This window comes from Pseudomonas sp. B19125 (assembly GCF_044218855.1).
Taxonomy (GTDB): Bacteria; Pseudomonadota; Gammaproteobacteria; order Pseudomonadales; family Pseudomonadaceae; genus Aquipseudomonas; species Aquipseudomonas edaphica.
Genome location: NZ_CP162589.1, coordinates 6417103 through 6532445 on the forward strand (window position 1 = coordinate 6417103; position 115343 = coordinate 6532445).

The window sequence follows — 115343 nt, forward strand, 5'->3', positions numbered from 1 at the left end:
GGCATCAACCACCCAGGTTGTTTCAGCCGCCAGCGTCTCGACGTATTCGGCGTCAGGCTCCGGTAGCAACGGCCACTGATTACGCTTCCAGCAGACAAAATGGAAATACGGAAATTCCCGCTCACCATCCCTGTCGTTAGTCAGGCGGCCCTTGTTCCAGAACCACTGATGCGGGAAGCGATCACTGCCGTCGTGCCATTTGATCACACCACCGGGCGTACTGAACGCCTCGGTAAACTCACTGCGCCGACGCCATGGGTTGAACTTGCCGACCAGCTCAAACAACGGCTTCGGGAAGTTCTTGCGCCACAGGAAAATTCGACTGAATGCGCCTTCATCCAGCGCATGATGCGCCTGATCGGTAAAACGCGCTTCCCAATCCTTGATGTGCATGAACGCATGCCGCTTCCTGGGCGTGTTACGCATCAGGCACAAATGGCCGGCGACTCGTCGTTCATGGGTTGAAAACAAGTCATGGCTGGCCAACCGCTCTGCGGTGAAATACTCGCGCAGGTTGCCGTAGATCAGGTCCAGATCGCCAAACGCCCAGAAATCGTAACCGGTGAGGCGGTCAGCGTGGATATGCCCCAACGCCGGCTTGATGTCGCACAGCTTGTACGGCGCCAGGGGTGCAAAATTGATGTACAGCCGCTGGGAAACCAGCGCGCAGTAATCGGCAAAGGTGATGCTTTCGATGCGGACATTGTCCGGCACATTGGCCGGCATCGGGCAGTCGCTGAACAGCAACCAGTCGACGTCCGCGTTTTGGCGGCAGCTTTCGAGAAAAAACGGCATCCAGAATGGCCAGCGGCCAAAGTAAGGAATAATGAAAAGGATGCGGGGGCACGAATTGCTCAAGGGGGACTCACTGTCATTTGGTACTGAGGCGCGCTGCGCGCCACCACGTTGCTTAACGTTACTTGTGCTTGATGAACCAAAAGAGTTCATGACGCCGAATGGCCTTGCGGAAAAACTCGTTCTCACCCCACGGTGAGACGGCCCTCCCCGCCAGCAGACGCTGTATGACTCGCCGCACCCGCCGTTTGAACGGCATCTGCGGTTGCAAGTCATGCATCATGCCCAGCGACATGGCCTTTTCACACTGCCGCTCCTCCGATACTGGCATGCAATATGGTTGCAAAATGTAAGTGGAGTCGAAGCATGGCGGCAAAGCGACACTATTGCCCGAATCCCCCATCGGCCAGCGGTCGTTGTCATGCAGATGGTTGGCGTAACCGAGCAAGGTCGTCGGCTGCCATTCCAGGCCCTGCAAGGCTTCCAATACAGCTTGCTGAGCGCAGATATGGTCAGGGTGCGGATCGATCACCGGATGCGGCAGCACAATGACCTCAGGACGTGCCATCAACAGCACGGCACGCAGGTCCGCCAGCAGGTTGTTCCAGGTCGGCTGGCCATCGGCGTCGGCGGGCAGCGGGAACGGGTTGAACTGGCGAAACAGGCGGATATCGCTCAACTCGGCTTCCCGCGACGCAATGGCACGCGCAGGCTCGGCCTTCATCGCCGCCAACTGCAGGCAAAAATACCCGAGCTGAACGCAGTGCTCTTGTGCCACGCCCGCCCAGCGCGGCACGGCGATACTGTCCCAGGCCCGCAGCCGGCCCTTGAGGCGCGCCGCTTCAGGCTTGCCCAGGCCCATGTGCTGATAATGCTCGGCTTCGATCTCCCCGGCGGTCAGTGTCACGATCCAGGGCTGTGCTGCCTGGCTGTACAGGCCAAAGGCGGCCAGTTCGGCATCGTCGGCATGCGGCGCAATCACCATCACCCGCTGCTGACGCACATCCGGCTGGCGGAACACCGACAGCACAGGCTCACCCTGTACCCGGCAAAACCGGCCACGCAACAGCAACTGCCCAGCCAGCAAGGCTTGCGCCTGACCCGTGAGATTGAGGTAGCGCAGGCCGTTGACGCCGCGTTCGAACACTTGGCGGTCGCCGCCCGGCAACGCAACATAGGGATCGATAAACCGCCCCAGCAGGTTGCTCTTGAGCCGCAGTGCGAGGATCAAGGTCTCATCGCCCGCCAGCTCCAGCGTCTGGCCCAGCACCAGCCGGCCCTTGTCCAACGTCACCTTGGGCTGTTCGGTATCGGCGGCAAATTGATACTGATAGTCGTCCTTGGGCGAGTAAAACAGATGGTCGGCAAACCAGGCTTCATGGGCCACCCAGGCCAGCACCGCCAACAGCAGCGGCAACCACCAGGCCACCAGCACACCCACCGCAATCAGCACCAGCAGGCTGACCAGCAGCCCGATGCGCTTATTGCGGCGATGGCGCTTGAGCAACGCCTGCTTGCGGCTGGTCGAAGTACTCATACGGTGAACACCGGCACGGGGTTGCACCAACGGTCCTTGTACTCGCGGTCCGCACGGCCGAACGAAAAGCGCAACGGCTTGCCGACTTCCCGCGCCTGTTCCCAGGCACTTTGCGTATTGAGGAAGCTCAGCACGCTGCCGGGGCTGAACGCGCGGGTTTCGGGGTCTACGCCGCCATTGATGTATTCGACGCTGACCCACTGCGGCGCTTCAACGCGATACACCAATTGCACAGCAATCGGCGCATCGTTGAGGAAAATCACCGAACCGATCAGCCACTCACGCAACAGCTCGATCACCTGCGTCATATGCGCGGCACCGGTGGCCGCGAAGCCCCAGCGGCGCTGGAACAGGTCGCAGTAGATCGCCGCCAGCTCGGCGCTGGAGAAGTCCTGCACCGGCCGCACCACACCGCCCGCCTCTTCCAGCAGGCGCAATTCACGGCGCTGGTTATAGCGAAACTTTTTTGACAGTTCTCCAGGCGTGCGCGCCATGGCCAACTGTTCGGCCTGGAGTTTGATGCCGGCAAAGCGGCCTTCATTCAGGGCCGACAGGTAACGCGCGCGATGGCGCAGCGGCGCCTGGGCATCGGCAGCGGCGGGCAGGATCAACTCGGCGTTGCCGAGGTCGAACAAGCCTTTTTTGCCATTGCGCTTGAGCACGTCTTTGGACAACGCCAGGTCGCGCCCCCAGGTCGCAATACACGCTTTAAGCTCGCCGCTTTGCTCCCAGGCCAAATAGCGCACCGGAATTTCGGCCAGCCCGGCCAGACGCTCGACCACCTGCGGATGGGTGGCGACACTGCCGCCAAAACGCTGCCAGGCGTCGCTGTAGGTCGGCGCGTCAACGACCGACCAACCGCGCTCGCGAAAGCCTTGGAATCGATTGAGCATCAAGCCCTCGCGGTCAGTTCGGTGACAGCAGGCAACTGCCAGAAGGTATCGCGCACGGCCTGATCCGAAAACCGTTGGTGCAGGCGCTCAAGCATCATCTCGGCGCACTGCTGGTGCTGCTGACGATCCATCGCGGCCAAGTGCCGAAGGCCCTGCCCCAAGTGCTCGGCATCGCCAAACGGAAACAGGATGCCCACGCCTTCAACCACTTCCTTGGCGCCGCCGCAAGACGTGGCGAGCAGCGGCACGCCAGCGGCCATGGCCTCCAGCAGCACCATGCCGAACGGCTCATGGTCGGAGCTCAGGGCAAAGACGTCGAATGCACGGAAATACCGGCGCGCATCCGGCACCTGGCCGAGGAACAGCACCTGCTCGGCAATGCCCAGTTCGCGCGCCAGAGACTTAAGGTCTTGCTCCAGGCGGCCGGTGCCGAGGATCGCCAACCGGCTCTGCGCCGGCAAATGCGGCAAGGCCAAGGCAAAGCCTTTGAGCAAGGTGGCTTGGTCCTTGTCCGGGTGCAGGCGGCCGACGTTGCCGACCACCCACTCATCCGGCGACAGCCCCAAGGCATCGCGCGCCTCATCGGCCGACACCTGCAACGCTTGCATGGCCTGGACATCGATGCGGTTATACAAGGTCTGGATACGTGCCGCCGGCCAGGCCGGCAGGCAGCGGCGCATATCATCACGCACCGCGTCAGATACACCGAGCAGGCTCAGGCGCTTGCTGAAAATCGAGGCAAACAGCTTGCGGCTGCGGCGCTGATAATCACCAAAAGCGTGATGTACGCCGATCACTGGCAGGCGCGTACCGAGCAAGGCGATGTAGATCGGCTTGAAGCGGTGGGCAATACAGAAACTGAAGTTGCGCGACGCGGCGATCTTGCGCAATTCACGGATGGCGCCCAGCTTGAGGCCACGAATGGCCTTGGAGCTGAACTCCATGAACAGCACTTCATCAGAGGCGCAACCGGCGGCCACATCGGGGTCGGCGACCCCGGTGAGAAACACCGTGGTCACCTTGTAGCCGGTGCCTGCGAACAGGCTGGCGTACTGCCGCGCGCAGTCCAGAAACGGCCCGTCATAGCCGTGGCAGAACTGCAGGACGTGGCGCTCAGCCGACCGAGTCATAAGGGTCCACGCCGTCTTTGACGACCAGGATGTCTTCCATGATCAGATACTGCAGGTCGGAGCCGAAGAACATGTTCAGCGCGTCGGTTGGCGAGCAGATCATCGCTTCGCCACGGCGGTTGAGCGAGGTGTTCAGCGACACGCCGTTGCCGGTCAATACTTCCAGCTCTTTCATCATGTCGTAGTAACGCGGGTTGTATTCGCGCTTGAGCACCTGGGCGCGGGAGGTGCCATCTTCATGGACCACTTCCGGTACGCGGGTTTTCCACTCTTCGGACACTTCAAAGGTGAAGGTCATGAACGGCGCCGGGTGATCGACCTTGATCATCTGTGGGGCCACGGTGTCGAGCATCGACGGGCAGAAAGGCCTCCAGCGCTCGCGGAACTTGATCTGGTGGTTGATGCGGTCGGCCACACCGGTCGCGCTTGGGCAACCGATGATCGAACGACCGCCCAACGCACGCGGGCCGAACTCCATGCGGCCCTGGAACCAGGCCACCGGGTTGCCGTCGACCATGATCTTGGCGATGCGCTTGGGCATGTTTTCGATCTTGCGCCACACCGGCTTGCTTTCGTGTTTGGCGCACGCGGCAATCACGTCTTCATTGCTGTAGGACGGGCCGAGATAGACGTGTTCCATCTTCTCCACCGGCACGCCACGGGCGTGGGACACATAGGCCGCCGCGCCAACCGCGGTGCCGGCATCGCCGGACGCCGGCTGCACGAACAGCTCTTTAACGTCATCGCGGGCAATGATCTTCTGGTTCAACTTGACGTTCAGCGCGCAACCACCGGCGAACGCCAGCTTGCCGGTGTCCTTGAGGATGTCGCCCAGGTAGTGGTCGATCATCTGCAAGGCCAGCTTCTCGAACAGCGCCTGCATGCTGGCTGCGTAGTGGATGTACGGCTCGTCGGCGATGTCGCCTTCGCGCTTTGGACCCAGCCACTCGATCAGTTTTGGCGAGAAGTAGAAACCCTTGCCCTTCTCTTTATAACGACGCAGGCCGATGACGTTGGCGTAGTCAGTGTTGATCACCAACTCGCCGTTTTCAAATGAGGCCAGGCGCGAGAAATCGTATTTGCTGGCGTCGCCATACGGCGCCATGCCCATGACCTTGAACTCGCCGTCAAGCATCTCGAAACCGAGGAACTCGGTGATCGCGCCATACAGGCCGCCCAGGGAGTCCGGGTCGTAGAATTCCTTGATCTTGTGGATCTTGCCGTTTTCGCCATAGCCAAAGAACGTGGTGGCGTACTCACCTTTACCGTCGATGCCCAGGATCGCGGTTTTTTCCTGGAAACCCGAGCAGTGGTAGGCGCTGGAAGCGTGGGCCAGGTGGTGTTCAACCGGTTCGATCTTGATTTTCTTCGGATCGAAGCCCAACTGCTCCAGGCACCAGACGATCTTGTTGCGATAGCGCTTGTAGCGACGGTTGCCCATCAGGATCGCGTCAAGGGCGCGGTCCGGGGCGTACCAGTAACGCTTGGCGTAGTGCCAGCGCGCCTCGCCGAACAGGCTGATCGGGGCGAACGGGATCGCCACCACGTCAACGTCGGAAGGCTTGATGCCGGCTTGTTCCAGGCAGAACTTCGCCGATTCGTAGGGCATGCGGTTCTTTGCATGTTTGTCGCGTACGAAGCGCTCTTCTTCGGCGGCCGCGATCAGCTTGCCGTCGATATACAGCGCTGCGGAAGGATCATGGCTAAGGGCGCCGGACAGGCCAAGAATCGTCAATGCCACTGGGGTCTAGCCTCTTTTAGTCTGCATGCAGGCGGGTTGCGCCTGAAAAAAGTGTGCCTCCCGCCTGAGCGAGAAACAGCTAAAGGGCGGGATTATAGCGTAAAAGAGCCAGGAAGCTGTTAGCTGCGAGGGACTAGCGAAGCTCAATGCTGCCATCGACATTTTGCTGGTAGATCGTGTAGGGCAAGATGAGCGTATCCAGAACAGCGGAGAGAGGCACATCGATAAAAGCCCATGGCACGTCGTTCAACGCGATCCCGCTTGCGGAATTCGGCGGCCCATGCAGTACGCAGAGGTCATAGACCACCCCGCTGTAGATACGCGGAACAGACTGACAATAGGTTTTTTTCGCCTTGAGCGTTCGAACCGTGTCGCCATCCTCACGGAACGCCGTGGTCACGGTGCCGCAGCCGCCCAGAACCAGAAACCCGCCTATCAAGACCCACAGGCTCGCTTTTTTGCCTTTCATGGCTGCCTCTAATCGTTGGAAAGGCGAGAACCTACCATTATGGCCGGCGACTGACAGATAACTCGAAGCTCAAAACGGCGTAGGAGTCTTCTTCTTCGGCAAAAGCAGGAGGGAGCCGTTAAACTCGCGCTTTTCTTGCGCCGACGTCTATCCCTTGCGTCGCGCCACTGATCCGGCTTCCCGATGAATACACCCCCACCCGTTCCCCTTGCCCTGCTGCTGCTCGGCTTGAGCAGCACCGTCCTGGCCGACGATGCCACTTTGGTCCTCGACCCCAGCGTGGTCACCGGCTCGCGCAGCGCCAGCCCGACTTTCGACCTGCCGTACTCGGTGGACAGCATCAGCCACGCGCAAATCAGCGACGGCCAACTCGGCATCAACGCCTCCGAAGCCCTGTCGCGCGTACCGGGCCTGGTGGTACAAAACCGCCAGAACTATGCCCAGGACCTGCAGATCTCCTCGCGCGGCTTCGGCGCGCGCTCGGCGTTTGGCGTACGCGGCCTCAAGTTGATCGCCGACGGCATCCCGGCCAGCACTCCGGACGGCCAGGGCCAGGCGGCCACCTTCAACCTCGACACCGCCGAGCGCATTGAAGTGCTGCGCGGCCCGGCCGCCACCTTGTATGGCAGCAATGCCGGCGGCGTGATCCAGATGTTTTCCCGCGACGGCGAAGGCCCGCCGCGCATCGGCGCCGAAACCCTGGTGGGTAGCGACGGCATGAGCAAAAACCACCTCACCGCCGAAGGCGCGGCGAACGGCGCAGGTTTTGTGCTCGACGCTTCACGCATGGACACCGATGGCTACCGCGACCACAGCAGCGCCCGTCGTGACCAGACCTTCGCCAAGCTCAACTTCCAACCGGACGAAGACAGCAAGTTGGCGCTGATCTATAGCAGCCTGGAGCAAAACGGCACGCAGGATCCGCTGGGGCAAACCTGGGCAGCCTACAAGGCCGATCCGCGCTCGGTAGCGCCGGCTGCATTGCAGTACAACACGCGAAAAAGCATCGATCATCAGCAGTTGGGCCTGAATTACGAACGCTACATCGGCGATGCCACGCTGCAGGTGAATGCGTACACCGGGCGCAGGAGCGTGATTCAGTACCTGTCGATTCCAGGCGGCACCGCCTCTGACAAGCGCGGCGGCGTGGTGAACTTCGACCGTAAATTCTACGGCGGCTCGGTGCATTGGCTGCAACCGATCACCAGCGCCCCCGGCGAGCTGACCCTGATCACCGGCCTCGATTACGACCGCAGCCAGGATGACCGCCAAGGTTATTCCAACACCCTGGACGGCGTGCACGGTGTCAAAGGCGCCCTGGGCCGTGACGAACTCGACACCGCCACCAGCATCGACCCGTTCGTGCAAGCCAACTGGCTGCTGGGCGACTGGACCCTGCAAGCCGGCCTGCGCCACAGCAGCATGAAAATGGAGGTGGACGACCACTTCACAAGCGACGGCAATGACAGTGGCAGCAAGACCTACCAGAAGAACACGCCTTCGGTCAGCGTGATGTACGCCTTCACGCCGGACCTGCATGGCTATGTGAGCGCGGGCAAAGGCTTCGAAACCCCGACCCAGGCCGAGTCGGCGTATTCGACCACTTCAAATGGCTTCAACTTCGCCTTGAAGCCGTCAGTCAGCAAACAATTTGAAGTCGGCTTGAAGGCAAAGATAGGCCAGGACACGCGTGTCAACGCGGCCCTGTTTCAAATCACCACTGACGACGAACTGGTGGTGCTGTCATCCAAGGACGGCCGCACTACCTACCAGAACGCCGGCCGCACCTTGCGCCGAGGCTTCGAACTGGGCATCGAAAGCCAGCTCTCGGAACAATGGAGCACCAACCTCGCCTATACCCGCCTGCAAGCCACCTATGACAGCGATTTCATGGGCGGCGGCAAGCCTGTGGACAAAGGCAACTACCTGCCCGGCGTACCGCAAACCACGCTCTTCGCCGAGCTGAACTGGAAACCCCGCGACTGGGTCAGCACCGCCCTCGAAGGCATGTACCGCAGCAAGGTTTACGTCGAAGACACCAACCAGCAACGCGCCGCGCCGGGCTACAGCGTGTTCAACTGGCGGGCGCGCTTCGAACAAAAGGTGGAGCACTGGACCTTTCACCAGACGGTGCGCCTGGATAACTTGCTGGATCGCCAGTATGTCGGTTCGGTAATTGTTGGGGACGGCAACTTCCGTTACTACGAGGCGGCGCCGGGAAGGTCGTGGTATGCGGGGGCCGGGGCTGAATACCAGTTCTGAGTATCGGACTGATCGTTCCCACGCTCCGCGTGGGAATGCATCCCGTGACGCTCCGCGTCACCTTGCACGGGGCTTGAGGAGCGGGACGCAGAGCGTCCGGGGCGGCATTCCCACGCTGAGCGTGGGAACGATCATTGCACCTGTTTGGGCAAACGCTGATCTATAAGCTGGTACAGCGCACTGCTCTCAGGCCAGTTACGCATAAACCGCGCGCGGTCCTTGGCGAACGCCGGCGCGAAGCTTGCGACCGAGCTGTGCTGACACATGGCGTCCAGGTCGATCAACGCCCAGCGATCCTCGGCCCAGAACAGGTTATGGCCCTTGAAATCACCATGGCTGATGCGCTCGCGGATCAGCTCGGCGAACAAGTGGTCCAGGGCCAGCAGTTCATTCTCGGGCGCATCGCCTTTCTCAACATACGGCGCAAAACGCTCGATGATGTCCGGCCCCGGCAGGTATTCAGTCACCAGGTAAGCCCGGCTGCGCAGCCACAAAAAGCGTTTTTCCAACACCGCCAGCGGCTTGGGCGTGGCGATGCCAAGGAACGCCAGGCGGTTGCCCTCGCGCCACGAATGCCAGGCCCGGCTGGGGCGCCAGAAGCGCTTGAGCCAATGGGCAAACCCCTTGATGTTATAGCGCTTGATCACCAGTGGCCGCCCGCCCGCTTCGACCTTGGCGACGGTGGCCGCACCACCGGTTTTGTACAAATGGCCTTGGTCGAGCAGCGCGTCGGCCTGCTCCAGCACCGGCAGCATTGCCGCCTCTTCCTCACGACGAATCGCACGCAAGGCAAAGGCGCCACGCACCACGCTGAACAGCGTGCATTCACGGCCGACCTTGTTCAAAAAGTCTTTCAAGCGCCAGGCGCTGACCTTGCGCACCTGTTTTTCCAGCGCTTGCAGCGGCAAGGCGTGCTCGCCGTTGCCCAGCAGGTAGTACACCAGCAATTCTTCGGTGAACGGCTCGAGGTTTTTCGGCAACTGGGCGAAGAACACGCCAAGGTTTTCCAGCACCCGGTTGCGCGACAGCGGCTTGCCCGCCTCCTCAACACGAATCCCGGCGCCATCAATCAGATACAGCTTGCCGTCCTGGCGCAGCAGGTTGTCCAGGTGCAGGTCTTCCTGCCACAGGCCTTTGGCGTGCATCTGCGCAATTGCGCCCAACGCCTCTGCGAGCACAGCCGTTTGCTCGTCCGCCAATGGTGGCAACCCTTCGACCGCCTGCCAGGCATCGGCGAGGCTTTCGGCACCTTCGATAAATTCAAACAGCAGCCAGCCGCCCTCGCCTTCCTGCAAGCCATCGGCCAGCAATTGTGGCGTGGTCAGGCCTTGCTCGGCCAGCAGGCGCACGCCGCTGAGTTCACGCTGAAAATGCCGCGCGGCCTTGCTGCCTACCAGCAACTTGGCCAACACCGGACGGCCGCGCCAGACGGCGGCGCCCACGTAGCGTTCGCCCGGCAACACGCGCAACAGGTTAAGCAGTTGCAGCTGGCCGGTGCCTGCGGCGTCGGCCAACTCGAGGGTCAGCGGCAGCTCAGGCGTGCGGCCGGCTTTTTTCAGTTCGGACAAGCGCATCAGCGCTTCTCCTTGTGACTGCGCCGGGCCGTCAGGCGCTCGAACCAGGCGCCCACCCGCGCGCTGTCTTCAGGCTGGTCCAGATACGCTGCCAGCAGTTGCCGCACTTGCGCGTCCGACCATTGCGGCGCACGGCGCAGCAATGGCTCCAGGTCCTTGACCCGATCACGCCGGCCAAACAGCAGCGGGCGGGTTTTCTCCAGGTCGATCAACTGCGCGGCATAACCGTCTCCGAGCGGTTGCAGGAAAATATGCTTGGGGTAAAAACAGCCATGCACTTGCCCTACGCTGTGCAGGTGGCGCGCCAGCTGACCACAGGCCAGCAAGATCGCACGGTGCTGGTCGTCACTCAGCTGCGGCCATTGTTCGAGCAGTGAATCCAGGTCATTCCAGCCATCCAGGGCTCGGGTCAGCAACATCGCGCGGCGCTCGCCTTCAACCTTGCGCTCACCGAAAAACGCCGCCTGCAACGCCGGAATGCCCAGCTTCCGATAGCGGCTGATATTACGGAACTCGCGGGCAAACGTCGGCTCGCCAAACGGCTTGCTGAGCGTGCGCGTCAGGTAGTTGCTCTGGCGCTTGAGGTAGTAACCCTGGCCATCAAGCTCCAGGCGAAACACGCTGCTCCAGCCGCCGTCGCTGGTATTGGGTTCATCCACCGCGTCCAGTTGCCTGGCCCACAGCGCATCGAAGTCAGCCAGGCCGTGGCGCGCAAGCAATGCGCGATCATCGGCCGCCAGGAAATCAGTCATTCGCGCCCCTCGAAAAACTTCACCACGTGACGGATTCGCTGTTTGTCCGAAGCCGTCAGGTGCGTACGTTGGCGGTATTGCATATAGAAACGCAGGCGCTGGGTGGCCGACAAGTGATACTTGGCGACTTTATCCAGGCAGGCCAGGTCCTTGGTAATACGGTACTTGAGCCAGAAACCGCGCCAGAAATCGCCGTTGGGGCAATCGATCAGGTACAGCGTACGGTTATCGTCAACCAGCAGGTTGCGCCACTTCAAGTCGTTATGGGTAAAGCGGTGTTCGTGCATCGTGCGCGTGTATTCGGCGAGCTGACGGCTGATCACGTTGACCCACTGGGGGTCTTTCAAGCACGGATCGTTACGATCGGCCAGCACCGACAGGTCTTCGGTCTTGGGCAGCTCGCGGGTAATCATCGCCCCGCGCGCGTAGGCCAAACCCTTGCGTTCAAGGCCCCAGGCCACCACGTCGGCGGTGGGAATCCCCCACTTGGCGAAGCGCTTGAGGTTCTGCCATTCGGACTTCACCCGAGGTTTGCCCAGGTAACGGCGCAGGCCTTTGCCGGCGCCTACGTAGCGTTTGACGTAGTAATTGACCCCGCCACGCTCCACCCGAATCACTTCCGACAAGGGGTCGCGCGTCAGTCGCTCACCCTGCAAGGCAAACACCGCCTCCAGGCTGCCGAAATCATCCGCCAGGGCGGCGTAAGCAGGTTCCAGGTTCCAACCCGCCATCAGATCGCATCCCCCAGGCGTTGCTTGCGCGCATACAGCTTGTCTGCCTTGCGCTGCAACAGGCTCAGGGACGCCGACTGCTCGGCCAGGATCTGGCGCAGCGGCTGTCGGAAGTAGCCTTTGAGAAAGCGCAGTTTGTCGCGCTGAGTCAGGCCGATGTCCAGCGCCGAGTAGTACAGCGCGGACAAGTCCTTGTCGCGCCAGCGCAGCGGCAGATGGGCACGCAATTGGGCACGGTGCAGGTCGATCACTGAAAGCTTGATGGTGCGCGCATCGATCGGCCGGGACGTATCCAGCAGGAAGTGGCACAGGTAGCAGTCGCGGTGATTGACGCCGCCACGGTGCATGTCGCCGACCATGCGCGCCAGTTCAGCGGTGAGCGCATGGCGCAATGCCGGTGCCGGCGGCTCGGCCACCCAGTTGACGGTCAGGTCTTCCAGGCTGATGGTCGGGGCCAGTTCTTCGGTGATGATGAACGAGTGCTGGTCGGCCGGGTTGCTGCCTTTTTCACCGAAGGCCACGCCGGTCATGGTCGGCACACCCAGTTCCTGCAAGCGGTGGATGGCCGACCATTCCAGGCCGGCACCCAGCACCGGCAGCTTGGCGGTGATCAGGTTCTTGAAGATCTCGCCCCAACCGATGCCACGGTGGATTTTCACGAAATACGGGCGGCCCTCCACCTCGGTACGCAAGGTGCGACGCGCCGCCAGTTCACGAAATACCTGGCCTTGCAGTTTCTCGACTTCGGCAAAGGCGTCACGCCCGGCCCATAAGGTCTTGAACGGTTCGGCAAGAATCAACTTCATCGTTTCGGCTCCGCCAGAATCACATCTGCCGCGTGCTGCGGCATGCTGTAGAGGTCGGCCGTCTCGGCGAAGGCCAAACCATTACGGCCCCAGGCCGCGCGCTGTGCAGTGTCGGTAAGCATGTGCGTGAGGTACTGGTTGAGCTGCGCTTGTTCAAACGGCTCATCCAGCACCAGCCCGCTGTCGGCTTCGCCAATGTAGTGGGCATACCCACACACCGCCGAGACCAGCACCGGCAACCCGGCCACCAGGGCTTCGAGCAACACGGTACCGGTATTTTCGTTGTACGCCGGGTGAATCAACAGGTCGGCGCCCAGCAGGAAACGCGGGATATCGCTGCGGCCCTTGAGGAACTGCACGTTATCGCCCAGCCCCAACGTGGCGCTCTGCAACTGGAATACTTTGGGGTCGTCCTGGCCGATTACAAACAGGCGCGTACGTTTTTTAAGCTCGGTCGGTAGCGCGGCCACGGCCTTGAGGCTGCGGTCGACGCCCTTGGTCTTGAAGCCGGAACCGATTTGTACCAGCAGCAACTCGTCGTCGCGCAGGTTGAACTCCTTGCGGAAACCTTCGCGGATTTCGGCCGCATTTGGCGGCGCGCGGCGGTCCTGGGCAATGCCCGGCGGCAGCAGGTGGAAGCGCTCCAGCGGCGTGTCGTAATGCTTGATGAACAGCGGTTGCTGCACTTCGGAGATCATCAACACTTCGGTCTTGGCGTCTTTGGCGAACACCGCACGTTCGTACTCGGCAAAGTGCTTGTAACGGCCAAAGCTCTTGTACAGCGAGTGACGCAGGTTTTGCGCCTTGTCTTCAAAGCAGCCGTCGGCGGCGTAGTAAACGTCCAGGCCGGGCATTTTGTTGAAGCCGATCAAACGGTCCACCGGGCGCTTGGCCAGGTCAGCGTCCATCCAGGCCAACAGTTTCTCGTTGCGCCGATGGTTGAAGAACGCCTTGACCGGCGCCACCAGCACTTCAAAGCCGGGCGGAATGTCGCCTTCCCAGATCAGCGTGTAGACCCGGATCGTATGGCCGCGCTGCTGGCACTCCAGGGCGATGCGCATGAAGTCGCGCTGCAGGCCACCGAAGGGGAAATATTTGTACAAAACAAAAGCCAGTTGCATCAGTGCAGCTCCTCAGCCAATAACAACGTGCTCAGCCGGCTTGCCACACGCTCAGGGTTCAAGCGCGTGAAGCACAGGGGTGACTCGCGCTTGATGTCGAACCGACGCAGGTCGTCGGCCGTCGGTTGATAGGTACAGTTTTTTTGCAGGCACGGTGCGCATGGGAAATCGCTGGCCAGGTGAATCTGGCCTTTGCCGTAGGCGCCCGTCAGGCCCGGGTTGGTGGGGCCGAACAGGGAGATAGTCGGCACGTCCAGCGCGGCGGCCAAGTGGCCCAGCCCCGTGTCCACCGCCACACAGGCGCGGGCACCGGCCAGCACACGGGCGACGCCGGCCAGGTTGAGTTTGGGCAGCACTTCGGCGTTTTGCAGGCCTTGGGCCAGACGCTCGGCGCGGGCCTTTTCGGCGGCATTGCCCCATGGCAATTTCACGTCCACACCCAGGCGGCCCATGCGTTCGGCCAGCTCACGCCAGTAGGCTTCGGGCCAGTGCTTGGTGTCCCAGGTGGTGCCATGCAGCAGCAGTACGAAGGGTTTTTTCGGCGGCAGGCCGAGCAGCTTGTCGACACTCAGGCCGTAATCGCCCAGGCCTTTGGGCAAGTCATAACCCAACGCCACGGCGAACAGCTGGCGCAAGCGTTCTACTGCATGCTGCCCACGGGCCACGGCCAGCCGGCGCGAGTAGAAACGCGCAGCCATCGGTTCACGGGCAGAATTCTTATCAAAACCGGCCACCGGCGCGCGTACATAGCGCGTCAGCCAGGCGCTTTTGAGCAGCCCCTGGGCATCGATCACCAAATCGTATTTGGTCGACTGCACGCTCTGCTTGAAGCGCCGCCATTCGCCGCTCTTGATGGTTTGCCAGATGTTCTTGCGCCAGCGACGAATCGCCACCGGGATCACTTTGTCCACGGCTGGGTGCCAGGTGGGAATCTCGGCAAAGCCTTCTTCCACCACCCAGTCAAAGCGGATGCCAGGGATCGCCCGCGCCGCGTCGGTCAGTGCCGGCAAGGCGTGGATCACATCGCCCAAGGATGAGGTCTTGACTACCAATACGCGCAAACTAGCGAACCTCGACCGCGGAACCCTGCAACCGCTGCAAGGCTTCATTCACCGGCTGCGGCAGCAACTGACGCATGCAGTTGTAATGGCCAAAACGGCAGGTACGCTCAAAACACGGGCTGCAATCCAGGCCCAGGCGCACCACCTCAACCTTGTCAGCCAAAGGCGGGGTGAAACCGGGCGACGTCGAGCCATACACCGCCACCAAAGGGCGGTTCAGCGCGGCCGCCACGTGCATCAGGCCGGAGTCGTTGGACACCACCGAATCGGCGCAGGAGAGTAAATCGATAGCCTCGGCCAGCGACGTGTCACCACTGAGGTTCACCGCTTCTTCACGCAGGCCGGGGATCAGGCGCTGGCGAATGTCTTCGCCGACTGGGTGATCCTTCTTCGAACCAAACAGCCACACCTGCCAGCCTTCGCGAATCTTCATCTCGGCGACTTTGGCGTAATGCTCCGACGGCCAGCGCTTGGACTCGCCAAACTCGGCGCCGGGGCACAGCGCCAGCACTGGACGGTCAAGCGCCAGGCCGAACTTGGCCAGCGCCGCGTCACGGCTCACCGGATCGATCTGCAGGCTCGGGCGCGGGTACGGCGTGGGCAACTCGGCGCCGGGCTCGTAGGCCAGCGCCATGAAACGTTCGATCATCAGCGGGTAGCGCGCCTTGTCGAGGGTGCGCACGTCATTAAGCAACACGTAGCGAAACTCGCCGCGCCAGCCGGTACGTTTAGGGATGCCGGCAAAGTACGGCACCAACGCCGACTTGAGCGAGTTGGGCAGCAAAATCGCCTGGTCGTACTGGCCGACCATGGATTTACCGATGCGTCGGCGCGTCGCCAATTCAAGGGCGCCATGGCCGAGCGGGAAGCTCAAGGCCGTGCGCACTTCGGGCATGCGCTCGAGGATCGGCCGGCTCCACTCAGGGGCGAGCACGTCGATTTGGCAGTCGGGATGACGTTGCTTGAGGCACTGGAACAGTGTCTGCGCCATCACCATGTCACCGACCCAACTAGGCCCAACGATCAGAATATTCATGTAGTTTCCACAAACGATGCGGGGAGGCTTATGCCTCCCCGCATCGTTATTTACTGTAGGTCACGGTAGCCACTTTGTGTCAGAGCTGGCTTGTGTGGGAGCTGGCTTGCCTGCGAAGGCATCAACTCGGTATCACTGATAAACCGAGGCGTCTGCATCGCGGGCAAGCCCGGCTCCCACACAAAGCTGTGTGTCCACATTAGATTGGCATCCCACATTTCATCGAGTTTCAGCTTAACCCCAGTTCATTCCAGATTCGCATCACCTGGCGCCGTTCGTCGGCGAACTGATCCCCGGCTACCGTGCCGGCCTCGTTTTGCAAGGCCTGGCGGTGCGCGGCGGAACGGTAGGCCTTATACACCTCCCGCAGCAGATGGGCATCGGCAGCGGGCATCAGCCCGACCTGCTCCAGGCCTTCCAGAATGCGGATATTGTCGGTATAGCGCAGCAACGATGGATGTTGCGCAGACCACGCCAAAGCCGCGTATTGCACCATAAATTCAATATCGACGATACCACCGGCGTCTTGCTTGAGGTCGAACACGGTCGTCGGCTCGAAGGCGTTCGCCCCCGTCCCGGCAGCCGTCGCCTTGGTGCCCAGGTTATCGCGCATCTTGGCGCGCATCTCGCTGACCTCCTGGCGCAGCTTCGCCAAGTCACGTTCACGCCCCAGTACGTTAGCGCGTACCTGCTCGAACGCATGGCCCACATCCTGACTGCCCACCAGTACCCGCGCGCGGATCAGGGCCTGATGTTCCCAAGTCCAGGCTTCATTTTCCTGGTAGCGCTCAAACGCCCCCAACGAGCTGACCAGCAAACCGGAGGCGCCGGAAGGTCGCAGGCGCATGTCCACTTCATACAATTGGCCGGAGTTGGTCTGGGTGGTGAGCAGGTGAATGATCCGCTGGCCCAGACGCGTAAAGAACTGCGCGCCGTCGATGGGTTTGGCGCCATCGGTCTCGGCCTGGGGATCACCGTCGTGGATGAACACCAGGTCAAGGTCCGAGCCATGCCCCAGCTCGATGCCGCCGACTTTCCCGTAACCCACAATGATGAACCCCGGGTCGCACAGGCTGCCGTCCACGCGCTGCGGTGAGCCATGACGGGCGACCGTCTGGCGCCAGGCCAGGGCCAGCACTTGTTCGAGGATAGCTTCGGCGAGCCAGGTCAAATAGTCGCTGACCTTCATCAACGGCAGGCTGCCAGCGATTTCCGAAGCGGCTACACGCAGGCGGTGGGCCAGTTTGAAGTGACGCAAGGCCTCCATCTGTTGTTCAAGGTCATCTTCGGGGATGCGTGTGAGGCGCTCACGCAGCTCAGCGGCGAGCTCCGGCGCCAAAGGTGGCTTGAACAGGCGGCCTTCGTTGAGCAACTCATCGAGCAGCAGCGGGAAGCGCGTGATTTGCTCGGCAATCCACGGGCTGGCGGCGCACAGCGTTAACAAGCGGCGCAGGGCGTCGGGGTTTTCGGTCAGCAGCACCAGGTAAGCAGAACGTCGCGCCACAGCCTCCACCAGCGGCAGCACGCGCTCGAGCACCAGATCCGGGTTGGCGTGCTCGACGGCCTGGGCCAACAGGCGCGGGATAAAGGCGTCGAGCCGCTCGCGACCGAGGCGCTGCATGGCGCGCAACTGCGGGCTGCCACGCAGGCCAGCCAGGGCTTTGAGGGCTTTGGACGCGTCAGTAAAACCACCCTCGGCCAGTTGGCGACAAGCGGCGTCTTCGTCCTGGGACTCTTCCCACAACGGTAACCACTCCCCGCCCACCACCAGCTCGCTTTCTTCGCCTTCTTCTTCGTCAGGATCAGCAATCACCTGACGGAAGTGCCAGTCCACCCGGCCACGCCAATACATCAGGCGCTCATGGAACGCGGCCCAGTCGACAAAGCCCAGCATAAAGGCAATGCGCGCCTGATCTTCGGGGCTGTCCGGCAGCATTTGCGTCTGACGGTCGGCAATCGCCTGGATCGCGTGCTCGGTATAGCGCAGGAATTCATAGCCATTGCGCAGTTCGGCGATCACCGCAGGCGGCAAGTAGCCCTGGCCTTCCAGCGTGCCGAGCACCATCAGCAACGGCCGCTGCTGCAGGCTCAGGTCGCGGCCACCGTGGATCAACTGGAACGCCTGGGCGATAAATTCCACCTCGCGGATGCCGCCCGAGCCCAGCTTGATATTCTCGGCCATGCCCTTGCGCCGCACTTCCTGCTGGATCAGCTGTTTCATGGTGCGCAATGCTTCAATCGCAGAAAAATCCAGGTAACGGCGGTAAACGAACGGGCGCAGCATATCCAGCAATTGCGCGCCGGCCACCTGGTCGCCGGCCACCACGCGCGCCTTGATCATGGCGTAGCGTTCCCAGTCGCGGCCCTGATCCTGGTAGTACTGCTCCAGCGCATTGAAGCTGAGCACCAACGCACCGGCTGAACCATAGGGCCGCAGGCGCATGTCGACACGGAACACAAAACCATCGACCGTCATGGGGTCGAGCGCCTTGATCAGTTTTTGACCAAGTCGAATGAAAAACTCCTGGTTGTCCAGCGCGCGCTTCACGCCCACCGTCTCGCCGCCTTCGGGGTAAGCGAAGATCAGGTCGATGTCCGATGACAGGTTCAACTCCACCGCGCCGAGCTTGCCCATGCCGAGGATGACCATGTGCTGGGCTTCGCCGCTGCGCCGGCCTGTGGGCGTGCCGAACTGTACGCAGTGGCGCTGGTACAGCCACTGGTAAGCTTGGTCGATGCTGGCGTCGGCCATGTCGGAAAGGTCGCGACAGGTTTGCACCAGGTCCGCCTGTCGGGTCAGGTCGCGCCAGATAATGCGCACTTGCTGACGTGTGCGTTGGCGGCGCAGCACCCGGCCCAACTCATCTTCTGTTTCGGCCTGTTGCACGGCACCGGCGATCTGACTGCACAGCTCACCGGGCGCAAAGCCGCGGTCCAGCTCGCCCCAGGCCACCAGTTCAAGCAACATCAAAGGGTCACGAACACTCTGTTCAATGACGAAATCACTGGCGGCGCACACCCGGGCAAAGTCGGCCCACCGTTGCGGCGTCCACGCAGAAAGTCCATGATCGGCGTCCAGCGCGGCCACTGCGTCACGAAATGACTGCTCGGCCCGCTGGGCAAAAGGCAAGAGAATGGCCGGCAGTTCGGCCAGCGTTGGAAGGCTCATGGTCTATCCTTGATCGGCGCGCGAAAGGCATGTGGTTGTGAAGGCAAGAACCACGCTTGGTGAAGGACTGTCGAACAAAGGTTAGAAATAGCTGAAATTAATTTCATCTTGGCAGCCAGCATCAAACTTTCACCTTTTCTTGTTCGCAAATGATCAACAATAACGATTATGCTCACCAGCCAGACCGAGCCATACGCTCAGTCTTGTGTAGTTTTACTACTCGTATATACATTCGAAAGGCTGAAATGGCCGACGATTTGTAGTAAAACTACAGGACGCCGAAGCAACCTTCGGCCATCCAAGAATTTATGTCGTCTGCCCACAAGGCCAGTCGCAAACTTCAGGCAACCGATTCTGGTAGCCTTTCCGCCCTGGAGCAAGCCATGCAAGACCTCGATCCCGTCGAAACCCAGGAATGGCTGGACGCCCTGGAATCGGTTCTCGACAAAGAAGGCGAAGACCGTGCTCACTATTTGATGACCCGTATGGGCGAACTCGCGACCCGCAGCGGCTCGCAATTGCCTTACGCCATCACCACGCCATACCGCAACACCATCCCCGTTACCCACGAAGCACGCATGCCTGGCGACCTGTTCATGGAACGCCGCATTCGCTCGCTGGTACGTTGGAACGCCATGGCGATGGTAATGCGCACGAACTTGAAAGATTCTGACCTGGGCGGTCACATCTCCAGCTTCGCCTCCAGCGCAACCCTGTATGACATCGGCTTCAACTACTTCTTCCAGGCCCCGACCGACGAACACGGCGGCGACCTGATCTACTTCCAGGGCCACACCTCGCCAGGCGTCTATGCCCGTGCGTTCATGGAAGGCCGCATCACCGAAGAACACATGAACAACTTCCGCCAGGAAGTGGACGGTAACGGCCTGTCGTCGTACCCGCACCCTTGGCTGATGCCTGATTTCTGGCAGTTCCCGACAGTATCCATGGGCCTTGGCCCGATCCAGGCGATCTACCAGGCACGCTTCATGAAGTACCTGGAAGCCCGTGGCTTCATCCCTGAAGGCAAGCAGAAAGTCTGGTGCTTCCTGGGCGACGGCGAGTGTGACGAGCCGGAATCCCTGGGCGCTATCTCCCTGGCTGGCCGCGAGAAGCTCGACAACCTGATCTTCGTCATCAACTGCAACCTGCAGCGCCTCGACGGCCCGGTTCGCGGCAACGGCAAGATCATCCAGGAACTCGAAGGCGTGTTCCGCGGTGCTCAGTGGAACGTGACCAAAGTCATCTGGGGCCGTTTCTGGGACCCACTGCTGGCCAAGGACGTCGACGGTATCCTGCAACGTCGCATGGACGAAGTCATCGACGGCGAGTACCAGAACTACAAAGCCAAAGACGGCGCGTTCGTACGTGAACACTTCTTCAACACGCCTGAACTCAAGGCAATGGTTGCAGACCTGTCCGACGACGAGATCTGGAAACTCAACCGTGGCGGCCACGACCCGTACAAGGTCTACGCGGCGTACCACGAAGCGGTCAACCACAAAGAACAACCGACTGTCATCCTGGCCAAGACCATCAAAGGTTATGGCACCGGTGCCGGCGAAGCGAAGAACACTGCGCACAACACCAAGAAAGTTGATGTTGAAAGCCTGAAGCTGTTCCGCGATCGCTTCGACATCCCGGTCAAGGATGAAGAGCTGGAAAACCTGCCGTTCTTCAAGCCGGAGCCAAACAGCGCCGAAGCCCGCTACCTCAGCGAGCGTCGCACTGCACTGGGCGGTTTCGTGCCACAGCGCCGCGCCAAGTCTTTCGACATCCCGACTCCGCCACTCGATACCCTCAAGGCTATCCTGGACGGCTCGGGCGACCGTGAAATCTCCACCACCATGGCTTTCGTGCGCATCCTGGCGCAGCTGGTCAAGGACAAGGAAATCGGTTCGCGCATCGTCCCGATCATCCCGGACGAAGCCCGTACCTTCGGTATGGAAGGCATGTTCCGTCAGTTGGGCATCTACTCCTCCGTCGGCCAGCTCTACGAGCCAGTCGATAAAGACCAGGTGATGTTCTACAAGGAAGACAAGAAGGGCCAGATCCTCGAAGAAGGCATCAACGAAGCGGGCGCCATGAGCTCCTTCATCGCTGCCGGTACTTCGTACTCCAGCCACAACCAGCCGATGCTGCCGTTCTACATCTTCTACTCGATGTTCGGCTTCCAGCGTATCGGCGACCTGGCATGGGCAGCAGGCGACAGCCGTACCCGTGGCTTCCTGATCGGCGGCACCGCCGGCCGGACCACGCTGAACGGCGAAGGCCTGCAACACGAAGACGGTCACAGCCACATCCTGGCTGCCACCATCCCGAACTGCCGCACCTTTGATCCAACCTACGGCTATGAGCTGGCGGTGATCATCCAGGACGGCATGAAGAAGATGACCGAAGAGCAGCAGGACGTTTTCTACTACATCACTGTGATGAACGAGTCCTACCAGCAGCCAGCCATGCCGGCCGGTGTTGAGGAAGGCATCATCAAGGGCATGTACCTGCTCGAAGAAGACACCAAGGAAGCGGCGCACCACGTGCAGCTGATGGGCTCCGGCACCATCCTGCGTGAAGTGCGTGAAGCGGCGAAGATCCTGCGTGAAGAGTTCAACGTCGGCGCTGACGTGTGGAGCGTTACCAGCTTCAACGAACTGCGTCGCGACGGCCTGGCAGTCGAGCGCAACAACCGCCTGCACCCAGGTCAGAAACCAGCCAAGAGCTACGTCGAAGAGTGCCTGGCCGGCCGTAAAGGTCCAGTCATTGCCTCTACCGACTACATGAAGCTGTTTGCTGAACAGATTCGCCAGTGGGTCCCGTCCAAGGAATTCAAAGTCCTGGGCACCGACGGTTTCGGCCGCAGTGACAGCCGCAAAAAGCTGCGTCACTTCTTCGAAGTTGACCGTCACTTCGTGGTGTTGGCAGCCCTGGAAGCCTTGGCTGACCGTGGTGAGATCGAACCTAAGGTGGTGGCTGACGCTATCGTCAAGTTCGGGATCAACCCGGAAAAACGCAACCCACTGGACTGCTGAGGAGATTTTTTGTGAGCGAACTCATTCGCGTACCTGACATCGGCAGCGGTGAAGGTGAAGTAATCGAGCTGTTTGTGAAGGTCGGCGACACCGTCGAAGCCGACCAGAGCATCCTGACCCTGGAGTCGGACAAGGCGAGCATGGAAATCCCTGCTCCCAAGGCCGGCGTGGTCAAGAGCCTGAAAGTGAAGCTGGGCGACCGCCTGAAAGAAGGCGACGAACTGCTGGAACTGGAAATCGAAGGCGCCGCTGATGCGGCCCCTGCGCCAGCCCCGGCTGCCGCTGCTGCACCCGCACCTGCCGCTGAAAAACCTGCTGCTGCCGAGGCCCCTGCGGCCCCGGCTGCTGCTCCGGCCGCTGCCACTGTCCAGGACATTCATGTTCCGGACATCGGCTCGTCGGGCAAGGCCAAGATCATCGAGCTGCTGGTCAAGGTCGGCGACACCGTCGAAGCCGACCAGTCACTGATCACCCTGGAGTCCGACAAGGCCTCCATGGAAATCCCATCGCCGGCTGCCGGCGTAGTGGAAAGCATCGCGGTCAAGCTGGAAGACGAAGTCGGCACTGGCGACTTCATCCTCAAGCTCAAAGTACAAGGCGCTGCACCTGCTGCTGCGCCAGCACCGGCTGCTGCTCCGGCTGCCAAGGCTGAAGCTGCTCCGGCGGCTGCCGCTCCTGCACCTGCTGCAAAAGCCGAGGCCGCACCGGCTCCGGCGGCTGCGCCTGCACCTGCGCCAAGCGGTGCCAAGGTTCACGCCGGCCCTGCCGTGCGTCAGCTGGCCCGTGAGTTCGGCGTTGAGCTCAACGCTGTGTCGGCCACCGGCCCGCACGGTCGTGTGCTCAAAGAAGACGTGCAGGTGTACGTCAAAGCCATGATGCAGAAAGCCAAGGAAGCTCCGGCTGCCGGCGCTGCTACGGGCGGCTCGGGCATTCCACCGATCCCGGTCGTGGACTTCAGCCGCTTCGGCGAAACCGAAGAAGTGCCGATGACCCGCCTGATGCAAATCGGCGCGTCGAGCCTGCACCGCAGCTGGCTGAACATCCCGCACGTGACTCAGTTCGACCAGGCCGATATCACCGACCTGGAAGCGTTCCGCGTTGCGCAGAAAGCCGTGGCCGAAAAAGCCGGTGTGAAACTGACCGTGCTGCCACTGTTGCTCAAGGCGTGCGCGCACCTGCTCAAGGAGCTGCCGGACTTCAACAGTTCGCTGGCACCAAGCGGCAAGGCGATCATTCGCAAGAAGTACGTGAACGTAGGTTTCGCCGTGGATACCCCGGACGGCCTGCTGGTTCCTGTGATCAAGAACGTTGATCAGAAGAGCCTGCTGCAACTCGCCGCTGAAGCTGCTGCGCTGGCTGCCAAGGCCCGCGACAAGAAGCTCACCGCCGATGACATGCAAGGCGCTTGCTTCACGATCTCCAGCCTCGGTCACATTGGCGGTACTGGCTTCACGCCAATCGTCAACGCGCCGGAAGTGGCGATCCTGGGTGTGTCCAAGGCCACTATCCAGCCTGTGTGGGACGGTAAAGCGTTCCAGCCGAAGCTGATGCTGCCGCTGTCGTTGTCCTACGATCACCGTGTGATCAACGGCGCTGCTGCTGCCCGCTTCACGCAGCGTCTGAGCCAACTGCTCAACGACATCCGCACCATCTTGCTATAAGCCTCAAACGGGCCTCCCTGTCACCGGGGAGGCCTGGCACTACCGATTTCCGAGCGCCACGCTCGTACCTCAACCCCGCCACTTGGCGGGGCTTTTTTTGGGTGTCTGTTGAACACGCAAAACAGGTTTGTACACCTTCCATCACCCCGATTGCAGAAATCCCCCACGCGGCCGATAACAGGGTTATAGCACTTAGCCTTCATCCTCTCTTGTCAGTGCGTGCTGCATGATGCAACCTTGCCGCAGGTGACAGTAAAGAGGGCGTGAGCCCGGCGCCGTGCGCATCTTCCCAAGCGAGTTTCCCCCATGAAAAGCCAACCCGATGTCGCCCGTATGGCGGCCGAGGTAGTGACGCAATTACCGGTGCCTTCGCGCCTCGGTATGCTGCGTTTCGAGCGGCTTAATGAGGCAAGCTGGGCGCTGCTGTACCTGGACCCCAATTGCGAGCGCCAATTCGGCCTGCCGGCGGTGGAACTGTGCGCCTTGATCGGCACCCCCTACGCCAGCCTGATGGAACCCCAGGCGCGCTATCAACTGCACGACACCATCCAGCAGCAGCTGGCCCATAGCCCGCATTACCTGGTGCGCTACACCCTGCACACCAACGATGGGCCTTTGAGCCTGCTGGAGATGGGCGAGGCGTATAAACAACACAATCGCCACCTGTTGCGCGGCTACCTGATGGTGGTCGACGGCCTGTTCAGCGAAATCCCCACCGCCGCCCCGACCGCCGACCTGGAAAACCAGAACAGCCGCCTGCAGATTGCCCTGGAACTCAACCAGCGTGCCCAGCAGGAACAGCTGCAGCACCTTGAACGGGTACGCGCCCAACAGGAGCTGATCCTGCTGCTGGCGCGCCAGCGCTACACCACGCCGAATTCGCTGCAAGAAGCCGCCGAGCTGATCACCCGCAGTGCCTGCGATATCTACCAGATCGACTGCGCCAGCATCTGGAACCTCGAAGGCCAGCGCCTGGTGCCGATCTCGGCCTACCACCGCGAAGACCAGCAGCACCACTTGCCCGAAGCGATTGACGCCAGCAACTTCCCGGATTACCTGGAAGCCCTGCATTCGAGCCGTGCCATCGACGCCACCCACGCGATGCGTGACCCGCGCACCCGGGAAATGGCCGAGAGCCTGCGCGCCAAGGACGTCCACGCCATGCTCGACGCCAGCATCCGCGTAGATGGTCAGGTCGTCGGTGTGTTGTGCCTGGAGCAAAGTGGCAGCTCGCGTGCCTGGCAGTCGGATGAGATCGCCTTTGCCGGCGAGCTGGCGGACCAGTTCGCGCAAGTGATCAATAACCACAACCGCCGCACCGCCACCAGCGCCTTGCACCTGTTCCAGCGCGCGGTGGAACAAAGCGCCAACGCCTTTCTGCTGGTCAATTGCGACGGCGTGGTGGAGTACGTCAACCCAAGCTTTACCGCGATCACCCAGTACAGTGCCGAAGAAGTCCACGGCCACCGCCTGGCACAGTTGCCGGCCCTGGAAAACCTCAGCGAACTGCTGTTCGACGCGCCGTCGAGCCTGGCCAAGAGCAACAGCTGGCAGGGTGAATTCAAGAGCCGGCGCAAAAACCTGGAACCCTATTGGGGCCAGCTGTCGATCTCCAAGGTGTATGGCGACAACCGTGAGTTGACCCACTACATCGGCATCTACGAAGACATCACCCAGACCAAGCTCGCGCAGCAGCGTATCGAGCGCCTGGCCTACACCGATAACCTGACCAACCTGGGCAACCGCCCGGCGTTTATTCGCAACCTTGATGAACGCTTCGCCCGCGACAGCGACAGCCCGATCAGCCTGCTGCTGGTGGACATCGACAACTTCAAGCGCATCAACGACAGCCTCGGTCACCAGACCGGTGACAAACTGCTGATCAGCCTGGCCCGGCGCCTGCGCAACAGCCTGAGTGCCGGTGGCAGCCTGGCGCGTTTTGCCAGTAACGAGTTTGCGGTGTTGCTGGACGATACCGACCTTGAGACCGGCCAACAGGTGGCCAGCCAATTGCTGACCACCCTCGACAAGCCGATGTTTGTCGACAACCAGTTGATCAGCGTCACCGGCTCCGTGGGCCTGGCCTGTGCACCGCTGCACGGCCGCGACCCACAGACCCTGATGCGTAACGCCGGTTTGGCCCTGCACAAGGCCAAGGCCAACGGCAAACATCAGGTGCAGGTCTTCACCGAGGCCCTGAACGCCGAGGCCAGTTACAAGCTGTTCGTGGAAAACAACCTGCGCCGCGCCCTGACCCAAAACGAGCTGGACGTGTTCTACCAGCCCAAACTGTGCCTGCGCAGCGGCCGCTTGCTGGGCATGGAAGCGCTGCTGCGCTGGAATCACCCGGAAAAGGGCATGATCCGCCCGGACCAGTTCATCAGCGTGGCCGAAGAAACCGGGTTGATCATCCCCATCGGCAAATGGATCGCGCGCCAGGCCTGCCGCATGAGCAAGCAGTTGAGCGCAGGCGGCATGGGCAATCTGCAGGTGGCGATCAACCTGTCGCCCAAGCAGTTCTCCGACCCGGACCTGGTGGCGTCGATCGCCACCATCCTCAAGGAAGAACAACTGCCGGCCAACCTGCTGGAGCTGGAGTTGACCGAAGGCTTGCTGCTCGAAGCCACCGAAGACACGCGCCTTCAACTCGACCAGCTCAAGAGCTTCGGCCTGACCCTGGCCATGGACGACTTCGGCACCGGCTACTCGTCGCTGAGCTACCTGAAAAAATTCCCCATCGACATCATCAAGATCGATCGCAGCTTTATCCACGAAATCCCGGACAACCAGGACGACATGGAGATCACCTCGGCGGTCATCGCCATGGCCCATAACCTCAAGCTCAAGGTAGTGGCCGAGGGCATCGAGACGGCCGAACAGCTGGCGTTCCTGCGCCGCCATCGCTGCGATGTGGGCCAGGGCTACCTGTTCGACCGGCCGATCCCCGGCGCAGAGCTGTTGGAAAAGCTTAAACGCTATCCGCGCGGGCCAATCGCCTGACAGCGCTGTAACACTCGGGCACACTGGCTGTCTGTCTTAATACATAACTCAATCTGACTGAGAGGACTGATCATGGTCTTGCGCTCGGAAATTCTGGTGAACAAAAACGTGCTGCCGACTCAAGAACAAGCTTTGCCTGGCCGTGAAACGCCGATGAACCTGCCCGAAACCCACTTCGTCAACGGCAACCCGCTGCTTGGCCCCTTTGTCGACAACGTAGAGTTCGCGATCTTCGGCCTCGGTTGCTTCTGGGGTGCCGAACGGCGGTTCTGGCAGCGCGACGGCGTGGTCAGCACCGTGGTCGGTTACGCCGGTGGCTACACGCCGAACCCGACCTACGAAGAAGTTTGCTCGGGCCTGACCGGCCACAGCGAAGTGGTACTGGTTGTGTTTGACCAGGACAAGATCAGCTATGAAGAACTGCTGAAAATGTTCTGGGAGTTGCACAACCCCACCCAGGGCATGCGCCAGGGCAACGACATCGGCACCCAATACCGCTCGGTGATCTACGCGGTGAAACCTGAGCATCTGGAAGCGGCCAAGGCCAGCGCCGATGCCTATCAGGCTGAATTGAACAAGGCGGGCCTGGGTGTGATCACGACTGAAATCGAACAAGCCCCGACGGTGTATTTCGCCGAGGCGTACCACCAGCAGTACCTGGCGAAGAATCCGCAAGGCTATTGCGGCATCGGCGGTACCGGCGTGACCTGCCCTATCTGACGCCAAAAGCATCGCGGGCAAGCCCGCTCCCACCTTGGAATGCATTCCAAATGTGGGAGCGGGCTTGCCCGCGATAGCGTTCCGACAGGCGACTCATTACTCAGCGATGAGCCAATCCATCTGCCACCCACCCTGGGTCTGACCAAGTTTCTTGGACAGCCACGGCAGCAGCTCACGCAGCTCCTCCTCCAGCCCCCACGGCGGGTTGGCAATCGCCAGGCCCGAGCCGGTCAGGGTGTTGGGCGTGTCCAACGGATGCACCAGCAATTCCACACGCAGCAGCTTCGGCGCGCCGGTGCCGGCCAGGTCCTGATAGAAACGCCGCAGCATGCGCTGGTCCTTCACCGGGTACCAGATCGCCGCGACTGTCTGGCGCATGCGGCTGACCGCTTCCTTGAGGGACGCTGCGCAGCGCTGCATCTCATCAAGCTGTTCAAACGGCGGATCAATCAGCATCAACGCGCGTTTTTCCGGCACTGGCAGCAAAGCACGTGGCACATGCCAGCCTTCGCCCAAGTGCACTTTGACCCGGCGATCGCCCTTCATGTTGTCCTTGAGCAGCACGCCGTCTTCCGGGTGCTTCTCATTGAGCAATACACGGTCCTGGGGCCGCGTGAGGCGGCGCGCCAGCTCCGGCGAGCCTGGGTAGTAGCGCAGCTGGCCGTCCGGGTTCATCTCGTGCAGCACACGCATGTAGTCGGCGGTGAGTGGTGGCAGGTCGCTTTCGCCCCACAGGCGCGCAATGCCTTCCAGGTATTCGCCGGTGCGGTTGGCCTGGTCGCCCTGCAAGTCGTACAGGCCAATCCCGGCGTGGGTGTCGAGGTAGGCGAACGGCTGCTCCTTGCGCGACATCAGGGCGATGAGGCGGGTCAAGGTCAGGTGTTTGAAGACATCGGCGTGGTTGCCGGCGTGAAAGGCGTGACGATAATTCATGGTTGCTCCTGCGCAGGGGGCGAAGTTTACCTTCTACGGCGGCAAAGGTGCAGGGCTGCGTGTCGGGCGGTGCTTATGTCGCAAAGGCAGGCGCACTGCCGAAAACAATCTATGGCTGCTGTGGGAGCTGGCTTGCCTGCGATGGCATCACCGCGGTATTACCCGTACACCGCGGTGCTGGCATCGCAGGCAAGCCAGCCCCCACATTGCTTGGGGGCAACCCTGGAATCCAAGGAGGTCAACCCGCATCATGAAAGACGCCACCATTGCATTGCACCACGGCTTCAAGTCGGACCCGACCACCAAGGCCGTCGCCGTGCCGATCTACCAGAACGTCGCCTTCGAGTTCGATAATGCCCAGCATGGCGCCGACCTGTTCAATCTGGACGTGCCCGGCAACATCTACACACGCATCATGAACCCGACCAACGACGTGCTGGAGCAGCGCATTGCCGCCCTTGAAGGCGGTATCGCCGCCCTGGCCGTGTCGGCCGGTAGCGCGGCAATCCACTATGCAATCCAGACCCTCACCCGTGCGGGCGACAATATCGTCACCACGCCCCAGCTTTACGGCGGCACCTACACCTTGTTCGCCCACCTGCTACCAAGCTTTGGCGTCGACGTGCGCTTCGCCCGCGACGACTCTGCCCAGGCCATCGCCGAACTGATCGACGACAACACCAAGCTGGTCTACTGCGAAAGCATCGGCAACCCGGCAGGCAATATTATCGACATTGAAGCCCTGGCCGATGTCGCCCATGCGCGCGGCGTACCGCTGATGGTGGATAACACCGTGGCCACGCCGATCCTGTGCAAGCCGATTCAGTTCGGCGCCGACATCGTGGTGCACTCGGTCACCAAATATGTGGGTGGCCATGGCAACTCCCTGGGCGGTGTGATCGTCGACAGCGGCAGCTTCCCCTGGACCCAGTACCCGGAAAAATTCCCCGGTCTCAACCAACCGGAGCCGGCCTACCACGGGGTGGTCTACACGGAAAAGTTCGGCCCCGCCGCCTTCATTGCCCGCGCCCGCACCGTGCCGTTGCGCAACACCGGGGCTGCGCTGGCGCCGATGAATGCATTTCTGTTGCTGCAAGGCCTGGAAACCCTGGCCTTGCGCATGGAGCGCCATACCGAAAACGCGCTGAAGGTTGCGCAATTCCTGCAAGGCCACGCCGAGGTGGAATGGGTCAGCTACGCCGGGCTGCCGGACCACCCGCACCACGCCTTGGCGCAGAAATACATGCAGGGCAAACCCTCGGCGATCCTGTCATTCGGCTTGAAGGGCGGCTATGACGCGGGCGTGCGTTTCTACGATGCGCTGCAAATCTTCAAGCGGCTGGTGAATATTGGCGATGCCAAATCCCTGGCCTGCCACCCCGCGTCCACCACTCACCGGCAGATGAACGAGCAGGAACAGGCCAAGGCCGGCGTGAAGCCGGAGATGATTCGCCTGTCGGTCGGCATCGAGGCGATTGAAGACCTGATCGAGGACCTGCAGCAGGCCCTGGCTTCAACTCAACTCTGAAGCCAGATAATCCGCCAGCGCTTGAGGGCTGACGTCGGGCCTGCGCGAAAAGTAGGCGACCTTGTGCCGCAAGGTCGCAGGCCTGAACGCGGTGTAGAGGTCCGGGCGCTGCTCTTCGAGCCATTGCAGCAGGTTGCCGATCAGCACCTGCGGCGAGTGCTCTGCCAAGTGCTCAAGCAGCGACGCAGGCACTTGCCACCATGGGCCGGCCTTGGCCGCCGTGGCCGGGCCGGTGCTGACGGCCAGCGGCTGGCCATTGATCAGGTAGCGCTGAAACACCGGCAACACGCGTGCGGCCTCATCGCCGAGCTTCTGCAGAATGGGCAGCCACTGAGCGCCATCCCAAAAGCGTAAAAACACCGCCTGCTCATCCGGCAACCACACTTTGGTCAGGCCTTGCAGGTGCGCAGCCACCGTCTCCGGTGGGCTGGACGAGACCGCGAGCCAACCCCAGTCCGTTGCCTCGGCGCTGGCGACCCAATCAAGGAAGGCACTGCCCGGCTCAACAATGCCCACATAAGGCATGACGTCGACCCATTCGGCGTAAGCCGTACCGGCCCATATCGAATGCGGCAATTTCCTCGGTGCCAGGGTTTGCCATGCATTAAGCGGCCTGGCTTCGCTGGCGCTGCCCAACACTGCGTAGAGGCGCTCCTCGGGTTGTAGTGGCCACTGTGCGAGCCAGGCGCTGGGAACCATGGACTGAGACATCGGGATAAATTCCATTTAAGGGTGAGAGTGTCCGGGAATATCACACTGGCCGTTCTTGCAGCGCTCACACTCCTCGCAAAACGGCGCACTGCGCTTGAGGCTGGCAACCTGTACGCCACTGAGTGGTGCAGCAACAGCCGCTGATAACGTTTCGGTAAGACCCGGCATCAACGGCATCGGCACGGCAGCGGGCGCACCGCCAACCTGGATCGGCACACTGCTGAAAATTCCGGCGGCCGACAGCGTGATCGATTGCCCTCCGGCCTGGATTGTCACGCTGGCGCCCGCATCGATGACCACGCTTTGCCCGGCGCCGATCTGGATGGTCCGCCCGGCCCGCACCTGCTGCGAGCCAGCGACGACCAGATGATCATCCTGCTTGAGTTCCGCGAGGCGATTGCCATGGGTGATGCGCTGCTCTTCACCCAGCAGCTCATGGTGGGATTCGCCGCCCACCTTGATCCGACGCTGGTTATCCACCTGGACGTGTTGGTCATGCAAGACGTGCTGGGTCCAGTCGCGCTGGGCACGCAGGTAAATCTCCTCGGCGCCTTTGCGATCCTCAATGCGCAACTCGTTGTAACCGCCGCCGCCCGGGGTGCTTTGGCTTCGGAACAGGCTGCGGGTCTTTTCCGCCGGCAGGTCAAGGGGCAACAGATTCGCCGCGTTGGGCAGGCAGCCCATCACCAGCGGCATATCCACGTCGCCATTGACGAAGCCCACCAGCACCTCCATGCCGACCCGCGGAATCAGCACCGCACCGTAACGGTCGTGAGCCCAGCCGCTGGCTACCCGCAGCCAGCAACTGGAGTACTCGTTGTGTTCGCCGTCGCGATCCCAGGCCATCTGCACTTTGACGCGACCGTATTCGTCGCAATGGACCTCAGCGTCGGCAGGCCCGGTGACCACTGCGTTCTGGTAGCCCGATATTTGCGGGCGGGACATGATCAGCGGCGTTCGAAACGGCACATCCCAAGGTGTGACGACAAACTCATTGTGGTAGCCGGGGGAGACGCCATCGTCATAAGTGTCAGGCGCAGATTCCTCAAGGACCTGAGGCTGTTGCCCTGAATGGTACAACCGGGTAACCAACCACAAATTATTCCATTCCGGACGAGGGTGCCCGGTCATCTTCAGGAACTGCCCAGTGGACAAGGCCGGCTGGTCACCACTGCCGCTGGCTTGGCGAAAGTCACTGCGATGACGCTCAAGCACCCGTTGCGCCAAGTACTTGCCATGGGCTCGATCAGTGAAGTGCCCAGGGTAGTACTGCTCATTCAGCACAGGCTGTTGCCCGCTGGATGCCGCGCTTTCCAGGACCAGACCGGGCTTTTTGAAATCATAATCGCGCACGCTTACGCCGGTGGTGCGGGTCTCCAACCGCAGGATGAAGTGCTTGATCGCAGGGGCCCCGGCCACCATGGCGGAACCGGCCGAGTAGGGAGTGGCTTGGTCTGGCTGGGTGAACACGCTTTGGTCATCGCCAAACACCAACAGATGGCGTTCGGGGCTGTGCTGGAAGTGATAGTGAATGCCCGACTCCACGCACAAGCGCTGAATGAACGCCAGATCGGTTTCGCCGAACTGAACACAGTACTCACGCTCGGGGTATTGCCCACTCAGATGAAACGCAAAGGCATCACCCTGGATACCCTGTGCCTCCAATACCAGCGCAATGATCTGCGGCACGGTTTTTTTCTGAAAGATCCGCTGGTGCGTGCTGTGTTCCAGGTAAGCCAACTGCGGCACCAGGGTGATCTGGTAACGGGTCAGGCGCTTGCCGGAATCGCCTTGCGCCACCCGGTACACCTGGCCATGAACGCCGTGCCCTTGCGCATCAAACCCCAGGAACGCCTGACGGTGCAGGAGGCTATCGAGGTCCAGGTCGGGTTGTTCGCTCACCAACTCAAGGTCAAAACGAAAAGGCAGGCTGATAAATTCATCACCCGAAAACCCTCGAACCTTGAGTTCACTGGGCTGCCCATCAAGGGTCAGGTTAAAGGCACTTTGATTGGCAAGAGCAAACATCCGGTGTCTCTCCGCAAGGGGTGGGCGAGCGATTCTGCACCAGCTTTTCACCCACCAGAGCACACCACAGACAAATCAGTAAGCTCCTACACCCTGGGTGCCGGATTCTTCATGTATCTGGCGTCGAAGGCACGCCAAGGCCGTGCTAGCGTAATAGCTCCTCCTCACCGGATCACTGGAAAAAGCATGGCCACCCGCTACGCAAAAATCATCCTGACCCTGGCCCTCGCCGCCTTCGCCACCCTGGTTGCGTTCAACAACATCACGGACTACGGCTCCAACTTCGCCTTCGTCCAACATGTGTTGAGCATGGACACCACCTTCCCGAACAACGCCGCCATGTATCGGGCAATCACGACGCCGTGGATGTGGCACGCGGCCTACGTGCTGATCATTCTCGGCGAGGCGCTCACCGCTGTACTGCTGGCGCGGGGCGCGCTATCGCTATGGCGCGCGCGGCATGCAGGCGGGAGCGAATTCAACCGCGCCAAGGCAGGTGCAACAGCCGGCCTGACCCTCGGCTTTGTGGTGTGGTTTTTTGGCTTTATGGTGGTCGGCGGTGAATGGTTTCTGATGTGGCAGTCCCATCAGTGGAACGGCCAGGAAGCGGCATTCAAGTTCTACATGGCGATCCTGGGCGTGCTGATTTTTCTCAATCAGCCGGATGCTGGCTGAACTGGCAGCGGGACGCGGAGCGTCCGGGGTGGCATTCCCACGCGGAGCATGGGAACGATCAAAACGATCAAAAAAAGGCCCGCTATCCTAAGGATGCGGGCCTTTTTTCTAACGCAATTGGCGCTTACCGCCCACCGAGTTACTTGTTGAGGTTGTAGTCTTTTTCCGCTGCATCAAAACGCTCGACCATACCCGCAGTCGGTGCGCCCATCTTGCTCACGAAATAGATCGCCAGGCTGGCGAAGATAAAGCCCGGGATGATTTCGTACAGGCCCAGCAGATTGAAGTGCTTCCACACGATCACGGTGATCGCGCCGACCAGGATACCGGCCAGTGCGCCGTTACGGGTCATGCCTTTCCAGATCACCGAGATCAGCACCACAGGGCCGAACGCAGCGCCGAAGCCTGCCCAGGCGTAGCTCACCAGGCCCAGTACGCGGTTGTCCGGGTTGGCGGCCATGGCGATGGCGATCAGGGCCACCAACAGCACCATCGCGCGACCCACCCACACCAGCTCAACCTGGGAGGCGTTTTTGCGCAGGAAGGTTTTGTAGAAGTCTTCGGTCAGCGCGCTGGAGCACACCAACAGTTGGCAGCTCAGGGTGCTCATCACCGCCGCCAGGATGGCCGACAGCAGCACGCCCGCGATCCATGGGTTGAACAGCAGCTTGGCCAGCTCGATAAACACACGCTCGTGGTTCTCGGTGACAGGACCGGCCACTTCCGGGTGCGCGGAGAAGTAAGCAATACCGAAGAAGCCCACCGCCACGGTGCCGGCGAGGCACAGGATCATCCAGGTCATGGAGATGCGACGCGCCTTGGCGATCGACTTCACCGAATCCGCCGCCATGAAACGCGCGAGGATATGCGGCTGGCCGAAGTAACCCAGGCCCCAGCCCATCAGCGAGATGATGCCGATGAAACTGGTGTTTTTGAGCATGTTGAAGTTGTCGGGGTTCTTGGCTTCGATCGCCAGGAACGTGGTGTCGACACCACCGGTGGCCAGCAGCACGATGATTGGCGTGAGGATCAGCGCGAAGATCATCAGCGTAGCTTGCACAGTGTCGGTCCAGCTGACCGCCAGGAAGCCACCCACGAAGGTGTAGGCGATGGTCGCCGCAGCACCGGCCCACAGCGCGGTCTCGTAGGACATGCCGAAGGTGCTTTCAAACAGACGGGCGCCCGCCACGATGCCGGACGCGCAGTAGATGGTGAAGAACACCAGGATCACTACCGCAGAGATGATCCGCAGCAGGCCGCTTTTATCTTCGAAACGGCTGGAGAAGTAATCCGGCAGCGTCAGGGCGTCGCCGTTGTGCTCGGTCTGCACCCGCAGGCGACCGGCCACGAACAGCCAGTTGAGGTAGGCACCGACGATCAGGCCGATGGCAATCCAGCTTTCCGACAGGCCGGACATGTAGATCGCGCCCGGCAAGCCCATCAGCAACCAGCCGCTCATGTCCGAGGCACCGGCCGACAAGGCCGTGACCACGCTACCGAGGCTGCGACCGCCGAGGATGTAATCAGAAAGGTTGTTGGTGGAGCGATAGGCCATGAAGCCGATCAGCACCATTGCTGCGATGTAGATCACGAATGTGATCAGGGTTGGATTGCTAACGCTCATAGGAGTGACGCCCTGGCTTTGTTTTTATGTAGCAGCGGTCTGGCAGACGGCCACCCATTGGTAACGGGTAGACGATACGGCGAGCCGCGCATTTATGACTGGCGTTTCCCCAGGAAAGCCGCCAGCCGATGAACCGACCCTTGCGAGTGGTTGCACCTTGGGCGCGAATGCTATTCAACAAAGTAAATAAGGTGCAACCAGTTTCTTGAGATTAAGTTGCACCTTGATATGTTTTCGCGAAAATACCGGGTTTTTGCTCCTTTTCGGAGCAAGAACAGCCGATTTTAGAAGTAAACGCACCAAGACGCAGCGTATTCCGTCGAGGGCCGGAATTTTTCCCGATCACGATCGAAAAATTCCTGAACAATTTGGGTTGCACCCGGTTGCACCTCTGCATGCGCAAAGCTAATCTTGCCGCCAGCAGATGCCACTCGGTAGTGGCACCCATGAGGATAAAAAGATGGCAACGACCACCCTTGGGGTCAAACTCGACGACCCGACCCGCGAACGCCTCAAGGCAGCCGCGACCTCCATTGATCGCACGCCGCACTGGCTGATCAAGCAGGCGATTTTCAATTACCTGGAGAAACTCGAGGGTGGTGCAACCCTGACCGAGCTCAATGGCTCGGGCAGCAAGGACGCTGAAGACGCCGGCGAAGTGCAACCTGACCACGCCCACCAGTGCTTCCTGGAGTTTGCCGAAAGCATTCTGCCGCAATCGGTATTGCGCGCCTCGATCACCGCCGCTTACCGCCGCCCGGAGCCGGAAGTGGTGCCGATGCTGATCGAGCAGGCGCGCCTGCCGCAGCCAATGGCCGAGGCCACCAACAAGCTGGCCGCCTCGATTGCCGAAAAACTGCGCAATCAGAAGAGCGCTGGCGGCCGTGCCGGTATTGTTCAGGGCTTGCTGCAAGAATTCTCCCTGTCGTCCCAGGAAGGCGTAGCGCTGATGTGCCTGGCCGAAGCGCTGCTGCGCATCCCGGACAAGGGCACCCGCGACGCGCTGATCCGCGACAAGATCAGCACCGGCAACTGGCAGCCGCACTTGGGCAACAGCCCATCGCTGTTCGTTAACGCGGCCACCTGGGGCTTGCTGCTGACCGGCAAACTGGTTGCCACCCATAACGAAGCGGGCTTGACCTCGTCCCTGAGCCGCATCATCGGCAAGAGCGGCGAGCCGATGATCCGCAAGGGCGTCGACATGGCCATGCGCCTGATGGGCGAGCAGTTCGTCACCGGCGAAACCATCGCCGAAGCCCTGGCCAATGCGAGCAAGTTCGAAGCCAAGGGTTTCCGCTATTCCTACGACATGCTCGGTGAAGCCGCGCTGACCGAACACGACGCCCAGAAGTACCTGGCCTCGTACGAACAAGCCATTCACTCCATCGGCAAAGCCTCCCACGGCCGTGGGATTTATGAAGGCCCGGGCATCTCCATCAAACTCTCGGCACTGCACCCGCGTTACAGCCGTGCGCAGTACGAGCGCGTGATGGACGAGCTGTACCCGCGCCTGCTGTCGCTGACCTTGCTGGCCAAGCAATACGACATCGGCCTGAACATCGACGCCGAAGAGGCCGACCGCCTGGAGCTGTCGCTCGACCTGCTGGAACGCCTGTGCTTCGAGCCGCAACTGACCGGCTGGAACGGCATCGGCTTCGTGATCCAGGCCTACCAGAAGCGTTGCCCGTATGTGATCGACTACGTGATCGACCTGGCACGCCGCAGCCGCCATCGCCTGATGATCCGCCTGGTAAAAGGCGCGTACTGGGACAGCGAAATCAAACGCGCCCAGGTCGAAGGCCTGGAAGGCTACCCGGTGTACACCCGCAAGGTGTACACCGACGTTTCCTACATTGCCTGCGCACGCAAACTGCTGTCGGTGCCGGAAGTCATCTACCCGCAGTTCGCCACGCACAACGCCCACACGCTGTCGGCCATTTACCATATCGCCGGTCAAAACTATTACCCCGGCCAGTACGAGTTCCAGTGCCTGCACGGCATGGGCGAACCGCTGTACGAGCAGGTTGTAGGCAAGGTTTCCGAGGGCAAGCTGAACCGTCCGTGCCGCGTGTACGCTCCGGTCGGCACCCACGAAACATTGCTGGCGTACCTGGTGCGTCGCCTGCTGGAAAACGGCGCCAACACCTCATTCGTCAACCGCATTGCCGACCATACCATTTCGATTCAGGAGCTGGTGGCCGACCCAGTGGCCAACATCGAGCAGATGGCCACGCTGGAAGGCGGCTTCGGCCTGCCGCACCCGCGTATCCCGCTGCCGCGTGACCTGTATGGCAGCGACCGCGCCAACTCGGCCGGTATCGACCTGGCCAACGAACATCGCTTGGCGTCGCTGTCTTGCGCACTGTTGGCCACCGCGCACAACAACTGGAAAGCCGCGCCGATGCTGGGCTGCGCTTCCAGTAATGAAGCCGCTGCAGCGGTGCTGAACCCGTCCGATCTGCGTGATGTGGTGGGCCATGTACAGGAAGCCACCGTCGAAGACGTCGACAATGCGATCCAGTGCGCGATCAACGCCGGCCCGATCTGGCAGGCCACGCCGCCCGCCGAACGTGCCGCGATCCTGGAGCGCGCCGCCGACTTGATGGAAGGCGAGATCCAGCCGCTGATGGGCCTGCTGGCCCGTGAAGCCGGCAAAACCTTCGCCAACGCCATCGCCGAAGTGCGCGAAGCCGTGGACTTCCTGCGTTACTACGCGGTGCAGGCGCGCAACGATTTCACCAACGATGCCCACCGCCCCCTCGGGCCAGTGGTCTGCATCAGCCCGTGGAACTTCCCGCTGGCAATCTTCAGCGGTCAAGTAGCCGCTGCACTGGCCGCCGGTAACCCGGTACTGGCCAAGCCGGCCGAACAAACCCCACTGGTGGCCGCACAGGCCGTGCGTATCCTGCTCGAAGCCGGTATCCCGGAAGGCGTGCTGCAACTGCTGCCGGGCCAGGGCGAAACCGTCGGTGCCCGTCTGGTCGGTGATGATCGCGTCAAAGGCGTGATGTTTACCGGTTCCACAGAGGTGGCGCGCCTGCTGCAACGCAATGTCGCCGGTCGCCTGGATGCCCAGGGCCGCCCGATCCCGCTGATCGCCGAAACCGGTGGCCAGAACGCGATGATCGTCGATTCTTCGGCGCTCACCGAACAAGTGGTGATCGACGTCGTTTCCTCGGCCTTCGACAGCGCTGGCCAGCGTTGCTCGGCCCTGCGCGTACTGTGCCTGCAGGAAGATTCGGCCGACCGCGTGATCGAAATGCTCAAGGGCGCCATGGCTGAATGCCGCCTGGGTAACCCGGAGCGCCTGTCGGTGGATATCGGCCCGGTGATCGACGCCGAAGCCAAGGCCGGCATCGAGAAACACATCCAGGCCATGCGCGACAAAGGCCGCAACGTGTACCAGGTGGCGATCGCCGACGGCGAAGAGATCAAGCGCGGCACCTTCGTGATGCCAACCCTGATCGAGCTGGAAAGCTTCGACGAACTGCAACGCGAGATCTTCGGCCCGGTACTGCACGTGGTGCGCTACAAGCGCAAAGAGATCGACCAGTTGATCGGCCAGATCAATGCCTCCGGCTACGGCCTGACCCTGGGCGTGCACACGCGCATCGACGAGACCATCGCCAAGGTGATCGACAACGTGCATGCCGGTAACGTCTATGTGAACCGCAACATCGTCGGTGCCGTGGTCGGCGTGCAGCCGTTTGGCGGCGAAGGCCTGTCGGGCACTGGCCCGAAAGCTGGCGGCCCGCTGTACCTGTACCGCCTGCTGTCGACTCGCCCTACGGATGCCATCGAGCAATCCTTCGTGCGCGGCGACAAGCTGGCTGCACCGGACGTGCGCCTGCGCGACGCCATGAGCCAACCGCTGACCGCCCTGAAAACCTGGGCCGACAGCAACACGTTCAGTGACCTGAGCGCCCTGTGCAGCCAGTTTGCCGCACAGTCGCAAAGCGGTATCACCCGCCAACTGGCCGGCCCGACCGGCGAGCGCAACAGCTATGCCATCCTGCCCCGCGAGCACGTGTTGTGCCTGGCGGAAGTGGAAGGCGACCTGCTGACGCAACTGGCGGCGGTATTGGCGGTTGGTGGCTCGGCGGTATGGCCGGAAACTGACCTGACCAAAGCCTTGTTCCCACGCCTGCCGAGGGAAGTTCAGGCGAAGATCAAGCGTGTGGCTGACTGGACCAAGGATGAGGTGGTGTTCGACGCCGTTGTGCACCACGGTGATTCCGACCAACTGCGTGCGGTGTGCCAGCAAGTGGCACAGCGCGGTGGCGCGATTGTCGGGGTGCACGGCTTGTCGCAAGGTGAGACGGCGATTGCGCTGGAGCGCCTGGTGATCGAGCGGGCATTGAGCGTTAACACCGCTGCGGCGGGTGGTAACGCGAGCCTGATGACCATCGGTTAACTCATGTGGGAGCTGGCTTGCCTGCGATAGCGGTGGGCCAGTGACTTAGATGTCAGCTGGCACGGCCTCATCGCGGGCAAGCCAGCTCCCACATTGACCGCATCCAACCTTTCGCCCGCGTTTTGCCTCTCCATCACGCAAATCAATCTTGCTATCCAGCCTCTATTCGCGCACTTAGACTCAGGTGATTCCCTTCAAAGGTAAGCCGCCATGTCCGAGACGCTGCTCAGTTCCCGCAATCTGGCTTTCGAGCTGTACGAAGTCCTCGATGCCGAGGGCCTGACCCAGCGCGAGCGGTTTGCCGAGCACAACCGTGAAACCTTCGACGCCGCCATCAGCACGGCGCGCAGCATTGCCGAGAAGTATTTCGCGCCGCACAACCGCAAAAATGACGAAAACGAACCGCGCTACGAAGATGGCCAGGCGATCCTGATCCCTGAAGTCAAACCCGCCGTGGACGCTTTTCTGCAAGCGGGCTTTCTGAACGCTGCCCGCAGTTTCGAAGCCGGTGGCATGCAGTTGCCTACCCTGCTCTCCCAAGCCTGTTTCGCGCACTTTCAGTCGGCCAACGCAGCGTCAACGTCCTACCCGTTCCTGACCATGGGCGCCGCCAACCTGATCGAAAGCTTCGGCACCGAGGCGCAAAAACAGCGATTCCTGCAGCCGATGATCGAAGGCCGCTTCTTCGGCACCATGGCCCTCACCGAGCCACATGCCGGCTCGTCGCTGTCGGATATTCGTACCCGCGCAGAGCCTGCGTCCGACGGCACGTATCGACTCAAGGGCAACAAGATCTTCATCTCCGGCGGCGACCACCCGCTGTCGGAAAACATCGTGCACATGGTGCTGGCCAAGCTGCCGGACGCGCCGCCTGGGGTGAAGGGCATTTCGCTGTTTATCGTGCCCAAGTTCCTGGTCAACGAGGATGGCAGCCTGGGCGCACGTAACGACGTGCTGCTGGCCGGGCTGTTTCACAAGATGGGCTGGCGGGGCACCACGTCCACAGCACTTAACTTCGGCGATAACGGCAACTGCGTCGGCTATCTGGTGGGCAAACCCCATCAGGGCTTGAGTTGCATGTTCCAGATGATGAACGAGGCACGCATCGGCGTGGGCATGGGTGCGGTGATGCTGGGTTACGCCGGCTACCTCTATTCACTGGAATACGCCCGCGAACGCCCGCAAGGTCGCCTGCCTGACAGCAAAGACCCGAGCACCACGCCGGTTTCGATCATCCAGCACGCCGATATCAAGCGCATGCTGTTGACCCAGAAAGCCTATGTGGAAGGCGCCTTCGACCTGGGCCTGTACGCGGCTCGGTTGTTTGACGACACCACCACGCTGGAAACCGAAGCCGAGCGCAAGCACGCCCACGAACTGCTCGACCTGCTCACGCCCATCGTCAAATCCTGGCCATCGGAGTTCTGCCTCAAGGCCAACGAACTGGCAATCCAGATCCTCGGCGGCCACGGCTACACCCGCGAATACCCGGTGGAGCAGTACTACCGCGATAACCGCCTGAACCCGATCCATGAAGGCACCCACGGCATCCAGTCCCTGGATTTGCTCGGGCGCAAGCTCGCGCAAAACGGCGGCGCGGGCTTGAAGCAACTGGTCCGCCTGATCGCCGAAACCGGCGCTCGGGCTCAGGAATACGCCTCACTGACGGCCCTGCGCGAACCGCTGGAGCAATTGGTCAGCCGCCTGCAAAGCGTGACGATTGGCCTGCTGACGGATCTCGCCCACGGCAAGGTCAACAGCAGCCTGGCGAACTCGGCACTGTACTTGAAGGTGTTCGGGCACACGGTGATTGGCTGGCGCTGGCTGGAGCAGGCGATTCGCGCCGAGGAAGGTTTGGCCAAGGGGAATGCGGCCGATGTGGCCTTTTATAAAGGCAAGCTCCAGGCCGCCCGGTACTTCCTGACCTGGGAAGTACCGAGCTGCCATCATGAACTGGCGATTCTGGAGGCACGCGATGACACGTGCCTGGGCATGCAGGACGCGTGGTTCTAAGGCGTTCCGATCGCCTTGGAAATCACTTCGACCGTGGCGCTGACTTGCTCTTGGTAACGGTCGAGTTCCTGCTGGTGATGCTTTTGCATGTCGATCTGCTCGGCGCACAGGTTCAGCGCAGCCAGTACCAATAATTTGTCACCGATCAGGGTCGGGTACTTTTTCTTGGTGGTGGCCAGGGAGGCCTTGAGCATGGTCACGGCGTGCATCAGGGTTTGATCCTCCCCTTGCGGCGCCTTGATCGAGTAATCCTCTCCGAGAATCGAAACGACCTTTATCCCTTCATTCATGCGCCGACAGGCCCTGCGCTCACACGCTCAACCAGCGCCTGGATACGCGCGGCGGTGGCGCCGTGTTTTTCTTCCTGTTCCATCAGGTTCAGTTGCAGGCTGTCGTTTTCATCCTTGGCGCGGGCCAGTTCCGCCTTCAGGGCTTCATTGCTGCCGAGCAGGTCTTGGTTTTGTTGTACGAGGTCAGTGACCAGCTGTTCAAGCTGGCTGAGGGATGCTTCTAACATTTTGATTTCTCGGGCATTTTCAAAGGGCGGTGACGATAAAGAAAATTCACCTCGGATGCCAGGGTTATCCCCGGCAGGCAGCCCGTTTTTTAAGGGCCGGGCCGCACTTTCGAGCCTTAGTGACTGCATTTACCCGATCTGGTTCCTGAATCCGTCCAACCCCTCGTCAGATGCGACAAAAGCGCGCGCCCCCTTAAGACTTTAGTCGCATGGCCGATACGCAATGCACACCTCGTCTCATGGCCGCACGGATCGCGCTTCTCCCCAGGACTCCCGCATGTCTCTTCGTAATATGAATATCGCTCCGAGGGCTTTCCTTGGCTTTGCGTTTATTGGCGCGCTGATGTTGTTTCTCGGTGTGTTCGCCTTGAACCAGATGAGCAAAATTCGCGCAGCCACCGAAGACATCACCCAGTCCAGCGTGCCGAGCATTCGCGCCCTCGACGAATTCACCCAGCTGACCCTGCGCCTGCGCGTGCTGTCGTACCGCCTGCTGACCAACCGCGAGCCGGACGTGCAGCAAAAAACCCTGGAAGCCTTTGAGCTGCGCAACCAGCAGATTCGTGCCGCCCAAGGCGTCTACGAAAAACTTATAGAAAGCAGCGAAGAGCGCGCCACCTACAACGAATACGTGCGTTTGCTCGGCCAGTACCATCAGATCGAGGAGCGCATGAAGAGCCTGTCACGCGCCAACCAGATTGATGAGCTGCGCGCCTTGCTCAACACCGAATTACTGAGTAATTCCGAGCAAGTCAACGCGGTGCTCACGCGCCTGCTGGACATCAACAACCAAATGGCCAACGCCACCAACCAAGAAGCCAAAGACCAATACGACATGGCCTTTGATCTGGTAGTGGGCCTGCTGATCATTGCCACCGCGCTGACCCTGCTGTTCGCCTGGCTGCTGACCCGCAGCATCACGCTGCCCATTGCCCAGGCCCTGGAAGCTGCCGAAGAAGTCGCCGAAGGCAACCTCACCCGCCCGATCAAGGTTGATGGCAACGATGAAGCCGGCCGCCTGCTGGCTGCCATGGCCAAGATGCAGGACAAGCTGCGCGACACCCTGCAGCGCATCGCCGGCTCCGCGACCCAGCTTGCGTCCGCGGCAGAAGAACTGAATGCCGTCACCGACGAAAGTGCCCGTGGCCTGACCCAGCAGAACAATGAAATCGAGCAAGCCGCCACCGCCGTCAACGAGATGACCAGTGCCGTTGAAGAAGTCGCGCGCAACGCGGTAAGCACCTCCGAAGCCTCGCGCAATGCCACCACCTCTGCCGGTGACGGCCGTGACCTGGTGCAGGAAACCGTCAGCGCCATCGAGCGCATGAGCGGCGATGTGCAAGCCACCGCCACCTTGATTGGCGACCTGGCCAATGAGTCCCGCGATATCGGCAAAGTGCTCGACGTGATTCGCGGCCTGGCCGACCAGACCAACCTGCTGGCCCTGAACGCCGCGATTGAAGCGGCGCGCGCCGGTGAAGCCGGTCGTGGGTTTGCCGTGGTGGCCGATGAAGTGCGCGCGCTGGCCCATCGCACCCAGCAGTCGACCAGCGAGATCGAGCGGATGATCGGCAGCATTCAGGCCGGCACCGAGCATGCGGTGGATTCGATGCGCAACAGCACCGAACGTGCGGAGTCGACGTTGAACATCGCCAAAGGCGCGGGAATGTCGCTGGAAACCATCAACACTGCGATTGTGGAGATCAACGAACGCAACCTGGTGATCGCCAGCGCGGCCGAAGAGCAGGCGCAAGTGGCGCGGGAAGTGGACCGTAACCTGGTGAATATTCGTGATTTGTCGGTGCAGTCGGCCACGGGTGCCAGCCAGACCAGTGCGGCGAGCAGTGAGTTGTCGCGCTTGGCAGTGGACCTGAATGGGATGGTGGGGCGCTTCAGGCTCTAACTGACACCAGTGATCCCTTGTGGGAGCTGGCTTGCCTGCGATAGCAATCTAACAGTCAATAACCCCAGTGACTGATACACCGCTATCGCAGGCAAGCCAGCTCACACATTGACAGCGGACGCAGAGCGTCCAACGAGGCATTCCCACGCAGAGCGTGGGAACGATCTTTTGACAGCACAGCAATTCAACAGGTTAGAATCGCTGGCACGCAGACTGCATGGTCAGTTAGCGCCCCGTCTTCCCCGCTCTGGAGTACTGCCTTTGAATGCAACGACCATCAACAGCCTGTTCTTGATCGGCGCGTTGCTGGTGGGTGCGAGCATTCTGGTGAGTTCTCTTTCCTCGCGCTTAGGGATCCCGATTCTGGTGATCATCCTGGCGGTGGGCATGGCCGCCGGCGTCGATGGCGGCGGCATCATCTTCGATAACTACCCAACCGCGTACCTGGTGGGCAACCTCGCATTGGCCGTCATCCTGCTCGACGGCGGTTTGCGCACACGGGTGGCGAGTTTTCGCGTGGCACTCTGGCCGGCGTTGTCGCTGGCCACGGTGGGGGTGTTGATCACCACCGGCCTCACCGGCATGGCGGCGGCCTGGCTGTTCGACCTCAATATCATCCAAGGCTTGCTGATCGGCGCGATTGTCGGCTCCACGGACGCCGCAGCCGTGTTCTCACTGCTGGGCGGCAAGGGCCTGAACGAGCGGGTCACCGCCAGCCTGGAAATCGAATCCGGCAGCAACGACCCGATGGCGGTATTCCTCACCGTCACCCTGATCGACATGCTGGCCAGCGGCCAGACCGGCCTGCACTGGAGCTTGCTGGCTCACCTGATTCGCGAATTCGGCATCGGCGGCATCGTCGGCCTGGGCGGCGGCTGGCTGATGCTGCAAATGGTCAACCGCATCAACCTGGCCACCGGCCTGTACCCGATCCTGGTGATCGCCGGTGGCCTGGTGGTGTTCGCCCTGACCAATGCCCTGCACGGCAGCGGCTTCCTCGCCGTGTACCTGTGCGGGCTGGTGATCGGCAACCGCCCGGTGCGCAGCCGTCATGGCATTTTGCATATGCTCGATGGCATGGCGTGGCTGGCACAGATCGGCATGTTCCTGGTGCTGGGCCTGCTGGTCACACCCCATGACCTGCTGCCCATCGCCCTGCCGGCACTGGGCCTGGCGTTGTGGATGATCCTGTTTGCGCGGCCGCTGTCGGTGATGGTCGGCCTGCTGCCGTTCAAGGCCTTCCACGGCCGCGAAAAAGCCTTTATCGCCTGGGTCGGCTTGCGCGGCGCGGTGCCGATCATTCTGGCGGTGTTCCCGCTGATGGCCGGCCTGCCGCACGCGCAGCTGTACTTCAACCTGGCATTCTTTATTGTGCTGGTGTCGCTGCTGGTGCAAGGCACCAGCCTGCCGTGGGTGGCCAAATTGCTGAAGGTCACCGTGCCGCCGGAACCGGCGCCCATCTCCCGCGCCGCGCTGGAAGTGCACGTCACCAGCGAGTGGGAGCTGTTCGTCTACCGCCTGGGCGCGGAAAAATGGTGCATCGGCGCCGCCCTGCGCGAGCTGAAAATGCCCGAAGGCACACGCATCGCCGCACTGTTCCGTGGCCAGCAACTGCTCCATCCGTCGGGTAGTACGGTGCTGGAAGTCGACGATTTACTCTGCGTGATCGGCCACGAACACAACCTGCCGGCCCTCGGCAAACTGTTCAGCCAGGCGCCGCAACGCGGCCTCGACCTGCGTTTCTTCGGCGATTTCGTGCTCGAAGGCGACGCCCAGCTGGGCGCGGTCTCCGCCCTGTACGGGCTTAAGCTCGACGGCATCGACCCGGATATGCCGCTCAGCAGCTTCATCACCCAGAAGGTCGGCGGCGCGCCCATCGTCGGCGACCAGGTGGAGTGGAACAACACAATCTGGACCGTCGCGGTCATGGACGGGAACAAGATCGGAAAAGTCGGCGTCAAATTCCCCGAAGGAAGTCGTCCAGGCCCTGGACTCTTCCTCTAAACTGCGAGGCTATGGCGCCACGCCACCAGCCTCTTTACCTTGCTCGACCGGTATCCATGACCCTACTGCGCACCTTTTTAGCCACTGCCCTGCTGGGCCTGACCCTCTGCGTGGGCAACGTCTACGCCGCCGACCCGCCCAGCACCGACGCCATCCAGCAAAGCCTGGACAAGCTGCCCGACCGCAAGCTGCCCGACGCCGACATGAAGGCGTTGCAGAGCATCCTGCAACAGACGTTGACGTACCTGGGCAACAAGCAGGATTACGAGCAGCGCCTGGCCGACCTCAAGCGCCAGCTGGCAGACGCCCCGCGCCAGACCACCGACAACCAGCGTGAATTGGTGCGGCTCAAGGCGACTAAAATTGTCCCCGTGGCCCAACGCTATGCCTCGCTGCCCGTGCCGCAACTTGAGCAATTGCTCGTGCAGCGCAGCACCCAGCAAGGCGACCTGCAAAAAGAGCTGGCCGACGCCAACAGCCTGACCATCGCCGCCCAAACCCGTCCAGAGCGCGCCCAGACCGAAATCAGCAGCAGCCAGACGCGCATCCAGCAGATCAATTCGATCCTCAAGGCTGGTAAAGACAACGGCAAAACCCTCAGCGGCGACCAGCGCAACCAATTGAATGCCGAACTTGCGGCCCTTAATGCCCTGATCCCGCTGCGCCGCCAGGAACTGGCCGGCAACAGCCAACTGCAAGACCTGGGCAACAGCCAGCATGACCTGGTGGTGGAAAAGACCGCGCGCCTGGAACAAGAGATCCAGGACCTGCAAACCCTGATCAACCAGAAACGCCTGGCCCAGTCCCAGCAGACCGTGACCCAGCAGTCCATCGAAGCGCAAAAGGCCGGCGGCAGCAGCCTGCTCGCGACCGAAAGCGCGGCCAACCTCAAGCTCTCCGACTACCTGCTCAAAAGCACTGATCGCCTCAATGACCTGACCCAGAAAAACCTGCAGACCAAGCAGCAACTGGACACCGTCACTCAAAGCGACTCGGCCCTGGACGAGCAGATCAATGTGCTCAAGGGCAGCCTGCTGCTCTCCAAAATCCTCTACAAACAAAAACAGGCGCTGCCGCGTCTTACCGTCGACCGCAACCTGGCGGACGACATCGCCAACATTCGCCTGTACCAGTTCGAGGTCAACCAGCAACGCGAACTGATCAGTACGCCCAGCACCTATGTGGATAGCCTGCTGGCCAATCAGTCGCCGGATGACGTGACGCCACAATTGCGCCGCACTTTGCTGGAACTGGCGATCACTCGCAGCGACCTGCTCGAACGCCTGAGCCGTGAGCTGAGCGCGCTGCTGAACGAATCTATCACCCTGCAACTGAACCAGAAACAACTGCTCAGCACCGCCACCAACCTGCGCGCGACCCTCGACGAGCAAATGTTCTGGATCCCCAGCAACAAGCCGCTGGACACCGAGTGGCTGGAAACCGTGCCGGACCACCTGACCAAGCAAGTCACCACCCTGCCGTGGGCTTCGAGCGTCAGCGAACTGTATGACGGCCTGACCCAGCGCCCGCTGCTGTTCTTGCCGTTGCTGCTGTTGATTGGCGCACTGCTGTGGCGGCGTAAAGCCTTGTACGCGCGCCTGAAAAAGATCCACCTCGATATTGGCCACTTCAAGCGCGACAGCCAATGGCACACGCCGGTGGCCATCCTGGTGAATATCCTGCTGGCGCTGCCGGTGGCCCTGGCGCTGGCATTGTGCGGCTACGCGCTGCAAATCGACGCCCGTGGGCAAAACGCCAACTTGGGCGCGGCCTTGCTGCTGATCGCCCAAGCGTGGCTGGTGTTCTACACCGCCTACCGGATTCTCGCGCCGGGTGGCGTGGCCGAACTGCATTTCCGCTGGGAAAAGCCCCAGGTCGAGTTCCTCCAGGGCTGGATCCGCAAGCTCGGGCTGGTGGTGCTGGCGCTGGTAGCGGTAGTGGCCATCGCCGAACACCAGCCGGCCGCGCTGGCCGACGACGTGCTGGGCATCGCTGTGGTGCTGACCTGCTACGCGCTGATGGCCTGGCTGCTGAGTCGCCTGCTGCTGCACAGCCCGACCCACGAAAAAGCCTCATTGTTCCGTAAGGCCGTGGGCCTGGTGTTTACCGCCCTGCCCGTCGCGCTGTTTATCGCCGTGTGCTTTGGCTACTACTACACCGCGCTCAAACTCAGCGACCGGCTGATCAACACGCTGTACCTGCTGATGTTCTGGCTGGTCATCGAGGCCACCTTTGTACGCGGCCTCGGCGTTGCTGCACGACGCCTGGCCTATGCCCGCGCCCTGGCCAAACGCCAGGCCGCCAAGGAAGCCGGCGACGGCGAAGCGGTGATCGAAGAACCGACCCTGGACATCGAGCAGGTCAACGAACAGTCCATGCGCCTGATCCGCCTGGCCTTGCTCGGCGGCTTTATCGCCGCGCTGTACTGGGTGTGGAAAGACCTGATCACTGTGTTCTCCTACCTGGACAACGTGACCCTCTACGAATACACCAGCGGCACTGGTGCCAATATCAGCATGGTGCCGATCAGCATCGGCGACTTGCTCGGCGCCTCGATCATCGTCGGCATCACCTTCGCCCTGGCGCGCAACCTGCCCGGCCTGCTCGAAGTACTGGTGCTGTCCAAGCTGGACCTGGCCCAAGGCAGCGCCTATGCCACGACCACCTTGCTGTCCTATGTGATCGCCGGCGTCGGTTTCGTCTCCACCTTGTCCACCCTCGGCGTGAGCTGGGACAAGTTGCAATGGCTGGTGGCGGCGCTGTCGGTGGGGTTGGGCTTTGGTATGCAGGAGATCTTCGCCAACTTTATCTCCGGCATCATGATCCTGTTCGAACGCCCGGTGCGCATCGGCGACACCATCACCATCGGCAACCTGTCGGGCACGGTGAGCAAGATCCGCATCCGCGCCACCACGATTACCGACTTCGACCGCAAGGACATCATTGTCCCGAACAAGACGTTTATCACCGGGCAACTGATCAACTGGTCACTGACCGACACCATCACCCGCGTCACCCTGAAACTCGGTGTGGACTACGGCTCTGATCTGGACCTGGTGAAGGAATTGCTGCTCAAGGCCGCGCGTGAAAACCCGCGCGTGCTGAAAGAACCCGAACCCCATGTGTACTTCCTCAACTTCGGCGAAAGCACCCTCGACCACGAACTGCGCATGCACGTGCGCGACCTGGGTGACCGCAACCCGGTGATCGACGAGGTGAACCGCTTTATCAACCGCGAGTTCAAGAACCACCACATCAACATCTCGTTCCGCCAGATGGAGGTCTACCTCAAGAACCTCCACGGCCAGGAATACAAACTGGTGGAAGTCGACGCACCGACCAAACCCGCCAACGACGGCGGCGTGCAAGAACCGCCGCCGAGCAAACTCGACTAAACGCCCTATCCCCAGCAGAATGCTCGGACATTCTGCTGGAGATGGCCGGTGAAAGCCCTCGACGAACTGACCTTCGACAACCGCTTCGCACGCCTGGGCGACGCGTTCTCAACCCACGTACTGCCTGAGCCCCTCGACGCGCCGCGCCTTGTGGTGGCGAGCGACGCCGCCATGGCCTTGCTCGACCTCGACCCGGCCGTGGCCGAAACGCCGGTATTTGCCGAGCTGTTTGGCGGGCACAAACTGTGGGCCGAAGCAGAACCGCGGGCAATGGTCTATTCCGGGCACCAGTTCGGCGGCTATACCCCGCAACTGGGCGATGGCCGCGGGTTGTTGCTGGGTGAGGTGTACAACCAGGCCGGCGAGCATTGGGACTTGCACCTCAAGGGCGCCGGGATGACGCCGTATTCGCGCATGGGCGATGGGCGTGCGGTGCTGCGCTCTTCGATTCGTGAGTTTCTCGCTTCCGAAGCCCTGCATGCCTTGGGTATTCCCAGCAGCCGCGCCCTCTGCGTGATTGGCTCCGACACGCCGGTATGGCGCGAGAAACAAGAGCGCGGCGCCATGGTATTGCGCTTGGCTCACAGCCATATCCGCTTCGGGCATTTCGAATACTTCTACTACACCAAGAAGCCCGAGCAGCAGGCCGAATTGGCCGAGCACGTGTTGAATCTGCACTACCCCGAGTGCCGCGAACAGCCCGAACCGTACCTGGCAATGTTCCGCGAAATCGTCGAGCGCAATGCCGAGATGATCGCCAAATGGCAGGCCTATGGCTTCTGCCACGGCGTGATGAACACCGACAATATGTCGATCCTCGGCATCACCTTCGACTTCGGGCCGTTTGCGTTTCTGGATGATTTTGACGCGCACTTCATCTGCAACCATTCGGACCATGAAGGGCGCTACTCCTTCAGCAACCAAGTGCCGATCGGGCAGTGGAACCTGAGCGCGCTGGCCCAGGCGCTGACGCCGTTTATCAGTGTGGATGCCTTAAAAGAAGCCCTTGGGCTGTATCTGCCGCTGTATCAGGCGCACTACCTGGACCTGATGCGTCGACGCTTGGGGCTCACCACGGCTGAAGACGCTGACCAGCCACTGGTGGAACGCTTGCTGAAACTGATGCAGAACAGCGGCGTGGACTACACGCTGTTCTTCCGCCGTCTGGGTGATGAGTCTGCGGCACTGGCCGTGGCGCGCTTGCGCGATGACTTTGTCGACCTGGCCGGGTTTGATGCCTGGGCTGATCAATACAAGGCTCGCGTCGCACGGGATGGCGATTACAGCGAGGCACAGCGCCGTGAACGCATGCACGCAGTTAACCCGCTGTACATCCTGCGCAACTATCTGGCGCAAAACGCCATCGCGGCTGCCGAGTCAGGTGACTACAGCGAAGTGCGGCGACTGCATGAGGTGCTGAGCAAGCCGTTTGAGGAACAGGCCGGGATGGAGCAATACGCCCAGCGGCCACCGGACTGGGGCAAGCATTTGGAGATTAGTTGCTCGTCGTAAGATGATCGTTCCCACGCTCCGCGTGGGAATGCCGCCTGGGACGCTCCGCGTCCCGCCTTTTGCCCTGCGCACGGGTGACGCAGAGCGTCACGGGATGCATTACCACGCGGAGCGTGGGAACGATCAGTGTTTCATCCTTTTCGCCTGGTCTTGATAAACCTCATTGTCGGCTCCAAATTAAACCCATTGGCCACGCCCTAGGAGCCCACCATGTCCGAACCTCTTGTAATCCCCTGCCCGCATTGCAACGGCCTCAACCGCATCCCTGGCGATCGCCTGGGCGATTCCCCTAAATGCGGGCGCTGCAAGCAGCCTGTGTTGCTGAACAAGCCTTTCGAGCTGAAACAAGGCGACTACGCCAGCCAGATCAAGGGTGACCTGCCGTTGTTGGTGGATGTGTGGGCCGAGTGGTGTGGGCCGTGCAAATCGTTTGCGCCGGTGTTTGAGCAGGCGGGTGGGCAGTTGGAGGGTAAATGTCGGTTGGCCAAGCTGGATAGTGAGGCTAATCAGCAGCTGTCGGCGCAGTTGGGGATTCGCTCGATTCCGAGTTTGATTCTGTTCAAGAACGGCCGCGAAGTGGCGCGCCAGAGTGGCGCGTTTCCGTTGCCGCAGTTGATGAGTTGGTTGCGTAGCCAAGGGGTGTAAACCAGCCCCTCAAGCAACGGGGTCAACTGTGGGAGCTGGCTTGCCTGCGATGGCCTCACCTCGGTCTGACTGATAGACCGAGTTGCCTGCATCGCAGGCAAGCCAGCTCCCACATTGACCGCGTTTTAAGCTCGGGCTACGGGGGTTTCGTGGTCCATCATCTGGCCGACCAGCATTACGCCGAGCTCGCTTAATTGATGGATGGCCAGGGCCACGTCGCGGTGCTCGCCGGTGAGGTCGTTGGAGAGCTTGAGTAACAGCGTACGGACGGAAGAGAAGGTTTCGTAGCTGTTGAGTACGAGGGTTTCGGTAGGGAGGCTGGGTGCAACTGTATAAAGGTTAACCATGGAACGTCTCCGAGCAGGAGCCGCAACCAGCCGCTACTAAACGGAGGGTGGCAGCTGTACGCAGGTTAGTAGACCGGGGAGACTCACCGGCGCGCTCGAAAGCGCCCTCCGTACAGCCGCCATCAAATACAGGGCAGTCCTGATCAATGATTTGCTGTACGTCTCACCACGGGCTACTAAACCCGATCACTGAACATTCAGCGACCGGCCAACCTTAGAGACGCCCATCCAGACGCACAAGCCGGGCGATTCTGGCTTAGCTGTAGGCAACGATACAACCCACAACCCCATTTGCCAGACCCTTCCTACAGCCTCAGTAGGAACAATCCAAATCCCCCTGCTGAAACACAAAAACAAATGTGGGAGCTGGCTTGCCTGCGATGGCATCACCTCGGTCTAACTGATAGACCGAGTTGTCTGCATCGCAGGCAAGCCAGCTCCCACATGAGTTCACAGGGGATTTGTGTTGCTATAGGGATCAGGCATTTTCCAGCAAGTTATGCAGCTCCACAAACTGCAACGTCAGCTTGTGCCGTGGGTCCAGGTGGATCAGCGGCTTGCTCTCCTGGTGCGACTCGCGCATGCGCACCGAGCTGGCCAGGTACACCGGCAGTACCGGCAAACCTTCGGCAATCAACTCATCCAGCATCTGCTGCGGCAGGCTCGCACGGGCCTGGAACTGGTTGACCACGATGCCTTCCACTTCGAGGCCTTCGTTGTGGTCTTCCTTCAATTCTTCGATTTCACGCAACAGACCATACAACGCCTGGCGCGAGAAGCTGTCGCAATCAAACGGGATCAGCACGCGATCAGCGGCAATCAACGCCGAAACCGCATAAAAATTCAGTGCAGGCGGCGTATCCAGGTAAATCCGGTCGTAATCTTCGCTCAACTCATCCAGCAGCTTTCGCAGCTTGTTGATCTTGTGTTTGGCCTCAAGCTTGGGCTGCAGGTCCGCAAGCTCGGCGGTCGCGGTGATCACGTGCAGGTTGTCGAATGGCGTTTCGTAGATATCCACCTGATTTTTCTTCGAAAACGGCCCGGAAGACAGGGTTTGCTTGAAGAAGTCGGCGATGCCCATCGGGATATCGTCGCCGGTCAGCCCTGTGAGGTACTGAGTTGAGTTCGCTTGTGCATCGAGGTCCACCAACAGGGTCCGATAGCCTTCACTGGCGCTCACCGCCGCCAGGTTGCAGGCAATGCTGGACTTGCCAACGCCGCCTTTTTGATTGAACACCACACGCCGCATGGAAAAAACCTCCGTGTATCAATGAATGTCCGAGTGTAGAGGGCAAAAGCGCCTGTTAGCTACCTCGTTCATCCATGCACTGGCGCATCACCTGTCGAACAAAAGGAGGAGTCCTACAATCCACACACCGCACGGGTAAAGGACAATCTGTAAATCTTTTCCGGCAAATTGTATTCATCCGTGAACAATTCTTTACCAAAGTTTGCTAGAACCCCACGGCACCGGGATAATGCTCGCCATTCGGCCATTGTTCCCTGTCCCGGTATTCGGGGCCAACGGCTGCACATGGAAGCCCGCAGGGGCGGGATAACTTCTCAGTGATCACTTTCAATATCGACCAATGGCGCGCCTGGGCTCCGGGCCTTGAGACTGCGCACGACTGGCGCGCCTGGTGCCAGGCTCCGGTGTTAGTGCCGGCCAGCGATGCGTCACCCGACGTGTCCTTCCTGCCCGCCATGCAGCGCCGCCGCCTGAGCCGGCTGGCGCGCATGGCGTTCAGCGTGGGCTGGCCGTTGGCCGAGGGCCGGCAAGACCTGCCGCTGGTGTTTGTTTCCCGGCACGGCGAAACCCCGCGCACCCTCGATATACTCAGCGACCTGGCCAACGACGAGCCGCTGTCGCCCACCCAGTTCAGCCTGTCGGTGCATAACGCGGTGATTGGCCTGTGGTCGATCCTGCGCAATGAGACCTGCGAAATGACCGCCCTCGCCGCCGCCGGCGATGGCCTGGAACACGGCATGCTCGAAGCCGCCGCGCTGCTCAACGAAGGCGCCCCGGCGGTGTTGCTGGTGATCACCGAAGAACAACCGCCTGCGGCTTACGCCGACTGGATCCGTGACGTGCCCTTCCCTTATGCCCTCGGCCTGCTGCTGACCCCGGGCGACGAGTGGCAACTGGAACTAAACAGCGGCGCTGTCCAACTCACTCAAACCCAGTGGCCCCACGCCCTGAACCTGCTGCGCACCCTGCTTACCGAGCAGGCCACCTGCCAACATGCCTGGAAGAACCGTGTATGGAACTGGCAACGCAAGCCCTGACCGATAAGCCACGGGACGCCTATTACTGGCGCCTGTTCGCCACCGCCGCGAGCTTCTTCTGCTTCGGTGTCGGCGGGCTGTGCCTGCGTTTGCTGGTGTTCCCGCTGCTCAGTTGCCTGCCAGGCAGTGCCGCTAAACACCAGCGCCGCGCCCGCCACACCATCAGCAAGCTGTTCTGGCTGTTTATCCGCATGATGCAACGCGCCGGTGTGCTGACCTACAGCGTTGAAGGCGCAGAAAACCTCGGGCGCCCCGGCCAGATGATCATCGCCAACCACCCGTCGCTGATCGACGTGGTGTTTTTGATCGGCCTGATGCGCCAGACCAACTGCGTGGTCAAGCAGAGCCTGTTCCAGAACCCGTTCACCCGTGGGCCGGTGCGCGACGCCGGTTACATCAGCAATGACGGCAGCGCCGATATGCTCGATGCCGCGGCCGATGCGCTGCGCGATGGCCAGACGCTGATCATCTTTCCCGAGGGCACGCGCACCACGCCCGGCGTAGCACCGGCCTTTCATCGCGGCGGCGCGGCCATTGCCCTGCGCGGTGCGACAATCATCACCCCGGTGGTGATCAAGGTCAGCCCCACCACCCTGACCAAGGCCGAACCCTGGTATCGCATTCCCAAACGCCGTTTTCACTTCAGTTTGCGCGTAGGTGCCGATATAGACCCACAGGCGTTTGCCACACTGGGGCCAGCGCCCCAGGCTTCACGCAAGCTCAACGATTACCTGCATCACTATTTCATTAAGGAGCTCGCCGAAGATGAGCAACCAACACAGCCTTGAGCACGACATAAAGGCGCTGATCATCGAGGCCCTGGGCCTGGAAGACATCAGCCCCGACGACATTGGCAGCGACCAGACCCTGTTCGGCGAAGGCCTGGGCCTGGATTCGGTGGACGCCCTGGAGTTGGGCCTGGCGATCCAGAAAAAGTACGGCATCAAGATCGATGCCGACGCCAAAGACACGCGCAATCACTTCACCAACGTGGCCAGCCTTGCGGCATTCGTCACGGCTAAAAAGGCAGCTTGAGACCGGACCATGCAAACTCGTGACGATATTTTCAACACCCTGCGCGATGCCTTGGTGGAACTGTTTGAACTGCCGCCTGAGCGCGTCACCCTCGACGCCAACCTGTATCAGGACCTGGAAATCGACAGCATCGATGCCGTGGACCTGATCGACCATATCAAGCGCCAGACCGGCAAGAAGATCGCCGCCGAAGAGTTCAAGGCGGTGCGCACTGTCAACGACGTGGTTGAGGCGGTGTACCGTCTGGTCCAGCCTGCCGCATGAGCCGGCTGATCGGCCTTGGCCTGTTGCTGGCGGGGCTGCTGTACCCTTTTGCGGTGTATTACGGCACCGAGCACTTCGCGCCGTGGCAATTCGGTTTGCTGCTGGGCAGCCTGTGGCTGTTGCGTGCGCTGACCGGCGCACGGCGCCCCGGCAGCCGCTGGATGGCCGTGGCGGTGATCGTGTTCTGCCTGCTGTTGGCCTGGTTCGACAACCCGCAGTTGCTGCGCTGGTACCCGAGCCTGGTCAGCGCGTTCATGCTGGCGCTGTTCGGCATGAGCCTCAAATACGGGCCGCCGATGGTCGAGCGTCTTGCACGCATGACCGACCCGCAGTTGCCGCCCAAAGCAATTGTGTACACGCGCCAGGTCACCGTGGTGTGGAGTGTGTTTTTTCTGTGTAATGGCTTGCTCGCCGCCGCCCTCACGCTGTGGGCGCCACTGAGCTGGTGGACGTTGTACAACGGCCTCATCGCCTACGGGCTGATGGGGCTGCTGTTTGCCGTGGAATGGCTGGTACGACAAAGGGTTCGAGGCCGCGTATGAATGGGTTGAAACTTGAGCACTTGCTGCTTGAGGCGCTGGAACAACGTTCGGTCACCACCGAACCTGCGATGAATCACGTCCAACTCTGCGAGCAGGCCCTGAGCCTCGCGGCGGGCCTGCAGGCGCGCGGCATCCAGCGCTTGGCGGTGCACCTGGAAGACGCAGGCGTGCTGGCCGTTGCCCTGCTGGGCGCCTGGCGTGCCGGGGTCAGTGTGCTGCTGCCTGCCGACTTGCAGCCCCAGACCCGCCAACGCTGGGACGACAGCGTGGACGCCTGGCTGGTAGAGGCAGCCGACCTTGACGCGCTGTATCAGGCGCCATTGAGCCCTGCCGCGCTCGACCTCGACGCCTGCCAATTGAGCCTGTGCACCTCCGGCTCCAGCGGCGAACCCAAGCGCATCGACAAGACCCTGCGCCAACTGGCCAACGAAGTGGCGGCGCTGGAAGCGCTGTGGGGCGCAGGCCTCAAAGACGCCTGCATCATCGGCAGCGTGGCCACCCAACATATCTATGGTTTGCTGTTCCGGGTGTTGTGGCCGCTGTGCGCCGGCCGCACCTTTGTGCGCAAACAACTGGCCTTCCCTGAAGACATGCAGCGCGCCAGCCGCGAACATGCGCAATTTGCCTGGGTCGCCAGCCCCGCACTGCTCAAGCGCATGGGCGACAACCTCGACTGGCCCGCACTGAGTAAAGTGTCGCGAGTGTTCTCCTCCGGCGGCGCGCTGCCAGTGGAAGCCGCCGGCAGCCTGTACGACCGCTTGCAGCAATGGCCGACGGAAATCCTCGGCAGCTCGGAAACCGGCGGTATCGCCTGGCGCCAGGGCGCACAGCCGTGGCAGCCATTTGCCGATGTGGAACTGAGCCAGGATGCCGACGGCGCCCTACGCATTGCCTCGCCGTACCTGCCGGCCGGGCATATCGAACAAACCGCCGACGCGGCGCGCATTCATTCCGATGGCCGCTTCGAGCTGCTCGGGCGCCTGGACCGCATCGTCAAACTGGAAGAAAAGCGCATCTCCCTGCCCATGCTCGAACAGGCACTGCTGACCCACGCCTGGGTCGCTGAAACCCGTCTGGGCGTGGTGCAGGAAAACCGCGCTTCACTTGGCGCGCTGGTGGTGCTGAGCGCCGAGGGCCTGCATGCGCTGCGCAATCAGGGGCGACGCAGCGTCACCCAAACCCTGCGCGAGCATTTAAGCCAACATTGCGAAGCCCTGGCCCTGCCACGTCGCTGGCGTTTGCTGCGCCAGCTGCCGCTGAACAGCCAAGGCAAACTGCCCCAGGCTGACGCAGAGGCATTGCTGCTGGCACCACGCCCAAAAGCACCCGAAGTGCTGGAACAGGTCGAAGCCAACGGCGAATGGACTGTGCAACTGAGCATCCCGCCGGACCTGGCCTACTTCAGCGGCCATTTCCCGGTCACGCCGGTACTGCCCGGCGTGGTGCAGGTGGAATGGGCCTTCAACCTCGGCCAGCAACTGCTCGATTTACCCGCGACCTTTGCCGGGATGGAAGTGCTCAAGTTCCAGCAACTGGTGCGCCCTGGTGATCAGGTTGAACTGCACCTGCGCTTCGATCCGGAGCGCGGCAAGCTGTACTTCGCGTACCGCAACGGCGATGCGGCCTGCTCCAGCGGCCGGATTCAATTGGTGGCTGCGCATGCATAAGCTCTTGTGGCGAGCAGGCTTGCCCTGCGTTGGGCTGCGAAGCGGCCCCAAAACCTGTAATGGAGTTCTGCCTGATTCACAGAGGTTACCTTACTGGGGCCGCTGCGCAGCCCAACGCAGGGCAAGCCTGCTCGCCACAGGTTGTTCAATCGCTGGCTGGGTACGCCATGCATAACCCCTGCGCCCTCATCCCGGTCTACAACCACGAAGCCGCCGTGCCCGCCGTGGTTCACAGCCTGTTGAACAGCGGCCTGCCGTGCCTGCTGGTCGATGACGGCAGCAGCCCGGCGTGCGCGGCGGTATTGGCGCAACTGGCAACGCTCGATCACGTCACCTTGTTGACCCTGCCAAACAACCAAGGCAAAGGCGGCGCGGTCATGGCCGGTTTTCGCGAAGCCGCGCGCCTGGGCTACACCCACGCGCTGCAGGTAGACGCCGACGGCCAACACGACCTGCGCGAAGTCGACAGCTTCCTCGACGCCTCGCGCACGCACCCAAACGCGGTGATCTGCGGCTACCCCGAATACGACGACAGCGTGCCCAAGGGTCGCCTTTACGCGCGCTACCTGACCCACGTGTGGGTGTGGATCAACACCCTGTCGCTGCAGATTCGCGACTCGATGTGCGGTTTTCGCGTGTACCCACTGGCGCCGACGCTGGCCTTGATGGATTCGGCGTACATCGGCACGCGCATGGATTTCGACTCCGACATTCTGGTGCGCCTGGCCTGGCGCAACCAGCCGATGCGCTGGCTGCCAACCCAAGTGCATTACCCTACCGATGGCGTGTCACACTTCCGCCTGTTCCGCGACAACGTGCGCATCAGCGCCATGCACACCCGGCTGTTCTTCGGCATGCTGGTACGCGCGCCGATGATTGTGTGGCGACGGTGGCAGGCATGAGCGACAGCACCAAACACTGGGCCGACCGCGAAGAGCGCGGCAGCTTCTGGCTGATGAAACTCACCGCGTTCGCGGCCAAAGTGCTGGGCCGCCGCCTGTTGAGCCCGGTGCTGTACGGCATCGTTTTGTACTTTTTCCTGTTCGGCCGCACAGCCCGCCAAAGCGCCTGGCAATACCAGCAGCGCCTGGCCGACTGGAGCGGGCGCGATGCGTTGCGGCCCAGCCATAAAAGCGTGTTCGCGCAGTTCATGGCCTTCGCCGACTCCTTGCTCGACAAGCTCGACGTGTGGAACGGCAAGCTGCGCATCGAACAGATCGAAATCAACGACCCGGCGCAATTGCGCGGGCAGTTACGCGGCGAGCGCGGCCAGATGCTGGTGGGCGCGCACTTGGGCAACCTGGAGGTGTGCCGCGCACTCGCAGAGATTGGCGAACAAGTCACCATGAACGTGTTGGTGCACACCAAGCACGCCGAACAATTCAACCGCCTGCTGGGCGAGGCCGGGGCCACGCACTTGCGCCTGATCCAGGTCAGCGAGCTGGACCCGGCGACCATGCTGCTGCTCAGCCAGCGCCTGGACGAGGGCGAGTGGCTGGCGATTGCCGGTGACCGCGTGCCCCTGCACGGCGGGCGCAAGGTGCGCGTGGACTTTCTCGGGCATGCCGCCGCGTTCCCCCAAGGCCCGTGGCTGCTGGCCGGCCTGCTTAAATGCCCGGTCAACCTGCTGATGTGCCTCAAGCACAATGGCCGCTATCGCCTGACCATCGAGCCGTTCGCCGCCTTGATCGAATGGAAGCGCAGCACCCGCGAGCACGTCATCGCCCAGTGGACCGCCCGCTACGCCGCACGCCTGGGCGATTTTTGCCTGGAGGCGCCCCAACAATGGTTCAACTTTTACCCTTTCTGGAAGACCGATGACCCCGCATCTTGAGCCGGTAATTTTTGGCGAACGCCACCTGCCAATCGAAGACGTGCTGGCCCTGGCCAACCGTCAGGCGCCCACGCAATTGCAGGATGACGCCGCTTATCGCCAGCGCATCGCCAAGGGCGCGCAGTTCCTCGACTCGCTGCTGGACAAGGAAGGCGTGATCTATGGCGTGACTACCGGCTACGGCGATTCATGCGTGGTGGCGGTGCCGTTGCAGCACGTCGAGGCGTTGCCGCGTCACCTCTACACCTTCCACGGTTGCGGCCTGGGCAAGTTGCTCGACGCACAGGCCACCCGCGCCGTACTCGCCGCACGCTTGCAGTCGCTGTGCCACGGCGTGTCCGGCGTGCGTGTGGAGTTGCTGGAGCGCCTGCATGCGTTCCTCGAACACGACGTGCTGCCGCTGATTCCGGAAGAAGGTTCAGTGGGCGCCAGCGGTGATCTGACGCCGCTGTCCTACGTGGCGGCGACCCTGTCCGGTGAACGCGAAGTGCTGTTCCGTGGCGAACGCCGCCAGGCTGCCGACGTACACCGCGAACTCGGGTGGGAGCCGCTGGTGCTGCGCCCCAAGGAAGCCCTGGCCTTGATGAACGGCACCGCCGTGATGACCGGCCTTGCCTGCCTGGCCTTCGCCCGCGCCGACTACCTGCTGCAACTGGCCACGCGCATCACCGCATTGAACGTGGTAGCGCTGCAAGGCAACCCGGAACACTTCGACGAGCGCCTGTTCGCCGCCAAGCCGCACCCGGGGCAGATGCAAGTGGCCGCCTGGCTGCGCAAGGACCTGGCGATCGATGCGCCGACTGCGCCGCTGCATCGTTTGCAGGATCGCTACTCGCTGCGCTGCGCGCCCCATGTGCTGGGCGTGTTGGCCGACAGCCTGAACTGGCTGCGCTCGTTCATTGAAATCGAGCTGAACAGCGCCAACGACAACCCGATCATCGACGCCGAAGCAGAACGCGTGCTGCACGGCGGGCACTTCTACGGCGGGCATATCGCCTTTGCCATGGACAGCCTCAAGACCCTGGTGGCTAACGTCGCCGACCTGCTCGACCGTCAGCTCGCGCTGCTGGTGGATGTGCGTTACAACCACGGCCTGCCGAGCAACCTGTCCGGCGCGCCGGCCGACCGCGCGATGATCAACCACGGCTTCAAGGCCGTGCAGATCGGCACCAGCGCCTGGACCGCCGAAGCGCTGAAAAACACCATGCCGGCCAGCGTGTTCTCGCGCTCCACCGAATGCCATAACCAGGACAAGGTGAGCATGGGCACCATCGCCGCCCGCGACGCAATCCGCGTGCTGGAGCTGACCGAACAGGTCGCCGCCGCCACCTTGCTCGCCGCCAACCAGGGCGTGTGGTTGCGCGCCCAGGCTGAAGACGCACGCCCACTGCCACCCGCACTGGCGGCCATGCATATCGAGCTGGCCAAAGACTTCCCGCCGGTGATCGAAGACCGCGCATTGGAAGGCGAACTGCGCCTGTGCCTCAAACGTATCGCCGAGCAACACTGGAGGCTGCATGCGTAGCCAGGGCGTGTTGCATTGCGACACGCAAATCCTCGTGCCGTTTTTTGATGTCGACACCATGAACGTGGTGTGGCACGGGCATTACGTGAAGTACCTGGAAGTGGCGCGCTGCGCGTTGCTGGACAAGCTCGGCCACAACTACACGGCGATGCTCGAATCCGGCTACGCCTGGCCGGTGATCGACATGCAGCTGCGCTATGTGCGCGGCGCGACCTTTGGCCAAACGATCAATGTGCGCGCCAGCCTGGTGGAGTGGGAGAACCGTTTGAAGGTGAACTATCTGATCACCGACCTGGCCAGCGGCGAGCGCCTGACCCGCGCCAGCACCGTGCAAGTGGCGGTGGAAATCGCCAGCCGCGAGATGCAGCTGGCCTCGCCAAAAGTATTCACCGACGCCGTAGAGAGAGCCCTGAAATGAGATCTAATGTGGGAGCGGGCTTGCCCGCGATGATCGTCAACGATAACGCGCTTCGCCTGATACTGCGCAGCGCCCTCAGGTTCATCGCGGGCAAGCCCGCTCCCACATTGATCGGGTTGCTACTGAGTTTCAGTGCTCACGCCTTCGACCTGCAGCAGCTAAGCGACCAACTGGCCAAACCCGCCGTAATCCACGGCAGCTTCATCCAGGAAAAACACCTGCGCGCCCTGCCCCAGCCACTGGTCAGCAAAGGCACGTTCGTACTCGCCAAAGACCACGGCCTGCTGTGGCTGTTGAAAACCCCGCTGCAACAGGACTACCGCATCAGCGCCCAAGGCATCGCTCGGCGTGACGCCAATGGCTGGCAATTGCTGCCGAACAAGAGCGCCGGTGCCGAGCAGAATCGCCTGTTCCTTGCCGTACTCCAAGGCGACAGCAGTGGCTTGCAGCGCGATTTCGAGCTGCAGCTGCAAGGCGAAGCCCAACAGTGGAAGCTGACGCTGGTCCCACGTTCGCTGCTGCTCAAGCAGGTGTTCACCCAGATCAATATCGACGGCGGCGAGCTGGTGCAAACAATCGAACTGCTCGAAACCCAGGGCGACAGCACCGTGCTGCGCATGCAGGACAGCACTGCCGGCCAACCGTTGAGCGAATCGGAGCAACACGACTTTGCCCAGTGAGCGCTGGCTGCCACGCCTGTTCCTGATCCTGCTGGTGGCAGTATTGGCGCTGGCCGGCTGGCAGTGGCGCCATGGCGCGCCATTGTCGGCCAACCTGATGGAACTGGTGCCGGGCAGCACGCCGGATGCGCTGGAACTCAAGGCCGAACAGCGTATGCAGGAACCGCTGAACCGCGAAATGCTGGTGTTGGTGGGGCATGCCGATCGGCAAAAAGCCGTAGCAGTGGCGCAGCAAATGGGCGAACGCTGGCAGGCCAGCGGCCTGTTTGAAAAAGTGCAGTGGAACCTGCAAGCCGACTTGCCCGCCCTGCGTGAACAATTGCTGCGCGGTCGGCTGGCGATGCTCTCGGCCAAGGACCGCGAGCAACTGATCGAGCACCCAGACGCGTTCATTCAGCAGCGCGTGCAAGCGCTGTTCGACCCGTTTACCGGGTTCAGCCTGGTGCCGAGCCAGGACGACTGGCTGGGCCTTACCGGTCGCATCCAGAACAGCCAACCGCAGCACGGTTCGGTGCAGCTCGATATCGGTAGCGGCGCCTTGATTGCCGATGCCGACGGCAAAAGCTGGGTGCTGCTGCGTGCGCGCACCACCGGCAATGCCTTTGATATGAAACTGCCGCTGCAAGTGGCGGACCTGCTCCAGGCCAGTCGCGAACAGGCCCGCGAGCAAGGCGCGCAATTGCTCGCTGCCAGCGGCCTGCTTTACGCCGCCAACGGGCAGCAACAGGCCACGCGGGAAATCACCTGGGTCGGTGGTGGCGCCACGCTGGGCATCCTGTTGTTGCTGTTGCTGGCGTTTCGGCGCTGGCGCGTGTTGCTGGCGTTTGTGCCGGTGCTGGTGGGTATGCTGTTTGGCGCGGTGGCCTGTGTGGCACTGTTCGGCCATATGCATGTGATGACCCTGGTGCTGGGCTCCAGCCTGATCGGCGTGGCGGTGGATTACCCGCTGCATTACCTGTCCAAAAGCTGGAGCCTGCAACCCTGGCGCAGCTGGCCGGCATTGCGCCTGACCTTGCCAGGGCTGAGCCTGAGCCTGGCGACCAGTTGCATTGGCTACCTGGCGCTTGCATGGACGCCGTTCCCGGCGCTGACGCAAATCGCCGTGTTCTCCGCCGCCGGTTTAGTCGGTGCCTACCTGTCGGCGGTGTGCCTGCTGCCCGCGCTGCTCAAGGGTGTGGAGCTGCGCCCGGCACAGTGGCCGCTGCGGATTGCCGAATGCCTGTGGCTATTGCGCGCCGCGCTGCTCAAGCGCGTGCCAAGCCCGGTGCTGCTGGCACTGTTGCTGCTGTTTTGCGCGGGCGGCCTGTGGCACTTGAACAGTAAAAATGATATCCGCCAGTGGATCGGTGCCCCGCCGCAATTGCTGCAAGAAGCGCAGGCCGTGGCGCGCATCACTGGTTTCCAGCCCACCAGCCAGTTTTTCCTGGTGCGCGCCGACAACCAGCAGCAGTTGCTGGAACGCCAGGCCGCCCTGGGCGAACGCCTGGATCAGTTGGTGAACATGGGCAAGCTGCAAGGCTACCTGGCGCTCAACCAACTGGTGAGCCTGCCGGCTGAGCAGCAGCAACTTCGTGATGCGCTGAACAACCTCGCGCAGCACTGGCAGCCGCTGCTGGACCTTGGCGTGCCGGCCAGCGCGCTGCAAGCCGAAGTCACGCAACTGCAAGCGCTGCCCACCGAAGACATCGATGCCGCGCTGGTTGGCCCATTGGCTGAGCCTTGGCGCACCTTGTGGCTGGGGCCGGTAAACGGCGGCGTGGCGGCGATGGTCAGCCTGCAAGGCCTGAACAACCCGGCGCTGTTGCGCGTGCAGGCGCTGGATTTACCCGGCGTGCAACTGGTTGACCGGCTGGGTGATTTGAACCAAGTGTTTGCCGACACGCAGATCAGCGCGGCTGAGTTGAAGCTGATGTCGTGTGTGCTGATCGTGCTGTTATTGATCATGCCATTCGGTGTTGGCGGCGCCTTGCGCATCGTCGCCCTGCCACTGCTCGCGGCGCTGTGCAGCCTCGCCAGCCTCGGTTGGCTGGGCCAGCCGCTGACCTTGTTCAGCCTGTTCGGCCTGCTGTTGGTCACCGCCATCAGCGTCGACTATGCGATCTTGATGCGCGAGCAGATCGGCGGCGCGGCCGTGAGTCTTTTAGGTACGCTGCTGGCAGCACTGACGACCTGGTTGTCGTTTGGCCTGCTGGCGGTATCGAGTACACCCGCCGTGAGCAATTTCGGCCTGTCGGTCAGCCTCGGCCTGGCGTTCAGCTTTATGCTGGCGCCTTGGGCCGGGCATCAGAAGCACGCCTTATGAATGTGTTAATCGCCAAAGTGGCAAGGAGCCCTCGTGCCCACAGTTGAAATGGAACGTCGCCAGGTGGTGGTGATTGGTGCCGGGCCATCCGGCGCTATCGCCGCCGCGCTGTTAAAGCGCCACGGGCATGATGTATTGATAATCGAGCGCGAGCATTTCCCACGCTTCTCGATTGGCGAAAGCCTGCTGTCGCACTGCATCGACTTTATCGAAGAAGCCGGCATGCTCGACGCCGTACAGGCCGCGGGTTTCCAGGTAAAAACCGGCGCGGCGTTCGCCTGGGGCGAGCGCTACAGTGCGTTTGATTTCGGTGACACCTTCAGCAACGGCAAGCCCACCACCTTCCAGGTGCAGCGCGGCGAGTTCGACAAGTTGCTGGCTGATCAAGCGGCGCTGCAAGGCGTAGAGATTCGCTATGGCCAAAGCATCGTCGGTGTGGATTTCGCCGGTGAAAGCCGCTACCTGCACGTGCGTCGCCAGAATGGCAGCGAGTATCACCTCAAGGCCAAGTTCGTGCTCGATGCCAGCGGCTACGGCCGCGTGCTGTCGCGCCTGCTGGACCTGGAAGCACCGTCGAATTTCCCGGTGCGCCAGGCGGTGTTTACCCACGTTGAAGATCACATCACACACCCAGGTTTTGATCGCAGCAAAATCCTCGTCACCACTCACCCGACCCAACGCGATATCTGGTTCTGGACCATCCCGTTCAGCCATGGCCGCTGCTCGGTAGGCGTGGTGGCGGCAAAAGAACATTTCGACGGCCGCGACAGCGACCTCGACGCCTGCCTGCGCGGTTTCATCGCTGAGACGCCAAGCCTGGCGGGCGTGCTGCAAAACGCCGTGTGGGATACGCCCGCGCGTACCCTCGCCGGCTATTCGGCCAACGTCAAAACCCTGCACGGCCCTGGCTTTGCGCTGCTGGGCAATGCGGCGGAATTTCTCGATCCGGTGTTCTCTTCCGGCGTGACCATCGCCATGCGTTCGGCGAGCATGGCCGCAGCGCTGTTACATCGCCAACTCAAGGGCGAAACCGTCGACTGGCAAACCGAGTTCGCCGAGCCGCTGAAACGCGGGGTCGACACCTTCCGTTGCTATGTCGAAGGCTGGTATGCAGGCACCTTCCAGGACGTGATTTTTCACCCAGGCAGCTCGCCGGAGATTCGCCGGATGATCAGTTCGATCCTCGCCGGTTACGCCTGGGATGAGCGCAACCCGTTTGTCAGCGAGCCCAAACGGCGGCTGCGGATGTTGTCGGAAATTTGTGCGGGTGAGCCAGTATGAGTAGCCAATACCTGAGTAAAAACTACGTCGAAGAAACCAAATTCGGCTTCTGGTTCCTGCGCAGCCACACTTGGCAGCACCATGTATTGCGCGTGGCGATCAACGACCTGCGCGGCCTGTTCACCGACCCGCTGCCCGTGGCGCCGGTGCTGCTGGACGCCGGTTGCGGCCAGGGCAAATCGTTCCAGTATTTGCAGCAGGTGTTCGCGCCACAGCGCCTGATCGGCCTGGATGCCGACCCGCACAGCCTGGAGCTGAGCCAAGCGGAAGCCAAGCGCCAAGGCTTGTCCATCGAGCTGATCGGCAGCGACTGCGCCACACTGCAGGTGCCGGACGCAAGCGTGGATATCCTGTTCTGCCACCAGACCTTTCACCATCTGGTGGAACAGCATCGCGCCTTGAAAGAGTTCTATCGCGTACTCAAGCCGGGCGGCTATCTGCTGTTTGCCGAATCCACCGAAGCCTATATCGACACTTGGGTGATTCGCTGGCTGTTCCGCCACCCGATGCATGTGCAGAAGAGCGCTGAAGAATACCTGGAGATGCTGCGCGAGCAGGGTTTTGAGTTCGGCCCGCAGAACGTTTCGTACCCGTATTTGTGGTGGAGCCGCTCCAGCGATTTCGGCCTGCTGGAACGCTGGGGCCTGCGCAGCCCACCACCGGTTGGCCAGCGCGAAGAAACGCTGGTCAACTGCGTGGCGCGTAAACCTTTAGCGAGCGCCGAAACATGATTCGTATGCTGTTGATGGGTTGCCTGTTGCTGTTGAGCGCCTGCGTCAGCCAGCCGCCGCTGCCCGAAAAAACCCCGGCCCTGGCCTTGCCCATGCAATTGCACGTGCAGCGCCGCGCCGACGGCCAAATCCAGGATTGGCTGCTGGTGATCCAGCGCGAAGGCACAGCCATTCGCTGGTCGATGATGGACCCGCTGGGCATTCCCCAGGCCCGGCAAAAGCTGATCAATGGCCAGTGGCAGGCCGACGGCTTGCTGCCGCCCAATCCGCAGGCGCGTGAGCTGTTTGCGGCGCTGTTGTTTGCGCTGACCTCGGCCGATGACGTGCCCACGCTGTACCCGCGTGCCCAGGCGATGGACCTGACGCGCACGCTGCCGGGGCATTGGCAGATCGTCTATCAGTCCTCCGAGGTGTTCAGCGTGAACATGGCGGGCCAGTCGTTGAGCTACCGCATCACCCCACTGGGGGCGGCGCGATGACGGCTTACCTGAATGCCCTGGGCGTGATCTGCGCCCTGGGCCGCGGCCAGGCGGAAGTCAGCCGCAGCCTGTTTGCCGGCGATTGTTCCGGCATGCGCGCCGAAAGCGGTTGGGTGCCAGAGCGCGTGCTGCCGGTGGGCGGTGTACGCAGTGAGCTGGTGGCAATCCCGGCTGAGCTACGCCCGCAGAGCAGCCGCAATAACCAGTTGCTTCTGGAAGCGGCCGTGCAGATTGAAAGCGAGCTGCGCCAGGCGATCCACACCCATGGCGCCTCGCGGGTCGGCATTGTGCTGGGCACCAGCACCTCGGGCATCGATGAAGCCAGTCGCGGCATCGCGCATTACCTGCGTGGGCAGCAGTTCCCGGGCGACTATGACTACCAGCAACAGGAACTCAGCGCACCGGCGAATTTTCTCGCCGACTGGTTGCAGGTCAGCGGACCGGCCTATGTGATTTCTACTGCCTGCACTTCCAGCGCCCGTGCGTTGATGAGTGCCCAGCGCCTGCTCGACCTGGGTGTGTGTGATGCGGTGATCTGCGGTGGCGTCGACAGCCTGTGCAAGCTGACGCTGAACGGCTTTACCGCGCTGGAAGCGGTCGCCAGCGAACGCTGCAATCCGTTTTCGGTGAACCGCAACGGCATCAATATCGGCGAAGCGGCAGTGCTGTTTCTGATGACCAAAACACCTGCGCCGATTGCCTTGCTCGGCAGCGGCGCCAGTTGCGATGCGCACCATATCTCCGCGCCAGAGCCCAGCGGCAAAGGTGCGTTGCAGTCGATGCGCAAGGCCTTGGCCAGCGCCAAACTTGAACCGGAACACATCGGTTACCTGAACCTGCATGGCACTGCCACCCAACACAACGACGCCATGGAAAGCCTGGCCGTCGCCAGCCTGTTTCCTCAAGGCGTAGCGTGTTCGTCGACCAAGCCCATGAGCGGCCACACCCTCGGTGCCGCAGGCGCGCTGGAAGCGGCGTTCTGCTGGTTGAGCCTGATGCATGACCGTGTGCCGCCGCATGTGTGGGACGGTCAAGCCGATCCGACGCTGCCCGCGCTGCAGTGGGCACAGACCGGCGACACCTTGAAAAAACGCTGCCTGATGAGCAACTCGTTTGCCTTCGGCGGCAATAACGTCAGCCTGATAATCGCGGAGGCCCCATGATCGATTGGCCACTCGCCGAACTGCTGCCCCACGCGGGCGACATGATCCTGATCGACCAGGTGCTGTCGTTCGATGAAGAGCAGGTTCACACCCGCGCCACCGTCAAGCCCGGCGGCCTGTTCAACCGGCCGGACGGCGGCCTGCCAGCCTGGGTCGGCATCGAGCTGATGGCGCAAAGCGTCGCCGCCTATGCCGGCTGCCACGCGCGTCAGAACGGCGAGGCAGTGGAACTGGGTTTCCTGCTCGGCACGCGCAAATTCGAATGCAACGTGGAACACTTCCCGGCCGGCGCCGAGCTGCGCATCCACGGCCTGCGCTCGCTGGAAGACGACAACGGCATGGGTGTGTTCGAATGCCACCTGACCGGTGACGGTATCCAGGCCAGCGCACGTTTGAACGTATTTCGACCGCCCCAGGCGGCCAATTATTTAGATGAATCGAAGGACTCAACGCCATGACTGAATCCGTACTGGTCACCGGCTCCAGCCGTGGCATCGGCCGCGCCATTGCCCTGCGCCTGGCCCAGGCCGGGCATGACATCGTGCTGCATTGCCGCAGTGGCCGCGCTGAAGCGGACGCGGTAAAGCTCGAGATCGAGGCGCTGGGTCGCAAGGCGCGGGTGCTGCAATTTGATGTGGCGGATCGTTTCAGTTGCAAGGAAATCCTTGAAGCCGATGTGGAGCAATATGGCGCCTATTACGGCGTGGTGCTCAACGCCGGCCTGACACGCGACGGTGCGTTCCCGGCCCTCTCCGAAGACGATTGGGATGTGGTGATGCGCACCAACCTGGATGGTTTCTACAACGTGCTGCACCCGGTGATGATGCCGATGATTCGTCGTCGCGCCGCTGGCCGTATCGTTTGTATCACGTCGGTTTCCGGTTTGATCGGCAACCGTGGCCAGGTCAATTACAGCGCCTCCAAAGCCGGTTTGATCGGCGCGGCCAAGGCGCTGGCTATTGAACTTGGCAAGCGCAAGATCACCGTCAATTGCGTCGCCCCCGGCTTGATCGACACGGCGATGCTGGATGAAAACGTGCCGGTCGAAGAACTGATGAAGATGATCCCGGCGCAACGCATGGGCACCCCGGAAGAAGTCGCCGGGGCAGTGAATTTCTTGATGTCGGCCGAGGCCGGCTATATCACGCGCCAAGTGCTGGCCGTGAATGGGGGCTTGTGCTGATGAAACGCGTCGTCGTCACCGGCATGGCCGGCATGACCTCCCTGGGCAGCGATTGGGACACCATCGCCGCCAACTTTCGCGCCAACCGCAGCGGCATCCGGCGCATGGATGAGTGGGACCGTTTTACCGAATTGAACACGCGTCTGGCCGGGCCGATCGACGATTTCGTCGTGCCTGCGCACTGGACGCGCAAGCAACTGCGCAGCATGGGCCGCGTCTCTCGCCTGGCGGTGTGGGCGGCGGAACAGGCGTTGCAGGATGCCGGGTTGCTCGGCGACGAATCGATCAAGGACGGGCGCATGGGCGTCGCCTGTGGCTCATCCACCGGCAGCACCGATGAGATCAAGGCGTTCGGCAATATGCTGCTGAACTCGGTGGCCGAGGGGCTGAATGCCAACTCCTATGTGCGCATGATGCCGCACACCACGGCGGCGAATATCAGCATCTTCTTTGGCCTGACCGGGCGGCTGATCCCCACCTCCAGCGCCTGCACCAGCGGCAGCCAGGGCATTGGTTACGCCTACGAGGCGATCAAGTTCGGCCGCTTGCCGTTGATGCTTGCCGGCGGCGCCGAGGAATTGTGCCCCACCGAAGCCATGGTGTTCGACGCGCTCTACGCCACCAGCCTCAAAAACGACGCGCCGCAGACCAGCCCACGCCCTTACGACAGCGGCCGCGACGGCCTGGTGATCGGCGAAGGCGGCGGCATGCTGGTGCTCGAAGAACTGGAACACGCCCTGGCGCGCGGTGCGCATATCCACGCCGAGTTGGTCGGCTTCGGCAGCAACGCCGACGGCCAGCACACCACGCGCCCAGAGCAGAAAACCATGCGCCGCGCCATGGAGCTGGCTCTGGAAGATGCCGGGCTTGAGCCATCCGCCATCGGCTACGTCAATGGCCACGGCACCGCCACCGACCAGGGCGACATCGCCGAAACGCTGGCCACCAGCAGCCTGTTCGGCAGCCGCATGCCGATCAGTTCGCAGAAAAGCTTCCTGGGCCACACTTTGGGCGCGTGCGGCGCACTGGAATCGTGGTTCAGCATCGAAATGATGAACCGCGACCAGTATGTGCACACCTTCAACCTGGATGCCGTCGACCCGCAATGCGGCGAGCTGGATTACCTGCAAGGTGGGTTTCGCGAGATGCACAACGACTACGTGATGAACAACAACTTTGCCTTTGGCGGCGTCAACACTTCGCTGATCTTTCGCCGCTGGTCCTGATTTTTTAATTGACTGGAGAAAACGGAATGTCTTCCTTGCTACGCGCCACCCTGATCACTCTGGCTTTGCTGACCACCGCCGGTTGCACCAACAAACCCGTGCTAAACACCCAGCACGATTTGCCGGTCACGGCCCAGCTCAGCGAAGAAAAAATCAAACAGGTGATCGTCGCGGCCCTGCAAAAACGCGAATGGACCGTGCAACGCCTGAGCCCGCAACTGGTGCAGGCCGAAATCACTGTGCGCAACCAATTCCACGCCGAAATCGATATCCGCTACACCCGCACCAGCTACGCCATCACCTACCGCGACAGCCGCGACCTGGGCTACAAGGACGGCAAGATCCATCGCAACTACAACCGCTGGGTGAGCATGCTGGATCGCGACATCATGGCGGGCTTGCAGAGTGCGGGTATCAATGGCGTGGAGGCCTTAAAGCAGAACTGAGGCTTTCGCATCCAAATGTGGGAGCTGGCTTGCCTGCGATGGGCATAGGTATCTACACAACTTTTAAAAGCACCCTATTTCTCCTGTGGCGAGCAGGCTTGTCCTGCGTTGGGCTGCGAAGCAGCCCCAAAAACAGACGCTGAGTACTTTCAGCAAAATTGCAGTGCCTGTACTGGGGCCGCTTCGCAGCCCAACGCAGGCGGTGCGACGATTCGACAAGCCTGCTCGCCACAACAGCCCACCTGCCACAGACTTCGTGTTAACCGGTTGTGTAGATACCTATGCTGCGATGGGATCACCTCAGTTTTTCTGATAAACCGAGACGCCTGCATCGCAGGCAAGCCAGCTCCCACTTTTGACCGTGTTCGACTATAAGATCGCCTGGCGCGTCAGCAGCTCCACAAAGGCCTTGGCCATTGGCGTTTGCGCACCCTTGCGTTGCACCAGCCACACCGCCGTCACGGCCTCCCGATCGAGCAAGGTGCGATAGACCACGCCATCAATGCGGATGCGCTGGTAAGACGCCGGCAGCACCGACACCCCCAACCCCGCCGCCACCAGGCCGATGATGGTCATCGCTTCTCCAGCTTCCTGGGCGAAGTGCGGGCTGAAGCCGGCATCGCGGGCCAGGTTGAGCAGCTGAGCGTAGAGGCCGCTGCCGTAGGTGCGCGGGAAAAATACAAACGGCTCTTCGGCCAGTTGCGCCAGGTGCAGGCCGCGCTCGCTGCCTTCCACCAACGGATGGCCAGCGTTCAATACCGCAACCAACGGCTCGCGCATCAACTCGATCACGCTTAGAGAATCCGGCAACGGCAGCGGGCGCATCAGGCCCACCTGAATCGACTCATCCACCAGCGACTCGGCCACTTCGGTGCTGCTCATTTCCTGCAAATTCAGGTGCACCGCCGGGAAGGCTTTACGAAACGCAAAGATCGCCTGTGGAATGCTGGCGTTAAATGGCGCCGACGAGGTGAAGCCGATCTTCAGTTCGCCTAACTCCCCCAATTGCGCGCGGCGGGCAACGTCGGCGGCTTTATCCACCTGCGCCAACACCAAACGCGCCTCGTGCAGGAACAATCGGCCGGCCTCGCTCAGCTCAACCCGACGATTGGTGCGCTCAAACAAGCGTGCGCCTACCTCCTGTTCCAGCGCCTGGATCTGCTGGCTCAACGGCGGTTGAGAGATGCCCAGCACCTGCGCGGCGCGGCCAAAATGCAGCTCTTCGGCGACGGCAATGAAGTACCGCAAGTGACGCAATTCCATGCAAGCCTCATTAGGTCGTAAAAGCTCTTAAACAGGTCGAACAATATATTGGAAAGAATCATTAGGCAGCTATATTCTTTTTCGTATTGCCAGTCCTGGCAGGCTTTTCCTCCCCGAGGTCCCCGTGAAATCTGCTGTCGCGCCATTCGCTCAAGAAGTCCCGCCTACCGCCTTGGATGAGGTGGTCGCCCAGCTCAATGACGCGTACATCGAAAAAGGCACGCCGATGTTCATGCGCACGGTGCTGGCGCTGTTCTCCGGCGGGTTTGCCACCTTTGCCCTGCTGTACTGCGTGCAACCGATGATGCCGGCGTTATCCCACGAGTTTTCCATCAATGCGGCGCAAAGCAGCCTGATCCTCTCGGTCGCCACGGCGATGCTGGCGCTGGGCCTGCTGATTACCGGACCGATTTCCGACCGCTTGGGGCGCAAGCCGGTGATGGTTTCAGCCCTGTTCTGTGCCGCGCTGGCGACCATCGCCAGCGGCTTGATGCCGACCTGGGAAGGCATTCTGCTGATGCGTGCGCTGGTGGGCTTGTCGCTAAGCGGCCTGGCCGCCGTGGCGATGACTTACCTGAGCGAAGAGATCCACCCTCAGCACATTGGCCTGGCCATGGGCTTGTACATCGGCGGCAACGCGATTGGCGGCATGAGCGGGCGCCTGATCATCGGCGTGTTGATCGACTTTGTCAGCTGGCACACCGCAATGCTGATCATCGGCGCGCTGGCGCTGATCGCGGCCACGGTGTTCTGGAAAATCCTGCCTGAATCGCGCAACTTCCGCGCCAGCAGCCTGAAGCCGCGCAACCTGGTGGACGGTTTTGTCATGCACTTCAAGGACGCGGGCCTGCCGTGGCTGTTCCTCGAGGCCTTCCTGTTGATGGGCGCGTTCGTGACGATGTTCAACTACATCGGCTATCGCCTGCTGGTCTCGCCTTATGAGCTGAGCCAGGCGGTGGTCGGTCTGTTGTCGCTGGTGTACCTGTCGGGCATCTACAGCTCGGCAAAAATCGGCTCCCTGGCTGACCGTCTCGGCCGCCGTCGCGTACTGTGGGGCACCATCGTCTTGATGTTGTCGGGGATGCTGCTGACCCTGTTCACGCCGCTGTGGCTGGTGGTGCCGGGCATGCTGATCTTCACCTTCGGCTTCTTCGGCGCGCATTCGGTAGCCAGCAGCTGGATTGGGCGGCGGGCGGTAAGGGCCAAAGGGCAGGCGTCGTCGCTGTACCTGTTCTGCTACTACGTGGGGTCGAGTGTCGCGGGGACGGCGGGCGGGTTCTTCTGGCACTTTGCCGGGTGGAACGGGATTGGCGGGTTTATCGTGGCGCTGTTGATTGGCGCGCTGCTGGTGGCGCTGAAGCTGGCGAAATTGCCGCCGCTGGGGAATGTAAAAACCTGACGCGGTCCTGCTTTTAATGTGGGAGCTGGCTTGCCTGCGATGGCGGTGATGAATTCACTACTGCTATCGCAGCGGTGCGACGATTCGACAAGCCAGCTCCCACATTTGGTTTGCGTTTTATTCGTGGTATTGCGCCGACAGCTCATGCACTGCACGCAGGAACGCGCCAGCGTGCTCCGGGTTCACTTCCGGGGTGATGCCATGGCCGAGGTTGAACACGTGGCCGCTGCCCTTGCCATAGCTGGCCAGGATGCGGCCGACTTCGTTGCGGATCGCTTCCGGCTTGGCGTAGAGCACGGTCGGGTCCATGTTGCCTTGCAGCGCTACCTGGTTGCCGACGCGACGGCGGGCTTCGCCCAGGTCGCAGGTCCAGTCCAGGCCCAGTGCATCGGCACCAGCATCAGCAATGCTTTCCAGCCACAGGCCGCCGCCTTTGGTGAACATGATGACCGGCACTTTGCGACCTTCGTGTTCGCGGATCAGGCCGCTGACGATTTTGCGCATGTAAGCCAGGGAGAACTCCTGATACGCCGCCGACGACAGGTTGCCGCCCCAGGTGTCGAAGATCTGCACCGCTTGCGCGCCGGCCATGATCTGGCCGTTGAGGTAGCTGGTAACCGACTGCGCCAGCTTGTCCAGCAACAGGTGCATGGCTTGCGGGTTGTCGTAAAGCATGGCCTTGGTTTTGCGGAAGTCTTTCGACGAGCCGCCTTCGACCATGTAGGTAGCCAGGGTCCACGGGCTGCCGGAGAAGCCGATCAGCGGCACGCGGCCGTTAAGCTCGCGGCGGATGGTGCTCACAGCGTCCATCACGTAGCCGAGGTCTTTATGCGGGTCCGGGATCGGCAGGGCTTCGATGTCGGCCAGGGTGCTGACAACTTTTTTGAAACGCGGGCCTTCGCCGGTTTCAAAATACAGGCCTTGGCCCATGGCGTCAGGAATGGTGAGGATATCGGAGAAGAGGATGGCCGCATCCAGTTGTGGGTAGCGGTCCAGCGGCTGCATCGTGACTTCGCAGGCGAACTCCGGGTTCATGCACAGGCTCATGAAGTCGCCGGCATTGGCGCGACTGGCGCGGTATTCCGGCAGGTAGCGACCGGCTTGACGCATCATCCACACGGGCGTGACGTCTACGGGTTGCTTGAGCAGGGCACGAAGGAAACGGTCGTTCTTGAGGGCAGTCATGTCGGCATCCGCAAAAAAAGTGCGGGCATTTTCTCAGAGCGCGACGCAAAAGGCACGGAGTGAGCCGTGCCTTTTGTCTATCGGGTCAATTTGTCGCGGTGTCTTGCGGTATGACAGACACCACCAAACCCTATCTGGAATGGGGTTTGTGTGGGAGCTGGCTTGCCTGCGATGGCGGTGGTGAATTCACTATCGCTATCGCAGGCAAGCCAGCTCCCACCGTTGACCGTGTTTCAAATCAAACTTGCAGGTAGTCCAGGATGCCTTCGGCGGCGTTGCGGCCTTCGAAGATCGCGGTCACTACCAGGTCAGAGCCGCGCACCATATCGCCACCGGCGAAGATTTTCGGGTTGCTGGTCTGGTGCTTGTACTGGCCTTGTTCCGGGGCTACCACGCGGCCCTGGCTGTCGGTCTGGATCTCGAACTGCTCGAACCATGGCGCCGGGCTTGGACGGAAACCGAAGGCGATAACCACGGCATCAGCCGGGATGATTTCTTCGGAACCCGGGATCGGCTCGGGACTGCGACGGCCACGGGCGTCCGGCTCGCCGAGACGGGTCTCGACCACCTTCACACCTTCAACACGGTCTTCACCGACGATGGCGATCGGCTGGCGGTTGTAGAGGAACTTCACGCCTTCTTCCTTGGCGTTCTTCACCTCTTTGCGCGAACCGGGCATGTTGGCTTCGTCACGACGATAAGCACAGGTCACCGACTTGGCGCCCTGGCGGATCGAGGTGCGGTTGCAGTCCATCGCGGTGTCACCACCGCCCAGTACCACGACCTTCTTGCCTTTCATGTCGACGAAATCTTCCGGCGACTTTTCAAAGCCCAGGTTGCGGTTGACGTTGGCGATCAGGAAGTCGAGCGCGTCATACACGCCCGGCAGGTCCTCACCGGCAAAGCCGCCCTTCATGTAGGTGTAGGTGCCCATGCCCATGAACACGGCGTCGTATTCGGCGAGCAGTTGCTCCATGGTGATGTCTTTGCCGATTTCGGTATTGAGACGGAACTCGATACCCATGCCGGTGAAGACTTCACGACGGTGGCTCAGCACGGTTTTTTCCAGCTTGAACTCGGGAATACCAAAGGTCAGCAGGCCGCCGATTTCCGGGTTCTTGTCGAACACCACCGGGGTCACACCGCCGCGCACCAGCACGTCGGCACAGCCCAGGCCCGCCGGGCCTGCGCCGATGATCGCAACGCGCTTGCCGGTCGGCTTGACCTTGGACATGTCCGGGCGCCAACCCATGGCGAACGCGGTGTCGGTGATGTACTTCTCCACCGAACCGATGGTCACCGCGCCGAAGCCGTCGTTAAGGGTGCAGGCACCCTCGCACAGACGGTCCTGGGGACAAACCCTGCCGCAGACTTCCGGCAGGGTGTTGGTCTGGTGCGACAGCTCGGCGGCGGCGAGGATGTTGCCCTCGGCCACCAGCTTGAGCCAGTTGGGAATGAAGTTATGCACCGGGCACTTCCATTCGCAATACGGGTTACCGCAACCCAGGCAGCGGTGGGCCTGGTCGGCCGAGTGCTGGGGTTTGAAGGGTTCGTAGATTTCCACGAACTCTTTCTTGCGTTGACGCAACAGTTTCTTCTTCGGATCTTTGCGCCCGACATCGATGAACTGGAAGTCGTTATTCAGACGTTCAGCCATGTTAAAACCTCATCAAACTCTTCAGGCGCATATCACTGCGGGTTGGCACGGATGCTGGAAAGCAACGATTTCAGGTTGGCAGCCTTGGGCTTGACCAGCCAGAAACGACGCAGGTAATCATCGAGGTTTTCGGCGAGGTTACGGCCCCATTCGCTGCCGGTCTCCTCGACGTACTCGTCCAGCACGTGCTGCAAGTGGTTCCGGTAGGACTCCATGGCTTCGCCGCTGATCCGCTGGATCTCGACCAACTCGTGGTTGACCTTGTCGACGAAGGTGTTGTCCTGGTCAAGCACGTAGGCGAAACCGCCGGTCATGCCCGAGCCGAAGTTGTAACCGGTCTTGCCCAGTACCGCGACAAAGCCACCGGTCATGTACTCGCAGCAGTGATCGCCAGTGCCTTCCACCACGGTGTGGGCACCGGAGTTACGCACGGCGAAACGCTCACCGGCAGTACCGGCAGCGAACAGCTTGCCACCGGTGGCACCGTACAAGCAGGTGTTGCCGATGATGGCACTGTCCTGAGTCTTGTAGATGCTGCCTTTAGGCGGAACGATCACCAGCTTGCCGCCGGTCATGCCCTTGCCCACGTAGTCGTTGGCGTCACCTTCGAGGTACATGTGCAGGCCGCCGGCGTTCCATACGCCAAAGCTCTGGCCGGCTGTGCCGTTGAAGCGGAAGGTGATCGGCGCTTTCGCCATGCCTTGGTTGCCGTGCTTGCGCGCGATTTCGCCGGAGATGCGTGCGCCGATCGAACGGTCGCAGTTGCAGATATCCAGGGCAAAGTCGCCACCGCTGGCGTCATTGATCGAGGAACTGGCCATTTCGACCATCTTCTCGGCCAGCAGGCCTTTGTCGAACGGCGGGTTGCGGTCCACCTGGCAGAATTGCGGCTTGTCTGCCGGGATGTGATCGCTGCCCAACAGCGGCGTCAGGTCCAGGTGCTGTTGCTTGGCGGTCTGGCCTTCGAGGATGTCGAGCAGGTCGGTACGGCCGATCAGCTCTTCCAGCGAACGCACGCCCAGCTTGGCCAGCCACTCACGGGTTTCTTCGGCGACGTAGGTGAAGAAGTTCACCACCATGTCGACGGTGCCGATGTAGTGATCCTTGCGCAGCTTCTCGTTCTGAGTGGCGACGCCGGTGGCGCAGTTGTTCAGGTGGCAGATGCGCAGGTATTTGCAGCCCAGGGCGATCATTGGCGCAGTACCGAAGCCGAAGCTTTCGGCGCCGAGGATCGCGGCCTTGATCACGTCGAGGCCGGTCTTCAGGCCGCCATCGGTCTGCACCCGCACCTTGCCGCGCAGGTCGTTGCCGCGCAGGGTCTGGTGGGTTTCAGCCAGGCCGAGCTCCCACGGTGCGCCAGCGTACTTGATGGAAGTCAGCGGCGAAGCGCCGGTGCCGCCGTCATAGCCGGAGATGGTGATCAGGTCGGCATAGGCCTTGGCCACACCGGCGGCGATAGTGCCCACGCCAGCTTCTGCCACGAGCTTCACCGAGACCAGCGCCTGCGGGTTGACTTGTTTCAAGTCGAAAATCAGCTGCGACAAGTCTTCAATCGAATAGATGTCGTGGTGCGGCGGCGGCGAAATCAGGGTGACGCCGGGCACTGCGTAACGCAGCTTGGCGATCAAACCGTTGACCTTGCCACCAGGCAGTTGGCCGCCTTCGCCGGGCTTGGCGCCCTGGGCGACTTTGATCTGCAGCACTTCGGCGTTAACCAGGTATTCCGGCGTTACACCGAAACGACCCGTCGCCACTTGCTTGATTTTCGAGCTCTTGATGGTGCCGTAGCGCGCAGGGTCTTCGCCGCCTTCGCCGGAGTTGGAACGCGCACCCAGGCGGTTCATGGCTTCGGCCAGGGCTTCGTGGGCCTCAGGCGACAAGGCACCCAGGGAAATACCGGCGGAGTCGAAGCGCTTGAGGATCGATTCCAATGGTTCGATTTCGCTGATGGCCAGCGGCGTATCCAGGGTCTTCACCTTGAACAGGTCACGGATCATCGACACCGGGCGGTTATCCACCAGCGCGGTGTATTCCTTGAACTTGGCGTAGTCGCCCTGCTGCACAGCGGCTTGCAGGGTGCTGACCACGTCCGGGTTGTAGGCGTGGTATTCGCCACCGTGCACGAACTTCAGCAGGCCGCCTTGCTGGATCGGCTTGCGCGCGCTCCAGGCTTCGGCTGCCAGGGCTTTCTGTTCGGCTTCGATGTCGACGAAACGCGCACCCTTGATACGGCTTGGCACACCACGGAAGCTCAGCTCGCAAACCTCTTCGGACAGGCCGATGGCTTCGAACAGCTGTGCGCCACGGTAAGACGTGACGGTGGAGATGCCCATCTTCGACAGGATCTTCAGCAAGCCCTTGGTGATGCCCTTACGGTAGTTCTTGAACACCTCATAGAGGTCGCCCAGTACTTCACCGGTACGGATCAAATCACCCAGCACTTCGTAGGCCAGGAACGGGTAAACCGCCGAGGCGCCGAAACCGATCAGCACTGCGAAGTGATGCGGGTCGCGGGCAGTAGCCGTTTCCACGAGGATGTTGGAGTCGCAACGCAGGCCTTTTTCGGTCAGGCGGTGGTGCACCGCGCCGGTGGCCAAGGAGGCGTGGATCGGCAGCTTGCCTGGCGCAATGTGACGGTCGGTCAGCACGATCTGGGTACGACCGGCGCGCACGGCTTCTTCGGCCTGATCGGCGACGTTGCGCACAGCGGCTTCAAGGCCGAGGCTCTCGTCGTAGTTCAGGTCGATGATCTGGCGGTCGAAACCTGGACGCTCCAGGGTCATCAACGAGCGCCATTTGGCCGGGGAAATGACCGGCGAGCTGAGGATCACACGGGAGGCGTGCTCAGGCGATTCCTGGAAGATGTTGCGCTCGGCACCGAGGCACACTTCCAGCGACATCACGATGGCTTCACGCAGCGGGTCGATCGGCGGGTTGGTCACCTGGGCGAACTGCTGGCGGAAATAGTCGTACGGCGTACGCACGCGCTGGGACAGCACGGCCATTGGCGTGTCATCGCCCATGGAGCCGACCGCCTCATAGCCTTGCTCACCGAGCGGGCGCAGCACTTGGTCGCGCTCTTCGAACGTGACCTGGTACATCTTCATGTACTGCTTGAGCTGGTCGACGTCATAGAAAGCCGAACCGTGGTCGTTGTCTTCCATGGTCGCCTGGATGCGCAGGGCGTTCTTGCGCAGCCATTGCTTGTACGGGTGACGCGACTTCAAGCGGTTGTCGATGGCGTCGGTGTCGAGGATCTGCCCGGTTTCGGTGTCCACGGCCAGGATCTGGCCCGGGCCTACACGGCCTTTGGCGATCACGTCTTCAGGCTTGTAGTCCCACACGCCGATTTCCGACGCCAGGGTGATGAAGCCGTTGGTGGTAGTCACCCAACGCGCCGGGCGCAGGCCGTTACGGTCGAGCAGGCACACCGCGTAGCGGCCGTCGGTCATCACCACGCCGGCCGGGCCGTCCCACGGCTCCATGTGCATCGAGTTGTACTCGTAGAACGCACGCAGGTCCGGGTCCATGGTCTCGACGTTCTGCCACGCAGGCGGAATGATCATGCGCACGCCACGGAACAGGTCAATGCCGCCGGTGACCATCAGTTCGAGCATGTTGTCCATGCTGGAGGAGTCGGAACCCACGCGGTTAACCAGCGGGCCGAGCTCTTCGAGGTCCATCAAATCGTTGGCGAACTTGGTGCGACGGGCCACGGCCCAGTTGCGGTTGCCGGTGATGGTGTTGATCTCGCCGTTGTGGGCGAGAAAGCGGAATGGCTGAGCCAGCGGCCATTTCGGCAGGGTGTTGGTGGAGAAGCGCTGGTGGAACACGCAGATTGCGGTTTGCAGGCGCTCGTCGCTCAGGTCTGGATAGAAGGCGGTCAAATCCGCCGGCATCATCAGGCCTTTATAAATGATGGTCTTGTGCGAAAAGCTGCAGATGTAGTGGTCGGTGTCGGCGGCGTTGGACACCGATGAACGACGACGCGAGGTAAACAGCTTGATCGCCATGTCCTGATCGCTGAGGCCATCGCCTGCGATGAACACTTGTTCGATCTGCGGCAGGCGCTCCAGGGCCAGGCGGCCGAGCACGCTGGTGTCGATCGGCACTTTGCGCCAGCCCACCAGTTGCAGGCCAGCAGCCAGGATCTCGCGGTTCATGTTCTCGCGAGCGGCCTCGGCTTTTACCGGGTCCTGATTGAAAAACACCATGCCCACGGCGTACTGCTTGGGCAGGTCGACAGCAAATTGCTCTTTTGCGACAGCGCGCAGGAACTGGTCGGGTTTTTGAATCAGCAAGCCGCAACCGTCACCGGTCTTGCCGTCGGCGTTGATCCCACCGCGGTGGGTCATGCAGGTCAGGGCCTCGATGGCCGTTTGCAAAAGGGTATGACTGGGCTCGCCCTGCATGTGGGCTATCAGGCCGAAACCGCAGTTATCCTTGAATTCATCGGGTTGGTACAGACCTGCTTTCATAGACACTTTCTCACCAGGCTGCCTCTTATATCGAGGCAAATTTCTTTTCAATTCAACCGGTTACCTTCCACGCCGAACGTACGCCGGCTTAGCGGGGGCAAAAGGGAGGTCATTGTACACACCGACACGAACGCTCACAAATTTAGCGACGAAATGTCGCAAATCTATGTCGCATTTATGAAAGGTTTAAAGCGATATGCTGTGCTAGTCAAAACTTTTTTAATTCTGACCGCTACGACTCAAAAGCTACTGTGACGCAGACACCGCAGGGCGCGCGGCCTTGAGGGCAGCACGCACTTGCGGTTTTAATTTTGAGGTGCCGGGAGAGGCGGCCTGGGTAAGGCCGCCGAATCTTCAGCGACTTGTTGCGAGTTCTTGTTGAACGCTGGCAACAGTGCGAGGCCAAGGTTTACCAGCCTGAACCTTCGCTGGCAAGGCTTTGATAGCGGAATCAGCTGCTGCACGGCTTGGGAAGCTGCCGTAGGTGATCACGTAGAGAGGCTTGCCGTTGAGCACTTTCTTGAAATAACGGTACTGGCCGCCCTGCTCTTTCACAAACGCCTGGGCGTTGGCTTCGGAGCTGGTGCCCAGGATCTGCACGACGAAATTACCGGTTGGCTGGCTGGTGTACCAGCTGCTGCCGGCGGCGGCAGGCGCAGCGGCCTTGGCAACAGCGGCAGGTTTTTCAGCAGGCTTGGCGGCCGGTGCCGGCTTGGCCACTGGCGCAGGCGCGACAGGCTTGGCAACCGGGGCAGGCTTGGCAGTGGCAACGGTCGGCGCTGGCGTCGGCTTGGCAACTGGAGCGGCTGCCGGGCCAGCCGGAACGCCGGCAGGCGGTGCGGTGGTGGTTACGGTTGGCGGCGTGGCGCTGGAGCCTTCCACCGGCACACCGTCGTCACCTTCGGAGATACCACCGGCGGCTTCAGCGAGCGGGCCGCGCATGACTGGCTGGCCGACCATCGGCAGGTTGGTCGGTTGGCCGGAGTTGGCGAATTCGACATTTGGCGTGGGCTTGCCCAGTGGCAACTGCGCCTGTTCGGTTGGCGCGCCGGCGGTGGCGGGTGCCTTGCTGCGACCCGGGATCAACCAGGCAGCAGCGACAGCGACCACGACCACGGCAGAAATCGCCAATACGTGCTTCTTAGGCATAGTAAACCCCATCTTTGGACGCTTAACCGCAGAGCGGCTGGCAATCATGGCTTCGATCAAGGCATCGCGGGCAACCTGGTTGATGGTGCCAGGCCAGCCGCCTGCGCTTTCGTGAATATCAGAGATCTGATTTGCCGTGAAAAGTTCGATACCGGCACCGGCGCCTTCGAGGCGTTGAGCCAGGTATTCGCGGGTTTCTTCCTCTTCGTACGGCTGCAATTCGATGACGTGAAACAGCTCCTGCTCACCGCTGATCTGCTCCAGATCGGCGATCAAGGACGACTCACCAAACAGGAACACATGCGGGCGCCCTTCCGGCGTACCCGCCGCCAGCGCCAGCAGCGCTTCCAGGGCGGATTCGTCGAGCTGCTCGGCATCGTCCACCAGCAAGTAGACTTCCTGGCCGGTGAGGCCCAACTGCACAACCTGCTTGAGGATCGCGTTCGGCTCGGCATTGGCAACGTTCAGCGCCTGGGCCACTTGGCGCAGCACGCCGGCTGCATCACCGGCACCACGGGCCGATACCACCACGCTCTGTACCGATTGCTTGTTGGTGCTGGCAACCAGCGCCTGGCGCAGCAGGGTCTTGCCGCTGCCCAACGGGCCGGTCACAACCAGCAACAGTTGGCTGTAGCGCGCCAGGTGGTGCAACTGACCGAGCACCGGCTTGCGCTGGGCAGGGAAAAATTTGAAGCCAGGCACCCGTGGAGCAAAAGGGTCGTGGCTTAACTGGTAGTGGCCGAGGAACGCCTCGTCGGCATGCAAACTAGTCATCGGGATCTTATTAACCTTTAAGCTGGGCCAGGGCGCGGTAATCCGCTCCCAGCGTGGCCTGTAAAATCTCTTTCGGATAATCGTCGGTCACTACCGCTTCACCCATGTGGCGCAGCAGCACCAGTCGCAGGCGACCGTCGATCACTTTCTTGTCGATTGCCATATGTTCGAGGAAATCCGCCTCGGTCATCTCTTCCGGCGGAATAACCGGCAAGCCGGCGCGCTGGAACAGATGGATGCCGCGATCACGCTCCTGGGCGCTGATCCAGCCCAGGCGTTGCGACATTTCCAGTGCCATTACTGTGCCAGCCGCCACGGCTTCCCCGTGCAACCACACACCATAGCCCATGTGCGTTTCGATCGCATGGCCGAAGGTGTGGCCCAGGTTCAGGGTGGCGCGCACACCGGACTCCCGTTCGTCGGCATTCACCACCAGCGCCTTGGCGGCGCATGAACGGGAAATCGCTTCGGTCAGTGCCACCTGGTCCAGGGCACGCAGGGCGTCCATGTGTTCTTCGAGCCAGGTCAGGAACGGCTCGTCACAAATCAGCCCGTACTTGATGACCTCTGCCAGACCGGCCGACAGCTCGCGCGGCGGCAAGGTGTTGAGGGTCGCGGTGTCGATCAGCACGGCTTGTGGTTGATAGAACGCACCCACCATGTTCTTGCCCAGCGGGTGGTTGATGCCGGTCTTGCCGCCCACCGACGAATCGACCTGGGACAACAAGGTGGTCGGCACCTGGATAAAGTCCACGCCGCGCTGGTAGCACGCTGCGGCAAAGCCGGCCATGTCGCCGATCACGCCGCCGCCCAGGGCGACCACCGTGGTACGTCGGTCATGCCGTGCAGTCAGCAGGCCGTCAAAGATCAGTTGCAGGGTTTCCCAGTTCTTGTGGGCCTCGCCATCGGGCAGGATCACCGAAATCACCGAGTAGGCCGCAAGGCTGCGGCTCAGACGCTCAAGATACAGCGGCGCGACCGTTTCATTGGAGATGATCGCCACTTGCCGACCGGCAATATGCGGTGCGAGCAACTCGGGCAGGTCCAACAAACCTTCGCCAATATGGATTGGGTAGCTGCGCTCGCCTAGATCGACCTTAAGTGTCTGCATGTGTCCCCGCGTGAAGAAATATGTACGATCGGCAACGCTCGGAATTTCGTCGCCTGATGGCTCTGCGCCATACCCCGGAGGATGATGGCGCGCCGCCGAGAATAGCGCATTTCGGGCCTGGCTTTAACGGGGTGGCAATTGCTGCAAACGCTCAAGAATGTCGAGAACCACCATTCGAGGCGGCCGCTCATCGGTTTCGACCACCAGATCGGCGATTTCCCGATACAGCGGATCGCGCAGCGTGAGCAAGTCCCGCAAGGTTTTTGCCGGGTCTGCGGTGCGCAGCAATGGGCGATTGCGATCGCGGGCGGTACGCCCCACCTGCTGCTCGACCGATGCATGCAAATAAACCACGCGACCACCGGCATGCAGCGCCCGGCGGTTTTCATCGCGCATCACTGCACCGCCGCCGGTGGCCAATACCACGCCATCGCAGCCGCACAGCTCGGCAATCATCGCCTGCTCGCGGTCGCGAAAGCCCAGCTCGCCTTCCTTATCGAAGATCCATGGGATATTGGCACCCGTGCGCAATTCAATTTCCTTGTCGGAATCTTTGAACGGCAGGCGCAGCTCTTTGGCCAGCAAACGGCCGATGGTGCTTTTTCCAGCCCCCATCGGTCCTACAAGAATCAAATTTCGCACAGAATCAACGACTCACAGCAATCGCCTGGTTATTCATAATACGCGGAGTCAGGAATACCAGCAGCTCGGATTTTTTCTCCGCCAGCACATCGCGCCGGAAAAGGCGGCCAAGATACGGTACATCGCCCAAAAATGGCACTTTATCTACCACTTTGCTTTGCGTTTTGGAGAAAACCCCGCCAATGACGATGGTCTCGCCATCCTTGACCCGCACCTTGGCGTTGACTTCGTTTTTCTTGATCGGCGGTACGTCGTTGAGCTTGTTCAGGTAGTCCGGCTCGTCCTTGGTGACCTTGACCTCCATAATCACCCAGCCATCCGGGGTGATTTGCGGGGTCACCTCCAACGACAGCGAGGCCTCCTTGAACGACACCGAGGTGGCGCCACGCGAGCTGGATTCCTGGTAAGGGATCTCGGTGCCCTTGAGGATGCGCGCAGTTTCCTTGTCGGAAGTGACCACCTTGGGCTGTGAGACGATTTCGCCGTTGCCGGTTTTTTCCATGGCCGTCAGTTCCAGGTCGAGCAACAGGTTGTCGGTAATAAAAGCGATGCCCAAGCCAGACGTACCGGCCAGCGAGCCCATATCGACAAACGGCGAGCTGGGCAGATTCTCCGGTGGCTCCGCACCCTCGGCCAACGGCTTGCTGATACCGCCCGCGCCCCAGTTGCCGCGATTGAGCCGCCCGCCCCAGCGCACGCCCAGGCTTTTGTCGTAATCGACATTAGCCTCGACAATCCGCGCCTCGATCATCACTTGGCGTACCGGTACATCCAGCTGCGCCACGATGCGCCGCAGCTCGTCAATTTGCTCGCGGGTCTGGTAGGCGATGATGTTATTGGTGCGATCATCCACCGCCACCGAGCCGCGCTCATCGGTAAAACCGTCAACGCCTGTCACCGACTGGAACAACTTGGCCAGGTCCGCCGCCTTGGCGTAATTGACCTGCAACAGCTCGCGCCGCAAGGGCGCCAGCTCTTCCATCTGCTTGCGCGACTCCAGCGCCAGCAGCTCGCGGGCCGCCAACTCTTCGGCGGGTGCCACCAGCAAAACGCCGGCCTTCACGCGCTTATCCAAGCCTTTGGTTTGCAGCACCAGATCCAGCGCCTGGTCCCAGGGCACATCCTTGAGCCGCAAAGTGATCGAGCCTTGCACTTCATCACTGGCCACCAAATTAAGCCCGGCTACATCCGCAATTTGCTGCAACACGGCGCGCAAATCGATGTTCTGGAAGTTGAGGGTCAGCGTGTCGCCGTTGTAGGCGCCACTGGGAACCACGCTGCCGGGAGGCGGCAGCTGGATCAGATCGACGCGATTGGGCACAGCAAATGCCATCGGTGCCGTGAACGCTATCCATAGCGCCACACCGAAGGACGAGAAAGTCCTTTTCATTGTTTGATTCCGTTATGAGTTGACGTTTAAAACCAGGGTTCGCGAACGCGCAAGCCATGCGCCCTGTTCGTCCGGGAACAGTTCGACCAGTTCGATGTGGCCGGAATGAATGGCCGTGACCCGGCCATGGTTAGGCCCCAGGTAGTCGCCGACCGCCAGCCGGTGCACGCCAGAAGATGTGCGCAGCAGGGCGAATGTCTGCAGGCCATGGGGCAGTGCTTCGACCGACACTGCATCGATTGAAAGCGTGCCGACCATTTCGAACTGGTCGACAGCCAGGCCTTCCAGTGGGCCGCGCTTGCGAGCCAAGTCCGGCGCAAGAGCGGGTTGGCCCGGCATATGGTCGACCTGCGCCGCAGGCGGCTGGAACGGGTCACGCTGGGACGCTGCGTCGTAGACAAAGTGCGCCCTCTGCTCGACAGCCATTCCAGGCTTGCCGCGCGCGGACAGGCCACGGTAAGTCTTGGCCAGCAAATCAAGGCGCAATAACGCCCCTTCAGACCGAAGCACCACATCCTGCACAGTGACGATCCGCGGCAAATCACCCAGGGCAGTCACGAAGCTCGCCAGGTCGTGGTAGGCACCCAAAACACCGACTTGTACCGGCTCCTCGATGTAGTACGGCTGCGTCTGTTCATCCAGTACCGTGACACCTTCGACCACCAAACCGTTGGCCGCCGCCAGCCGCGCCATGTCTTCGAGCAAGCCCGGCACGTCCGATTCGCCGGGCAACTGCCGCAACAGCTCGGCAACCTGCGCCTGGGCTCCCTGGGCCTGATGGGCACGCACCTCAAGATCGGCGGCCAGGCCGGTCTTTTGCGTAAGTTGCTGTTGCAACATCAGCGTCTGCGCTTGCAACCCTTGCAACTGTTCACGTGCCGGAGCCAGCAGCCATCCATCGCCCACCACCCACACCAATCCCCCCAGCGCGCAGCCGAGCAGAAGCTTGGCCGGTAGGGGCCATTTGGCAGCGTTGTGAGAAAGCGTGGAAAAGTCGAGCCTGGGCAGGCTCAAGGCTGGGCCTCGGTGGATTCCCCTTGGCGCACCATCAACTGGAATTCGTTGCCGCCGCCTTGGCCTTGCGCACGCACGTGCTGCAGCCGGGTTGCGTGGGCACCTTCAGAGGCCTCGAGGCGGCGCATCAGTTGAGCGATATCCTGGCTGGACTCGGCACTGCCACTGACACTCACCGTATTGCCCTTGGCAACCACCTCATGCAGGTGCACCCCATCGGGCACGGCACGGGCGAGTTGGTCCAATAGCTGGGCGCCGGCCGAGCGAGATTCGTGCAGGTCCTGTACGACCTTCATTCGCGCGGCCAATTGCTGGCTCTGCTCCTGCAAGTCATCGATGGTCTTGAGGCGCGAGTCCTGGATGGCGACGTCTTGGTTGAGGTGGCTGTTGCGTGTCACTTGCCGGTCGATCGCCTGATCGATGACCTGGTTCGCCAGCCACACCGCCGCGAGTGCCACACCGGCGAACCCCAGCAGAAATATCAGGAAGTATTTGCGCCGCCGTTCTGCCTGCGCCTGGCGCCAGGGCAAAAGATTGATTCGTGTCATCCAGCGAAACTCCTCAGGGCCAGCCCGCAAGCAATTCCCATCCCGTGGGCATCCACGGCCCATTGTGCGCCATCGACTCGATGGCCCGGCATGAAGCTGGCGAAATCCTGACGGCAAGCGCGCTCCAATGCAAACCCTTCGACGTCCACCACCCGCGCAACCAGCCCGGCCAGGGCCAAAACCGCTGCGCGGGCCTCGACCTGCTCCTTCAGGCACGCAGCCAGCACCACCTCGACCCGCGCCGAGTCCTGAGCTAAGGGGCCGCGCACCTGAAAATCGATGGCGACGTCATCCAGTGGGTAAGGGATGTACTGGTCGGCTTCCATCTGGATCATCCAGGCCATCTCTTCGTCACTGAGCCCCGCCTCCATGTCGATCACCCGCGTGATGACCGATGGCCCCGATACCGCCACCGCCGCCTGCCGGACGGACGAGTGCAACCGGGACAATGCCTGCTGCAGCGCCTGCCCCACCCCTTCAAGGTCCAACAACGTGCCATCGACGACCGCATTGGCGGGCAGCCCCTGCGCGACGTATGCCTTGACGCTGTAGGCGCCGGCGGTGTGGTCCAGTTCAATCAGCTTGATTCCGGTGTCATTGATGTCGACGCCCAGCAGGGTGTCGGCTTTGCGCCTGAAAAATCCCTTTCTCATAAAACTCCCTAAAACTTTGCCTGTCATACCGCCTGATTGCCGCTGGGAATCGTGCATTCGGTCGACTTGTTTGGCCGCCACGAATGACGCCCCAGGCCGAAAATGCTTTAATGCCCAGCGTTTTTTCCCGCTTTTTCCTGCTGCTCGGGTCGATCCATCGTTTGCCATGCATGCCCCGACGCGTAACTCATTCTTTTCTCTGGAAATCCAAAAGCCTTGATTCGTCTGCTGAAGTTTTTCGGGTACTCCATTGTCGCGATCGTCTGCGGGCTGCTGCTCGTACTCAGCGGGGCCTACCTCTACCTTAGTCCGGGTTTGCCCTCAGTAGAGGCACTCAGAAGTATCCAGTTGCAGATTCCTTTGCGGGTCTACAGCAGCGATGAAAAACTGATCGCGGAGTTCGGCGAAATGCGCCGCACACCGATCCGTTTCGCCGACATTCCACCCAATTTCATCAACGCCCTGCTCTCGGCTGAAGACGATAATTTCGCCAACCACTACGGCGTCGACCCAGGCAGCCTGGTGCGCGCAGCCACCCAGCTGGTAAAAAGCGGACACATTCAATCCGGCGGCAGCACAATCACCATGCAGGTGGCGAAGAACTTCTTCCTCACCAGCGAGCGCAGTTTTTCGCGCAAGGCCACCGAAATCCTGTTGGCGCTGCAGATCGAACGTCAGCTGACCAAGGACGAAATCCTTGAGCTGTACGTCAACAAGATCTACCTGGGCAATCGCGCCTACGGGATCGAAGCCGCTTCGCAGGTGTACTACGGCAAGTCGATTCGTGATGCCAGCCTGGCGCAGATGGCAATGATCGCCGGCCTGCCGAAGGCGCCGTCGCGCTTCAACCCGCTGGCCAACCCGGCGCGCAGCAAGGAGCGTCGCGACTGGATCCTGGGGCGCATGTATAAGCTGGGCAAAATCGACCAGGCCGCCTACGAGAGCGCCGTGGCCGAGCCGCTGAACGCCAGCTACCACGTGCCGACTCCGGAAGTGAATGCGCCGTATATCGCTGAAATGGCACGTGCCGAGATGGTCGGCCGTTATGGCAGCGAGGCCTACACCGAAGGCTTCCGCGTGACCACGACCATTCCAAGCAACCTGCAGGAAATCGCCAATAACTCAGTACGCGACGGTTTGGTGACCTACGACCAGCGCCATGGCTACCGTGGCCCCGAATCGCGCCTGCCGGGCAAGACCCTGAGCGCCTGGACCACCGAGCTGGGTAAACAGCGCCCGATCAGCGGCCTGGAACCCGCCATCGTCACTCAGGTGAAGAAGGATGGCGTGCAAGTGCTCACCCGCAGCGGCGAAGGCCATGTGTCGTGGGACAGCATGAAATGGGCACGCCCGTTCCTGAACACCAACAGCATGGGCCCGATGCCCAAGCAGCCGTCGGACGTGGCGCAAGTCGGTGACTTGATCCGCGTGCAACGCCAGAAAGACGACAGCCTGAAATTCAGCCAAGTGCCTGTGGCCCAGGGCGCTCTGGTGTCCCTGGACCCGCAGAACGGTGCGATCCGTGCGCTGGTCGGCGGCTTTGCCTTCGAGCAGAGCAACTACAACCGCGCCACCCAGGCCAAGCGCCAGCCGGGCTCAAGCTTCAAACCGTTTGTCTACAGCGCCGCGCTGGATAACGGCTACACCGCCGCCAGCCTGGTCAACGACGCACCGATCGTGTTTGTCGACGAGTACCTGGACAAGGTCTGGCGCCCGAAGAACGACACCAATACCTTCCTCGGCCCGATCCGTATTCGCGAGGCGCTGTACAAGTCACGCAACCTGGTCTCGATCCGCCTGCTGCAGGCGATGGGCGTGGGCAAGACCATCGACTACATGACACGCTTTGGCTTCGCCAAGTCGGATCTGCCGCCGAACCTGTCCCTGGCGCTGGGCACCGCGACCCTCACGCCGATGGAAATTGCTACCGGCTGGAGCACCTTTGCCAACGGCGGCTACAAGATCACGCCGTACCTGATCGACAAGATCGAAAGCCGCAATGGCGACACGCTGTTCACCGCCAACCCGCCACGCGTGCCGGGCGACGTGGTAAACGGTGTGGCTGCACCCGATGGCATTGCAGCACCGAACAACGGCGGCATCACCATTGAGCCGACGCCAGGCGCAGCAACGGCCGCCAATGCCGCCGTGCCCGCCGAGCCACAGGCACCAGCAGTGGCCGAGCGTGTGGTGGATGGTCGTACCACCTACATCCTCAACAGCATTCTGGAAGACGTGATCAAGAAAGGCACCGGCCGCCGCGCCCTGGCCTTGGGTCGCGCGGATATCGCCGGCAAGACCGGTACCACCAACGAGTCCAAGGATGCCTGGTTCTCCGGCTACAACGCCGACTACGTGACCACCGTGTGGACCGGCTACGACCAACCGGAAAGCCTGGGCCGCCGTGAGTTTGGTGGCACCGTCGCACTGCCGATCTGGATGAGCTACATGGGCGCGGCCTTGAAGGACAAGCCGCTGCATACCCAGGCTGAGCCGGAAGGTATTCTCAGCCTGCGGATAGACCCGGTCAGCGGCCGTGCGGCATCACCCAGCACGCCGAATGCGTACTTCGAGCTGTTCAAGAGCGAAGACACGCCGCCGTCGGTCAACGAGCTGGGCAACGGCGTTGCACCGGGCAGCCCACTGCCGGCGGATGAGGCGGCGCCGATCGATCTCTTCTAATGTGACACAGCTCCACTGTGGGAGCTGGCTTGCCTGCGATGGCGGTGGATCAGCCACTGATTCACCCCCTGATACACCGCCATCGCGGGCAAGCCCGGCTCCCACAGGGTTTACCTGGCGCCTGAAGACCGTATTCATCAGCCACAAAAAAAGCCCCGACTCGCAAGAGCCGGGGCTTTTTGTTGGTGCGCTACAACGGCTTAGCCGTTGAACACATCATCCACGCTTTACACCGGGCAGCCCGCTGCCGGCGGATTAGGCGGCGCCGATCGATTTGTTCTGATGAGATCAATGGCCGACCCAGCTCCACTGTGGGAGCTGGCTTGCCTGCGATGGCCATAGGCATCTACACAACTTTTGAAGGCCGCCACTTTCTCCTGTGGCGAGCAGGCTTGTCCTGCGTTGGGCCGCGAAGCGGCCCCAAACCCTGACACTGAGTACTTTCAGGAAAATTGCAGTGCCTTTACTGGGGCCGCTTCGCAGCCCAACGCCGGCGGTGCGACGATTCGACAAGCCTGCTCGCCACAACAGCCCACCTGCCACAGACTGCGTGCCAACCGGCTGTGTAACCTATGCTGCGATGGCGGTGTATCAGCCACTGATTCACCCCCTGGTACACCGCCATCGCGGGCAAGCCCGGCTCCCACAGGGTTTACCTGGCGCCTGAAGACCGTATTCATCAGCCACAAAAAAAGCCCCGACTCGCAAGAGCCGGGGCTTTTTGTTGGTGCGCTACAACGGCTTAGCCGTTGAACACATCATCCACGCTTTTCAGCGGGTAGTGCTTCGGATACGGCAGGGTAGCCACACCGGTCTCGATCGCGGCTTTGGCCACGGCATCCGAGATCAGGGTGATCAGGCGCTTATCCATTGGTTTCGGGATGATGTACTCACGACCGAATGCCAGTGGGGCACCACCGTAGGCATCGCAGACGTCCTGAGGTACCGGCAGCTTGGCCAGTTCACGCAGGGCGTTGGCGGCAGCCACTTTCATCTCTTCGTTGATGCGCTTGGCGCGAACGTCCAGGGCACCACGGAAGATGAACGGGAAGCCCAGCACGTTGTTGACCTGGTTCGGGTAGTCCGAACGGCCGGTGGCCATGATCACGTCGTTGCGAGTGGCGTGGGCCAGCTCAGGCGAGATCTCCGGGTCCGGGTTGGAGCAGGCGAACACGATCGGGTTGGCCGCCATGGACTTCAGGCCTTCGGCGCTCAGCAGGTTCGGGCCGGACAGGCCAACGAACACGTCGGCACCGTCGAGGGCGTCAGCCAGGGTGCGCTTGTCGGTGGCGTGGGCAAACATCGCCTTGTACTGGTTCAGGTCGGTACGCTCGGACTGAACTACGCCCTTGCTGTCGACCATGAAGATGTTTTCCAGCTTGGCGCCCATGCTCACCAGCAACTTCATGCAGGAGATGGCCGCAGCACCAGCGCCCAGGCAGACGATCTGGGCGTCAGCCAGGGTTTTGCCAGCGATTTCCAGGGCGTTGATCATGCCGGCCGCAGTAACGATCGCGGTGCCGTGCTGGTCATCGTGGAATACCGGAATGTCGCACTGTTCGATCAGGGCCTTTTCGATCTCGAAGCACTCAGGTGCCTTGATGTCTTCCAGGTTGATGCCACCGAAAGTGATGGAGATGCGCTTTACAGTGTCGATGAAAGCTTGCGGGCTTTCGGAATCGACTTCGATGTCGAAAACGTCGATGCCGGCAAAGCGCTTGAACAGCACGCCCTTACCTTCCATGACTGGCTTGGAAGCCAATGGGCCGAGGTTGCCCAGGCCGAGAATCGCGGTGCCATCGGAAATCACTGCAACCAGGTTGCCTTTGCCGGTGTACTTGTACGCCAGTTCAGGGTCGCGGGCGATTTCACGTACGGGCTCGGCAACGCCAGGGCTGTAGGCCAGCGACAAGTCGCGGGCAGTGGCAGTGGCTTTGGTGAGCTCTACACTCAGCTTTCCTGGACGAGGATGGGCGTGATATTCGAGAGCGGCAGTTTTCAAATCAGACATATCGGCATTCCGCTTTTACTGTTGGTCGACGGACCGCCGAGGATACGCGTGTGAGAAAGTCCCCACAAGACTGGTCAGTCACTGCCGTCAAGGGCCGCGCACTACGACTTTCGGCCAAGAGCCACGGGATACAAGGGCTTAACTGTTCACAATTACGATAAAAAATGTCTACAATTATTTTATTAAAATCGCTTTGAGTGCAGCACGGTCAAATCGCAGGCACAAAAAAGGCGCCCACAAGGGGCGCCTTTTTCAACAGCTTGCAAAAACCCTGGGGGCTTTTGAGCCTTACTCTGCAGCAGCAGGCTTCTTGCCGAAAGCACCAAAGCGATCTGCGAAGCGCTGTACACGGCCGCCGGTGTCCAGAGTTTTCTGCTTACCGGTGTAGAACGGGTGGCACTCGTTGCATACGTCAGTACCCAGTGGCTTGCACAGGTTCGAACGCGTTTCGAACTTGTTGCCGCAGCTGCAGGTTACTTCGATAGTTTCGTACGCTGGATGGATATCGGCTTTCATGGTGACTTCCTCGGGCTAGCGTGCCGCCACTCGACACTATTGTCGAATACCGCACGTAATTAGGCCGCGGATTCTACCAGACCTTTTTAAACGCGCAAGCGGCGCCTCCCGTGCTTTGCCTACATAAAAGCCCCTTTCATCAGAAAAACCCAACACACCACCGCCCATCTGCAAGGACGCACTTTTTTGTGGCGAGCAGGCTTGCCCTGCGCTGGGCAAGCCTGCTGCTCGCCACAACAAGCCCGGCGCCCACAGAAGTGCCGCAAGACAGGACACCCCCACCGCAGGTCTGCTAGGCTCCCGCCCCTGCGCCACTGCCTGCCTTTATATGAGACTCCCCGCGTGCCCGACGCCATTTTGCGCCTAGCCCTGCCATCGCCCCTGCGCCGCCTGTTCGACTACCGAGCCCCGGCCGGCGTGTTGCGGGCGCAGTTGCAGCCGGGCATGCGCGTGCGCGTGCCGTTTGGCCGTCGCGAGATGATCGGCATCCTGATCGAAGTGGCCGACCACAGCGAAGTCCCCGCCGAAAAGCTCAAGCCAGCCCTGGCCATCCTCGACGCTACACCGCCGCTGCCGCCCGCGCTGTTCAAGTTATGCCTGTGGACCGCACAGTATTACCAGCATAGCCTCGGCGATACCCTGAGCTGGGCACTGCCGGTGCTGCTGCGCCAGGGCGAACTGGCTGAAGCACGCCAGGAGCGTTTCTGGTCGATGGTGCCCGGCGCGCGCCTGGATGACCCACGCATCGCCCGCGCGCCACGCCAACGCGAAGCCCTCGCGACCCTGGCCCAACACCCCCATGGCGTAGCCCACCAGTTGTTAAGCAAGCTGATGCTGAGCAAAGACAGCCTCGACTTGCTGCTGGCAAAGGGCTTGGTGCAGGTGGAAATCCGCAAGCACGCGCCGGACCCGCGCCATGACCACTGGCTGGCTCAACCGGAGTTGCCGCTGAACCCCGAGCAACGCGCCGCCTATGAAGCCATTCGCGCCGGTTTCGACAGCTTCCATGCCTTCCTGCTCGCCGGCGTCACCGGCAGCGGCAAGACCGAAGTGTATTTGCAACTGATCCGCGAAACCCTGCAAGCCGGCAAGCAGGCACTGGTGTTGATCCCGGAGATCAACCTCGGCCCGCAAACCCTGGCGCGTTTCGAGCAACGTTTTAACGCGCGCATCGCGCTGGTGCATTCGGCGGTCAACGACCGCGAGCGCCTGGAAGCCTGGCTGGCGGCGCGGGACGGCGAGGCCGACATTATTATCGGCACCCGCTCGGCACTGTTCACGCCGATGAAAAACCCCGGGCTGATCATCATCGACGAGGAGCACGACGGCTCCTATAAACAGCAGGAAGGCCTGCGCTACCACGCCCGCGACCTGGCGCTGGTACGCGCGCGCCAGGAAGACATCCCGATTGTGCTCGGCTCGGCTACACCGTCCCTGGAAAGCCTGCACAACGCCTACACCGGCCGTTATGGCCTGCTGCGCCTCAACGAGCGCGCAGGCGGCGCCAAGCAACCACGCTTCCTGCGCCTGGATGTAAAAAGCCGCCCCCTGGACAGCGGCATTTCCGGGCCGATGCAGCAAGCCATCGGCCAAACCCTCGCCGCCGGCCAGCAAGTCCTGGTATTTCTCAACCGCCGAGGCTTTGCGCCGACACTGTTGTGTCACGACTGCGGCTGGATGTCCGAGTGCGAACGCTGCGATGCGCGCATGACCGTACACCAGCGCCACGGCGAGTTGCGCTGCCACCACTGCGGCCATGTGGAGCGCGTGCCGCGCCACTGCCCACAATGCGGCAAAGTGGATTTGCGCCCCGTGGGTGCGGGCACCGAGCGTGCCGAGGAGCGCCTGGGCATTCTGTTTCCGGATTACCCGGTGCTGCGCGTCGACCGCGACAGCACCTCGCGCAAAGACGCGATGAACCAGCTGTTCGCGACCATTCAGAAAGGCCAGCCGTGCATCCTGATCGGCACGCAGATGCTCGCCAAAGGGCACCACTTCCCACGGGTAACGCTGGTGTCGATCCTGGACGCCGACGGTGGTTTGTTCTCCGGCGACTTCCGCGCCAGCGAACGCATGGCGCAACTGATCGTGCAGGTGGCAGGCCGTGCCGGGCGTGCCGAAGAGCCGGGCAAGGTGATTATCCAGACGCATCTGGCTGACCATCCCTTGCTGATTCAACTGACAGAACAGGGCTACTTCGCTTTCGCCGAACAGGCCCTGAGCGAACGCCGCTCCGCCGGCCTGCCGCCGTTTGCACACCTGGCACTGTTGCGCGCCGAAGCGCACAAGCCAGGGCAGGCCGAACGCTTTCTCGACGAGGCATGCAGCGCCGCCGAACGTTTGCTCGGTGAGTTGAGTCTGGCCGGCATCGAATTGCTCGGCCCAGTCCCCGCGCCGATGGAGCGGCGCGCCGGGCGGTATCGCGCTCAGCTACTCTTGCAGGCAACGTCCCGTGCACCGCTGCATCGACTATTAAATAGCTGGATGCTTGCCCTGGAGCAAATGCCCAGCGGCCGCCAAGTGCGATGGTCGTTGGATGTGGATCCGGTAGACCTGTATTGATTGCGAAATCGCTATCGCAGGCAAGCCAGCTCCCACATTTTGAAATATGAACCCCCTTAAATGTGGGAGCGGGCTTGCCCGCGATGAGGTCCGCAGGTCCATCAACCTGTCTGAACGGTTGGCAAGCCCGCCCTCGCCACGGATAATGCCGAGTTTTTCCACCTGCGCATCGCGCACCGCCGCTTGCGGTCGAAAGAGAACACCATGAAAGACACCATTCGCCAGCTGATCCAACAAGCCCTCACCCAACTCGTCAACGAAGGTGTGTTGCCTGAAGGCCTGTCGCCGGCGATCCAGGTGGAAAACACTCGCGACAAGACCCATGGCGACTTTGCCAGCAACATTGCGATGATGCTGTCCAAGCCTGCCGGCATGAAACCGCGTGACCTGGCGGAGAAAATCATCGCCGCGCTGCCGACCGACGAGAGTGTGACCAAGGCCGAAATCGCCGGCCCAGGCTTTATCAACTTCTTCCAGAACACCCAGGCCCTGGCTTCGCGCCTGGACGCGGCCCTGGCCGACGCCAACATTGGCGTGCGCAAGGCCGGCCCCGTGGAGCGTGTGGTGATTGACCTGTCGGCACCCAACCTGGCCAAAGAGATGCACGTGGGCCACCTGCGCTCGACCATCATTGGTGACGGCGTGGCGCGGGTGCTGGAGTTCCTGGGTGACGACGTGATCCGTCAGAACCACGTGGGCGACTGGGGCACCCAGTTCGGCATGCTGATGGCCTACCTGCAGGAAAACCCGATCACCAGCAACGAGCTGGCCGACCTGGAAAACTTCTACCGCGCCGCCAAAAAGCGCTTCGACGAATCCGAAGAGTTCGCCGACCGCGCCCGTGGCCTGGTGGTCAAGCTGCAAGCCGGCGATGAAGATTGCCTGGCGCTGTGGGGCCGTTTCCGTGAGATTTCGCTGTCGCACTGCCAGGAAATCTACGAGCTGCTCAACGTGAAGCTGACCATGGCCGACGTGATGGGCGAAAGCGCCTACAACGACGACCTGATCACCGTGGTCAACGACCTCAAGGCTGCCAGCCTGTTGGTTGAGAGCAACGGCGCGCAGTGCGTGTTCCTCGAAGAATTCAAGACCGCCGACGGCGAGCCGCTGCCGGTGATCATCGTCAAGGCCGACGGCGGCTACCTGTACGCCACCACTGACCTGGCAGCCGTGCGCTACCGCAGCGGCGTGCTCAAGGCCGACCGCGCGCTGTATTTTGTCGACCAGCGCCAGGCCCTGCACTTCCAGCAAGTGTTCGAAGTGGCGCGCCGCGCAGGCTTCGTCACCCACCCGATGCACATGGAACACATGGGTTTTGGCACCATGAACGGCGCCGATGGCCGCCCGTTCAAGACCCGCGACGGCGGCACCGTGAAGCTGATCGACCTGCTCAACGAAGCCCAGGACCGTGCCTACAACCTGGTGAAGGAAAAGAACCCGGAGTTGGCCGAAGCCGACCTGCGCAATATCGCCCGCGTGGTAGGTATTGGTGCGGTGAAGTACGCCGACCTGTCCAAGCACCGCACCAGCGACTACAGCTTCAACTTCGAACTGATGCTCAACTTCGAAGGCAACACCGCGCCGTACCTGCTGTACGCTTACACCCGTGTGGCCGGCGTGTTCCGCAAGCTGGGCAAGGATTTCAGCGAGGTTGAAGGCCAAATCGTGCTGGATGCCCCGCATGAACAGGACCTGGCGGCCAAGCTGGCGCAGTTCGGCGAAGTGCTCAACAGCGTCGGTGAAAAAGGCACGCCGCATATCCTCTGCACGTATTTGTACGAAGTCGCCGGTCTGTTCTCCAGCTTCTATGAGAACTGCCCGATCCTTACGGCAGACGACGAAGCCCAAAAGCAAAGTCGCCTGCGCCTCGCCGCACTGGCTGGACGGACCCTCAAGCAAGGCCTGGAACTGTTAGGCCTGGAAACCCTGGAGCGTATGTAAGTTGGCTGCCAAGAAAAAACCTGCACCCAAGCGCGGCGCCAGCCGCTATCAGGCACCGGCGAAGAAGCCAATCCCGGGCTGGCTGTGGATGGCTATCGGCCTGGCGGTCGGCGCGTTTGTGGTGATCCTGATGAAGCTGGAGCCCGGCAAGGGTGATGACGTCAAACGGGTCAAGCAAGAACAGCAGAAGGCCACAAAAATCGCCGAGGCCAACAAGACCGCGCCGAGCCCGACCGCGCCGGTAAAGCCCAAGTACGACTTCTACACGCTGCTGCCGGAGTCGGAAGTGATCGTGCCGCCTGACGCCGTGCCGGAGAAAACCCTGCCGACGCCACAAGTGCCGACCACGCCGGTGACACCAGCGGAAGCCGCGAAAATCGACACCGCACGCGCTCAAGCCGCGTTGGCCGGGATCACTCCGCCGCCACCGCCACCGGTGGCGACCACCAAGGCGGCGCCGGTGACCAAGTTCTTCCTGCAAGCGGGCTCGTTCCCGAAACAGGCGGATGCGGATCGTGTGCGTGCGCAGATCATCCTGTTGGGCCAGTCGGTAACAGTGGAGTCCGGCACGGTTAAGGATGCGACCTGGTATCGCGTATTGGTCGGGCCGTTCAGCAACCGTGAACAGCTGACCGTGGCGCAGAAGCAACTGGCGGGTGCAGGCTTTAGCAATCTGTTGTTACAACAACGCCAGAGCCGTTGATTCCGGCTCAACGCTGATCAAAATGTGGGAGCTGGCTTGCCTGCGATAGCGATGTAACAGTCCATATTTTCAGTGACTGACACACCGCTATCGCAGGCAAGCCAGCTCCCACAGTTGGTTTTACGGTGCTTTCTGGAAGGTGTCAGACCAGCAAACACCACTCGTCCGCACACACGTCCTACGGTTGAAATCCCCCCCGCCACCCCCATATGAGATTCCATCAGGGCATTTTCGCCCCGCTGCGTGGAGACTCTCCCCTTGACCACCATCGTTTCAGTACGTCGCCACGGCAAAGTCGTCATGGGCGGCGACGGCCAGGTTTCCCTGGGCAACACCGTGATGAAAGGCAACGCCAAGAAAGTGCGTCGCCTGTACCACGGCCAGGTTCTCGCCGGTTTCGCTGGCGCCACTGCCGACGCTTTCACCCTCTTCGAACGCTTCGAAGGCCAGCTGGAAAAACACCAGGGCCACCTGGTTCGCGCCGCTGTCGAACTCGCCAAAGAATGGCGCACCGACCGTTCCCTCAGCCGCCTGGAAGCCATGTTGGCGGTCGCCAACAAAGACGCGTCCTTGATCATCACCGGTAACGGCGATGTGGTTGAACCCGAGCACGGCCTGATCGCCATGGGTTCCGGCGGCGGCTACGCCCAGGCGGCAGCCAGCGCCCTGCTGAAGAAAACCGACCTGTCGGCCCGCGAAATCGTCGAGACCGCCCTGGGTATCGCCGGCGATATCTGCGTGTTCACCAACCACAACTTCACCATTGAGGAGCAGGACCTCGCCGAGTAAGCCGTAGGCTTATTCCGCTTGAGGCCGCCAAACACTATGTCCATGACTCCCCGCGAAATCGTCCATGAACTTAATCGCCATATCATCGGCCAGGACGATGCCAAGCGCGCCGTTGCCATTGCGCTGCGTAACCGCTGGCGCCGGATGCAACTGCCTGAAGAACTGCGCGTTGAAGTAACGCCCAAGAACATCCTGATGATCGGGCCGACAGGCGTGGGTAAAACCGAAATCGCCCGACGCCTGGCCAAACTGGCCAATGCTCCGTTCATCAAGGTCGAGGCCACCAAGTTCACCGAAGTGGGCTATGTAGGCCGTGACGTCGAGTCGATCATCCGTGACCTGGCCGACGCAGCCCTGAAAATGCTGCGCGAGCAGGAAGTGACCAAGGTCAGCCACCGCGCCGAAGACGCCGCCGAGGAACGCATCCTGGATGCCCTGCTGCCACCGGCACGCATGGGCTTTAACGAAGACGCCGCGCCAAGCTCGGATTCCAACACCCGCCAGCTGTTCCGCAAGCGCCTGCGTGAAGGCCAGCTGGACGACAAGGAAATCGAGATCGAAGTGGCCGAAGTGTCCGGCGTCGACATCTCCGCACCGCCTGGCATGGAAGAAATGACCAGCCAGTTGCAGAACCTGTTCGCCAACATGGGCAAGGGCAAGAAGAAAAGCCGCAAGCTCAAGGTGAAGGACGCGCTGAAGCTGGTGCGCGACGAAGAAGCCGGGCGCCTGGTGAATGAGGAAGAGCTCAAGGCCAAAGCCCTGGAAGCGGTGGAGCAGCACGGTATCGTGTTTATCGACGAGATCGACAAGGTGGCCAAGCGCGGAAACTCCGGCGGCGTCGATGTGTCCCGCGAAGGCGTACAGCGCGACCTGTTGCCGCTGATCGAAGGCTGCACGGTGAACACCAAGCTGGGCATGGTCAAGACCGACCACATCCTGTTTATCGCCTCCGGCGCGTTCCACTTGAGCAAGCCCAGCGACCTGGTGCCGGAGCTGCAAGGCCGTCTGCCGATTCGCGTGGAACTCAAGGCGCTGACCCCCGGCGACTTCGAACGTATCCTCAGCGAGCCGCATGCTTCGCTCACCGAGCAATACCGCGAACTGCTGAAAACCGAAGGTTTGGGCATCGAATTCCAGCCGGACGGCATCAAGCGCCTGGCGGAGATTGCCTGGCAGGTCAACGAGAAGACCGAAAACATCGGTGCCCGTCGCCTGCACACCCTGCTTGAGCGTCTGCTGGAAGAAGTGTCCTTCAGTGCTGGCGACATGGCCGGTTCGCAGAATGGCGAAGCGATCAAGATTGACGCTGAGTACGTCAATAGCCACCTGGGCGAATTGGCGCAGAACGAAGATCTGTCTCGTTATATCCTGTAAGCCTCACAGAAAACGGCTTGTGTCGGAGCCGGACTTGTGTGGGAGCTGGCTTGCCTGCGATAGCATCACCTCAGTGTTTCTGAAACACCGAGGTGTCTGCATCGCGGGCAAGCCCGGCTCCCACACAAGCCAGCTCCTACAGTTTTAAGCCGGTTCTCAGGACTATCTCTGGGCGGTTCTCCAATGACCAAATTCCCCACCGCTGTAAATTTGCACAAAACCTCCAACACCCTCGGCCTTACCTACGGGCCGAGCGAGGTCTACCAGCTCCCCGCTGAGCTGCTACGCACCCACTCGCCTTCCGCCGAGGTCCAGGGCCACGGCAAACCCATCCTGCAGTTCGGCAAGCTCAACGTGCGGCTGATCAAGATAGAACCAGCCGGTCAATATGCACTGAAATTGACCTTCGACGACGGCCATGACAGCGGACTGTTCACCTGGGACTACCTCTACCAGTTGGCCGTGCGCCAGGATGCGTTGTGGGCCGATTATCTGGCTGAGCTTAAAGCCGCCGGCAAAACCCGCGACCCGAGCGAATCGGTCGTGCGGCTGATGCTCTAACTCAGGCGTCTCGCTCTTTAGAGGGCATTTTCTAATTTCATCTGCTTGAATGCCCTGTCGCGTGGTCAACGATTGGCCCGCTTGCGAAAAAAATTAAACTCGGGTAACCAATGGAACTGGCAAGTTCCCTGCATTTGACGATGCGGTATCAACGGTCACCCGAGTCGCAGTACCAGGCTGGTGTCGTGTATCGAAATTGGGTGCGCAGCAATCGCCGGTACTCGTCTTTCGGACAATGGAGCGTCGTAGATGAGTAACAAGAATAACGATGACTTGAAACGCCAGGCCTCGGAAAACACCCTGGGGCTGAACCCGATCATCGCGTTACGCAAAAAGGATTTATTGGCCTCAGCGAAGATGGTACTGACCCAAGCCATCAAGCAACCGTTGCACAGCGTCAAACACGTCGCGCATTTTGGCGTGGAATTGAAGAACGTGATGTTCGGCAAATCCGCACTGGCCCCCGAAGGCGATGACCGTCGCTTCAACGACCCGGCGTGGAGCCAGAACCCGCTCTATAAGCGTTACCTGCAAACTTACCTGGCGTGGCGCAAGGAACTGCACGACTGGATCGGCGACAGTAACCTGTCGGAACAGGACATCAGCCGCGGCCACTTCGTGATCAACCTGATGACCGAAGCCATGGCCCCCACCAACAGCGCGGCCAACCCGGCGGCGGTCAAGCGCTTCTTTGAAACCGGCGGCAAAAGCCTGCTTGATGGCCTGTCCCACTTGGCCAAAGACATGGTGCACAACGGCGGCATGCCCAGCCAGGTCAACATGGGCGCCTTCGAAGTCGGCAAGACCCTGGGCACCACTGAAGGCGCCGTGGTGTTTCGCAATGACGTGCTGGAGCTGATCCAGTACAAGCCCATCACCGAGCAGGTGCACGAACGCCCACTGCTGGTGGTGCCGCCGCAGATCAACAAATTCTATGTATTCGACCTGAGCCCGGAGAAGAGCCTGGCGCGCTTCTGCCTGCGCAATGGCCAGCAGACGTTTATCGTCAGCTGGCGCAACCCGACCAAGGCGCAGCGCGAGTGGGGCCTGTCGACCTATATCGAGGCGCTCAAGGAAGCGGTCGATGTGGTCACGGCGATTACCGGCAGCAAAGACGTGAACATGCTCGGCGCCTGCTCGGGCGGCATCACCTGCACCGCCCTGTTGGGCCACTACGCGGCGCTGGGCGAGAAGAAGGTCAACGCCCTGACCCTGCTGGTGAGTGTGCTGGACACCACCCTGGACACCCAGGTGGCGCTGTTTGTCGACGAACAGACCCTGGAAGCCGCCAAGCGCCACTCCTACCAGGCCGGTGTGCTGGAGGGCCGCGACATGGCCAAGGTCTTCGCCTGGATGCGCCCCAACGACCTGATCTGGAACTACTGGGTCAATAACTACCTGCTCGGCAACGAGCCGCCGGTGTTCGACATCCTGTTCTGGAACAACGACACCACACGTTTGCCGGCCGCCTTCCATGGCGATTTGATTGAGCTGTTCAAGAACAACCCGCTGGTACGCGCCAATGCCCTGGAGGTGTGCGGCACGCCGATCGACCTCAAACAGGTGACCGCCGATATCTATTCCCTGGCCGGCACCAACGACCACATCACGCCGTGGCAGTCGTGCTACAAATCGGCGCAGCTGTTTGGTGGCAAAGTGGAGTTTGTGTTGTCCAGCAGCGGGCATATCCAGAGCATCCTCAACCCGCCAGGCAACCCCAAGGCGCGTTACCAGACCAGCGATGGTTTGGCGGGCAAGCCGCTGGAGTGGCAGGAGAATGCCACCAAGCATACTGACTCATGGTGGCTGCATTGGCAGGCGTGGCAGGCCGAGCGGGCGGGCAAACTGAAGAAAGCACCTACGAGCCTGGGTAACAAAGCCTATGCCGCAGCTGAGGCGGCACCGGGTACTTATGTGCACGAACGATAAGCAGATTTTGCGGTAGAAATGCGATCAATGTGGGAGCTGGCTTGCCTGCGATAGCGGTGGGCCAGCTAGATGATGAGCTAACTGAAAGATTGCTATCGCAGGCAAGCCAGCTCCCACAGGAACCGAGTTTTTCCAGACAAATAGCGCCACTTCACAGGGCTTGAGCATGCCGCAACCGTTCATCTTCCGTACCATCGACCTGGATGGCCAGACCATCCGTACGGCGGTACGCCCGGGCAAGCCTCACTTGACGCCGTTGCTGATCTTCAACGGCATCGGCGCCAACCTTGAGCTGGTGTTTCCGTTCGTCCAGGCGCTGGACCCGGACCTGGAAGTGATCGCCTTCGATGTGCCAGGTGTGGGGGGGTCTTCCACACCCAGCGTGCCCTATCGTTTTCCCGGCTTGGCCAAGCTCACCGCACGCATGCTCGATTACCTGGACTATGGCCAGGTGAATGCGGTGGGTGTGTCCTGGGGCGGCGCGTTGGCGCAGCAGTTTGCCTATGATTACCCCGAGCGCTGCAAAAAACTGATCCTGGCGGCGACGGCAGCCGGGGCCTTTATGGTGCCGGGCAAACCCAAGGTGCTGTGGCTGATGGCAAGCCCCAGGCGCTATATCCAACCGTCCCACGTGGTGCGCATTGCACCGATGATTTATGGCGGCTCGTTCCGCCGCGACTCCAAACTGGCCGCCGAACACGCCAGCAAGGTGCGCTCGGCGGGCAAACTCGGTTACTACTGGCAGCTGTTTGCGGGCCTTGGCTGGACCAGCATTCACTGGCTGCACAAGATCCGCCAGCCGACGCTGGTGCTGGCCGGCGACGACGACCCGCTGATCCCGCTGATCAATATGCGCATGCTTGCCTGGCGCATTCCCAACGCACAGTTGCACATCATCGATGATGGCCACTTGTTCCTGATCACCCGCGCCGAAGCCGTGGCACCGATCATCATGAAGTTTCTTGAAGAGGAGCGCCTGCGTGCGGTGATTCACCCTCGACCAGCGGTGTAAGGACTACGCCGCCGCGCAACTTGCCAGGAACCGACTATGGTTCTGAATTGGCGTGCCTGTTGATGGCTTGACGAAGGAGTGTTGGCTCATGCGAGAAAGACCCGTGACGAACCCGGCGCCCACCCCGGCCGCGTTCATCAACGCGCAAAATGCGATCAGTGGCCTGCGGGGCCGCGATTTGCTGGCGACCCTGCGCAGTGTCGCCAACCATGGCTTGCGCAACCCGCTGTACACCGCTCGGCACGCCCTGGCCTTGGGCGGCCAACTCGGTCGCGTGCTGCTGGGTGAAACCGTACAGGCCCCCAACCCCGCTGACAGCCGCTTCGCCGACCCCACCTGGACGCTTAATCCGCTGTACCGGCGCAGCCTGCAAGCCTATTTGAGCTGGCAGAAACAAACGCGTCACTGGATCGACGACAGCTCGATGAGCGCCGATGACCGCGCCCGCGCGCACTTTGCCTTCTCGCTGATCAACGATGCCGTCTCGCCCTCCAACACCTTGCTCAACCCGCTGGCCATCAAGGAGCTGCTCAACTCCGGCGGCAACAGTGTGGTGCGCGGCGTGAGTAATTTGTTTAACGATTTGTTGCACAACAACGGCCTGCCCAGCCAGGTCAGCAAACACGCTTTTGAAGTGGGCAAAACGGTGGCAACGACCGCGGGCTCCGTGGTGTTTCGCAACGAGCTGCTGGAACTGATCCAGTACAAGCCCATGAGCGAAAAGCAGTACGCCAAGCCGTTGCTGATCGTGCCGCCGCAAATCAACAAGTACTACATCTTCGATCTCAGCCCCGCCAACAGCTTTGTGCAGTACGCCCTGAAAAACGGCCTGCAGACGTTTATGGTCAGCTGGCGCAACCCGGATGTGCGTCACCGCGAGTGGGGCCTGTCCACCTATGTGGCGGCGCTGGAGGAAGCGCTGAACGTGTGCCGGGCAATCACCGGTGCCCGTGAGGTCAACCTGATGGGCGCCTGCGCCGGTGGCTTGACCATCGCCGCGCTGCAAGGCCACCTGCAAGCCAAGCGCCAGCTGCGGCGCATCTCCAGCGCCAGTTACCTGGTGAGCCTGCTGGACAGCCAGATCGACAGCCCCGCCACCTTGTTTGCCGATGAACAGACCCTGGAAGCCGCCAAGCGCCGCTCCTACCAGCAAGGCGTGCTGGAGGGTCGAGACATGGCCAAGGTCTTCGCCTGGATGCGCCCCAACGACCTGATCTGGAACTACTGGATCAATAATTACCTGCTGGGCAAAGAACCGCCGGCGTTCGACATCCTCTACTGGAACAACGACAACACGCGCCTGCCCGCCGCGTTGCATGGCGACCTGCTGGACTTCTTCAAGCACAACCCGCTCAGCCATCCGGGTGGCCTTGAGGTGTGCGGCACGCCCATCGACCTGCAGAAGGTCACAGTGGACAGCTTCAGCGTGGCCGGGATCAACGACCACATCACGCCGTGGGACGCGGTGTATCGCTCCACGCAACTGCTGGGCGGCGAGCGGCGCTTTGTGCTGTCCAACAGCGGGCATATCCAGAGCATCCTCAACCCGCCGGGCAACCCCAAGGCCAACTACGTCGAGAACCCCAAGCTGAGCAGCGACCCGCGTGCCTGGTACTACGACGCCAGTCACGTCGAAGGCAGCTGGTGGCCGCAGTGGCTTGCGTGGATCCAGCAACGTTCGGGCGTGCAACGCGAAACACTCACCGCCCTGGGCAACCAGAATTACCCACCGATGGAAGCGGCGCCAGGCACTTACGTGCGGGTGCGCTGAGCTCAACGATCACATTAAGAAGACTGGATGAAGACCCGCGACCGTATCCTTGAATGTGCCCTGCAGTTGTTCAACCACAAGGGCGAACCGAACGTGTCGACCATGGAGGTGGCCAATGAAATGGGGATCAGCCCCGGCAACCTTTATTACCATTTCCATGGCAAGGAGCCCTTGGTGCTTGGGTTGTTCGAGCGTTTCCAGAATGAACTGGCGCCGCTGCTCGACCCGCCGGCAGATGCGCAACTCAAACCCGAAGATTACTGGCTGTTCCTGCACCTGATCATCGAGCGCATGGCCCACTACCGGTTCCTGTTCCAGGACCTGTCGAACCTGGCCGGGCGCCTGCCAAAGCTGGCCAAGGGCATTCGCAACTTGCTCACGGCGCTCAAGCGCACCCTGGCTTCACTGCTTGCGCGCTTGAAGGCGGCGGGGCAACTGGTCAGTGATACCCAGGCACTGGGGCAATTGGTGGAACAGATCACCATGACCCTGCTGTTTTCCCTGGACTACCAGCGGATTCTCGACCGCGAGGGCGAGGTGCGGGTGGTGGTGTACCAGGTCATGATGCTGGTGGCGCCGCACCTGTTGTTGCCGGCGCGGCAGGCGACTGAGCGGTTTGCGCTCAAATACCTGGATGATATCGATTAAAAATGTGGGAGCGGGCTTGCCCGCTCCCACATTGGAAATGCGGTGTATATGAGACTTCCATAAAAAACGCCCGACCTTCACAGGCCGGGCGTTTTTTGTGCCCTGAAAAAATCAGGACTGACTGGATGGCGTCGGGGTTACCGGCGTTGCAGTCGGGGCGGCAGGAGCATGTGTCGGTGCGGACACCGAATTGGCTGTAGAAGCGGTTGGCGCTGGAGTTGCAGGCTTGGCCGCAACAGCAGGTTTGGACGCTGCTGGCTTCTTGGCTACTGCTGGCTTCTTCGCGGCGGCAGGTTTTGCCGCAGGCTTGGCAGCCACAGGTTTTGCTGCAGCAGGTTTGGCAGCGGCTTTAGCGGCGGCTGGTTTGGCTGCAGGTTTCGCAGCGGCCGGCTTGGCAGCAGGTTTGGCAGCGGCGGTTTTAGCCGCAGGCTTGGCCGCTGGTTTTGCTGCTGGTTTTGCTGCTGCTTTGGCAGCCGGCTTAGCCGCAGGCTTGGCAGCGGCTTTAGCGGCCACGGGTTTTGCTGCAGGCTTGGCAGCCGGTTTGGCAGCTGCGGTTTTTGCAGCGGGTTTTGCCGCAGCTTTAGCCGGGGCCTTGGCCGCAGGTTTGGCAGCTGGCTTGGCGGCCGCTTTAACCAGAGGCTTGGCGGCGGTTTTGGCAGCCGGTTTAGCAGCCGCAGTTTTAGCCGCAGGCTTGGCAGCCGGTTTAGCGGCGGCGGTTTTGGCTGGAGCCACTTTAGCGCCAGTGAGTTTTTCGATTTGCTTGGTCAGGGTATCGACCTTGCTGTGCAGCGTCTTCAGTTCCGCTTTGCTGGGCACGCCCAGTCGCGAAATGGCACTGTTGAGACGCTTGTCGAAGGTTTCTTCCAACTTGCCCCAAGTGTCAGAAATGCTCGACTTGGCAGAGCCGGCAGTGGCCTTGGCCGCTTCAACTTTTTTACCAACCGTGGTCTTGGTCAACTTCTCGGCCTTTTCGCCGTCCTTGACCAATGTCTCGAAGTATTTGCCGCCGTCACTGCTAACCTTCGAGTACACGCCTAAACCAGCAAGCCAGATCTTACGGGAATATTTTTCAACCTCCCCGATCCACGAGCTGCCTTCTTTCTGAGTAGTCTTTTTAACAGCCATCCCGATGTCTCCTTAGTGTTTACGCGCGACACGTTCTAGCAATGTCGTCAGCTCTTCGAGCTTAGCAGAGAGTGTCTCCACGTCATGTTTAGACGCAATGCCGATTCGATTCAAGGCACTTGCAACACGCGTGTCAAAAGCTTTTTCAACTTTATCCAGTTGAACTTCAACCAAACCTTTGACGCTGGAGACATTACTCTTTACTTGGTCAATCTGACTGTTGGCAGCATCAAGTTGTTCAACCACAACTTTTTTGCCTTTACTTTCAACATGTTGACCGGTCTTGACCAGCTCTTTGAAGTACTCGCCGCCTTCGCTGCCGACCTTGGCATAGGCGCCAAGTCCTGCCAGCCAGATCTTGCGGGCGTAGCTTTTAACGTCACTCAGGGCAGTGGACTGAAGGTCGATTTTTTTCTTCAAAATAACTTTGGCCATGGTGCACCTCACGCAGATTAGGGTCGAGGAACGGCCCGCAGGAGTTGAGGGCTTGGGCACAAAGTAGGCTGGAAAATTAGAATCGGCACCCTAAGAACACATTGATCAGGCCAGCGCCTTATCCAGGGCTTTCTCGATTTCAGACTTGATGGTGCCGCTCATGGCCGACATCAACAGGCCCAATTCAACATCAATGCGCAGCGATTCATCGGCGACTAACACCGTGCCTTTAACCCCCGAACGCTTGAGGTTCAGGCTATCGCCCGACCACGATGACTCCAGGCCATATTGCTCCTTGAGTTTGTGCGCCAACTTCTCGGCCTTCGCGCGCGCGCCTTCTTTACCCAGGGAATGTGCACGCTCAACGGTAATACGGGCCATTGCAATGACTCCTCTTTATATCGACTCAGAACACCTGCCATGCGGCAAAAGGTCTCGATGAACACCTATCTTACCTTCAGCCTTGCCAAGACAAAGCAGGCGGTGGGGATTATCATGTCCCGCATTCTCTTTTGGTGACAGCGATATGACTGATCAGCGCAAAGGCAGCGATGCCGAACCCACCACTCACTTCGGCTTCAAGAACGTTCCGGAAAGCCAGAAAGCGGAAAAAGTCGCTGAGGTGTTCCACTCCGTTGCGGCCAAGTACGACCTGATGAACGACGTACTCTCGGGCGGCATGCACCGCCTGTGGAAGCGCTTCACCATCGAGTTGTCGGGTGTACGCACCGGCAACCGCGTGCTCGACATCGCCGGCGGCACGGGCGATCTGGCGGCCAAGTTCTCCAAGCTGGTTGGCCCGACCGGCCAGGTCGTGCTGGCGGACATCAACGGTTCGATGCTCAAGGTCGGCCGTGATCGCCTGCTGGATAAAGGTGTGGCCGGCAATATCGAGTTCGTCCAGGCCGATGCGGAAAAGCTGCCGTTCCCGGACAACCATTTCGACTGCGTGACCATCGCCTTCGGCCTGCGCAACGTGACCCATAAAGAGGACGCCATCCGCTCGATGCTGCGCGTACTCAAGCCGGGCGGCCGCCTGTTGGTGCTGGAGTTCTCCAAGCCGACCAACGCGCTGATGTCCAAGGTCTACGACACCTACTCGTTCGCCTTCATGCCGCTGATGGGCAAGCTGATCACCAATGACGCCGAGAGCTACCGCTACCTGGCCGAATCGATCCGCATGCACCCCGACCAGGAAACCCTGAAGTCGATGATGGTAGAAGCCGGTTTCGACCGCGTGACCTACCACAACATGACCTCAGGCATCGTCGCCCTGCACCGCGGCATCAAGCCCTGATGCTGTTCGCAGGCCTCCTCGCCAGCGTCGAACACGGCATCAACCGTGTCCTGCGCCTGGACAGCACCGCCCTGGCGCGGCTTGCGCACTTGAACGGCAAGGTCATTGCCGTCGATTGCACCAGCCCCGCCCTGCAGCTGTTTATCCTGCCCAGCGATGAAGGCCTGCTGCTCGCCGGCGATTGGGCCGCCGAGGCCGACTGCACCCTGCGCGCACCCGCCTCGAGCCTGTTGCACCTGGCGCTGAGCCGCAACAAGACCGCGATCCTGCACAGCCCCGACGTGGAGCTGGAAGGCGACAGCGCCGTGCTGATGGACCTGGCCGCCGTGCTGCAAGACCTGGAACTGGATTGGGAATACGAGCTGTCACGCTGGATTGGTCCGGTGGCCACCCAACTGATCAGCGGGCACCTGCGCAGCCGCTCGCGCTGGTACCAGCAAGGGTTCGCCAGCCTCAACCAGAACCTCGCCGAATACCTGAGCGAAGAATCGCGCACCCTGGTCGGAGAACGGGAAGCGCAAGCGCGCTTTCGCGAACTCGACAAGGCCAAAATCGACCTGGAACGCCTTGAGGCACGCTTCGAGCGCCTGAGCCGTTCCCTTGATCCAAGCGATAACGCATGAAGCTGCTCGCCGTCCGCCGTTTGTTTCGTATCCAGCGCGTCGTAATCCGCTACCGCCTCGATGACCTGCTGTTCGCCCTGCCGTTGCCGTGGTTTTTGCTGGCCGTGCGCTATGTGTTGCCGTGGCGCTGGTTCCCGCGCAAACCGCTGGAACTGAGCCGTGGCGCGCGCCTGCGCCTGGCGTTGCAGGACCTGGGGCCGATCTTTATCAAGTTCGGGCAGATCCTCTCGACACGCCGCGATTTGCTGCCCGAAGACATTGCCGACGAGCTGATGCTGTTGCAGGACCGCGTGCCACCGTTTGATTCCCAGCAGTCGATGAAGCTGATCGAAGAACAACTGGGCAAGAAGATCAGCGAGGTGTTCAGCCGTTTCGACGTCGAGCCACTGGCCTCGGCCTCGGTGGCGCAGGTGCATGCCGCACAATTGAAGACCGGCGAAGAAGTGGTGGTAAAGGTCATCCGCCCCGGCCTCAAGCCGATCATCGGCCAGGACCTGGCGTGGCTGTTTATCCTCGCCCGCGCCGCCGAACGTTTCTCCGCCGATGCGCGCCTGCTGCACCCGGTGGACGTGGTTGCCGACTACGAAAAAACCATCTACGACGAACTCGACCTACTGCGCGAAGCGGCCAACGCCAGCCAGCTCAAGCGCAACTTCGAAGGTTCAGCGCTGCTGTATGTGCCGCAGGTGTATTGGGACTGGTGCCGTCCCAAAGTGCTGGTGATGGAGCGCATCTACGGCGTGCAGGTCACCGACCTCGCCACTCTTGCCGACCAGCGCACCGACATGAAGATGCTTGCCGAGCGCGGCGTGGAAATCTTCTTCACCCAGGTGTTCCGCGACAGCTTCTTCCACGCCGACATGCACCCGGGCAACATTTTCGTCAGCACCGTCAACCCGTGGAGCCCGCAATACATTGCGATCGACTGCGGCATCGTCGGCAGCCTGACCCCGGAAGACCAGGATTACCTGGCACGCAACCTGTTCGCCTTCTTCAAGCGCGATTACCGTCGCGTGGCGCAGTTACACATTGATTCGGGCTGGGTACCGGCAGAAACCAAGCTCAACGAATTCGAAGCCGCGATCCGCACGGTGTGCGAGCCGATCTTTGAAAAACCGTTAAAAGATATTTCCTTCGGCCAGGTGCTGATGCGTCTGTTCCAAACCGCGCGGCGCTTCAATATGGAAGTGCAGCCGCAGCTGGTACTGCTGCAAAAAACCTTGCTCAACATTGAAGGCCTGGGCCGCCAGTTGTACCCGGACCTGGACTTGTGGAACACCGCGCAGCCGTTCCTGGAACGCTGGATGCGCGAGCGCGTCAGCCCGAAAACCCTGCTGGGCAACCTGCACAGCCAGTTCGAACAACTGCCGCACCTGGCCAACATGACCCGCGACCTGCTGGAGCGCATGTCCCAGCCCCACGCCAAAGACCCTGCACCGCCGTGGCACAGGCGCAAGGACGACTGGTTCCTGCGCCTGTTGGGCGCCGCCCATTTGGTCGGCGGCGTGATGCTGGCGATTGGCGGGCCGCTGAACCAACTGGGCCATTGGCCGGCTGGCATCATGGTCGCCGTGGGTGTTTATCTGATCGTGCGCCGATAGCCGATCCGGTTATACACTGTCGCAAATTGCCGGAGCCGAACATGAAAGACTGGCTGGACGAGATCAAGTGGGACAGTGACGGCCTGGTGCCGGCCATTGCCCAGGACTACAAGACCGGGCGCGTATTAATGATGGCCTGGATGAACCGCGAGGCCTTGAGCCTCACCGCCACTGAGCAGCGCGCCATTTACTGGTCACGTTCGCGTGGCAAACTGTGGCGCAAGGGCGAAGAGTCCGGGCACGTGCAGACCCTGCATGAGATGCGCATCGACTGTGACGCCGACGTGGTGATCCTGAAGGTCGAGCAGATCGGCGATATCGCCTGCCATACCGGCCGTCACAGCTGCTTCTATCGCGTGTTCGAAAACGGCGAGTGGAAGGTTGTGGAACCGGTGCTCAAAGACCCGCACGCCATTTATTCCGCAGGACACTGAACATGAGCGATACCCTGAACCGTGTGGCCCAGGTGCTGGAAGACCGCAAAGGCGCGGACGCCGACAGCTCCTATGTCGCAAGCCTTTACCACAAGGGCTTGAACAAGATTCTGGAAAAACTTGGCGAAGAGTCGATCGAGACGATTATTGCCGCCAAAGATGCGCAAATCAGCGGTGATTACAGCGATGTAATCTACGAGACCGCAGACTTGTGGTTCCATAGCCTGGTCATGCTCGCCCAACTGGGGCAGCACCCACAGGCCGTGTTGGATGAACTGGACCGTCGCTTCGGCTTGTCCGGGCATGCAGAAAAGGCCTCGCGCCCGTCCGCCTGAATAACTTTTACAGAGGAATTGCAGCATGGGCATTTTTGACTGGAAACACTGGATCGTCATTCTGGTGGTCGTGGTACTGGTGTTCGGCACCAAGAAACTCAAGAACCTGGGCACTGACGTGGGCGAGTCGATCAAGGGCTTTCGTAAAGCCATGAACGACGATGAAAAACCGGCCGATCCGATGGCCAATCCGGTACCACCGGCGCAGCCTGTACACCCACAGGCCACCCAGCCGATCACCGAGCGTCGTACCTTCGACGTGCAGGCTGAAAAAGTCCAAGAGCCGACCCGCAAAGACTCGTGAGCACTGACTAATGTTTGGTATCAGCTTCTCTGAACTGCTGCTCGTCGGCCTCGTGGCCTTGCTGGTACTGGGGCCGGAACGCCTGCCCGGTGCCGCACGCACGGCCGGCCTGTGGATCGGGCGCCTGAAACGCAGTTTCAACGCCATCAAACAGGAAGTTGAACGGGAAATCGGCGCCGACGAGATCCGCCGCCAGCTGCACAACGAACATATCCTGTCGTTGGAGCAGGAGGCGCGCAAGATTCTGTCGCCGGTTCAGGAGCCCGCCAAACCGGTGGAACCTGTGCCCGAAAACAGCATTGCTCCGGCCGCCGAAGCATCGCCAACCGCGCCCGCCCCGACTGAGCCAGCGCCGACGCCCGTGGCGTCGCCCGCTCCCCATGACCCTACATTGCCGCCGCGAGCCCCATGAGCGCTGATAAACCGGAAAACGACCAGCATATGCCGCTGGTCTCGCACCTCACCGAGCTGCGGACCCGCCTGCTGCGTTGCGTAGCGGCCATTTTCATCATCTTTGCCGGGCTGTTCGCCTTTACCCAGCAGATCTACACCTTCGTCTCCACGCCCTTGCGCCAGTACCTGCCGGCCGGCGCGACGATGATCGCCACCGACGTGTCGTCACCGTTTTTAACGCCGTTGAAGCTGACCATGATGGTCTCGCTGTTCCTGGCGATCCCGGTGATCCTGCACCAGATCTGGGGCTTTATTGCGCCGGGCCTGTACAAGCATGAAAAGCGCATTGCGGTGCCGTTGCTGGTGTCGAGCATCCTTCTGTTCTACACCGGCATGGCCTTCGCGTATTTCCTGGTGTTTCCGCTGATCTTCAAATTCTTCGCCGCCGCCACCCCGGCCGGCGTCGAAATGATGACCGACATCACCAGCTACCTCGATTTCGTGATGACGCTGTTCTTCGCCTTTGGCGTGGCCTTCGAAATCCCGGTGGCCGTGGTGCTGCTGGTGTGGATCGGCGTGGTCGACGTCAAATACCTGAAGAAAGTGCGCCCCTACGTGATCATCGGCTGCTTCGTGGTCGGCATGATCCTCACGCCGCCGGACATTTTCTCGCAGACCCTGCTGGCCGTGCCGATGTGGATGCTGTTCGAGATCGGCATCCTGTTTGGCAGCCTGATCAGCAAGCGTGGCGACCACCCGGATGACCAACCCGTCGACGACGACCAGCCGCCAGCGACGCACCCGTGAACCTGCTGTTGCTTGAGGGGGCCGACTTTATCGCGGCCGACCGGGTGATCCTGCGTGATCGGCGCCTGGTGCATATGCAGGAAGTCCACCGCGCGGTGGTGGGCGACAACCTGCGGGTCGGGCGAATCGGCGGGTTAATGGGCAATGCGCAATTACTGCGCCTGGAAGCCGATGAAGCCGAGCTGCACGTGAGCTTCGACCAGCCGCCACCGACCAAACTTCCGCTGACCCTGCTGCTGGCCCTGCCGCGTCCAAAGATGCTGCGCCGGGTGCTGCAAACCGTGGCGGCGATGGGCGTGCCGAAGGTGGTGCTGGTCAACAGTTACCGGGTCGAAAAGAGCTTCTGGCAAACCCCGTTCCTGGAACCGGAGGCCGTTCGCGAGCAACTGATCCTCGGCCTGGAGCAGGCACGGGACACGGTGCTGCCCGAGATCAGCATCGAAAAGCGCTTCAAGCCGTTCGTCGAAGACCGCCTGCCGGCCATGACCGCAGGGACTCTGGGCCTGATCGGCCATCCCGGCGATTACCCGGCCTGCCCACGTGGGCTGGACGAACCGGTGACCCTGGCCATCGGCCCGGAAGGCGGCTGGATCCCCTACGAAGTGGAGCTGTTGGCCAAGGCCGGCTTGCAACCGGTGCAACTGGGTGCGCGCATCCTGCGCGTAGAAACCGCCGTGACCGCCCTGCTCGCCCGGTTGTTCTGAACACCGACCTGCCCCGAAAAAAGTGGGAGCTGGCTTGCCTGCGATTGCATCACCTGGGTATGCCTGATGTACCGAGGTGCCTGCATCGCAGGCAAGCCAGCTCCCACATTGGTTCTGAGAACCTACAGAAACTTCCTACGCTGCCGATAGCCTCTGAATAAGTCCAAGCCTTGTTCCAAAGGAGATCGCAGCATGTATCGTTGGTTAGCCGAAAAACTGGGGAATGTGAGCGTCAATCGCAAGCTGAGCATAGGCTTTGGCTTGGTGTTGATCCTGACGCTGTTGATCACCTTCACCGGCTGGACCGGCTTGGGCGACGTGATCAGTCGCGGCGACAAACTGGGCTTTATCTCCAGCCTCAACGGCCTGACCAAAGACCTGCGCCTGGCGCGCCTGGACTTTGAAATGCGCCGGGGCGAACAAGGCACCGATGCCGTCAACGGTCTGCTGAAGCAACTGGACGATGGCCTCAAAACCGCCCAAACGCTGATTGAACAACCCGACGACAAAGCCCTGGTAGAGCAACAGCTGGAAGCCTTGGGCCAATACAAAAAAGCCTTTGGCACAATGGTCCTGGCCGGCCTCAAGCGTGAGGGTGCACGCAGCAAACTCGGCGACACCGCCGACAACGCCGTGGCCAAGATCAATGAAATCGAAGCGAGCCTGCTGCAAGGCGACAGCGTCACGCAGTTCAACAGCGTGGTCGAGCTGAGCAAGTTGATCCA

Annotated in this window: 92 protein-coding genes and 3 pseudogenes (2 of these 95 only partly in view); 57 read left to right on the forward strand and 38 right to left on the reverse strand. The window is 61.4% G+C overall.

Annotated features, from left to right (window positions below):
* The 6 genes from AB4P96_RS29375 to AB4P96_RS29400 form a co-directional block, all read right to left on the reverse strand.
* Positions 1–858, reverse strand: the 5' portion of a protein-coding gene (locus AB4P96_RS29375; protein WP_099548081.1) for a DUF6625 family protein. The gene continues 27 nt to the left of window position 1, outside the view; 858 of the gene's 885 nt are visible here — the first part of the coding sequence; its start codon is at positions 856–858; the stop codon falls past the left edge of the window.
* Positions 859–916: 58 nt separating this feature from the next.
* Positions 917–2332, reverse strand: coding sequence for a PIG-L family deacetylase (locus AB4P96_RS29380; RefSeq protein WP_017138504.1), 1416 nt, complete (start codon positions 2330–2332; stop codon positions 917–919).
* On the reverse strand, positions 2329–3225 hold the full coding sequence (locus AB4P96_RS29385) for an antimicrobial resistance protein Mig-14 (protein WP_395600370.1): 897 nt from the start codon (positions 3223–3225) through the stop codon (positions 2329–2331). Before AB4P96_RS29385 ends, AB4P96_RS29380 begins: the two co-directional genes overlap by 4 nt.
* The gene (locus tag AB4P96_RS29390; protein ID WP_056860561.1) at positions 3225–4355 is read right to left on the reverse strand and encodes a glycosyltransferase; all 1131 of its coding nucleotides are present in this window, start codon (positions 4353–4355) and stop codon (positions 3225–3227) included. Before AB4P96_RS29390 ends, AB4P96_RS29385 begins: the two co-directional genes overlap by 1 nt.
* A complete protein-coding gene (locus AB4P96_RS29395) occupies positions 4339–6096 on the reverse strand; it encodes a carbamoyltransferase (RefSeq protein WP_017138507.1) in 1758 nt (585 codons plus the stop codon). The genes AB4P96_RS29390 and AB4P96_RS29395 overlap by 17 nt, the downstream gene beginning before the upstream one ends.
* Before the next feature lie 133 nt (positions 6097–6229).
* A complete protein-coding gene (locus AB4P96_RS29400) occupies positions 6230–6565 on the reverse strand; it encodes a YceK/YidQ family lipoprotein (RefSeq protein WP_099548079.1) in 336 nt (111 codons plus the stop codon).
* Positions 6566–6748: 183 nt separating this feature from the next.
* Between AB4P96_RS29400 and AB4P96_RS29405 the strand changes: the two genes are divergently transcribed.
* On the forward strand, positions 6749–8827 hold the full coding sequence (locus AB4P96_RS29405; RefSeq protein ID WP_395600371.1) for a TonB-dependent receptor family protein: 2079 nt from the start codon (positions 6749–6751) through the stop codon (positions 8825–8827).
* 131 nt (positions 8828–8958) lie between these two features.
* On the opposite strand, the gene AB4P96_RS29410 is transcribed toward AB4P96_RS29405, so the two are convergent.
* From AB4P96_RS29410 to glnE, 8 genes are all read right to left on the reverse strand, one after another.
* Complete coding sequence (locus AB4P96_RS29410; protein WP_170039091.1) at positions 8959–10401, reverse strand: lipopolysaccharide kinase InaA family protein; 1443 nt, start codon at positions 10399–10401, stop codon at positions 8959–8961.
* Positions 10401–11153 (reverse strand): lipopolysaccharide kinase InaA family protein, encoded by a 753-nt coding sequence (locus AB4P96_RS29415; RefSeq protein ID WP_176991747.1) that lies wholly within the window; start codon positions 11151–11153, stop codon positions 10401–10403. Before AB4P96_RS29415 ends, AB4P96_RS29410 begins: the two co-directional genes overlap by 1 nt.
* Positions 11150–11884, reverse strand: coding sequence for a lipopolysaccharide kinase InaA family protein (locus AB4P96_RS29420; protein ID WP_138817155.1), 735 nt, complete (start codon positions 11882–11884; stop codon positions 11150–11152). Before AB4P96_RS29420 ends, AB4P96_RS29415 begins: the two co-directional genes overlap by 4 nt.
* Positions 11884–12690 carry a lipopolysaccharide core heptose(I) kinase RfaP gene (gene rfaP / locus AB4P96_RS29425; protein ID WP_017138513.1) on the reverse strand — a complete coding sequence of 269 codons (807 nt, stop codon included), beginning with the start codon at positions 12688–12690 and terminating at the stop codon, positions 11884–11886. Before rfaP ends, AB4P96_RS29420 begins: the two co-directional genes overlap by 1 nt.
* Entirely contained in the window at positions 12687–13811 is a 1125-nt protein-coding gene (locus AB4P96_RS29430) for a glycosyltransferase family 4 protein (RefSeq protein WP_176991746.1), read from the reverse strand. The genes rfaP and AB4P96_RS29430 overlap by 4 nt, the downstream gene beginning before the upstream one ends.
* The gene (gene waaC, locus AB4P96_RS29435; protein WP_176991745.1) at positions 13811–14872 is read right to left on the reverse strand and encodes a lipopolysaccharide heptosyltransferase I; all 1062 of its coding nucleotides are present in this window, start codon (positions 14870–14872) and stop codon (positions 13811–13813) included. Before waaC ends, AB4P96_RS29430 begins: the two co-directional genes overlap by 1 nt.
* Before the next feature lies 1 nt (position 14873).
* On the reverse strand, positions 14874–15908 hold the full coding sequence (gene waaF, locus AB4P96_RS29440) for a lipopolysaccharide heptosyltransferase II (protein WP_017138516.1): 1035 nt from the start codon (positions 15906–15908) through the stop codon (positions 14874–14876).
* A gap of 229 nt (positions 15909–16137) precedes the next feature.
* Complete coding sequence (gene glnE / locus AB4P96_RS29445; RefSeq protein ID WP_017138518.1) at positions 16138–19077, reverse strand: bifunctional [glutamate--ammonia ligase]-adenylyl-L-tyrosine phosphorylase/[glutamate--ammonia-ligase] adenylyltransferase; 2940 nt, start codon at positions 19075–19077, stop codon at positions 16138–16140.
* Between the two features lie 383 nt (positions 19078–19460).
* Here glnE and aceE point away from each other — a divergent pair, with 383 nt between their 5' ends.
* The 4 genes from aceE to msrA all read left to right on the forward strand — a co-directional run bounded on the left by aceE (position 19461) and on the right by msrA (position 27487).
* Positions 19461–22106, forward strand: coding sequence for a pyruvate dehydrogenase (acetyl-transferring), homodimeric type (gene aceE / locus AB4P96_RS29450; RefSeq protein WP_017138519.1), 2646 nt, complete (start codon positions 19461–19463; stop codon positions 22104–22106).
* A gap of 11 nt (positions 22107–22117) precedes the next feature.
* Positions 22118–23767 carry a dihydrolipoyllysine-residue acetyltransferase gene (gene aceF / locus AB4P96_RS29455; RefSeq protein ID WP_099548073.1) on the forward strand — a complete coding sequence of 550 codons (1650 nt, stop codon included), beginning with the start codon at positions 22118–22120 and terminating at the stop codon, positions 23765–23767.
* Between the two features lie 306 nt (positions 23768–24073).
* Positions 24074–26767, forward strand: coding sequence for a bifunctional diguanylate cyclase/phosphodiesterase (locus AB4P96_RS29460; protein ID WP_017138521.1), 2694 nt, complete (start codon positions 24074–24076; stop codon positions 26765–26767).
* A gap of 72 nt (positions 26768–26839) precedes the next feature.
* Positions 26840–27487: a peptide-methionine (S)-S-oxide reductase MsrA gene (gene msrA / locus AB4P96_RS29465; RefSeq protein ID WP_017138522.1), complete on the forward strand. Its 648-nt coding sequence runs from the start codon at positions 26840–26842 to the stop codon at positions 27485–27487.
* A gap of 96 nt (positions 27488–27583) precedes the next feature.
* Here the strand turns inward: msrA and AB4P96_RS29470 are convergent, their stop codons facing one another.
* Positions 27584–28420: a 23S rRNA (adenine(2030)-N(6))-methyltransferase RlmJ gene (locus tag AB4P96_RS29470; RefSeq protein WP_017138523.1), complete on the reverse strand. Its 837-nt coding sequence runs from the start codon at positions 28418–28420 to the stop codon at positions 27584–27586.
* 250 nt (positions 28421–28670) lie between these two features.
* Here AB4P96_RS29470 and AB4P96_RS29475 point away from each other — a divergent pair, with 250 nt between their 5' ends.
* Positions 28671–29948, forward strand: a complete 1278-nt coding sequence (locus AB4P96_RS29475) for an O-acetylhomoserine aminocarboxypropyltransferase/cysteine synthase family protein (RefSeq protein ID WP_176991743.1) — start codon at positions 28671–28673, stop codon at positions 29946–29948.
* Here the strand turns inward: AB4P96_RS29475 and AB4P96_RS29480 are convergent.
* Both AB4P96_RS29480 and AB4P96_RS29485 read right to left on the reverse strand, forming a co-directional pair.
* Positions 29934–30659 carry a DUF4123 domain-containing protein gene (locus AB4P96_RS29480; protein WP_395600372.1) on the reverse strand — a complete coding sequence of 242 codons (726 nt, stop codon included), beginning with the start codon at positions 30657–30659 and terminating at the stop codon, positions 29934–29936. The genes AB4P96_RS29475 and AB4P96_RS29480 overlap by 15 nt on opposite strands.
* A gap of 15 nt (positions 30660–30674) precedes the next feature.
* Positions 30675–32687: a type VI secretion system tip protein VgrG gene (locus AB4P96_RS29485; RefSeq protein WP_395600373.1), complete on the reverse strand. Its 2013-nt coding sequence runs from the start codon at positions 32685–32687 to the stop codon at positions 30675–30677.
* Between the two features lie 186 nt (positions 32688–32873).
* On the opposite strand from AB4P96_RS29485, the gene AB4P96_RS29490 reads away from it, so the two are divergent.
* Positions 32874–33362, forward strand: coding sequence for a DUF2165 family protein (locus AB4P96_RS29490; protein WP_099548069.1), 489 nt, complete (start codon positions 32874–32876; stop codon positions 33360–33362).
* A gap of 139 nt (positions 33363–33501) precedes the next feature.
* Here AB4P96_RS29490 and putP read toward each other — a convergent pair whose 3' ends face one another.
* Complete coding sequence (gene putP / locus AB4P96_RS29495; RefSeq protein ID WP_017138528.1) at positions 33502–34986, reverse strand: sodium/proline symporter PutP; 1485 nt, start codon at positions 34984–34986, stop codon at positions 33502–33504.
* A gap of 460 nt (positions 34987–35446) precedes the next feature.
* Between putP and putA the strand changes: the two genes are divergently transcribed.
* Positions 35447–39400, forward strand: a complete 3954-nt coding sequence (gene putA / locus AB4P96_RS29500; protein ID WP_395600374.1) for a trifunctional transcriptional regulator/proline dehydrogenase/L-glutamate gamma-semialdehyde dehydrogenase — start codon at positions 35447–35449, stop codon at positions 39398–39400.
* A 210-nt stretch (positions 39401–39610) separates the two neighbouring features.
* Positions 39611–41413 (forward strand): acyl-CoA dehydrogenase, encoded by a 1803-nt coding sequence (locus tag AB4P96_RS29505; protein WP_395600375.1) that lies wholly within the window; start codon positions 39611–39613, stop codon positions 41411–41413.
* On the opposite strand, the gene AB4P96_RS29510 is transcribed toward AB4P96_RS29505, so the two are convergent.
* Together AB4P96_RS29510 and AB4P96_RS29515 are read right to left on the reverse strand one after the other, a co-directional pair.
* Positions 41410–41703, reverse strand: coding sequence for a cell division protein ZapA (locus AB4P96_RS29510; protein ID WP_017138531.1), 294 nt, complete (start codon positions 41701–41703; stop codon positions 41410–41412). The genes AB4P96_RS29505 and AB4P96_RS29510 overlap by 4 nt on opposite strands.
* The gene (locus AB4P96_RS29515) at positions 41700–41930 is read right to left on the reverse strand and encodes a hypothetical protein (RefSeq protein ID WP_017138532.1); all 231 of its coding nucleotides are present in this window, start codon (positions 41928–41930) and stop codon (positions 41700–41702) included. Before AB4P96_RS29515 ends, AB4P96_RS29510 begins: the two co-directional genes overlap by 4 nt.
* A gap of 343 nt (positions 41931–42273) precedes the next feature.
* Here AB4P96_RS29515 and AB4P96_RS29520 point away from each other — a divergent pair.
* The 6 genes and pseudogenes from AB4P96_RS29520 to trxC all read left to right on the forward strand — a co-directional run.
* Positions 42274–42930, forward strand: a pseudogene (locus AB4P96_RS29520) (MCP four helix bundle domain-containing protein); the annotation flags it as partial.
* A 303-nt stretch (positions 42931–43233) separates the two neighbouring features.
* Positions 43234–43833, forward strand: a pseudogene (locus tag AB4P96_RS29525) (methyl-accepting chemotaxis protein); the annotation flags it as partial.
* A 261-nt stretch (positions 43834–44094) separates the two neighbouring features.
* On the forward strand, positions 44095–45837 hold the full coding sequence (locus tag AB4P96_RS29530; protein WP_017138534.1) for a potassium/proton antiporter: 1743 nt from the start codon (positions 44095–44097) through the stop codon (positions 45835–45837).
* A gap of 56 nt (positions 45838–45893) precedes the next feature.
* Positions 45894–49232: a mechanosensitive channel MscK gene (gene mscK, locus AB4P96_RS29535; protein ID WP_017138535.1), complete on the forward strand. Its 3339-nt coding sequence runs from the start codon at positions 45894–45896 to the stop codon at positions 49230–49232.
* Positions 49233–49280: 48 nt separating this feature from the next.
* Entirely contained in the window at positions 49281–50744 is a 1464-nt protein-coding gene (gene selO, locus AB4P96_RS29540) for a protein adenylyltransferase SelO (RefSeq protein ID WP_169986569.1), read from the forward strand.
* A 210-nt stretch (positions 50745–50954) separates the two neighbouring features.
* Positions 50955–51389, forward strand: a complete 435-nt coding sequence (trxC, locus tag AB4P96_RS29545; RefSeq protein ID WP_186617933.1) for a thioredoxin TrxC — start codon at positions 50955–50957, stop codon at positions 51387–51389.
* A 125-nt stretch (positions 51390–51514) separates the two neighbouring features.
* Here the strand turns inward: trxC and AB4P96_RS29550 are convergent, their stop codons facing one another.
* Together AB4P96_RS29550 and AB4P96_RS29555 are read right to left on the reverse strand one after the other, a co-directional pair.
* Positions 51515–51736, reverse strand: a complete 222-nt coding sequence (locus AB4P96_RS29550; protein ID WP_169986573.1) for a DUF6124 family protein — start codon at positions 51734–51736, stop codon at positions 51515–51517.
* A gap of 478 nt (positions 51737–52214) precedes the next feature.
* Complete coding sequence (locus AB4P96_RS29555; RefSeq protein WP_017138539.1) at positions 52215–52985, reverse strand: ParA family protein; 771 nt, start codon at positions 52983–52985, stop codon at positions 52215–52217.
* A 317-nt stretch (positions 52986–53302) separates the two neighbouring features.
* Between AB4P96_RS29555 and AB4P96_RS29560 the strand changes: the two genes are divergently transcribed.
* From AB4P96_RS29560 to AB4P96_RS29655, 20 genes are all read left to right on the forward strand, one after another.
* A complete protein-coding gene (locus tag AB4P96_RS29560) occupies positions 53303–54022 on the forward strand; it encodes a beta-ketoacyl synthase chain length factor (RefSeq protein WP_099548064.1) in 720 nt (239 codons plus the stop codon).
* Positions 53998–54810, forward strand: a complete 813-nt coding sequence (locus AB4P96_RS29565; RefSeq protein WP_017138541.1) for a 1-acyl-sn-glycerol-3-phosphate acyltransferase — start codon at positions 53998–54000, stop codon at positions 54808–54810. The genes AB4P96_RS29560 and AB4P96_RS29565 overlap by 25 nt, the downstream gene beginning before the upstream one ends.
* Entirely contained in the window at positions 54788–55057 is a 270-nt protein-coding gene (locus AB4P96_RS29570; RefSeq protein ID WP_017138542.1) for a phosphopantetheine-binding protein, read from the forward strand. Before AB4P96_RS29565 ends, AB4P96_RS29570 begins: the two co-directional genes overlap by 23 nt.
* A 9-nt stretch (positions 55058–55066) precedes the next feature.
* Complete coding sequence (locus AB4P96_RS29575; RefSeq protein ID WP_003187949.1) at positions 55067–55321, forward strand: acyl carrier protein; 255 nt, start codon at positions 55067–55069, stop codon at positions 55319–55321.
* Positions 55318–55863 (forward strand): membrane protein, encoded by a 546-nt coding sequence (locus tag AB4P96_RS29580; RefSeq protein WP_017138543.1) that lies wholly within the window; start codon positions 55318–55320, stop codon positions 55861–55863. Before AB4P96_RS29575 ends, AB4P96_RS29580 begins: the two co-directional genes overlap by 4 nt.
* Positions 55860–57530: an acyl-CoA synthetase family protein gene (locus AB4P96_RS29585; protein ID WP_186617939.1), complete on the forward strand. Its 1671-nt coding sequence runs from the start codon at positions 55860–55862 to the stop codon at positions 57528–57530. The genes AB4P96_RS29580 and AB4P96_RS29585 overlap by 4 nt, the downstream gene beginning before the upstream one ends.
* 167 nt (positions 57531–57697) lie before the next feature.
* Positions 57698–58432 (forward strand): glycosyltransferase family 2 protein, encoded by a 735-nt coding sequence (locus tag AB4P96_RS29590; RefSeq protein ID WP_017138545.1) that lies wholly within the window; start codon positions 57698–57700, stop codon positions 58430–58432.
* The gene (locus AB4P96_RS29595) at positions 58429–59364 is read left to right on the forward strand and encodes a glycosyl transferase (RefSeq protein WP_017138546.1); all 936 of its coding nucleotides are present in this window, start codon (positions 58429–58431) and stop codon (positions 59362–59364) included. Before AB4P96_RS29590 ends, AB4P96_RS29595 begins: the two co-directional genes overlap by 4 nt.
* Positions 59348–60889: a histidine ammonia-lyase gene (hutH, locus tag AB4P96_RS29600; protein ID WP_395600376.1), complete on the forward strand. Its 1542-nt coding sequence runs from the start codon at positions 59348–59350 to the stop codon at positions 60887–60889. Before AB4P96_RS29595 ends, hutH begins: the two co-directional genes overlap by 17 nt.
* Positions 60882–61307, forward strand: coding sequence for a thioesterase family protein (locus tag AB4P96_RS29605; RefSeq protein ID WP_169986581.1), 426 nt, complete (start codon positions 60882–60884; stop codon positions 61305–61307). Before hutH ends, AB4P96_RS29605 begins: the two co-directional genes overlap by 8 nt.
* A 29-nt stretch (positions 61308–61336) precedes the next feature.
* Entirely contained in the window at positions 61337–61987 is a 651-nt protein-coding gene (locus tag AB4P96_RS29610; RefSeq protein ID WP_017138549.1) for an outer membrane lipoprotein carrier protein LolA, read from the forward strand.
* A complete protein-coding gene (locus tag AB4P96_RS29615) occupies positions 61977–64289 on the forward strand; it encodes an MMPL family transporter (protein WP_395600377.1) in 2313 nt (770 codons plus the stop codon). The genes AB4P96_RS29610 and AB4P96_RS29615 overlap by 11 nt, the downstream gene beginning before the upstream one ends.
* 33 nt (positions 64290–64322) lie before the next feature.
* Positions 64323–65570 carry an NAD(P)/FAD-dependent oxidoreductase gene (locus AB4P96_RS29620; RefSeq protein WP_017138551.1) on the forward strand — a complete coding sequence of 416 codons (1248 nt, stop codon included), beginning with the start codon at positions 64323–64325 and terminating at the stop codon, positions 65568–65570.
* Complete coding sequence (locus AB4P96_RS29625) at positions 65567–66301, forward strand: class I SAM-dependent methyltransferase (RefSeq protein WP_169986585.1); 735 nt, start codon at positions 65567–65569, stop codon at positions 66299–66301. Before AB4P96_RS29620 ends, AB4P96_RS29625 begins: the two co-directional genes overlap by 4 nt.
* Positions 66298–66780 (forward strand): hypothetical protein, encoded by a 483-nt coding sequence (locus tag AB4P96_RS29630; RefSeq protein ID WP_169986587.1) that lies wholly within the window; start codon positions 66298–66300, stop codon positions 66778–66780. Before AB4P96_RS29625 ends, AB4P96_RS29630 begins: the two co-directional genes overlap by 4 nt.
* Entirely contained in the window at positions 66777–67943 is a 1167-nt protein-coding gene (locus AB4P96_RS29635; RefSeq protein WP_395600378.1) for a beta-ketoacyl-[acyl-carrier-protein] synthase family protein, read from the forward strand. Before AB4P96_RS29630 ends, AB4P96_RS29635 begins: the two co-directional genes overlap by 4 nt.
* The gene (locus AB4P96_RS29640; RefSeq protein ID WP_138452436.1) at positions 67940–68401 is read left to right on the forward strand and encodes a hotdog family protein; all 462 of its coding nucleotides are present in this window, start codon (positions 67940–67942) and stop codon (positions 68399–68401) included. The genes AB4P96_RS29635 and AB4P96_RS29640 overlap by 4 nt, the downstream gene beginning before the upstream one ends.
* On the forward strand, positions 68398–69126 hold the full coding sequence (gene fabG, locus AB4P96_RS29645) for a 3-oxoacyl-ACP reductase FabG (RefSeq protein WP_099548055.1): 729 nt from the start codon (positions 68398–68400) through the stop codon (positions 69124–69126). Before AB4P96_RS29640 ends, fabG begins: the two co-directional genes overlap by 4 nt.
* Positions 69126–70352, forward strand: a complete 1227-nt coding sequence (locus tag AB4P96_RS29650; RefSeq protein ID WP_017138557.1) for a beta-ketoacyl-ACP synthase — start codon at positions 69126–69128, stop codon at positions 70350–70352. Before fabG ends, AB4P96_RS29650 begins: the two co-directional genes overlap by 1 nt.
* 26 nt (positions 70353–70378) lie before the next feature.
* Entirely contained in the window at positions 70379–70798 is a 420-nt protein-coding gene (locus AB4P96_RS29655; protein WP_017138558.1) for a hypothetical protein, read from the forward strand.
* Positions 70799–71167: 369 nt separating this feature from the next.
* On the opposite strand, the gene AB4P96_RS29660 is transcribed toward AB4P96_RS29655, so the two are convergent.
* The gene (locus AB4P96_RS29660) at positions 71168–72061 is read right to left on the reverse strand and encodes a LysR family transcriptional regulator (protein WP_017138561.1); all 894 of its coding nucleotides are present in this window, start codon (positions 72059–72061) and stop codon (positions 71168–71170) included.
* Between the two features lie 172 nt (positions 72062–72233).
* Here AB4P96_RS29660 and AB4P96_RS29665 point away from each other — a divergent pair, with 172 nt between their 5' ends.
* On the forward strand, positions 72234–73460 hold the full coding sequence (locus tag AB4P96_RS29665) for an MFS transporter (protein ID WP_395601005.1): 1227 nt from the start codon (positions 72234–72236) through the stop codon (positions 73458–73460).
* Positions 73461–73577: 117 nt separating this feature from the next.
* Here AB4P96_RS29665 and hemE read toward each other — a convergent pair whose 3' ends face one another.
* The 10 genes from hemE to pilM form a co-directional block, all read right to left on the reverse strand.
* Positions 73578–74645, reverse strand: a complete 1068-nt coding sequence (hemE, locus tag AB4P96_RS29670; protein ID WP_395600379.1) for a uroporphyrinogen decarboxylase — start codon at positions 74643–74645, stop codon at positions 73578–73580.
* Positions 74646–74883: 238 nt separating this feature from the next.
* Positions 74884–76302: an FAD-dependent oxidoreductase gene (locus AB4P96_RS29675; RefSeq protein ID WP_003187920.1), complete on the reverse strand. Its 1419-nt coding sequence runs from the start codon at positions 76300–76302 to the stop codon at positions 74884–74886.
* A 32-nt stretch (positions 76303–76334) separates the two neighbouring features.
* A complete protein-coding gene (gene gltB, locus AB4P96_RS29680; protein ID WP_236445705.1) occupies positions 76335–80780 on the reverse strand; it encodes a glutamate synthase large subunit in 4446 nt (1481 codons plus the stop codon).
* A 354-nt stretch (positions 80781–81134) separates the two neighbouring features.
* On the reverse strand, positions 81135–82703 hold the full coding sequence (locus AB4P96_RS29685; protein ID WP_017138565.1) for an AAA family ATPase: 1569 nt from the start codon (positions 82701–82703) through the stop codon (positions 81135–81137).
* A 10-nt stretch (positions 82704–82713) separates the two neighbouring features.
* On the reverse strand, positions 82714–83814 hold the full coding sequence (gene aroB / locus AB4P96_RS29690) for a 3-dehydroquinate synthase (RefSeq protein ID WP_017138566.1): 1101 nt from the start codon (positions 83812–83814) through the stop codon (positions 82714–82716).
* A 123-nt stretch (positions 83815–83937) separates the two neighbouring features.
* A complete protein-coding gene (gene aroK / locus AB4P96_RS29695; RefSeq protein ID WP_017138567.1) occupies positions 83938–84456 on the reverse strand; it encodes a shikimate kinase AroK in 519 nt (172 codons plus the stop codon).
* Positions 84457–84460: 4 nt separating this feature from the next.
* Positions 84461–85789, reverse strand: coding sequence for a type IV pilus secretin PilQ (locus AB4P96_RS29700; protein WP_395601006.1), 1329 nt, complete (start codon positions 85787–85789; stop codon positions 84461–84463).
* Positions 85790–85858: 69 nt separating this feature from the next.
* Complete coding sequence (locus tag AB4P96_RS29705) at positions 85859–86860, reverse strand: pilus assembly protein PilP (protein ID WP_236445704.1); 1002 nt, start codon at positions 86858–86860, stop codon at positions 85859–85861.
* Complete coding sequence (locus tag AB4P96_RS29710) at positions 86857–87408, reverse strand: PilN domain-containing protein (protein ID WP_236445703.1); 552 nt, start codon at positions 87406–87408, stop codon at positions 86857–86859. Before AB4P96_RS29710 ends, AB4P96_RS29705 begins: the two co-directional genes overlap by 4 nt.
* Complete coding sequence (gene pilM / locus AB4P96_RS29715; protein WP_099548046.1) at positions 87405–88061, reverse strand: type IV pilus biogenesis protein PilM; 657 nt, start codon at positions 88059–88061, stop codon at positions 87405–87407. The genes AB4P96_RS29710 and pilM overlap by 4 nt, the downstream gene beginning before the upstream one ends.
* 219 nt (positions 88062–88280) lie before the next feature.
* On the opposite strand from pilM, the gene AB4P96_RS29720 reads away from it, so the two are divergent.
* Positions 88281–90743 (forward strand): penicillin-binding protein 1A, encoded by a 2463-nt coding sequence (locus AB4P96_RS29720; protein WP_395601007.1) that lies wholly within the window; start codon positions 88281–88283, stop codon positions 90741–90743.
* Between the two features lie 742 nt (positions 90744–91485).
* On the opposite strand, the gene AB4P96_RS29725 is transcribed toward AB4P96_RS29720, so the two are convergent.
* Positions 91486–92754 (reverse strand): malic enzyme-like NAD(P)-binding protein, encoded by a 1269-nt coding sequence (locus tag AB4P96_RS29725; RefSeq protein WP_099548044.1) that lies wholly within the window; start codon positions 92752–92754, stop codon positions 91486–91488.
* Positions 92755–93042: 288 nt separating this feature from the next.
* Positions 93043–93270, reverse strand: coding sequence for a 50S ribosomal protein L31 (rpmE, locus tag AB4P96_RS29730; protein WP_017138574.1), 228 nt, complete (start codon positions 93268–93270; stop codon positions 93043–93045).
* 342 nt (positions 93271–93612) lie between these two features.
* On the opposite strand from rpmE, the gene AB4P96_RS29735 reads away from it, so the two are divergent.
* The 10 genes from AB4P96_RS29735 to AB4P96_RS29780 all read left to right on the forward strand — a co-directional run bounded on the left by AB4P96_RS29735 (position 93613) and on the right by AB4P96_RS29780 (position 106560).
* Positions 93613–95832 carry a primosomal protein N' gene (locus tag AB4P96_RS29735; protein WP_395600380.1) on the forward strand — a complete coding sequence of 740 codons (2220 nt, stop codon included), beginning with the start codon at positions 93613–93615 and terminating at the stop codon, positions 95830–95832.
* Between the two features lie 204 nt (positions 95833–96036).
* Positions 96037–97773, forward strand: a complete 1737-nt coding sequence (gene argS / locus AB4P96_RS29740) for an arginine--tRNA ligase (protein ID WP_395600381.1) — start codon at positions 96037–96039, stop codon at positions 97771–97773.
* A 1-nt stretch (position 97774) separates the two neighbouring features.
* A complete protein-coding gene (locus tag AB4P96_RS29745; protein ID WP_017138577.1) occupies positions 97775–98476 on the forward strand; it encodes an SPOR domain-containing protein in 702 nt (233 codons plus the stop codon).
* A 258-nt stretch (positions 98477–98734) separates the two neighbouring features.
* Complete coding sequence (gene hslV / locus AB4P96_RS29750; protein WP_010563201.1) at positions 98735–99265, forward strand: ATP-dependent protease subunit HslV; 531 nt, start codon at positions 98735–98737, stop codon at positions 99263–99265.
* Positions 99266–99301: 36 nt separating this feature from the next.
* The gene (gene hslU, locus AB4P96_RS29755; RefSeq protein ID WP_017138578.1) at positions 99302–100639 is read left to right on the forward strand and encodes an ATP-dependent protease ATPase subunit HslU; all 1338 of its coding nucleotides are present in this window, start codon (positions 99302–99304) and stop codon (positions 100637–100639) included.
* A 183-nt stretch (positions 100640–100822) separates the two neighbouring features.
* The gene (locus AB4P96_RS29760) at positions 100823–101200 is read left to right on the forward strand and encodes a gamma-butyrobetaine hydroxylase-like domain-containing protein (RefSeq protein ID WP_017138579.1); all 378 of its coding nucleotides are present in this window, start codon (positions 100823–100825) and stop codon (positions 101198–101200) included.
* A 249-nt stretch (positions 101201–101449) separates the two neighbouring features.
* A complete protein-coding gene (phaC, locus tag AB4P96_RS29765; protein WP_099549478.1) occupies positions 101450–103129 on the forward strand; it encodes a class II poly(R)-hydroxyalkanoic acid synthase in 1680 nt (559 codons plus the stop codon).
* A gap of 166 nt (positions 103130–103295) precedes the next feature.
* Positions 103296–104141, forward strand: a complete 846-nt coding sequence (gene phaZ / locus AB4P96_RS29770; RefSeq protein ID WP_017138580.1) for a poly(3-hydroxyalkanoate) depolymerase — start codon at positions 103296–103298, stop codon at positions 104139–104141.
* Positions 104142–104229: 88 nt separating this feature from the next.
* A complete protein-coding gene (gene phaC / locus AB4P96_RS29775) occupies positions 104230–105912 on the forward strand; it encodes a class II poly(R)-hydroxyalkanoic acid synthase (RefSeq protein ID WP_017138581.1) in 1683 nt (560 codons plus the stop codon).
* 27 nt (positions 105913–105939) lie between these two features.
* A complete protein-coding gene (locus tag AB4P96_RS29780) occupies positions 105940–106560 on the forward strand; it encodes a TetR/AcrR family transcriptional regulator (RefSeq protein WP_017138582.1) in 621 nt (206 codons plus the stop codon).
* A gap of 111 nt (positions 106561–106671) precedes the next feature.
* Here the strand turns inward: AB4P96_RS29780 and AB4P96_RS29785 are convergent, their stop codons facing one another.
* From AB4P96_RS29785 to AB4P96_RS29795, 3 genes are all read right to left on the reverse strand, one after another.
* The gene (locus tag AB4P96_RS29785; RefSeq protein ID WP_099549480.1) at positions 106672–107685 is read right to left on the reverse strand and encodes a phasin family protein; all 1014 of its coding nucleotides are present in this window, start codon (positions 107683–107685) and stop codon (positions 106672–106674) included.
* A 12-nt stretch (positions 107686–107697) separates the two neighbouring features.
* The gene (locus AB4P96_RS29790) at positions 107698–108120 is read right to left on the reverse strand and encodes a phasin family protein (RefSeq protein ID WP_017138584.1); all 423 of its coding nucleotides are present in this window, start codon (positions 108118–108120) and stop codon (positions 107698–107700) included.
* Positions 108121–108225: 105 nt separating this feature from the next.
* Positions 108226–108501 (reverse strand): polyhydroxyalkanoic acid system family protein, encoded by a 276-nt coding sequence (locus tag AB4P96_RS29795; protein ID WP_017138585.1) that lies wholly within the window; start codon positions 108499–108501, stop codon positions 108226–108228.
* Positions 108502–108646: 145 nt separating this feature from the next.
* Between AB4P96_RS29795 and ubiE the strand changes: the two genes are divergently transcribed.
* The 10 genes and pseudogenes from ubiE to AB4P96_RS29845 form a co-directional block, all read left to right on the forward strand.
* Entirely contained in the window at positions 108647–109417 is a 771-nt protein-coding gene (ubiE, locus tag AB4P96_RS29800) for a bifunctional demethylmenaquinone methyltransferase/2-methoxy-6-polyprenyl-1,4-benzoquinol methylase UbiE (protein ID WP_003171186.1), read from the forward strand.
* Entirely contained in the window at positions 109417–110040 is a 624-nt protein-coding gene (locus AB4P96_RS29805; RefSeq protein ID WP_017138587.1) for an SCP2 domain-containing protein, read from the forward strand. Before ubiE ends, AB4P96_RS29805 begins: the two co-directional genes overlap by 1 nt.
* Positions 110037–111641, forward strand: coding sequence for a ubiquinone biosynthesis regulatory protein kinase UbiB (gene ubiB, locus AB4P96_RS29810; protein WP_017138588.1), 1605 nt, complete (start codon positions 110037–110039; stop codon positions 111639–111641). The genes AB4P96_RS29805 and ubiB overlap by 4 nt, the downstream gene beginning before the upstream one ends.
* A gap of 41 nt (positions 111642–111682) precedes the next feature.
* Entirely contained in the window at positions 111683–112075 is a 393-nt protein-coding gene (hisI, locus tag AB4P96_RS29815) for a phosphoribosyl-AMP cyclohydrolase (protein WP_012721796.1), read from the forward strand.
* Positions 112076–112077: 2 nt separating this feature from the next.
* On the forward strand, positions 112078–112410 hold the full coding sequence (locus tag AB4P96_RS29820) for a phosphoribosyl-ATP diphosphatase (protein WP_017138590.1): 333 nt from the start codon (positions 112078–112080) through the stop codon (positions 112408–112410).
* Between the two features lie 25 nt (positions 112411–112435).
* The gene (locus AB4P96_RS29825) at positions 112436–112714 is read left to right on the forward strand and encodes a twin-arginine translocase TatA/TatE family subunit (protein ID WP_056860633.1); all 279 of its coding nucleotides are present in this window, start codon (positions 112436–112438) and stop codon (positions 112712–112714) included.
* A 10-nt stretch (positions 112715–112724) separates the two neighbouring features.
* Positions 112725–113126: a Sec-independent protein translocase protein TatB gene (gene tatB, locus AB4P96_RS29830; protein WP_017138592.1), complete on the forward strand. Its 402-nt coding sequence runs from the start codon at positions 112725–112727 to the stop codon at positions 113124–113126.
* Positions 113123–113914, forward strand: a complete 792-nt coding sequence (gene tatC / locus AB4P96_RS29835; RefSeq protein ID WP_017138593.1) for a twin-arginine translocase subunit TatC — start codon at positions 113123–113125, stop codon at positions 113912–113914. Before tatB ends, tatC begins: the two co-directional genes overlap by 4 nt.
* Complete coding sequence (locus tag AB4P96_RS29840) at positions 113911–114618, forward strand: 16S rRNA (uracil(1498)-N(3))-methyltransferase (RefSeq protein WP_017138594.1); 708 nt, start codon at positions 113911–113913, stop codon at positions 114616–114618. The genes tatC and AB4P96_RS29840 overlap by 4 nt, the downstream gene beginning before the upstream one ends.
* 192 nt (positions 114619–114810) lie before the next feature.
* Positions 114811–115343: pseudogene (locus AB4P96_RS29845) on the forward strand (methyl-accepting chemotaxis protein) (its annotated part continues 478 nt past the right edge of the window); the annotation flags it as partial.

Excerpts from the sequence above, each read along its gene's own strand:
- AB4P96_RS29380 (WP_017138504.1), bottom strand. The coding sequence starts at position 2,332 with ATGAGTACTTCGACCAGCCGCAAGCAGGCGTTGCTCAAGCGCCATCGC.
- AB4P96_RS29385 (WP_395600370.1), bottom strand. The coding sequence starts at position 3,225 with ATGCTCAATCGATTCCAAGGCTTTCGCGAGCGCGGTTGGTCGGTCGTT.
- AB4P96_RS29390 (WP_056860561.1), bottom strand. The coding sequence starts at position 4,355 with ATGACTCGGTCGGCTGAGCGCCACGTCCTGCAGTTCTGCCACGGCTAT.
- AB4P96_RS29400 (WP_099548079.1), bottom strand. The coding sequence starts at position 6,565 with ATGAAAGGCAAAAAAGCGAGCCTGTGGGTCTTGATAGGCGGGTTTCTG.
- AB4P96_RS29405 (WP_395600371.1), top strand. The coding sequence starts at position 6,749 with ATGAATACACCCCCACCCGTTCCCCTTGCCCTGCTGCTGCTCGGCTTG.
- AB4P96_RS29410 (WP_170039091.1), bottom strand. The coding sequence starts at position 10,401 with ATGCGCTTGTCCGAACTGAAAAAAGCCGGCCGCACGCCTGAGCTGCCG.
- AB4P96_RS29415 (WP_176991747.1), bottom strand. The coding sequence starts at position 11,153 with ATGACTGATTTCCTGGCGGCCGATGATCGCGCATTGCTTGCGCGCCAC.
- AB4P96_RS29420 (WP_138817155.1), bottom strand. The coding sequence starts at position 11,884 with ATGGCGGGTTGGAACCTGGAACCTGCTTACGCCGCCCTGGCGGATGAT.
- rfaP (WP_017138513.1), bottom strand. The coding sequence starts at position 12,690 with ATGAAGTTGATTCTTGCCGAACCGTTCAAGACCTTATGGGCCGGGCGT.
- AB4P96_RS29430 (WP_176991746.1), bottom strand. The coding sequence starts at position 13,811 with ATGCAACTGGCTTTTGTTTTGTACAAATATTTCCCCTTCGGTGGCCTG.
- waaF (WP_017138516.1), bottom strand. The coding sequence starts at position 15,908 with ATGAATATTCTGATCGTTGGGCCTAGTTGGGTCGGTGACATGGTGATG.
- glnE (WP_017138518.1), bottom strand. The coding sequence starts at position 19,077 with ATGAGCCTTCCAACGCTGGCCGAACTGCCGGCCATTCTCTTGCCTTTT.
- aceE (WP_017138519.1), top strand. The coding sequence starts at position 19,461 with ATGCAAGACCTCGATCCCGTCGAAACCCAGGAATGGCTGGACGCCCTG.
- AB4P96_RS29460 (WP_017138521.1), top strand. The coding sequence starts at position 24,074 with ATGAAAAGCCAACCCGATGTCGCCCGTATGGCGGCCGAGGTAGTGACG.
- msrA (WP_017138522.1), top strand. The coding sequence starts at position 26,840 with ATGGTCTTGCGCTCGGAAATTCTGGTGAACAAAAACGTGCTGCCGACT.
- AB4P96_RS29470 (WP_017138523.1), bottom strand. The coding sequence starts at position 28,420 with ATGAATTATCGTCACGCCTTTCACGCCGGCAACCACGCCGATGTCTTC.
- AB4P96_RS29475 (WP_176991743.1), top strand. The coding sequence starts at position 28,671 with ATGAAAGACGCCACCATTGCATTGCACCACGGCTTCAAGTCGGACCCG.
- AB4P96_RS29480 (WP_395600372.1), bottom strand. The coding sequence starts at position 30,659 with ATGTCTCAGTCCATGGTTCCCAGCGCCTGGCTCGCACAGTGGCCACTA.
- AB4P96_RS29485 (WP_395600373.1), bottom strand. The coding sequence starts at position 32,687 with ATGTTTGCTCTTGCCAATCAAAGTGCCTTTAACCTGACCCTTGATGGG.
- AB4P96_RS29490 (WP_099548069.1), top strand. The coding sequence starts at position 32,874 with ATGGCCACCCGCTACGCAAAAATCATCCTGACCCTGGCCCTCGCCGCC.
- putP (WP_017138528.1), bottom strand. The coding sequence starts at position 34,986 with ATGAGCGTTAGCAATCCAACCCTGATCACATTCGTGATCTACATCGCA.
- putA (WP_395600374.1), top strand. The coding sequence starts at position 35,447 with ATGGCAACGACCACCCTTGGGGTCAAACTCGACGACCCGACCCGCGAA.
- AB4P96_RS29505 (WP_395600375.1), top strand. The coding sequence starts at position 39,611 with ATGTCCGAGACGCTGCTCAGTTCCCGCAATCTGGCTTTCGAGCTGTAC.
- AB4P96_RS29510 (WP_017138531.1), bottom strand. The coding sequence starts at position 41,703 with ATGAATGAAGGGATAAAGGTCGTTTCGATTCTCGGAGAGGATTACTCG.
- AB4P96_RS29515 (WP_017138532.1), bottom strand. The coding sequence starts at position 41,930 with ATGTTAGAAGCATCCCTCAGCCAGCTTGAACAGCTGGTCACTGACCTC.
- mscK (WP_017138535.1), top strand. The coding sequence starts at position 45,894 with ATGACCCTACTGCGCACCTTTTTAGCCACTGCCCTGCTGGGCCTGACC.
- trxC (WP_186617933.1), top strand. The coding sequence starts at position 50,955 with ATGTCCGAACCTCTTGTAATCCCCTGCCCGCATTGCAACGGCCTCAAC.
- AB4P96_RS29550 (WP_169986573.1), bottom strand. The coding sequence starts at position 51,736 with ATGGTTAACCTTTATACAGTTGCACCCAGCCTCCCTACCGAAACCCTC.
- AB4P96_RS29555 (WP_017138539.1), bottom strand. The coding sequence starts at position 52,985 with ATGCGGCGTGTGGTGTTCAATCAAAAAGGCGGCGTTGGCAAGTCCAGC.
- AB4P96_RS29565 (WP_017138541.1), top strand. The coding sequence starts at position 53,998 with ATGGAACTGGCAACGCAAGCCCTGACCGATAAGCCACGGGACGCCTAT.
- AB4P96_RS29570 (WP_017138542.1), top strand. The coding sequence starts at position 54,788 with ATGAGCAACCAACACAGCCTTGAGCACGACATAAAGGCGCTGATCATC.
- AB4P96_RS29575 (WP_003187949.1), top strand. The coding sequence starts at position 55,067 with ATGCAAACTCGTGACGATATTTTCAACACCCTGCGCGATGCCTTGGTG.
- AB4P96_RS29580 (WP_017138543.1), top strand. The coding sequence starts at position 55,318 with ATGAGCCGGCTGATCGGCCTTGGCCTGTTGCTGGCGGGGCTGCTGTAC.
- AB4P96_RS29585 (WP_186617939.1), top strand. The coding sequence starts at position 55,860 with ATGAATGGGTTGAAACTTGAGCACTTGCTGCTTGAGGCGCTGGAACAA.
- AB4P96_RS29590 (WP_017138545.1), top strand. The coding sequence starts at position 57,698 with ATGCATAACCCCTGCGCCCTCATCCCGGTCTACAACCACGAAGCCGCC.
- AB4P96_RS29595 (WP_017138546.1), top strand. The coding sequence starts at position 58,429 with ATGAGCGACAGCACCAAACACTGGGCCGACCGCGAAGAGCGCGGCAGC.
- hutH (WP_395600376.1), top strand. The coding sequence starts at position 59,348 with ATGACCCCGCATCTTGAGCCGGTAATTTTTGGCGAACGCCACCTGCCA.
- AB4P96_RS29605 (WP_169986581.1), top strand. The coding sequence starts at position 60,882 with ATGCGTAGCCAGGGCGTGTTGCATTGCGACACGCAAATCCTCGTGCCG.
- AB4P96_RS29610 (WP_017138549.1), top strand. The coding sequence starts at position 61,337 with ATGATCGTCAACGATAACGCGCTTCGCCTGATACTGCGCAGCGCCCTC.
- AB4P96_RS29625 (WP_169986585.1), top strand. The coding sequence starts at position 65,567 with ATGAGTAGCCAATACCTGAGTAAAAACTACGTCGAAGAAACCAAATTC.
- AB4P96_RS29630 (WP_169986587.1), top strand. The coding sequence starts at position 66,298 with ATGATTCGTATGCTGTTGATGGGTTGCCTGTTGCTGTTGAGCGCCTGC.
- AB4P96_RS29635 (WP_395600378.1), top strand. The coding sequence starts at position 66,777 with ATGACGGCTTACCTGAATGCCCTGGGCGTGATCTGCGCCCTGGGCCGC.
- AB4P96_RS29640 (WP_138452436.1), top strand. The coding sequence starts at position 67,940 with ATGATCGATTGGCCACTCGCCGAACTGCTGCCCCACGCGGGCGACATG.
- fabG (WP_099548055.1), top strand. The coding sequence starts at position 68,398 with ATGACTGAATCCGTACTGGTCACCGGCTCCAGCCGTGGCATCGGCCGC.
- AB4P96_RS29650 (WP_017138557.1), top strand. The coding sequence starts at position 69,126 with ATGAAACGCGTCGTCGTCACCGGCATGGCCGGCATGACCTCCCTGGGC.
- AB4P96_RS29655 (WP_017138558.1), top strand. The coding sequence starts at position 70,379 with ATGTCTTCCTTGCTACGCGCCACCCTGATCACTCTGGCTTTGCTGACC.
- AB4P96_RS29660 (WP_017138561.1), bottom strand. The coding sequence starts at position 72,061 with ATGGAATTGCGTCACTTGCGGTACTTCATTGCCGTCGCCGAAGAGCTG.
- hemE (WP_395600379.1), bottom strand. The coding sequence starts at position 74,645 with ATGACTGCCCTCAAGAACGACCGTTTCCTTCGTGCCCTGCTCAAGCAA.
- AB4P96_RS29675 (WP_003187920.1), bottom strand. The coding sequence starts at position 76,302 with ATGGCTGAACGTCTGAATAACGACTTCCAGTTCATCGATGTCGGGCGC.
- gltB (WP_236445705.1), bottom strand. The coding sequence starts at position 80,780 with ATGAAAGCAGGTCTGTACCAACCCGATGAATTCAAGGATAACTGCGGT.
- AB4P96_RS29685 (WP_017138565.1), bottom strand. The coding sequence starts at position 82,703 with ATGACTAGTTTGCATGCCGACGAGGCGTTCCTCGGCCACTACCAGTTA.
- aroB (WP_017138566.1), bottom strand. The coding sequence starts at position 83,814 with ATGCAGACACTTAAGGTCGATCTAGGCGAGCGCAGCTACCCAATCCAT.
- AB4P96_RS29700 (WP_395601006.1), bottom strand. The coding sequence starts at position 85,789 with ATGGCATTTGCTGTGCCCAATCGCGTCGATCTGATCCAGCTGCCGCCT.
- AB4P96_RS29710 (WP_236445703.1), bottom strand. The coding sequence starts at position 87,408 with ATGACACGAATCAATCTTTTGCCCTGGCGCCAGGCGCAGGCAGAACGG.
- pilM (WP_099548046.1), bottom strand. The coding sequence starts at position 88,061 with ATGAGAAAGGGATTTTTCAGGCGCAAAGCCGACACCCTGCTGGGCGTC.
- AB4P96_RS29725 (WP_099548044.1), bottom strand. The coding sequence starts at position 92,754 with ATGTCTGATTTGAAAACTGCCGCTCTCGAATATCACGCCCATCCTCGT.
- rpmE (WP_017138574.1), bottom strand. The coding sequence starts at position 93,270 with ATGAAAGCCGATATCCATCCAGCGTACGAAACTATCGAAGTAACCTGC.
- argS (WP_395600381.1), top strand. The coding sequence starts at position 96,037 with ATGAAAGACACCATTCGCCAGCTGATCCAACAAGCCCTCACCCAACTC.
- hslU (WP_017138578.1), top strand. The coding sequence starts at position 99,302 with ATGTCCATGACTCCCCGCGAAATCGTCCATGAACTTAATCGCCATATC.
- AB4P96_RS29760 (WP_017138579.1), top strand. The coding sequence starts at position 100,823 with ATGACCAAATTCCCCACCGCTGTAAATTTGCACAAAACCTCCAACACC.
- phaC (WP_099549478.1), top strand. The coding sequence starts at position 101,450 with ATGAGTAACAAGAATAACGATGACTTGAAACGCCAGGCCTCGGAAAAC.
- phaZ (WP_017138580.1), top strand. The coding sequence starts at position 103,296 with ATGCCGCAACCGTTCATCTTCCGTACCATCGACCTGGATGGCCAGACC.
- phaC (WP_017138581.1), top strand. The coding sequence starts at position 104,230 with ATGCGAGAAAGACCCGTGACGAACCCGGCGCCCACCCCGGCCGCGTTC.
- AB4P96_RS29780 (WP_017138582.1), top strand. The coding sequence starts at position 105,940 with ATGAAGACCCGCGACCGTATCCTTGAATGTGCCCTGCAGTTGTTCAAC.
- AB4P96_RS29785 (WP_099549480.1), bottom strand. The coding sequence starts at position 107,685 with ATGGCTGTTAAAAAGACTACTCAGAAAGAAGGCAGCTCGTGGATCGGG.
- AB4P96_RS29790 (WP_017138584.1), bottom strand. The coding sequence starts at position 108,120 with ATGGCCAAAGTTATTTTGAAGAAAAAAATCGACCTTCAGTCCACTGCC.
- AB4P96_RS29795 (WP_017138585.1), bottom strand. The coding sequence starts at position 108,501 with ATGGCCCGTATTACCGTTGAGCGTGCACATTCCCTGGGTAAAGAAGGC.
- ubiE (WP_003171186.1), top strand. The coding sequence starts at position 108,647 with ATGACTGATCAGCGCAAAGGCAGCGATGCCGAACCCACCACTCACTTC.
- AB4P96_RS29805 (WP_017138587.1), top strand. The coding sequence starts at position 109,417 with ATGCTGTTCGCAGGCCTCCTCGCCAGCGTCGAACACGGCATCAACCGT.
- ubiB (WP_017138588.1), top strand. The coding sequence starts at position 110,037 with ATGAAGCTGCTCGCCGTCCGCCGTTTGTTTCGTATCCAGCGCGTCGTA.
- hisI (WP_012721796.1), top strand. The coding sequence starts at position 111,683 with ATGAAAGACTGGCTGGACGAGATCAAGTGGGACAGTGACGGCCTGGTG.
- AB4P96_RS29820 (WP_017138590.1), top strand. The coding sequence starts at position 112,078 with ATGAGCGATACCCTGAACCGTGTGGCCCAGGTGCTGGAAGACCGCAAA.
- AB4P96_RS29825 (WP_056860633.1), top strand. The coding sequence starts at position 112,436 with ATGGGCATTTTTGACTGGAAACACTGGATCGTCATTCTGGTGGTCGTG.
- tatB (WP_017138592.1), top strand. The coding sequence starts at position 112,725 with ATGTTTGGTATCAGCTTCTCTGAACTGCTGCTCGTCGGCCTCGTGGCC.
- tatC (WP_017138593.1), top strand. The coding sequence starts at position 113,123 with ATGAGCGCTGATAAACCGGAAAACGACCAGCATATGCCGCTGGTCTCG.